General features: G+C 59.8%; 109 protein-coding genes, 3 tRNA genes and 1 riboswitch (1 of these 113 cut by a window edge). Of the genes, 41 read left to right on the top strand and 71 right to left on the bottom strand.

Going from position 1 to position 114,412, the window contains the following annotated elements:
- Positions 1-190, bottom strand: partial view of a beta-glucosidase BglX gene (gene bglX, locus B3229_RS16655; protein WP_048781283.1) — the 5' end (the start) only. Its footprint begins 2,108 nt before the window's first position; only the first 190 of its 2,298 coding nucleotides appear in the window; it begins with the start codon at positions 188-190; the stop codon falls past the left edge of the window.
- A 157-nt stretch (positions 191-347) separates the two neighbouring features.
- Here bglX and dld point away from each other — a divergent pair, with 157 nt between their 5' ends.
- On the top strand, positions 348-2,060 hold the full coding sequence (gene dld, locus B3229_RS16650; RefSeq protein WP_286872588.1) for a D-lactate dehydrogenase: 1,713 nt from the start codon (positions 348-350) through the stop codon (positions 2,058-2,060).
- A 100-nt stretch (positions 2,061-2,160) separates the two neighbouring features.
- On the opposite strand, the gene B3229_RS16645 is transcribed toward dld, so the two are convergent.
- The 3 genes from B3229_RS16645 to B3229_RS16635 form a co-directional block, all read right to left on the bottom strand.
- Entirely contained in the window at positions 2,161-4,599 is a 2,439-nt protein-coding gene (locus tag B3229_RS16645; RefSeq protein WP_286872586.1) for a DUF3772 domain-containing protein, read from the bottom strand.
- Between the two features lie 142 nt (positions 4,600-4,741).
- On the bottom strand, positions 4,742-5,689 hold the full coding sequence (pbpG, locus tag B3229_RS16640) for a D-alanyl-D-alanine endopeptidase (RefSeq protein ID WP_033789124.1): 948 nt from the start codon (positions 5,687-5,689) through the stop codon (positions 4,742-4,744).
- 222 nt (positions 5,690-5,911) lie between these two features.
- Positions 5,912-6,499, bottom strand: coding sequence for a Yip1 family protein (locus B3229_RS16635; protein ID WP_286872583.1), 588 nt, complete (start codon positions 6,497-6,499; stop codon positions 5,912-5,914).
- A gap of 209 nt (positions 6,500-6,708) precedes the next feature.
- On the opposite strand from B3229_RS16635, the gene B3229_RS16630 reads away from it, so the two are divergent.
- Positions 6,709-7,284 carry a DedA family protein gene (locus B3229_RS16630; RefSeq protein WP_033751534.1) on the top strand — a complete coding sequence of 192 codons (576 nt, stop codon included), beginning with the start codon at positions 6,709-6,711 and terminating at the stop codon, positions 7,282-7,284.
- Here B3229_RS16630 and B3229_RS16625 read toward each other — a convergent pair.
- Entirely contained in the window at positions 7,281-8,063 is a 783-nt protein-coding gene (locus B3229_RS16625) for an SDR family oxidoreductase (RefSeq protein ID WP_286872580.1), read from the bottom strand. The genes B3229_RS16630 and B3229_RS16625 overlap by 4 nt on opposite strands.
- Before the next feature lie 118 nt (positions 8,064-8,181).
- Here B3229_RS16625 and B3229_RS16620 point away from each other — a divergent pair, with 118 nt between their 5' ends.
- The 7 genes from B3229_RS16620 to B3229_RS16590 all read left to right on the top strand — a co-directional run bounded on the left by B3229_RS16620 (position 8,182) and on the right by B3229_RS16590 (position 15,579).
- A complete protein-coding gene (locus B3229_RS16620) occupies positions 8,182-9,996 on the top strand; it encodes a glycoside hydrolase family 15 protein (protein WP_286872577.1) in 1,815 nt (604 codons plus the stop codon).
- 185 nt (positions 9,997-10,181) lie between these two features.
- Positions 10,182-11,270, top strand: a complete 1,089-nt coding sequence (locus B3229_RS16615) for a L,D-transpeptidase family protein (RefSeq protein ID WP_048781278.1) — start codon at positions 10,182-10,184, stop codon at positions 11,268-11,270.
- A 67-nt stretch (positions 11,271-11,337) separates the two neighbouring features.
- Positions 11,338-11,820, top strand: a complete 483-nt coding sequence (locus B3229_RS16610; protein WP_286872552.1) for a glutathione peroxidase — start codon at positions 11,338-11,340, stop codon at positions 11,818-11,820.
- Positions 11,821-12,012: 192 nt separating this feature from the next.
- Entirely contained in the window at positions 12,013-12,264 is a 252-nt protein-coding gene (locus tag B3229_RS16605; RefSeq protein WP_286872551.1) for a hypothetical protein, read from the top strand.
- Between the two features lie 463 nt (positions 12,265-12,727).
- Positions 12,728-13,279, top strand: a complete 552-nt coding sequence (locus B3229_RS16600; protein WP_286872548.1) for a hypothetical protein — start codon at positions 12,728-12,730, stop codon at positions 13,277-13,279.
- A gap of 498 nt (positions 13,280-13,777) precedes the next feature.
- The gene (locus B3229_RS16595; RefSeq protein ID WP_286872545.1) at positions 13,778-14,407 is read left to right on the top strand and encodes a hypothetical protein; all 630 of its coding nucleotides are present in this window, start codon (positions 13,778-13,780) and stop codon (positions 14,405-14,407) included.
- 41 nt (positions 14,408-14,448) lie between these two features.
- Positions 14,449-15,579: a hypothetical protein gene (locus B3229_RS16590; RefSeq protein WP_286872542.1), complete on the top strand. Its 1,131-nt coding sequence runs from the start codon at positions 14,449-14,451 to the stop codon at positions 15,577-15,579.
- Between the two features lie 4 nt (positions 15,580-15,583).
- Here the strand turns inward: B3229_RS16590 and B3229_RS16585 are convergent, their stop codons facing one another.
- Positions 15,584-15,859, bottom strand: coding sequence for a hypothetical protein (locus B3229_RS16585; RefSeq protein ID WP_286872540.1), 276 nt, complete (start codon positions 15,857-15,859; stop codon positions 15,584-15,586).
- A gap of 275 nt (positions 15,860-16,134) precedes the next feature.
- Positions 16,135-17,160, bottom strand: coding sequence for a transporter (locus B3229_RS16580; RefSeq protein ID WP_286872538.1), 1,026 nt, complete (start codon positions 17,158-17,160; stop codon positions 16,135-16,137).
- A 165-nt stretch (positions 17,161-17,325) separates the two neighbouring features.
- On the opposite strand from B3229_RS16580, the gene B3229_RS16575 reads away from it, so the two are divergent.
- Positions 17,326-18,930, top strand: a complete 1,605-nt coding sequence (locus tag B3229_RS16575; protein WP_286872536.1) for an inorganic phosphate transporter — start codon at positions 17,326-17,328, stop codon at positions 18,928-18,930.
- 17 nt (positions 18,931-18,947) lie between these two features.
- Here B3229_RS16575 and B3229_RS16570 read toward each other — a convergent pair whose 3' ends face one another.
- The 4 genes from B3229_RS16570 to B3229_RS16555 all read right to left on the bottom strand — a co-directional run bounded on the left by B3229_RS16570 (position 18,948) and on the right by B3229_RS16555 (position 23,112).
- Positions 18,948-20,135: an MFS transporter gene (locus B3229_RS16570; protein WP_286872533.1), complete on the bottom strand. Its 1,188-nt coding sequence runs from the start codon at positions 20,133-20,135 to the stop codon at positions 18,948-18,950.
- Between the two features lie 72 nt (positions 20,136-20,207).
- Entirely contained in the window at positions 20,208-21,158 is a 951-nt protein-coding gene (dusC, locus tag B3229_RS16565; protein ID WP_286872530.1) for a tRNA dihydrouridine(16) synthase DusC, read from the bottom strand.
- Positions 21,159-21,162: 4 nt separating this feature from the next.
- Positions 21,163-22,512, bottom strand: a complete 1,350-nt coding sequence (rhlE, locus tag B3229_RS16560) for an ATP-dependent RNA helicase RhlE (protein WP_048781272.1) — start codon at positions 22,510-22,512, stop codon at positions 21,163-21,165.
- Between the two features lie 207 nt (positions 22,513-22,719).
- Positions 22,720-23,112, bottom strand: coding sequence for a YbhQ family protein (locus B3229_RS16555; protein ID WP_033751562.1), 393 nt, complete (start codon positions 23,110-23,112; stop codon positions 22,720-22,722).
- A 179-nt stretch (positions 23,113-23,291) separates the two neighbouring features.
- Between B3229_RS16555 and B3229_RS16550 the strand changes: the two genes are divergently transcribed.
- The 3 genes from B3229_RS16550 to B3229_RS16540 are packed head-to-tail and all read left to right on the top strand — an operon-like array spanning position 23,292 to position 26,262.
- On the top strand, positions 23,292-24,053 hold the full coding sequence (locus B3229_RS16550) for an endonuclease/exonuclease/phosphatase family protein (RefSeq protein WP_033751565.1): 762 nt from the start codon (positions 23,292-23,294) through the stop codon (positions 24,051-24,053).
- Positions 24,050-25,294, top strand: a complete 1,245-nt coding sequence (gene clsB / locus B3229_RS16545; RefSeq protein WP_048781271.1) for a cardiolipin synthase ClsB — start codon at positions 24,050-24,052, stop codon at positions 25,292-25,294. Before B3229_RS16550 ends, clsB begins: the two co-directional genes overlap by 4 nt.
- Positions 25,294-26,262, top strand: coding sequence for a lysylphosphatidylglycerol synthase domain-containing protein (locus tag B3229_RS16540; RefSeq protein WP_033751569.1), 969 nt, complete (start codon positions 25,294-25,296; stop codon positions 26,260-26,262). The genes clsB and B3229_RS16540 overlap by 1 nt, the downstream gene beginning before the upstream one ends.
- Before the next feature lie 51 nt (positions 26,263-26,313).
- Here B3229_RS16540 and B3229_RS16535 read toward each other — a convergent pair whose 3' ends face one another.
- Both B3229_RS16535 and B3229_RS16530 read right to left on the bottom strand, forming a co-directional pair.
- Positions 26,314-27,021, bottom strand: a complete 708-nt coding sequence (locus B3229_RS16535; RefSeq protein ID WP_033751572.1) for a Bax inhibitor-1/YccA family protein — start codon at positions 27,019-27,021, stop codon at positions 26,314-26,316.
- Positions 27,022-27,113: 92 nt separating this feature from the next.
- Positions 27,114-28,208 (bottom strand): DUF1615 domain-containing protein, encoded by a 1,095-nt coding sequence (locus B3229_RS16530; RefSeq protein ID WP_096072822.1) that lies wholly within the window; start codon positions 28,206-28,208, stop codon positions 27,114-27,116.
- Positions 28,209-28,358: 150 nt separating this feature from the next.
- On the opposite strand from B3229_RS16530, the gene B3229_RS16525 reads away from it, so the two are divergent.
- Positions 28,359-29,144, top strand: a complete 786-nt coding sequence (locus B3229_RS16525; RefSeq protein ID WP_286872520.1) for an OBAP family protein — start codon at positions 28,359-28,361, stop codon at positions 29,142-29,144.
- Here the strand turns inward: B3229_RS16525 and moaE are convergent.
- The 5 genes from moaE to moaA form a co-directional block, all read right to left on the bottom strand.
- The gene (gene moaE / locus B3229_RS16520) at positions 29,141-29,593 is read right to left on the bottom strand and encodes a molybdopterin synthase catalytic subunit MoaE (protein ID WP_286872517.1); all 453 of its coding nucleotides are present in this window, start codon (positions 29,591-29,593) and stop codon (positions 29,141-29,143) included. The genes B3229_RS16525 and moaE overlap by 4 nt on opposite strands.
- 1 nt (position 29,594) lies before the next feature.
- A complete protein-coding gene (gene moaD, locus B3229_RS16515) occupies positions 29,595-29,840 on the bottom strand; it encodes a molybdopterin synthase sulfur carrier subunit (protein ID WP_286872514.1) in 246 nt (81 codons plus the stop codon).
- A complete protein-coding gene (gene moaC, locus B3229_RS16510) occupies positions 29,833-30,315 on the bottom strand; it encodes a cyclic pyranopterin monophosphate synthase MoaC (protein WP_103794911.1) in 483 nt (160 codons plus the stop codon). The genes moaD and moaC overlap by 8 nt, the downstream gene beginning before the upstream one ends.
- A 3-nt stretch (positions 30,316-30,318) precedes the next feature.
- A complete protein-coding gene (gene moaB / locus B3229_RS16505; protein ID WP_033751590.1) occupies positions 30,319-30,834 on the bottom strand; it encodes a molybdenum cofactor biosynthesis protein B in 516 nt (171 codons plus the stop codon).
- Positions 30,835-30,850: 16 nt separating this feature from the next.
- Complete coding sequence (gene moaA, locus B3229_RS16500) at positions 30,851-31,837, bottom strand: GTP 3',8-cyclase MoaA (RefSeq protein ID WP_048785717.1); 987 nt, start codon at positions 31,835-31,837, stop codon at positions 30,851-30,853.
- Positions 31,828-31,962, bottom strand: a riboswitch (molybdenum cofactor riboswitch). Its footprint overlaps the gene before it by 10 nt.
- 177 nt (positions 31,963-32,139) lie before the next feature.
- Here moaA and B3229_RS16495 point away from each other — a divergent pair.
- Positions 32,140-33,045 carry a gluconeogenesis factor YvcK family protein gene (locus B3229_RS16495; RefSeq protein WP_033789084.1) on the top strand — a complete coding sequence of 302 codons (906 nt, stop codon included), beginning with the start codon at positions 32,140-32,142 and terminating at the stop codon, positions 33,043-33,045.
- A 4-nt stretch (positions 33,046-33,049) separates the two neighbouring features.
- On the opposite strand, the gene uvrB is transcribed toward B3229_RS16495, so the two are convergent.
- Positions 33,050-35,071 carry an excinuclease ABC subunit UvrB gene (gene uvrB, locus B3229_RS16490; protein ID WP_033751598.1) on the bottom strand — a complete coding sequence of 674 codons (2,022 nt, stop codon included), beginning with the start codon at positions 35,069-35,071 and terminating at the stop codon, positions 33,050-33,052.
- A gap of 889 nt (positions 35,072-35,960) precedes the next feature.
- Here uvrB and B3229_RS16485 point away from each other — a divergent pair.
- The gene (locus B3229_RS16485) at positions 35,961-36,683 is read left to right on the top strand and encodes an ABC transporter ATP-binding protein (protein ID WP_033751601.1); all 723 of its coding nucleotides are present in this window, start codon (positions 35,961-35,963) and stop codon (positions 36,681-36,683) included.
- Positions 36,684-36,686: 3 nt separating this feature from the next.
- Here the strand turns inward: B3229_RS16485 and bioD are convergent, their stop codons facing one another.
- The 4 genes from bioD to bioB are packed head-to-tail and all read right to left on the bottom strand — an operon-like array spanning position 36,687 to position 40,261.
- Positions 36,687-37,355 carry a dethiobiotin synthase gene (gene bioD / locus B3229_RS16480; protein WP_286872505.1) on the bottom strand — a complete coding sequence of 223 codons (669 nt, stop codon included), beginning with the start codon at positions 37,353-37,355 and terminating at the stop codon, positions 36,687-36,689.
- Positions 37,352-38,107, bottom strand: coding sequence for a malonyl-ACP O-methyltransferase BioC (gene bioC / locus B3229_RS16475; RefSeq protein WP_048785709.1), 756 nt, complete (start codon positions 38,105-38,107; stop codon positions 37,352-37,354). Before bioC ends, bioD begins: the two co-directional genes overlap by 4 nt.
- The gene (bioF, locus tag B3229_RS16470) at positions 38,091-39,230 is read right to left on the bottom strand and encodes an 8-amino-7-oxononanoate synthase (protein WP_286872501.1); all 1,140 of its coding nucleotides are present in this window, start codon (positions 39,228-39,230) and stop codon (positions 38,091-38,093) included. Before bioF ends, bioC begins: the two co-directional genes overlap by 17 nt.
- The gene (gene bioB, locus B3229_RS16465) at positions 39,230-40,261 is read right to left on the bottom strand and encodes a biotin synthase BioB (RefSeq protein WP_286872498.1); all 1,032 of its coding nucleotides are present in this window, start codon (positions 40,259-40,261) and stop codon (positions 39,230-39,232) included. The genes bioF and bioB overlap by 1 nt, the downstream gene beginning before the upstream one ends.
- 87 nt (positions 40,262-40,348) lie before the next feature.
- Here bioB and bioA point away from each other — a divergent pair, with 87 nt between their 5' ends.
- Both bioA and B3229_RS16455 read left to right on the top strand, forming a co-directional pair.
- Positions 40,349-41,641 carry an adenosylmethionine--8-amino-7-oxononanoate transaminase gene (gene bioA, locus B3229_RS16460; RefSeq protein WP_286872496.1) on the top strand — a complete coding sequence of 431 codons (1,293 nt, stop codon included), beginning with the start codon at positions 40,349-40,351 and terminating at the stop codon, positions 41,639-41,641.
- Between the two features lie 86 nt (positions 41,642-41,727).
- Complete coding sequence (locus tag B3229_RS16455; protein ID WP_048785701.1) at positions 41,728-42,204, top strand: kinase inhibitor; 477 nt, start codon at positions 41,728-41,730, stop codon at positions 42,202-42,204.
- Between the two features lie 47 nt (positions 42,205-42,251).
- On the opposite strand, the gene B3229_RS16450 is transcribed toward B3229_RS16455, so the two are convergent.
- Together B3229_RS16450 and pgl are read right to left on the bottom strand one after the other, a co-directional pair.
- Positions 42,252-43,184: an Rpn family recombination-promoting nuclease/putative transposase gene (locus B3229_RS16450; RefSeq protein WP_286872494.1), complete on the bottom strand. Its 933-nt coding sequence runs from the start codon at positions 43,182-43,184 to the stop codon at positions 42,252-42,254.
- Between the two features lie 135 nt (positions 43,185-43,319).
- Positions 43,320-44,318, bottom strand: a complete 999-nt coding sequence (gene pgl, locus B3229_RS16445; protein WP_048785700.1) for a 6-phosphogluconolactonase — start codon at positions 44,316-44,318, stop codon at positions 43,320-43,322.
- Between the two features lie 158 nt (positions 44,319-44,476).
- On the opposite strand from pgl, the gene B3229_RS16440 reads away from it, so the two are divergent.
- Positions 44,477-45,295, top strand: a complete 819-nt coding sequence (locus B3229_RS16440; RefSeq protein ID WP_286872490.1) for a pyridoxal phosphatase — start codon at positions 44,477-44,479, stop codon at positions 45,293-45,295.
- Here B3229_RS16440 and modC read toward each other — a convergent pair whose 3' ends face one another.
- The 4 genes from modC to B3229_RS16420 all read right to left on the bottom strand — a co-directional run bounded on the left by modC (position 45,296) and on the right by B3229_RS16420 (position 48,100).
- Positions 45,296-46,354 (bottom strand): molybdenum ABC transporter ATP-binding protein ModC, encoded by a 1,059-nt coding sequence (gene modC / locus B3229_RS16435; RefSeq protein ID WP_277269719.1) that lies wholly within the window; start codon positions 46,352-46,354, stop codon positions 45,296-45,298.
- Positions 46,354-47,043 (bottom strand): molybdate ABC transporter permease subunit, encoded by a 690-nt coding sequence (modB, locus tag B3229_RS16430; protein WP_286872486.1) that lies wholly within the window; start codon positions 47,041-47,043, stop codon positions 46,354-46,356. Before modB ends, modC begins: the two co-directional genes overlap by 1 nt.
- The gene (gene modA, locus B3229_RS16425; protein ID WP_048780985.1) at positions 47,040-47,813 is read right to left on the bottom strand and encodes a molybdate ABC transporter substrate-binding protein; all 774 of its coding nucleotides are present in this window, start codon (positions 47,811-47,813) and stop codon (positions 47,040-47,042) included. Before modA ends, modB begins: the two co-directional genes overlap by 4 nt.
- Positions 47,814-47,947: 134 nt before the next feature.
- Entirely contained in the window at positions 47,948-48,100 is a 153-nt protein-coding gene (locus tag B3229_RS16420) for an AcrZ family multidrug efflux pump-associated protein (RefSeq protein ID WP_048780984.1), read from the bottom strand.
- A gap of 134 nt (positions 48,101-48,234) precedes the next feature.
- Between B3229_RS16420 and modE the strand changes: the two genes are divergently transcribed.
- The 6 genes from modE to gpmA all read left to right on the top strand — a co-directional run bounded on the left by modE (position 48,235) and on the right by gpmA (position 54,930).
- Complete coding sequence (gene modE / locus B3229_RS16415) at positions 48,235-49,017, top strand: molybdenum-dependent transcriptional regulator (protein ID WP_048780983.1); 783 nt, start codon at positions 48,235-48,237, stop codon at positions 49,015-49,017.
- Between the two features lie 76 nt (positions 49,018-49,093).
- Positions 49,094-50,566 (top strand): molybdate ABC transporter ATP-binding protein ModF, encoded by a 1,473-nt coding sequence (gene modF / locus B3229_RS16410; RefSeq protein WP_286872482.1) that lies wholly within the window; start codon positions 49,094-49,096, stop codon positions 50,564-50,566.
- Positions 50,567-50,800: 234 nt separating this feature from the next.
- Positions 50,801-51,850, top strand: a complete 1,050-nt coding sequence (gene galT / locus B3229_RS16405; protein WP_048785351.1) for a galactose-1-phosphate uridylyltransferase — start codon at positions 50,801-50,803, stop codon at positions 51,848-51,850.
- Positions 51,844-52,989 (top strand): galactokinase, encoded by a 1,146-nt coding sequence (gene galK, locus B3229_RS16400; RefSeq protein WP_286872478.1) that lies wholly within the window; start codon positions 51,844-51,846, stop codon positions 52,987-52,989. The genes galT and galK overlap by 7 nt, the downstream gene beginning before the upstream one ends.
- Positions 52,983-54,017, top strand: a complete 1,035-nt coding sequence (galM, locus tag B3229_RS16395; protein WP_286872475.1) for a galactose-1-epimerase — start codon at positions 52,983-52,985, stop codon at positions 54,015-54,017. Before galK ends, galM begins: the two co-directional genes overlap by 7 nt.
- Positions 54,018-54,177: 160 nt before the next feature.
- Positions 54,178-54,930 carry a 2,3-diphosphoglycerate-dependent phosphoglycerate mutase gene (gpmA, locus tag B3229_RS16390; RefSeq protein ID WP_033751646.1) on the top strand — a complete coding sequence of 251 codons (753 nt, stop codon included), beginning with the start codon at positions 54,178-54,180 and terminating at the stop codon, positions 54,928-54,930.
- Between the two features lie 232 nt (positions 54,931-55,162).
- On the opposite strand, the gene aroG is transcribed toward gpmA, so the two are convergent.
- Positions 55,163-56,215: a 3-deoxy-7-phosphoheptulonate synthase AroG gene (aroG, locus tag B3229_RS16385; protein ID WP_286872473.1), complete on the bottom strand. Its 1,053-nt coding sequence runs from the start codon at positions 56,213-56,215 to the stop codon at positions 55,163-55,165.
- A gap of 288 nt (positions 56,216-56,503) precedes the next feature.
- On the opposite strand from aroG, the gene B3229_RS16380 reads away from it, so the two are divergent.
- From B3229_RS16380 to zitB, 4 genes are all read left to right on the top strand, one after another.
- Positions 56,504-56,860, top strand: a complete 357-nt coding sequence (locus B3229_RS16380) for a YbgS-like family protein (protein WP_048780753.1) — start codon at positions 56,504-56,506, stop codon at positions 56,858-56,860.
- An 88-nt stretch (positions 56,861-56,948) separates the two neighbouring features.
- Positions 56,949-57,530 (top strand): response regulator transcription factor, encoded by a 582-nt coding sequence (locus B3229_RS16375; RefSeq protein WP_048780754.1) that lies wholly within the window; start codon positions 56,949-56,951, stop codon positions 57,528-57,530.
- A complete protein-coding gene (locus B3229_RS16370) occupies positions 57,512-60,580 on the top strand; it encodes a hybrid sensor histidine kinase/response regulator (RefSeq protein ID WP_286872470.1) in 3,069 nt (1,022 codons plus the stop codon). Before B3229_RS16375 ends, B3229_RS16370 begins: the two co-directional genes overlap by 19 nt.
- The gene (zitB, locus tag B3229_RS16365; RefSeq protein WP_286872467.1) at positions 60,570-61,529 is read left to right on the top strand and encodes a CDF family zinc transporter ZitB; all 960 of its coding nucleotides are present in this window, start codon (positions 60,570-60,572) and stop codon (positions 61,527-61,529) included. The genes B3229_RS16370 and zitB overlap by 11 nt, the downstream gene beginning before the upstream one ends.
- Here zitB and pnuC read toward each other — a convergent pair.
- The 3 genes from pnuC to B3229_RS16350 form a co-directional block, all read right to left on the bottom strand.
- Complete coding sequence (gene pnuC / locus B3229_RS16360; protein WP_286872598.1) at positions 61,523-62,245, bottom strand: nicotinamide riboside transporter PnuC; 723 nt, start codon at positions 62,243-62,245, stop codon at positions 61,523-61,525. The genes zitB and pnuC overlap by 7 nt on opposite strands.
- 10 nt (positions 62,246-62,255) lie before the next feature.
- Positions 62,256-63,317 carry a quinolinate synthase NadA gene (gene nadA / locus B3229_RS16355; RefSeq protein ID WP_048780758.1) on the bottom strand — a complete coding sequence of 354 codons (1,062 nt, stop codon included), beginning with the start codon at positions 63,315-63,317 and terminating at the stop codon, positions 62,256-62,258.
- 127 nt (positions 63,318-63,444) lie between these two features.
- A complete protein-coding gene (locus tag B3229_RS16350) occupies positions 63,445-63,975 on the bottom strand; it encodes a methylated-DNA--[protein]-cysteine S-methyltransferase (RefSeq protein ID WP_286872463.1) in 531 nt (176 codons plus the stop codon).
- A gap of 157 nt (positions 63,976-64,132) precedes the next feature.
- On the opposite strand from B3229_RS16350, the gene B3229_RS16345 reads away from it, so the two are divergent.
- Positions 64,133-65,605, top strand: a complete 1,473-nt coding sequence (locus B3229_RS16345) for an AlkA N-terminal domain-containing protein (RefSeq protein WP_286872460.1) — start codon at positions 64,133-64,135, stop codon at positions 65,603-65,605.
- A gap of 237 nt (positions 65,606-65,842) precedes the next feature.
- Here the strand turns inward: B3229_RS16345 and B3229_RS16340 are convergent.
- From B3229_RS16340 to sdhC, 22 genes are all read right to left on the bottom strand, one after another.
- Positions 65,843-65,918: transfer RNA gene (locus B3229_RS16340), tRNA-Lys, on the bottom strand.
- A gap of 42 nt (positions 65,919-65,960) precedes the next feature.
- Positions 65,961-66,036: transfer RNA gene (locus B3229_RS16335), tRNA-Lys, on the bottom strand.
- Between the two features lie 68 nt (positions 66,037-66,104).
- Positions 66,105-66,180 (bottom strand) — tRNA-Lys (locus B3229_RS16330).
- 166 nt (positions 66,181-66,346) lie between these two features.
- Entirely contained in the window at positions 66,347-67,150 is an 804-nt protein-coding gene (gene cpoB, locus B3229_RS16325) for a cell division protein CpoB (protein WP_048786908.1), read from the bottom strand.
- 9 nt (positions 67,151-67,159) lie between these two features.
- Entirely contained in the window at positions 67,160-67,690 is a 531-nt protein-coding gene (pal, locus tag B3229_RS16320) for a peptidoglycan-associated lipoprotein Pal (RefSeq protein ID WP_033751676.1), read from the bottom strand.
- 63 nt (positions 67,691-67,753) lie between these two features.
- The gene (gene tolB / locus B3229_RS16315; protein ID WP_033751678.1) at positions 67,754-69,049 is read right to left on the bottom strand and encodes a Tol-Pal system beta propeller repeat protein TolB; all 1,296 of its coding nucleotides are present in this window, start codon (positions 69,047-69,049) and stop codon (positions 67,754-67,756) included.
- A gap of 115 nt (positions 69,050-69,164) precedes the next feature.
- Positions 69,165-70,496, bottom strand: coding sequence for a cell envelope integrity protein TolA (tolA, locus tag B3229_RS16310; protein WP_286872455.1), 1,332 nt, complete (start codon positions 70,494-70,496; stop codon positions 69,165-69,167).
- 27 nt (positions 70,497-70,523) lie between these two features.
- Positions 70,524-70,952 (bottom strand): colicin uptake protein TolR, encoded by a 429-nt coding sequence (gene tolR, locus B3229_RS16305; RefSeq protein ID WP_033751683.1) that lies wholly within the window; start codon positions 70,950-70,952, stop codon positions 70,524-70,526.
- Between the two features lie 13 nt (positions 70,953-70,965).
- On the bottom strand, positions 70,966-71,652 hold the full coding sequence (tolQ, locus tag B3229_RS16300) for a Tol-Pal system protein TolQ (RefSeq protein ID WP_033751685.1): 687 nt from the start codon (positions 71,650-71,652) through the stop codon (positions 70,966-70,968).
- The gene (gene ybgC / locus B3229_RS16295) at positions 71,649-72,053 is read right to left on the bottom strand and encodes a tol-pal system-associated acyl-CoA thioesterase (protein ID WP_033751687.1); all 405 of its coding nucleotides are present in this window, start codon (positions 72,051-72,053) and stop codon (positions 71,649-71,651) included. The genes tolQ and ybgC overlap by 4 nt, the downstream gene beginning before the upstream one ends.
- Positions 72,054-72,230: 177 nt before the next feature.
- Positions 72,231-72,524, bottom strand: coding sequence for a cyd operon protein YbgE (gene ybgE / locus B3229_RS16290; protein ID WP_277269123.1), 294 nt, complete (start codon positions 72,522-72,524; stop codon positions 72,231-72,233).
- Positions 72,524-72,637 (bottom strand): cytochrome bd-I oxidase subunit CydX, encoded by a 114-nt coding sequence (cydX, locus tag B3229_RS16285; protein WP_065426323.1) that lies wholly within the window; start codon positions 72,635-72,637, stop codon positions 72,524-72,526. Before cydX ends, ybgE begins: the two co-directional genes overlap by 1 nt.
- A 15-nt stretch (positions 72,638-72,652) precedes the next feature.
- Complete coding sequence (gene cydB / locus B3229_RS16280; RefSeq protein WP_277269121.1) at positions 72,653-73,792, bottom strand: cytochrome d ubiquinol oxidase subunit II; 1,140 nt, start codon at positions 73,790-73,792, stop codon at positions 72,653-72,655.
- A gap of 11 nt (positions 73,793-73,803) precedes the next feature.
- A complete protein-coding gene (gene cydA, locus B3229_RS16275; protein WP_286872445.1) occupies positions 73,804-75,375 on the bottom strand; it encodes a cytochrome ubiquinol oxidase subunit I in 1,572 nt (523 codons plus the stop codon).
- Positions 75,376-75,992: 617 nt separating this feature from the next.
- On the bottom strand, positions 75,993-76,868 hold the full coding sequence (sucD, locus tag B3229_RS16270; protein ID WP_033751698.1) for a succinate--CoA ligase subunit alpha: 876 nt from the start codon (positions 76,866-76,868) through the stop codon (positions 75,993-75,995).
- Positions 76,868-78,034: an ADP-forming succinate--CoA ligase subunit beta gene (gene sucC / locus B3229_RS16265; RefSeq protein WP_033751700.1), complete on the bottom strand. Its 1,167-nt coding sequence runs from the start codon at positions 78,032-78,034 to the stop codon at positions 76,868-76,870. Before sucC ends, sucD begins: the two co-directional genes overlap by 1 nt.
- Before the next feature lie 73 nt (positions 78,035-78,107).
- Complete coding sequence (odhB, locus tag B3229_RS16260) at positions 78,108-79,328, bottom strand: 2-oxoglutarate dehydrogenase complex dihydrolipoyllysine-residue succinyltransferase (RefSeq protein WP_048786914.1); 1,221 nt, start codon at positions 79,326-79,328, stop codon at positions 78,108-78,110.
- Positions 79,329-79,344: 16 nt separating this feature from the next.
- Positions 79,345-82,152 (bottom strand): 2-oxoglutarate dehydrogenase E1 component, encoded by a 2,808-nt coding sequence (gene sucA, locus B3229_RS16255; protein WP_033751706.1) that lies wholly within the window; start codon positions 82,150-82,152, stop codon positions 79,345-79,347.
- 203 nt (positions 82,153-82,355) lie between these two features.
- A complete protein-coding gene (locus B3229_RS16250; protein ID WP_048786915.1) occupies positions 82,356-83,072 on the bottom strand; it encodes a succinate dehydrogenase iron-sulfur subunit in 717 nt (238 codons plus the stop codon).
- A gap of 14 nt (positions 83,073-83,086) precedes the next feature.
- Entirely contained in the window at positions 83,087-84,853 is a 1,767-nt protein-coding gene (gene sdhA, locus B3229_RS16245; RefSeq protein ID WP_048786916.1) for a succinate dehydrogenase flavoprotein subunit, read from the bottom strand.
- Positions 84,854-85,201, bottom strand: a complete 348-nt coding sequence (gene sdhD, locus B3229_RS16240; RefSeq protein WP_033751715.1) for a succinate dehydrogenase membrane anchor subunit — start codon at positions 85,199-85,201, stop codon at positions 84,854-84,856.
- The gene (gene sdhC, locus B3229_RS16235) at positions 85,195-85,584 is read right to left on the bottom strand and encodes a succinate dehydrogenase cytochrome b556 subunit (RefSeq protein WP_033751718.1); all 390 of its coding nucleotides are present in this window, start codon (positions 85,582-85,584) and stop codon (positions 85,195-85,197) included. The genes sdhD and sdhC overlap by 7 nt, the downstream gene beginning before the upstream one ends.
- 633 nt (positions 85,585-86,217) lie before the next feature.
- On the opposite strand from sdhC, the gene B3229_RS16230 reads away from it, so the two are divergent.
- Positions 86,218-87,501, top strand: coding sequence for a citrate synthase (locus tag B3229_RS16230; protein WP_033751723.1), 1,284 nt, complete (start codon positions 86,218-86,220; stop codon positions 87,499-87,501).
- A gap of 383 nt (positions 87,502-87,884) precedes the next feature.
- On the opposite strand, the gene nei is transcribed toward B3229_RS16230, so the two are convergent.
- The 11 genes from nei to B3229_RS16175 form a co-directional block, all read right to left on the bottom strand.
- Positions 87,885-88,673 carry an endonuclease VIII gene (gene nei / locus B3229_RS16225; protein ID WP_286872433.1) on the bottom strand — a complete coding sequence of 263 codons (789 nt, stop codon included), beginning with the start codon at positions 88,671-88,673 and terminating at the stop codon, positions 87,885-87,887.
- Between the two features lie 10 nt (positions 88,674-88,683).
- The gene (pcp, locus tag B3229_RS16220) at positions 88,684-89,331 is read right to left on the bottom strand and encodes a pyroglutamyl-peptidase I (RefSeq protein WP_286872432.1); all 648 of its coding nucleotides are present in this window, start codon (positions 89,329-89,331) and stop codon (positions 88,684-88,686) included.
- Between the two features lie 7 nt (positions 89,332-89,338).
- Complete coding sequence (locus tag B3229_RS16215) at positions 89,339-90,355, bottom strand: DUF979 domain-containing protein (protein ID WP_286872430.1); 1,017 nt, start codon at positions 90,353-90,355, stop codon at positions 89,339-89,341.
- Positions 90,355-91,083 carry a DUF969 domain-containing protein gene (locus tag B3229_RS16210; RefSeq protein ID WP_286872429.1) on the bottom strand — a complete coding sequence of 243 codons (729 nt, stop codon included), beginning with the start codon at positions 91,081-91,083 and terminating at the stop codon, positions 90,355-90,357. Before B3229_RS16210 ends, B3229_RS16215 begins: the two co-directional genes overlap by 1 nt.
- A 54-nt stretch (positions 91,084-91,137) precedes the next feature.
- A complete protein-coding gene (gene pxpA / locus B3229_RS16205) occupies positions 91,138-91,875 on the bottom strand; it encodes a 5-oxoprolinase subunit PxpA (RefSeq protein WP_286872427.1) in 738 nt (245 codons plus the stop codon).
- Positions 91,865-92,797: a 5-oxoprolinase subunit PxpC gene (pxpC, locus tag B3229_RS16200; protein WP_048786921.1), complete on the bottom strand. Its 933-nt coding sequence runs from the start codon at positions 92,795-92,797 to the stop codon at positions 91,865-91,867. Before pxpC ends, pxpA begins: the two co-directional genes overlap by 11 nt.
- Positions 92,791-93,447, bottom strand: a complete 657-nt coding sequence (gene pxpB, locus B3229_RS16195; protein ID WP_277268630.1) for a 5-oxoprolinase subunit PxpB — start codon at positions 93,445-93,447, stop codon at positions 92,791-92,793. The genes pxpC and pxpB overlap by 7 nt, the downstream gene beginning before the upstream one ends.
- Positions 93,448-93,583: 136 nt before the next feature.
- Entirely contained in the window at positions 93,584-94,327 is a 744-nt protein-coding gene (locus B3229_RS16190) for a type 2 GTP cyclohydrolase I (RefSeq protein WP_286872423.1), read from the bottom strand.
- 17 nt (positions 94,328-94,344) lie between these two features.
- Entirely contained in the window at positions 94,345-95,772 is a 1,428-nt protein-coding gene (gene phrB / locus B3229_RS16185; RefSeq protein ID WP_286872421.1) for a deoxyribodipyrimidine photo-lyase, read from the bottom strand.
- A gap of 1 nt (position 95,773) precedes the next feature.
- Positions 95,774-96,730 (bottom strand): YbgA family protein, encoded by a 957-nt coding sequence (locus tag B3229_RS16180; protein WP_048786925.1) that lies wholly within the window; start codon positions 96,728-96,730, stop codon positions 95,774-95,776.
- Between the two features lie 161 nt (positions 96,731-96,891).
- Positions 96,892-97,092: a YbfA family protein gene (locus B3229_RS16175; protein ID WP_048786926.1), complete on the bottom strand. Its 201-nt coding sequence runs from the start codon at positions 97,090-97,092 to the stop codon at positions 96,892-96,894.
- Positions 97,093-97,325: 233 nt separating this feature from the next.
- Here B3229_RS16175 and kdpE point away from each other — a divergent pair, with 233 nt between their 5' ends.
- A complete protein-coding gene (kdpE, locus tag B3229_RS16170) occupies positions 97,326-98,000 on the top strand; it encodes a two-component system response regulator KdpE (protein ID WP_048786937.1) in 675 nt (224 codons plus the stop codon).
- Between the two features lie 197 nt (positions 98,001-98,197).
- On the opposite strand, the gene pgm is transcribed toward kdpE, so the two are convergent.
- Positions 98,198-99,838, bottom strand: coding sequence for a phosphoglucomutase (alpha-D-glucose-1,6-bisphosphate-dependent) (gene pgm, locus B3229_RS16165; protein WP_286872417.1), 1,641 nt, complete (start codon positions 99,836-99,838; stop codon positions 98,198-98,200).
- Positions 99,839-99,863: 25 nt separating this feature from the next.
- Positions 99,864-100,415, bottom strand: coding sequence for a replication initiation negative regulator SeqA (seqA, locus tag B3229_RS16160; RefSeq protein ID WP_286872415.1), 552 nt, complete (start codon positions 100,413-100,415; stop codon positions 99,864-99,866).
- Positions 100,416-100,665: 250 nt separating this feature from the next.
- Here seqA and ybfF point away from each other — a divergent pair, with 250 nt between their 5' ends.
- From ybfF to fur, 4 genes are all read left to right on the top strand, one after another.
- Entirely contained in the window at positions 100,666-101,430 is a 765-nt protein-coding gene (gene ybfF, locus B3229_RS16155; protein WP_216493146.1) for an esterase, read from the top strand.
- A gap of 155 nt (positions 101,431-101,585) precedes the next feature.
- Entirely contained in the window at positions 101,586-101,861 is a 276-nt protein-coding gene (gene ybfE / locus B3229_RS16150) for a LexA regulated protein (protein WP_033751760.1), read from the top strand.
- Positions 101,862-101,995: 134 nt separating this feature from the next.
- Complete coding sequence (gene fldA / locus B3229_RS16145) at positions 101,996-102,526, top strand: flavodoxin FldA (RefSeq protein WP_048786929.1); 531 nt, start codon at positions 101,996-101,998, stop codon at positions 102,524-102,526.
- 354 nt (positions 102,527-102,880) lie between these two features.
- Entirely contained in the window at positions 102,881-103,324 is a 444-nt protein-coding gene (fur, locus tag B3229_RS16140) for a ferric iron uptake transcriptional regulator (RefSeq protein WP_033751764.1), read from the top strand.
- A 60-nt stretch (positions 103,325-103,384) separates the two neighbouring features.
- Here fur and B3229_RS16135 read toward each other — a convergent pair whose 3' ends face one another.
- The 3 genes from B3229_RS16135 to nagE form a co-directional block, all read right to left on the bottom strand.
- The gene (locus B3229_RS16135) at positions 103,385-103,780 is read right to left on the bottom strand and encodes a hypothetical protein (RefSeq protein ID WP_048786930.1); all 396 of its coding nucleotides are present in this window, start codon (positions 103,778-103,780) and stop codon (positions 103,385-103,387) included.
- A gap of 236 nt (positions 103,781-104,016) precedes the next feature.
- Positions 104,017-105,684 (bottom strand): glutamine--tRNA ligase, encoded by a 1,668-nt coding sequence (gene glnS, locus B3229_RS16130; RefSeq protein WP_048786931.1) that lies wholly within the window; start codon positions 105,682-105,684, stop codon positions 104,017-104,019.
- A gap of 163 nt (positions 105,685-105,847) precedes the next feature.
- Positions 105,848-107,878, bottom strand: coding sequence for an N-acetylglucosamine-specific PTS transporter subunit IIBC (gene nagE / locus B3229_RS16125; protein WP_286872410.1), 2,031 nt, complete (start codon positions 107,876-107,878; stop codon positions 105,848-105,850).
- Between the two features lie 332 nt (positions 107,879-108,210).
- Between nagE and nagB the strand changes: the two genes are divergently transcribed.
- The 5 genes from nagB to asnB all read left to right on the top strand — a co-directional run bounded on the left by nagB (position 108,211) and on the right by asnB (position 114,176).
- Positions 108,211-109,011, top strand: a complete 801-nt coding sequence (nagB, locus tag B3229_RS16120; RefSeq protein WP_033751778.1) for a glucosamine-6-phosphate deaminase — start codon at positions 108,211-108,213, stop codon at positions 109,009-109,011.
- Between the two features lie 57 nt (positions 109,012-109,068).
- Entirely contained in the window at positions 109,069-110,217 is a 1,149-nt protein-coding gene (gene nagA / locus B3229_RS16115; RefSeq protein WP_286872408.1) for an N-acetylglucosamine-6-phosphate deacetylase, read from the top strand.
- Between the two features lie 7 nt (positions 110,218-110,224).
- Positions 110,225-111,445, top strand: a complete 1,221-nt coding sequence (nagC, locus tag B3229_RS16110; RefSeq protein ID WP_096072787.1) for a DNA-binding transcriptional regulator NagC — start codon at positions 110,225-110,227, stop codon at positions 111,443-111,445.
- Positions 111,446-111,465: 20 nt separating this feature from the next.
- Positions 111,466-112,218, top strand: coding sequence for an HAD-IIA family hydrolase (locus tag B3229_RS16105; RefSeq protein ID WP_033751787.1), 753 nt, complete (start codon positions 111,466-111,468; stop codon positions 112,216-112,218).
- Positions 112,219-112,508: 290 nt separating this feature from the next.
- Entirely contained in the window at positions 112,509-114,176 is a 1,668-nt protein-coding gene (gene asnB, locus B3229_RS16100; RefSeq protein ID WP_286872404.1) for an asparagine synthase B, read from the top strand.
- The last annotated feature ends 236 nt before the right edge of the window (positions 114,177-114,412 follow it).

Below are 114,412 nucleotides of genomic sequence, written 5' to 3'. Positions count from 1 at the left end.
GGGTGTCCGGCCCCACGCTGATCAGCCTGAGCTGGCCGATTTTTTCGTCCAGCGTCATTTTGGTCAGGAGTTGATTAACGAAAGCGTCGCGCGCCTGCGCGTTCATGGGATGCGGTCCCGTCAGCTCGTCGGCCAGCGCGGGTTGCAGAGCGAGTGAGACAGCGAGACTAACAGAGTAAATCCATTTCATCAGGTCGGGTTCTCTTAAGTAACTGCGCAATATCGAATAAACAGGCGGCAGTGTGCCACAAGTTGAGGATAGCAGGTAGCCGTCAGCGTCACACTGCGCCGCGCTTTTCCCTGACGTGCTACAGTAATGGCGCCATGTAATGACAAGGGAGTTGCACATGATCCATCCAGCGTCTCATTCCGCTTTACTCTCCGATCTGCGCCGCCACGTTGGCGCCTCCCACCTGCTTACCGATCAGGAGCAGACCGCGCGCTACCGCAAAGGCTTTCGCTCCGGCGAAGGCGAGGCGCTGGCGGTAGTCTTTCCCGCCACCCTGCTGGAGCTGTGGCGCGTGCTGCAAACCCTGGTCAGCGCCGACGCCGTTATCCTGATGCAGGCGGCCAATACCGGTCTGACAGAGGGATCGACGCCCAGCGGCAACGACTACGATCGGCCGGTGGTGATTATCAGCACGCGACGTCTCGATAAGCTGCAGCTGATCGACAACGGCAAACAGGTGCTTGCCTTTCCCGGCAGCACCCTTTACCAGCTGGAGAAAACGCTGAAGCCGCTTAACCGCGAGCCCCATTCGGTGATCGGCTCCTCCTGCATCGGCGCCTCGGTGCTGGGCGGCGTCTGCAATAACTCCGGCGGCTCGCTGATCAAACGCGGCCCGGCCTACAGCGAGATGGCGCTGTTCGCCCAGGTAGACGAGCAGGGCAAGCTGAAGCTGGTGAACCATCTCGGCATCGATCTCGGCGCCTCGCCGGAAGAGATCCTCGGCCGGCTGGACGATGAGCGCTGGCGAGCGGAAGATGTGCAGCACGACGGACGCCACGCCTCCGACCCCGACTACGCCGACCGCGTGCGGCACGTCGACGCCGATACGCCAGCGCGCTTCAACGCCGATGCGCGCCGGCTGTTTGAAGCCTCCGGCTGCGCGGGCAAGCTGGCGGTGTTCGCGGTGCGCCTGGACACCTTCCCCTGCGAACCACAGCAGCAGGTGTTCTATATCGGCACCAACGATCCGGCGGTGCTGAGCGATATTCGCCGCCATATTCTCGCCCACTTCACCCATCTGCCGGTGGCGGGCGAATATATGCATCGCGATATTTACGACATCGCCGAAGTCTACGGCAAAGATACCTTTCTGATGATCGACAAGCTGGGCACCGACAAGATGCCGCTGTTTTTCACGCTGAAGGGCCGCGTTGATGCCTGGCTGGCAAAGCTGAGCTTCGTTAAGCCGCACCTGACCGATCGCCTGCTGCAGCGCGTCAGCGCCCTCTTCCCGGCGCATCTGCCGAAGCGCATGAAGCAGTATCGCGATAAATACGCGCATCACCTGCTGCTGAAAATGTCCGGCGCGGGCGTCGAGGAGGCGCGCGACTACCTGAAAGAATATTTCCGCGAAGGCGGCGGCGCCTTTTTCGAGTGCGAAGGCAAAGAGGGCGCGCACGCCTTCTTGCTCCGTTTCGCCGCGGCGGGCGCGGCGGTGCGCTATCACGCGGTGCACGCCGACGAGGTAGAAGATATTCTGGCGCTCGATATCGCGCTGCGCCGCAACGATCGCGACTGGTTTGAAACCCTGCCGCCAGAAATTACCCAGTCGCTGAGCCATCGCCTCTATTACGGCCACTTCTTCTGCCACGTTTTCCATCAGGATTACATTGTGAAAAAAGGAGTGGACGCGCACGCGCTGAAAGAGCAGATGCTGGCGCTTTTAGAGGCGCGCGGCGCAGAGTATCCGGCGGAGCATAACGTCGGCCATCTCTATCGGGCGAAGCCGCAGCTGGCGGACTTCTATCGTCGGCTCGATCCCACCAATACCTTTAATCCGGGGATTGGCAAAACCAGCAAGCGCAAAGGCTGGGCGGTGAAGCAGCCCTGAGAAAGCGGCTTTCTCTGATGAAAGGAGTTGTGCAGACGATCTGGGGCGCCGACGCGGATGAGGATCAATCCTGTCACCCGCGTCGGCGCCCTTTGCGGGCTTAAGGCTGCGGATCGGCCGCCTGCTCCGCCATCTGCTGGCGGCGCTCGATAATCATGGTCTGCGGCGTCGACAGCACAATGCCCTCTTTGCGCAGGCGCGTCAGAATATCGAACAGCAGGTCGCTCTTCGCGCCGGAAATTTGCCGCTGGCTGGCGACGTTGCCGGTGACGCTCAAGATGATGCCCTGCGACGTCAGGTCCTTAAAGGAGACCGACGGCTCCGGCGTCTCGAGAATACGTTCGTTCTCGTTATAGACCTCAAGCAGCAGCTCGCGCACCCGCACCGGATCGATATTGAGCGGGAAAGTCAGCGTAATGGTGACCACGCCCTGCGCATTGCCCATGGTGGCGTTGCGCACGTTCTGCGAGATGAACTGCGAGTTCGGCACGATCACCGTCGACTTGTCGCCCAGCTGGATCTCGGTGGCGCGCACGTTGATGCGGCGGATATCGCCCTCAATGCCGCTGATGGTCACCAGATCGCCCACCTTCACCGGTCGCTCGGTCAGCAGGATCAGGCCGGAGATAAAGTTCTTTACGATCTCCTGCAGGCCAAAACCGATACCCACCGACAGGGCGCTGACGATCCACGCCAGCTTGTTCCACTGCAGGCCCATAATCGACAGCGTCAGCAGGATCACCAGCACGTAGCCGATATTGCTGAACAGCGTGATCAGCGATACGCGCATGCCGGCGTCCATGGTGGTCTTCGGCAGGAAATCGTTGTCGAGCCAGCGACGCACGCTGCGCAGCACGTAGATCCCCACCACCAGACAGATAATCGCGTTGACCATGTGCGCCGGCACGATGTTCAGCGACTCCAGCCCTTTGCCGCCCCAGAACTCAATCGCTTTTTGCAGCAGCTCGATCGGCGTCGACGAGGCGAAGGTGCCGTTAAGCAGTGCCAGCGCCACAAAGCCGATCAGCAGGGTTTTACCCAGCGCGGCCAGCAGCGTCGCCGCCTGCTGCAGATGGCGCTCATCGATGTTGAGCGAGGTTTGCAGCCGTCGGCCGGTCAGGCTGTTGACGGAAAAGAGGCTTTCGCAGCCGTCGCTAATCAGGTGGCTGAGGAAGTAGAAGGAGCCGAACAGAATGCCGCACCACACCACTTCGTAACTCAGGAAGCGCGCCAGGGTGACGTAGCCGATAATCAGCGACAGCAGAATGGCGACCGCGGTCAGCGTCAGCGCCATCTGAATCAGTCCTACCAGCGTTGAGCGCACTTCCGGCGCATTGCCCTCGTGCGCCATACGGCGGCGCACGCGGTTGGTGCGCATGCTGATCGCCAGCGCGGTGCTGCCGATCAGCAGCGCCGTCAGGCCGTTGGCGAAAATCGTGGTGTTCAGGCTGGTGCCGACGGTGTAGTTAAAGTTCTCTACCGTCTGGAAAATAAACACCAGCGCGGCGGTAATTGGCGGGAACGGCTTCAGCGCCATCGCCACCTCGTTAGAGATGGCGGGCAGACGCCAGCTCGGACGCCGCGTGGAGAGAAAAGCGCGTCCCAGACCGGCGATCAGGCCGCAGAAGACGCTGAGCTTCACCAGACTGACCACGAAGTCCTGCACGTCGCCGGAGACCTCATCGCGGCGCGCGAACGCCAGCGCGGTAAAGTTAAAGGTCAGCACCACCGCCGCCAGCGTGGTCAGGGCGATCGCCGCGGCAAGGAAGCTGCGGCGCAGCCGCCCTTCCGGCATCTTGTGGATGCTGATCCAGGCGAGGAACTCTTCGCTGTAGCGGCGTCCCAGCGTCATCACCAGCATCGCCGCCAGCAGCCAGGCGACGGTGCCGAAACGGTAGCCCGGCTCCCACGACAGCGCGGCGGTGTCCTGCAAATCCTGCAGGAAGCCGTCGATTTTCTCGTTATCCAGATCCTGCTTCACAAACAGCGGCGCCCAGAAGCGCGGACCGAGAATACTGCCGGAGTTAAGCGCCAGCTGGGTTTTCATCAGATCGCGGCGCAGGTTGGTGATCTGCGACGAGAGCATCAGGGCGCTGTTTTTAATGCCCTCCGCCTGCTTAATCTGATCGTCCAGCTTGCTCTTCTGCGACTCCAGCGAGCTGCGCTTGCGGGTCACCTCCGGCGTCTCTTTCACGCCGCTGTCCGCTTTAGGCGCGGGGCCCAGCACCGCCAGCTGCGCGTCGAGCTGCTGACGCTGCGGCTGCAGCGCCTGCGCAAGCGTATCGGCGTTGCCCGACAGCTCCAGCGCCAGCTCGTTAAGCTGCGTCAGCTGGTTTTCGTTGGTCTGTCCCGACACCTGACCTTTGATCTTGTCGAGGACCTTCTGCATTTTCGGCAGTTCAACCGCCGCGTTCACTTTGGGCGCGGCGTCAGCTTGCTGCGCGGCATCGGCCGCATCGTCGTCTGCCATGCTCCAGGCGGGGAACAGCGCCGCCGTCAGCAGCATCAGCAGCGGTAAAAAGAGGCGTAACGTAAACATATAGAGGTTCCAGCACAAATTCAGGCGATCGACCATCGCGTTGGCGCGTAGTTTAGGGTCAGGCGCACCGGGAAACTATAGGAATGGTGGCCGTTGTCGTCGAACAGGTTGCGGCGTCCGCGCGCGCGGACGCCGGTAAGGGTTATTCCACGACCGCCGCGCCGTGGACGTTGTTCACCACCAGCCCCGCTTTCTGCTTTTTATAGGCGAGCGCCGCCGCCGGCACCGGCGCAGCCTTGCCGGTTTCCAGCCAGTCGCGCAGACGGTTGGCGTCGGCGAAGTGGGTATATTTGCCAAAGGCGTCCAGCACCACCAGCGCTACCGGCCGGTTATTGATCGTGGTGCGCATCGCCAGGCAGTGGCCCGCTTCGTCGGTATAGCCGGTTTTGGTGAGTTGAATGCGCCAGTCATTTTTATAGACCAGATGGTTGGTGTTGCGGAACGGCAGCGCATAGCTGGGATGGGTGAAGACCGCAGTCTGTTCTTTCGTGGTGCTCAGCTCGCCCAGCAGCGGATAGTCACGCGTGGCGCGCAGCAGCTTAACCAGGTCTTCCGCGCTGGAGACGTTTTGCGTCGACAGGCCGGTCGGCTCGACATAGCGCGTATGGGTCATGCCCAGCGCGCGCGCTTTGGCGTTCATGGCGCGGATAAAAGCGTCGTAGCCGCCGGGATAGTGATGCGCCAGGCTGGCCGCCGCGCGGTTTTCCGACGACATAAGCGCCAGCAGCATCATATTGCGGCGGCTGATTTCGCTGTTGAGCTTGACGCGGGAGAAGACGCCGCGCATCTCAGGCGTGTGGCTGATATCCACCGAAATTCGCTCATCAAGCGGCTGCTTCGCATCCAGCGCCACCATCACCGTCATCAGCTTGGTGATAGAGGCGATAGGCCGTACGCGATTGGGATGGCTGGAGAACAGCACTTTCCCGGTGTTGAGATCGACGATCATCGCGCTGCCTGAGGCAATTTGCGGCTCGGCGACCGGCGCGAGCTGAGAAAGTGACGTAGCCGCCTGCGCGGGCGCGATAGCCGCCTGGCCGCCGAACAGCAGCGCCAGCGAAAGCAGTGAATAGCGAATGGTTACAGGCATCTTTTAAAAAGACCGATTGAGATAGTACGCCGTGTTTTACACAGGCCGCCCGCCGCTAAGCCGACCACGCGGAGGCTGGCAGCAGCATAATACGCGGAAGCGTAAGAAATTTCCTGGCGAGAATGTTTCCGGGCGTTAAAAAAAACGTCCTGGACATCGCTGTCACAGGACGCTTTGCGCGGCGGCGCGCTTTATCCGCCGCTGGCACGGTTGGCCGGAGAGTTAAAACAGCCGCGGCCCGTAGCCCCATAGCACCACGGTCAGCGCCAGCAGCACTTCAAATACCAGCACGCCAATCGCCAGCGTCGAGCCGGAAAAGCGCAGGCTTTCGTCACGGTCGATATTCAAAAACAGCGGAATGCCGATATAGAGCAGATAGCCGGTGTAGACCAGCGCCAGCGCGCCCGCCAGCACGCAGAGCCAGACCAGCGGATAGAGTGCCACAATACCGCTGAGAAACAGCGGCGTGGCGACATAGCCAGCGAACACCGTACAGCGCTGCACGCTGGGCCGCTGCGGATAGTCGCGCGCCATCCAGTAAATGACGCGGCCCATAACCGCCACGCCGCCTAAAATAAGCAGATAAAAGAGCACGCCGAGCGCAATGCCGGTCAGCAGATTAAGCTGGACAAACTGCCCTTCGCCCAGATTCCAGCCCAGCTGCGTAGTGCCGATAAAGGCGCAGATCACAGGGATCGCCGCCATCAGCAGAACGTGGTGGGTGTAATGGTGCGAAACGCTTTCATTCTCTTGCTTGATATCGCGCATTTCCCGATCGGGATGCGCCATAAGACCCCAGACATGGTTCATATCATCACCTCGCAGATGCGAAAGGCCGCCCAGAACCCGCGTCGCCGATCCCTCAGGCAGCATTCCCTGAAGTATAAACGGCATTGCTGCTTTTGTAGCCAGCGCGAGGGGATCAGGCGAAAAATTGTGATCGAACGAGCCGGCTGCCTGAAGGATTGGCCGAAGCGGTATAGAATGTATGAATCGCTGACCGAACAGGGAGTTTACTTTTGCATTTCGATATCAACGGATTAATTACGCAATATGGCTATCTGGCGCTGCTGATCGGCTGTATTGCCGAAGGGGAGACCTTTACGCTGCTGGGCGGCGTGGCGGCCCATGAGGGGTTGCTCAACTTTGTCGGCGTGGTGCTGGCGGCGATGGCTGGCGGCATTATCGGCGATGAGCTGCTCTACTGGATCGGCCGTCGCTACGGCACGAAAATTCTGCGCAAGCTGAAAAAACATCAGGACAAGGTGCGTAAAGCCAACCGGCTCATCCAGCGTCATCCCAGCCTGTTTGTTATCGGCGTGCGCTTTATGTACGGCTTTCGCATTATCGGCCCGATTATCATCGGCGCCAGCCACCTGAAGCCGCTGAAATTTCTGCTGCTCAATATTATCGGCGCGGCGATCTGGGCGACGATTTTCGTCGCCCTGGGCTACTTTGCCGGCGGCATTATCGCCCCGTGGCTGCACAAACTTGACCAGCACCTGAAGCATATTCTGTGGCTGGTCGCGGCGGTGGTCTTCGCCTTTGCCCTGCGCTGGGTGATCCGTCGCTGGAACACCCGCCGCGCCGGTTAAATATCTTTCCCGCCGTAAAATTGCGGATTGGCCAGCATAAAGCCGCCGTCGACGATAAAAGATTGTCCGGTGGTGTAGCTGGCCCACTCAGAACAGAGCCAGGCCACCAGGCTGGCGATTTCACGCACGTCGCCCGGCCGTCCAATCGGGATCTCCGGCGTCTTGATCTTCTGCGCGTCGCCGTCGCCCATGTTGTTCATCGGCGTGGCGATGGCGCCGGGCGCCACCGAGTTCACCAGAATATTGTGTTTGATCAGGCTAATGGCCATCGATTTGGTCAGGCCGCCCATGGCGTGCTTCGCCGCCGTGTAGGCGACGGCGTCGGGCAGCGGCGTATGCTCATGCACCGAAGTAATGTTGATAATGCGTCCGCCATCGCCCTGCTCTACCATTTTGCGCGCGGCGATCTGCCCGCAGATAAAGGCGCCGTCGACATCGACGCTGAAGACCTTGCGCCACTCCTCAAACGGCGTGTCGAGGAATTCAGATTTGGCGTTTGCCCCTGCGTTATTGACCAGCGCGTCGATACGGCCCAGCTTGTCGATCAGCGCCGAAAGCGAACGGCCGCCCTCTTGCGGATCGGCGAGGTCGAGGTGGATCAGTTCCGCACGGCGGCCTTTGTCGCGCACTAAACGCGCCGTCTCCTGCGCGCCCTCTTCATCGGAACGCCAGGTGATGCCGAGATGGTAGCCTTGCTCCGCCAGCATCAGCGCGCTGGCGCGGCCAATGCCGGAGTCAGATGCGGTAACGACGGCGACTTTGTTCTGTGGTGTGGTCATGATTGCCTCCTCAGGGTATCGGGTAAGCTGAAGTATAGAAGCAATCCGGTGATGTCCAGCCGCAGCCGCTGATGCCGCTTTGTCTATAGTTAACAGATTGCCCGCTATGGAGATGAGGATGAGCACGATAAAACGCCCGATCGAAGATCACGGCATCATTGGCGATCTGCGCACCTGCGCGCTGGTGGCCAACGACGGCACCATTGACTATCTCTGCTGGCCGGCGCTCGACAGCCCGTCGGTGTTCGCCGCGCTGCTCGACAGCGACGACGCCGGGCTTTTTTCGCTGGCGCCGGAGTGGGAAAACGTGCGGCGCCAACAGCTCTACCTGCCGGACACCAATATTCTGCAGACGCGCTGGCTGGGCGCGGAGGGCGTGGCGGAGATCACCGACTATATGCCGATCTGCGACGATGCGAAAAAGCAGCCGCGCCTGGTGCGTCGGGTAAAAATGGTGCGCGGCAGCGCCTGGTTTACCATGCGCTGCGCGCCGCGTCACGACTACGCCCGCGCCGAAACCCGCGCGCAGGCGGCGGGCGACTGCATTGATTTCTATGCCGAGAACCAGCCGACGCTGCGGCTCGCCGCCACCGTGCCGCTGACCTGCGAGGCGAACGCCGCGACGGCGCGTTTTGAACTCCAGTCGGGCGAGCATGTCGAGTTTGAGTTCGGCAATCAGGAGGACGCGCGCATCGGCGACGTCGCCACGGAAGTCTGCTTCGAAGAGACCCTCAACTACTGGCGGCGCTGGAGCAAAAAGAGCAACTACAGCGGACGCTGGCAGGAGATGGTGCAGCGCTCGGCGCTGGCGCTGAAGCTGCTGACCTCCAGCCAGCACGGCTCTATCGCCGCCGCCGCCACCTTCGGCCTGCCGGAAGAGCTGGGCGGCGAGCGCAACTGGGACTATCGCGCCTCCTGGATCCGCGACGCCTCGTTCAGCATGTATGCGCTGATGCGCCTCGGCTACGTCGACGAAGCGAAAAACTTTACCCGCTGGGTCGGCCGCTGCGTCGAGAACAGCCACCATGACGAGATGCGCCTGCAGGTGATGTATCGCCTCGACAGCGGCATCGAGCTGCATGAGATCGAGCTGCTTAACCTCTCCGGCTATGCCGATTCGCGGCCGGTGCGCATCGGCAACGACGCCTGGCAGCAGACGCAGCTCGATATTTACGGCGAGCTGATGGACGCGGTCTATCTGGCGAACAAGTATGGCGAGGCGATTTCGGAGCGCGGCTGGCAGCACGTGGCGCAGATGATCGATATGGTGTGCGAAAGCTGGAACCAGCCCGACGCCGGTATCTGGGAGATGCGCGGCGAACCTGAGCATTTCCTTCATTCACGCCTGATGTGCTGGGTGGCGCTGGACCGCGCGCTGCGCCTCGGCATGAAGCGGTCGCTGCCGATGCCCTATGCCCGCTGGGACAGCGCGCGCAGCGAGATCCGCGCCGATATCTGGCAAAACTTCTGGAACGCCGAGCGCGGCCATTTCGTCTCGACGCGTCACGGCGAGCATCTCGACGCCTCGATGCTGCTGATGCCGCTGGTGCGCTTCGTCGGCGCGACCGATCCCGAGTGGCTGTCGACGCTCGACGCCATCAAGCGCGAGCTGGTGAGCGACGGCATGGTGCGTCGCTACAATATCGACGAGACGCCTGCCGACGGTCTGACCGGTTCGGAAGGCTCTTTCGGCGCCTGCTCCTTCTGGTACGTGGAGTGTCTGGCGCGCGCCGGCCGCATCCACGAGGCGCATTTCGAGTTTGAAAAGCTGCTGAGCTACGCCAATCCGCTGGGCTTGTATGCCGAGGAGTTCGACAATCACGGCCGCGCGCTGGGCAATATGCCGCAGGCGCTGACCCATCTGGCGCTGATCAGCGCCGCCTTTTTTCTCAACCGCAAGCTGAGCGGCGAAGTGACCTTATGGCAGCCCTGATCGGCTTCGTTATCGCGGCAAGGAGGCCCGATAACACAGTTGGATACCTAAAGTCTGCGATGGCTGCTAAAATCCTGATTCACAACATCGAAACAATGCCCATATAATGTGCAGCCGGCCACGCTGACCGGTACGGGTTCGATAAACTGACAAGCCTGCTAACAGGCCATAACGACTTGTAAAATATGAAAATGATTCGCGCGTTCGCTTCAATGGCTCTGGCGCTGGCTGCATTCAGTCAGTCCGCCTTCGCTGTGGTTTACCCCTTACCAGCCGCCAACAGCCGTCTGGTTGGGCAAAATATTGAGATTACCGTCCCTCAGGACAACAAACTGCCGCTGGAAGCTTTTGCAGCGCAGTACCAGATGGGGCTCAGCAATATGCTGGAAGCCAACCCGGGCATGGACGTCTACCTGCCGCAGGCGGGCAAAAAAATGATCATTCCGCAGCAGTTGATTCTGCCTGACGCCCCGCGCGAAGGCATCGTGATCAACAGCGCGGAAATGCGCCTCTACTACTATCCGAAAGGCACCAAAACTGTTGTGGTTCTGCCGATCGGCATCGGTGAGTTAGGCAAAGATACGCCGGTCAACTGGACGACCACCGTACAGCGCAAGAAAGCGGGTCCGACCTGGACGCCGACCAAAGCGATGCACGCGGAGTATGCCTCGCGCGGCGAGAATCTGCCGGAAGTCTTCCCGGCCGGTCCGGACAACCCGATGGGCCTTTACGCGCTCTATATCGGTCGTCTGTATGCCATTCACGGCACCAACGCCAACTTCGGTATCGGCCTGCGCGTCAGCCACGGCTGCGTGCGTCTGCGCGCCGACGATATCAAATGGCTGTTTGAGAACGTGCCGGTTGGTACGCGCGTGCAGTTTATCGACCAGCCGGTCAAAGCGACGGTGGAGCCGGACGGTTCGCGCTACGTAGAGGTGCATAACCCGCTCTCTACTACCGAAGAGCAGTTCAACTCGCGCGAAGTGGTGCCGATCACCCTGACCTCTGCGGTGACCAAAGTGATCACTGACGCCAGCGTCAGCCAGGATCAGGTTAACGCGGCGATTCAGAACCGCACCGGCATGCCGACCAAAGTGAACGGCGTTGCCGACAGCGTGCAGACCGCGCCGACCGAAGTACCGGAAGCGCCGGGCGCGCAGCCGAAAGAAGCGCCGATGACGCCGGTTACGCCGCAGGGCGCGAACGTTGTCGACCCGAATGCCGCACCGCAGGCGCAGCCTGCTGCTCCGGCTCCGGTTAATAATCCTTCGTAAGGGTTATTGGTTAACCGCTGTTCTAAAAGCCCGCTTCTGCGGGCTTTTTTATTCTGAGGATCTCGACATGACCACGTTTCATCAACTTGCCGCCACCAGCCTGCGTGGCGAACTTATCTCTATGGCCGACTATGCCGGCAAGCTGGTACTCGTGGTTAATACCGCCAGCCACTGTGGATTTACGCCGCAATACGCCGGTCTGGAGTCGCTCTACCAGAAGTACGCCGCGCAGGGGCTGGTGGTGCTGGGTTTTCCCTGCAACCAGTTCGGAAAGCAGGAACCAGGCGGGGCCGACGACATCGCGCAGACCTGTCACGTCAACTATGGCGTGAGCTTTCCGATGTTCGAGAAAGTGGCGGTCAACGGCGCCTTAGCGCACCCGATTTTTCGTTACCTGAAAGACGAGCTGCCCGGCGTGCTGGGCGGGCGCATCAAATGGAACTTTACCAAGTTCCTGATTGGACGCGACGGTAAACCGCTCAAGCGTTTTGCGCCGATCGCTACGCCGGAGAAAATGGAAGCGGCTATTCGGGTGGCGCTTGAGAGCTAAATGCCTGGGTAATTTGAATCAGTCACTCTTAGAGTTGTTTCGACAGAAATAGATTATCTCGGTGGGAAGTTGACGTGTGCTTCTCAGATCTCCCGCCCGCGTCAGGCCGCTTTGTGCCAGAAGCGGACATTGTTGATATCATGTGATGTTGATGTGCGAAGAGCAGCTCAAGAAAACAGGAAGAGGTTCGAAATGTCATCACAATCCAGGCAATTAGTAAAAGTCATTGCTGATATAGCTATCGCACTCGAATTTACCGACGAAACTCTACTTAATCCTGATGTAGCCATTGAGTTGCAGGAGAGTATTGCAGCAAATCTTCAGTCCCTTGATGAAGCTGAGAGGGAAGATATAGCGGGTGAATTTATATGTATCTCAGCTCTATATAATGGAAAAATTGCCGATTACGTGAGGTCTCTTCCAGCTAATTATGGCATTGAGTAAAGCGAGCATACTCATTACAAGGTCCGCTTTTCGCTCATAGCAGACCTTAAGAAGCTGCCGGAAGCAGTCTGGCTGTTACCATCAGACATTAGCTGGCAGGCCCGGGGAGTCGAATGGGGCCATTACGCTGTTTGTACCTTTGACTTTCAGGGACAGAAAGACATAGAAACAGTTGCAGCACAGTAGAGGGATTAATAGCAGCAGCAACCAGAGAGAGACGCCCCTATGACAGCGTCCTGGAAATAAAAAGCACAGGCGAAGAGACGGAGGCGGTACGTCAGCACCGGTTTTCCCCGGCCTGAAGGGCCGCGCGCCTTTCTGGCCGTCGCTAATCGCGGTGCAGGGCTTCCCATTGTTTCGAAACGGCGATTCTTGTGCTGGTCATTACCTCTAAAACTGGAGGTAAAGTATTTCTGCTTGTTTGCCGATATCCGTTATCGACAATCACAAGGAGATAATAGACATGCCGTCACATTTAAATAATTCTCTATCCTTGATAGTGCTTGCTTCAACCTTAATCCTTTCAGGATGCTCAAACCTGGTGCCGCGACAGCACAAAGATTACACCGGCCCTGATGCTGCTACTTTGGTCATACAACAGGAGGAAATAGCTGGGAGTGTTACCCTTCTTTATTATGAAAATAAAGGTGAATGTTACGACAGATCTGAGACTTACACAGTTAATCCCAGTATGTTTGACACAAGCAAAAGAGTTTTTCCCCTTAAGATTCAACCCGGTAAACTCTTAGCCGTTCAGCAAATTTATAACGTCAAAAAACAATCTTACTCTTTCGGACCTTTTGTCACTGTCCAGGCGATAAAGAAGCTAACTTTTATACCTCAGCCAACAAAACGTTATTATTTCGCGGTTGATCGTGGTGTACATGAAATCCCCAACGATTATGTGATTACCAGCAATACCGATCCAAATAAAGTAATCAGCGAATTTCCACAACTGGCGAAGCCCAGCTGGGATGCCACAAGACTCTGTCAGCATATCTGGGGTAACGAGTAAAACTCTGCGCACAGCAGCGGCTTCTCGACAGTGACAGATTCATGCACATGTAATCCTGAGCGGCAGGCGATAAAAAAGCCCCTTTCGGGGCTGTATACTCAGGCCTTTCGCCTGTTTTTACGCTCCCAGCGCCTTCATAATTAATAGGTCGACGACCCGGTAACACCGGCGAACCGGAGGTGGTTATCATGCTGCTAATACTAAGTCCGCTTTGTACCAAGAGCAGACGTTGTGAAGGTGAGTTTATGCCCATTACTGGGATGCAGAACAGTGCTGGAAGCTGATGCTACTTTCTTCATGGTATGTTAGCTTGCAGAGAGCAGCTCAGCTTGGATCGGTTCGCACATTGATTATGGAAAAAAAATTAAAGCCCTTAAGTCAAATTAGCCATCAGGGGTTTGAGATCAAAGAGAATATCCAGCAACATAGACATTCAAGTTTTACATTCTTTATTAATCAGAATGATCTCACTTAAAGAAATAATGTCAGGGCAGCCCAATGAAAGCTCCAATTGAATGTGACGAAGGCATTCTCAGCCTTCTACTCTCAACCGATAAAAAGCATATTGATTATCTGGTTGATGTTTTGACGGATGGCGGTCGAGGGAGGTTAGCACTCTCTACATCGGTTATGAATTTGTTGCTTTTGGAAAAAGCCGGAAAGGACCCCTATTCCGAAGAGATACTTCGCCAGTTACTTCACGGGTTTCAGACCTATGGTGGTCACAGCATTGCAAACATGCTCCGCAAGGCACCCTTACCTTATAAAACAATACTCCGGGATGTACATATAAAACTTAGAGGCTTGGGGACTGAAAGCAAAACGGATCTCAAGCTTGAACAAGAAATTGTGATCGGGTTATTTGGCAGCGAATGGAAAGATATGCCGGAACATACAAGACTGGATCGCTGCACGGAAATGAACGTTGTCAGTGGCCTATTTAACCTAGGAAAAAGAGTGGAACCGAAGGATACGTCCGGCAATTTTGGCGCGAAGATTTTCAGCAATGTCGCCAGCATTGCGCAAATCTATACGAATTTATCGCAAACCCTTAGCATCGGTGAAGCTTATCGTGTAACGATCCCTTTTGTCGCTCAGTTGGCATATATAAAAATGCTTACTGCGTAATAAATAAATCGCTCAAAAAGTCAAAATCAGATAGGATAATTATGACAACCAACAGTGATAACGCATTATTGCTCGTCGATGATGATAACTTACCCGTATTGACGGCGCGTCCGATACCCACAATTGACAGCTTACCCGAAAATACTCTGCGTCTTGATGAGAAGGGTATCTCGCAGTTTAATCAAATGCTGAGCCTCATACCGCAGGCAAGTTCCACGATAGCTGCACATTCCAAACATATTGTGCATTGTAATATAGCGTTCGATCGCCTGATGGTTCGTAAAGATGGTACTGGCAGTCTGGGCATGACGCGGAATGCCACAAATGGACAAATCACCGAGCATGTCAGTTTGAATCCAGCGGAAAAACTCAAAAGTGTTGTTAATACCGGGCTTTTGCTTAATCTTGCTTCCACCATCGTCGCGCAAAAACACCTTGCAGACATCAATGAAAAGCTCGAGAAAATAGTTGAGGTCGTGAATAAAGTTCATGCTTTTCAGCAGGATGAACGTTCATCGAAAATTATTGCTTTTCATCAAATGCTTTGTCAGGCAGGCACAACCCTTGCTAAAGGAGACGCCGTCAGCGAATTTACACTGCAAACATTGTCCAACAGCAAACAGGATATTCATGGTATTGCGCTGCATTTGAAAAAAAATATCGAAACGAGTGCCGCGAAGTTAGACAGTTTTGACAGTACAAGTCTGTTTGGCTCCAACGATATCCGTGATGACTTAAAAGAGATTATCGACGAACAGTCTCGTCTGTTTAAAGAGTACATTTTCAGTATGCAGTGCCTAATGATGGCAAATCTCATACTTTATTATCAAGACGATCTGCGTCAGGAATTTAAAGATGAAGCGGAGCGGCTTATGAAAGAGATTGCTGCGGCTGGCGGTGTTCAAGATATCTGGAAACAAACGCAGCAGAAAATCACGTTTCAGCTAAGTCGTATGAAACCGCTTTTTGAAAGGGCGGTGAGCACTGAGGCCAATGCGCGTTATGTTGAGATCCATGCAAAAAAATCCGGAGATGCATTAATGTCCGGGACAGCCTTACTCGCGTCACTTAATCAACGGCTTGAACCAATGGCGGTTGGTGCATTGCTGGAGATCGAAAATGGGAAAGTTGTGGGTGGTGTGCTGGTTGATGCCGGGCTGTCTGATGCATGAAGCATCAGATCATTGTATTGAAAGCCGGAAGCAGAAATGCCTCCGACTTTTTTATTGCCTGTGTAAAAGGGAATCCATGGGCTGAAAGCCGTTGACCTGCTCCCTGTAAATGAATAAGCAGCTTGATTAAAAATTTTTCATCTACTGTCGGAAAACTACGAACGTCCGCTTTTCGCTCATGGTTGACCTTCAATCTTACATGTTCGTTATCGATTTCAACGGATATCAACTTTTTCACCTGTAAGTCTTTCAACCATCTCCAATGCGTCTGGATCGCCATGCCAGGCCATGCAACTTAAACAGTCTCCACCACAGTCAAAATTCAATCTGTCTGGTGTCTTACTCATTGGCTGATTACAAGTCTGGCAATTGCTTTCTTTCACTGGAAGTGGCATCCGTTTTTAGATTTTCATTTCTATGTTACTTAACATATCACCTTTAAGTCCGTTACTCGCTCATAGCGGACAATCAACTTCTCTCTTATTTATCTAATCGCCCAGCGCGGAAACGCAAACGCGCTCAGCCACGATGCTCTCTCCTCACTCGCGCGCCCCCTCACCTCCGCGGCCTTCTCAGCGCCAGCCAGCCCGCCACAACGGTAAACGCCAGCACCACCAGCACCAGAATCAAAAAGCCGTGCGCATTGCCCGCCAGCGGGATACCGCCGACGTTCATGCCGAAGAAGCCGGCGACGATATTGATCGGCAGCGCCAGCACGGTAATCACGGTTAACAGAAACAGCGTGCGGTTGCTCTGCTCCATCAGGCGCGCGGCGATCTCCTCCTGCAGCAGCCGGATGCGCTCCATCAGGCTGGCGAGGTCGTTAAGCACCACGCTGAACTCCTCGGTAAAGGCGCGCAGCTCGCGCAGGGTATCGCGGTTCAGCCAGGCGGGCGGACGATTCAGCAGACGAAACAGCGCGGCCGGCTCCGGCGCCAGCAGGCGCTGAATACGCAGCAGCATGCGGCGCAGCTCTCCCAGCTCGCTGCGGTTCGCCTTGATCGCCGGGCTGAGCAGCCGCTCCTCAATCGCGTCCACCGCCAGGCTGGTGCGCCGCACCACCTGCTCCAGCTGGCGCTCCTGCTCGCCCAGCAGGCTGAGCAGCATCTCCTCGGCGTTGCGAAAGGCGCACGACTGCAGCCGCTGGTGCATACGTTCGATCATATCAACCTGGCGATAGCGCGCGCTGACCAGCAGCTGGCGACGACACCAGATCCAGAGCGTGGCGTTCTGCGCGCTGTGCTCTTCCTGGCTAAAGGTAACGTCGTTGAGGATCGCCATCAGCGCTTCACCCTGCTCCGCCAGCCGGGTGCGCGACGAGGCGGAATGGATCTCTTCGAAGAAATCTTCATCAACCTGAAAATGGCGCTGAACCCAGTGCTGGGCGCGGGCGTGGTTAAGATTGATATGCAGCCAGAGAAACTCGCCGTCGCGGCGCGGGCTTTCTCCGGCCTGCACCGCTTCGCGCGCGTTCAGGCGGCGCGGCGGCGCGTCGGGCGACATCAAATAGCCGTGTATTAAACCGGCAACTTCGTCGTCGAAATCGGATTTATTTGGCGCCAGCAGTAGCTCAGAAACCATGGATGGACTAAATATCAGAGCGGACCAGATCCACAGCCTGATGCAGAGTGATGACAGAATAATGACAGCGGCCGCGCAACATCATTGTTCTGTCATATAAAGCGCGTATCCCTGCCAGTAATGGGTGCGGACAGGGCGCGCCCGCCACTATTCACCGAGGTGTTTATGAGCGAAAACAGCTTATCGTCATCCCCATCGGTTGCCGGGCGTCCCAACCTTACTGGCAAGCGCAACCGTTTTTCAAAACCGCTGTTTCTTATCCTGCTGGTCGCCGGGCTCTCTTTTGCCGGGTTCAACTTGTTCAGCGACGTACAGGAGACCGACACGCCGGTCACCAGCTACGTCCCATTCTTGCTGCTGGGCCTGGCGCTGGTGATCGCACTGGGGTTTGAGTTCGTTAACGGCTTTCACGATACCGCCAACGCGGTGGCGACGGTGATCTACACCCACTCGCTGACGCCCGGCGTCGCGGTGGTCTGGTCAGGACTGTGCAACTTTCTCGGCGTGCTGCTCTCCAGCGGCGTGGTGGCGTTCGGCATTATCTCGCTGCTGCCGGTGGAGCTGATTTTGCAGGCGGGCAGCGGCGGCGGCTTCGCCATGGTTTATGCGCTGCTCTTCTCCGCCATTATCTGGAATCTGGGCACCTGGTATCTCGGCCTGCCCTCCTCCTCTTCCCATACGCTGATCGGTTCGATTATCGGCGTCGGCGTCGCCAATGCGCTGCTGCATGGTCGCAGCGGCATGAGCGGCGTGGACTGGGATCAGGCGATTAAGATTGGCTATTCGCTGATCCTCTCGCCGCTGGTGGGTTTTATCTGCGCCGCGCTGCTGCTGCTGACGATGAAGGCCTTTATTCGCAATCGCGATCTCTATGAAGCGCCGCAAAGCAACGAGCCGCCGCCGGCCTGGATCCGCGGCCTGCTGATCCTGACCTGCACCGGCGTCTCCTTCGCCCACGGCTCCAACGACGGCCAAAAAGGCATGGGGCTGATTATGCTGATTCTGGTGGGCACCATGCCGATCGCCTATGCGCTGAACCGTTCGCTGCCGCCGGATCAGATCCCGCGCGTGGCGGCGCTGGCGCAGGTGACGGAAAACCAGCTGCTGCAGCTACAGCCCGCCAGCGCCCGTCCGCCGGTCGCGCGCGACGTGCTGACCGACTATGTGCGCACCAATGAGATGAACCCCAACGTGCTGCCCGCGCTGGCGCTGACGCTGGGCGATATCAGCGAGCAGATCCGCCGCTACGGCTCAATGGAGAATATTCCGGCGCAGGCGGTATCGAACACTCGTAACCAGATGTACCTGACCTCGGAGTCGATCAAGCATATTCAGACCAATAAAGTGGCGATGCCGGAAGAGACGCAGCGCAATCTGACGGCGATCAAGCAGGAGCTGGACAGCGCCACGCGCTTTATTCCGATGTGGGTGAAAGTGGTGGTGGCGATTGCGCTGGGCCTCGGCACCATGGTCGGCTGGCGTCGCATCGTGGTTACCGTGGGCGAACGCATCGGCAAAACCCACCTTAACTATGCGCAGGGCGCCAGCGCGGAGCTGGTGGCGATGGCGACCATCGGCGCGGCGGACAGCTTCGGTCTGCCGGTCTCCACCACCCATGTGCTCTCGTCCGGCGTGGCGGGCAGCATGGCGGCCAACCGCTCCGGCCTGCAGTTCGCCACGCTGCGCAATCTGGCGATGGCGTGGATCCTGACGCTGCCGGTTTCTGTTTTACTGGCCGCCGGACTCTACGCCCTTTTCTCGCAGTTCTGATGGCCGTCGGCGCGGCGTTACGCCGCGCCGCTGTAGCGCTGCATCAGGCGCAGCGTAATGGCGAAAGCGCCCAGCACCATCATCGCCGCCGCCAGATAGACCGACTGCATGCCCCAGTAGCCAATCAGCAACCCCGCCACCGGGCCGGTCAGGCCGAGTCCCAGATCGAGAAACGCCGAGTAGACGCCGAGCGCCGAGCCCTGATCCTGTCGCTCTACCTGCTTCACCGCCTCTACGCCCAGCGCCGGGAAAATCAGCGAAAAGCCGCAGCCGGTCAGCAGCGCGCCGAGATCCACCAGCAGGCTGCTCTCCGCCTGCCAGATAATCAGCAGCCCGGCGCACTCCAGCAGCAGAGAGACGATAGCGACGCGCAGCCCGCCGAAGCGGGTGATGGCGCGGCTGAACAGCAGGCGGAACAGCACGAAGCCGAGGCTGAACAGCGACAGCGCGAAGGCGGCGCCGCTCCAGTCGCGGCTGGCGAAGTAAAGGGTAATAAAAGTTGAGATGACGCCGAAGCCGATGGTGCCGAAGCCGAGCGCCAGGCCGAACAGCCAGACGCGCGAAAAGACGCGATGAAACGGAATACGCTGCCCCTGGCTCACCTCGACCGCCGGTTTGCGGCTCGCCAGCAGATAACCCACGATGCCCATCAGCGCCACCAGACCGGCAAAGCCGCTGATGCCGAGCCCCTGGTTCAGCATCACGCCGAGCGGCGCGCCAATCGCCATCGCCAGATAGGTGGCGACGCCATTCCAGGAGATCACGCGCGCGGTCTGCAGCGGCCCGACGATGTTCATGCCCCACAGCGTGGAGCCGGTGCTGCTGAAGCTTTCGCCGACGCCGAGGAACAGGCGTCCAGCCGCCAGCAGCAGCAGGCTGACCAGCGGCCAGTCGCGGCACAGCGCGGCGATAATGGTCATCACGCCGCTCATGCCGCAGAGCAGCGTGCCGAGCATCACCACCCGCTTCGGCCCCAGGCGATCCGCCAGCCGGCCCGACTGCGGACGGCTCAGCAGCGTGGCGAAATATTGCAGGCTGATAATCAGCCCCGCTACAAACGAGCTGAAGCCGAGCTGGTTATGCACGAAGCCCGGCAGCACCGCCAGCGGCAGCCCCACGGAGAGATAGCAGAAAAAGGTGAAGATCAGAACAGAGAGAATGCGTTTGTTGAGTTGACCGTTAGTCAGTACCGCGACATCAGACATAGCAGGCTGGCTTGTTGTGAAAAATGGCTTTCACTATACGCTTAGCCTGCTAACGGGTCGCCTGAATTTTTGTCACAGGGCCAGGGCAGCGGCCTGTCGATCGATCGCCTCGGCGATAGCGGCGGAGTGTTTTAGCGCGCGGATATCGGTGAACAGGCCATCCGCCTGCGGATAGGCTTTGCGCAGGTAGCCGAGCCACTGCTTAATGCGCGCGACGTGGTAGAGGCCGGTGTCGCCCTGCTTCTCCAGCCGCGTATATTTCTGCAGCAGCGCCACCACGTCCGGCCAGGCCATCGGCGCCTCGTTGTACTTCACCACCCGGCTGAGGTTCGGCACGTTAAGCGCGCCGCGACCGATCATCACCGCATCGCAGCCGGTGGCGCTCATACACGCCTGCGCGCTCTGCCAGTCCCAAATCTCGCCGTTCGCCACCACCGGAATGCGCAGCCGCTGACGGATCTCGCCTATCGCCTGCCAGTTAATCGCCTCGGCGCGGTAGCCATCCTCTTTGGTGCGGCCGTGCACCACCAGCTCGCTGGCGCCCGCCTGCTGCACCGCGTCGGCGATTTCAAAGCGCCGCTCGCCGGAGTCCCAGCCGAGACGCACTTTCACCGTTACCGGCAGATGCGACGGCACCGCCTCGCGCATCGCTTTCGCGCCGCGATAGATCAGTTCGGGATCTTTCAGCAGCGTGGCGCCGCCGCCGCTGCCGTTCACCAGCTTCGAGGGGCAGCCGCAGTTAAGATCGACGCCCCAGGAACCCAGTTCGGCCGCGCGCGCCGCGTTCTCCGCCAGCCATTCAGGATGCTGACCGAGCAGCTGCAAACGCACCCGCGTGCCCGAAGGCGTGCGGCTGTTATTGCGCAGCTCGGGACAGAGCCGGTAAAACGATTTTACCGGCAGCAGCTGATCCACCACGCGCAAAAACTCGGTGACGCAGAGGTCATAGTCGTTGACTTCGCTCAGCAGCTCGCGCACCAGCGAATCCAGCACGCCCTCCATCGGGGCAAGCAACACCCGCATGGCGTTACGCGGTTCCGGTTTTCTTCGCAGCCGGACGACGCGACGGACGCGCAGGCTTAGCGCCCTGCTCGGACTGGCTCTGACGGCGCGGCTGCGGCGCGCGTTTGTCGCCCTGCGGACGTGCAGATGACGGCGCGCCGCCCTGTCCACGACCGCGGCCGCGCGGCTGCTGTTGCTGACCGCGACCGTTCTGAATCGGCTCCGCCTTGATGCTCGGATCCGGCTCGTAGCCCGGAACCGCCATGCGCGGGATCTCGCGCTTCAGCAGACGCTCGATATCGCGCAGCAGCTTGTGCTCATCTACGCAGACCAGAGAGAGCGCGGCGCCGGTGGCGGCGGCGCGGCCGGTACGGCCGATACGGTGCACGTAATCTTCCGCCACGTTCGGCAGTTCATAGTTCACCACGTGCGGCAGCTCTTCGATATCGAGACCGCGCGCGGCGATATCGGTCGCCACCAGCACGCGGATGGCGCCGGTTTTAAAGTCGGCCAGCGCGCGGGTACGGGCGCCCTGGCTTTTATTGCCGTGGATCGCCGCAGCGGTGATGCCGTCTTTATTCAGCTGTTCAGCCAGGTGGTTGGCGCCGTGCTTAGTGCGGGTAAACACCAGCACCTGCTGCCAGTTGCCTTCGCCGATCAGCTGCGAGAGCAGTTCCCGCTTGCGCTTCTTGTCAACGAAATGCACCAGCTGCGATACCTGCTCGGAGGCGGTGTTGCGGCGCGCCACTTCGACCTGCTCCGGGTTGTGCAGCAGCTTTTCCGCCAGCGTTTTAATGTCGTCGGAGAAGGTTGCGGAGAAGAGCAGGTTCTGACGCTTCGCCGGCAGCTTGGCCAGCACGCGACGGATGTCGTGGATAAAGCCCATGTCGAGCATGCGATCCGCTTCGTCCAGCACCAGCACTTCGATCTGCGACAGATCGACCGCGTTCTGGTGTTCCAGATCGAGCAGACGGCCCGGCGTGGCGACCAGAATATCGACGCCGCCGCGCAGTTTCATCATCTGCGGGTTAATGCTGACGCCGCCGAACACCACCAGCGAACGCAGCTCCAGATATTTGCTGTAGTCGCGCACGTTTTCGCCAATCTGGGCGGCCAGTTCGCGCGTCGGGGTCAGGATCAGGGCGCGTACCGGACGGCGACCGCGGCCCGTGGCAGCCTGAGTAGAGAGCTTTTGCAGCAGCGGCAGCGTAAAGCCGGCGGTTTTGCCGGTACCGGTCTGCGCGCTGGCCAGCAGGTCGCGCCCGGAGAGCACCACAGGGATCGCCTGGCGCTGGATAGGCGTAGGTTCACGGTAGCCCTGTTCAGCGACCGCACGCAAAATATCGGCGCTCAGGCCGAGAGAGTCAAAAGACATTAAGTGTGTTACTCCGGTCCGCCCTGACCGCGATTCACGGTGTAGTTTTCAGGGGGGAAAGTGACGCCAGCCGAGGGCTAACGTGTGAAAAGGGCACAAACTACGATGCGTAAGGCAGGCAGTGTAACAGCTTTCATCGCAGGGTGCGAGAAAGGCAGAAACAACAAGGGCCGCCTTGCGGCAGCCCCTGATAGCGAACCCGGAGGGTTAGCTGCGCTTCTTCTGGATGCGCCCTGCCGGCTCTTTCGCCAGCAGCGAGACCAGCGCCGGACCTACCAGCATCACCACGCCCAGCATACCGATCAGCAAGGCGTTGTGGATGTAGCGCGAGACGATAAACAGCGTCATCATCGCCGCGCCAAAGTAGTAGGTGGTAGTCGCTTCTTCAAGATAATCACCGATGCGACGCAAACGAACACTACGCTGCAGGACCAGCATGGCGATAAACACCACGGCATAGGCGGCTACCAGCGTGCTGCACACTTCGATCAGAGCTTTGTGCTTCCAGCCCCAGATCAGCGCGGCGATCACCAGCGCGTGCATGGCAATATGCACGCAGGTTTGTCCAGTGATGATTTGAACACGATTAGACCATTTCATTCTTTTCTCCTGGCAGACCCAACAGGTCGCCCAAGTGCAACCGGCACAGGCCGGTAACGGTTTCCTCAATGTAAAGCAATTTTCGGATAACGCCCTAAATTTCCATCCTTAACCGCACCCGTTTGTGACAAAGACTACACTTTACTTTTGTTGCTGATGAAAAGGAGTGCGTCGAGAGTATGCCACAAACTAAGCAAGGATTTTCCCTTAAAGTCCTGACGATCAATACCCACAAGGGATTTACTACTTTTAACCGTCGCTTCATCCTGCCGGAACTGCGCGAAGCGGTACGCGCCACCTCAGCGGATATCGTCTTTTTGCAGGAGGTGATGGGCACACATGCCGTACACCCGCTGCATCACGAGAACTGGCCGGGCACGCCGCACTACGAGTTCCTGGCCGACACCATGTGGAACGACTTCGCCTACGGCCGCAACGCCGTCTATCCGGAGGGACACCACGGGAACGCGATTTTGTCACGGTTTCCCATTCAGGAGTATGAAAATCGCGATATTTCTGTTGCAGGAAGTGAAAACCGCGGCATGTTGCACTGCAAAATCAGCCTGCCGGAGCCGCACGGCACCCTGCACGTTATCTGCGTACATCTTGGGCTGAAAGAGGCGCACCGCCACGCGCAGATGAAGATGATGTGCGACATGGTGGCCTCGCTGCCGCACGACGCGCCGCTGGTCGTCGCGGGCGATTTCAACGACTGGCAGCTGCGCGCCAATCACATTCTGAAGCATGGCGCAGGATTAAAAGAGGTATTTAGCATGAAACACGGTCGCCCGGCGCGCACCTTCCCTGCCCGCTTTCCGCTGCTGCGGCTCGATCGTATCTACGTCCGCAACGCCACGGTCAGTCATCCCTGGGCGCTGCCGCGCAAACCCTGGTCGCACCTGTCGGATCACGCTCCGCTCGCCGTGGAGATCCACCTATGAATTTTGAATGGCGAGAAGGCAACAGTCTGCGTCTGCTGGAAAACGGCGAAGAATTTTTCCCGCGCGTGTTCGGCGCGATTCAGCGCGCCGAGCGCAGCGTGATGCTGGAAACCTTTATCCTGTTTGAGGATGAGGTCGGCAACGCGCTGCACCGCGAACTGCTGGCCGCCGCACAGCGCGGCGTGAAGATAGAGGTGATGGTGGACGGCTACGGCTCGCCGGATCTCTCTGACAAATTCGTCAACAGCCTGACGGCTGAAGGCGTGCGCTTCATCTATTACGATCCGCGTCCGCTGGTGATGGGGATGCGCACCAATGTCTTCCGCCGCCTGCACCGGAAAATCGTGGTGGTGGACGACGTCATCTCTTTCGTCGGCGGCATTAACTTCTCCGCCGAGCACAACACCAGCTACGGCCCGGAGGCGAAGCAGGATTATGCCGTCGAGGTCAAAGGCCCCATCGTGGAGGATATTACCCGCTACGTGCGCGAGGCGATGGGCAGCGAAGCGGTGACGCGCCGCTGGTGGGGCGGCCGTTCGCATCGCCCTGCGGTCAACGCCGTGCCCGGCAACGCGCAGGTGCTGTTCGTCTATCGCGACAACGACGACCACCGCGACGATATTGAAAAGCACTATCTCGATATGCTGCGCACCGCGAAAGAGGATGTAATTATCGCCAACGCCTACTTTTTCCCTGGCTATCGTCTGCTGCGCGAGATGCGCAGCGCAGCGCAGCGCGGCGTGCGGGTCAGGCTGATCGTGCAGGGCGAACCCGATATGCCGATCGTCAAAGTCGGCGCGGAGCTGCTCTATAACTACCTGGTGGATGCCGGCGTGGAAGTCTACGAATATATCCGCCGCCCGCTGCACGGCAAGGTGGCGGTGCAGGATCGCCAGTGGGCCACAGTCGGCTCCAGCAACCTCGATCCGCTGAGCCTGTCGCTCAACCTCGAAGCCAATCTGATTATCTACGATCGCGACTTCAACCAGACGCTGCGCGATAACCTGGAACAGCTGCTGGCGAAAGATTGCCAGCGCGTGCAGGAAGATCGCCTGCCACCGCGCAACTGGTGGCAGCTAACTAAAAGCGTGGTGGTGTTTCACTTCTTACGCCATTTCCCGGCTATTGCCGGCTGGCTGCCCGCGCATACGCCGCTGATTGCGCAGGTCGATCCGCCGGTTCAGCCGGAAATGGAAACGCAGGACCGGGTCGAAACAGACAATGAAGGGGCGAAATCCTGATGGCGGAAAAACATCCAAAATGGAAGCTGGCGAAGAAGGTGCTGACCTGGCTCTTCTTTATCGCGGTGATTGTATTGCTGGTGGTCTACGCCCGCAAAGTGAACTGGGAAGATGTCTACAACGTTATCGTCAACTATAACCGCCTGGCGGTGCTGAGCGCGGTCGCGCTGGTGATCGTCAGCTACCTTACCTACGGCTGCTACGACCTGATCGGCCGCGCCTACTGCGGCCATAAGCTGGCGAAGCGACAGGTGATGCTGGTGTCGTTTATCTGCTACGCCTTTAACCTGACGCTTAGCACCTGGGTCGGCGGCGTGGCGATGCGCTACCGACTCTATTCGCGGCTGGGGCTGGACAGCGCCACCATCACGCGCATTTTCTCGCTCAGCATCGCTACCAACTGGCTCGGCTATATCCTGCTGGCGGGCATCGTGTTCAGCGCGGGCATGGTGCCGATCCCCGGCGGCTGGTTTATTGGCGAGACCACGCTGCGCATTATCGGCGTCGTGCTGCTGGCGGTGGTGGCGGTCTTTCTCTGGGCCTGCGCCTTTTCAAAGCGCCGCAAGTGGACCATCCGGCGTCAGACACTGCAGCTGCCGTCGCTGCGCATGGCGCTGTTTCAGTTCGCGGTCTCCTCCGCCAACTGGCTGGTGATGGGCGCGATTATCTGGCTGCTGCTGGCACGGCAGGTGGATTACCCTATCGTGCTCGGCGTGCTGCTGATCAGCAGTATTGCAGGCGTGATTATTCATATCCCGGCCGGGATTGGCGTACTGGAGGCGGTGTTCCTGGCGCTGCTGAGCGGGCAGCACGCGTCGCACGGCACCATTATCGCGGCGCTGCTCGCCTATCGCGTGCTCTATTTTATTCTGCCGCTGCTGCTGGCGCTGGTGCTCTATCTGATGCTGGAGAGTCGCGCGAAGCATCTGCGCGCGAAGAATGAACAGAAACTGCAGAAGAGTGCGTAGTATGCAATGGCTCCATCCCGGCCTGGCTGGCGGGATGGAGCCTCTGGTGACTTAGCGACGATTGCCGAAGATACGCAGCAGCATCAGGAACAGGTTGATAAAGTCGAGATAGAGCTTCAGGGCGCCCATAATTGAATAGCGGCGCAGCGACTCGCGGTCGCGCACGTCGATCTGCTCGCCCATCTGACGCAGCTGCTGGGTGTCATAGGCAGTCAGCCCCACGAACACCACCACGCCAATATAGGTAATCGCCCACATCAGCGCCGGGCTCTTCAGCCAGAAGTTCACCAGCGACGCCAGCAAAATGCCGATCAGCGCCATAAACAGCAGGCTGCCGAAGCGGCTCAGGTCGCGTTTGGTGGTGTAGCCGTAAAAGCTCATGGCACCGAACATCCCCGCCGTCACAAAGAAGGTGCTGGCAATGGAGGTGTAGGTGTAAGCGAGGAAAATGCTGGCCATCGTCAGGCCGGTCAGCACTGAATAGAGCATAAACAGCCCGGTCGCCAGCGCGCCGCTCAGGCGATGCACCATGCCGGAGAGCACAAACACCACCGCCAGCTGGGCGATAATCAGACCAAAGAAGGTCATACGGTTGGAAAAGATAAAGAACATGATGCGCTCGTTGCCCGCCGCATACCAGGAGACGAAGGCGGTGAGCAGCAGCCCACAGGTCATCCAGCCGTAAACCTGCGCCATAAAAGCCTGCAACCCGCTCGTCGCGGGCTGCACCAGAGAATCATTGCGTGGATATCGATCCATGATGCACCTCATGTGAGTGAAAAGGCGTCGGCAAGCCGACGGATAGGGTTAATTGTGGCACAGCATGGCTTAACTGCCCCACAATGCGCGCCTCAGCGGCGCGATAAACATTGCTGATAGCGGCTGTCGACGCGCTGCGCGAACCAGGCCGTGGTGAGATTGCGGGTGATTTTCGGGCTCTCCAGCTTGATGCCTGGCAGCATCTCGCGCGGCAGCGGGCGGCCAGCCATCTTGTCCGCCAGCGCGAAGACCTGCTTCCACAGCGTGCTGTCGCTGAAACTCGCCTGCTCCCCTTTCTCCAGGTCGCGACGAATGGCGCTGTCGCTCATGTCGATCTGCTTCGCCAAGGTGCGCACCGCCAGCTCGGTCGCGCCCGCTTTGTCTGAACCATAAAGGATCAGATCGCCGTCCAGCGCCAGCTTCATGCCGGTCGCGCGCGCCACTGCCGCCTGAAAAGCGGCGTTGCGGCTGGCGTACCAGCCGGCGTTAAAGTCGGCGAAACGGTAGATCGGCTTGCTGTAGTCCGCCGGATAGCCAAGCAGATGCATAATGCCGAAGTACATGCCGCCGTGGCGGGTAAAGACCTCGCGGCGGATCGAGCCGTCGATCGGCCAGGGATAGCCTTTGGCATGCGCCTCGGCGAAGCTGATGCTGACCTGCATCGGACCGCCGGTATGAATCGGATTCAGGTTGCCGAACAGCGTCTGCCCCATCGGCACCATATCAATAAAATCGTCGAAAATGGCGCTCAGCTCTTTTTCGCTGCGCACTTTGTCGAGGCGCGCCGCATAACTTTCGCCGTTAGAGGATTTAATCATCAGCGCGGTGCGCACCAGGAACGCCGGCACGTGCACCTTTGCCGCGCGGCGGTCGATTTCGCCCCAGGCGATTTTCGGCAGGCCCGGCACCGCCGCCTCGGCGCTAAAGTTTGACTCCTGATCCGCGACGGCGATGGCGGCGCACAGATTGCTGACGCTGGGGTCGATCTGCTGGGTGCGAAACGAGGTATAGATATCGGTGGCCCAGCCCGGTTTGTCGCTGACGTGGGCGGGCAGCAGACGCTGAATTTGCGCCTTGACGTCGGCCGGCTGACGCACCGGCGCCTCGGGCGTTTTTTTGGTGCTACAGCCCGCCAGCACCAGTGCGGCAAGCAGCGAGAAACGTTTGAGCGATGCGGAAACTGACATAGCGGTCCTTGCAGGAAAACAAAACCCTTACCTTAGCACCGAAGCGCGGACAAACCATCAGACGAGGCGTAAATTCCCGCGCTGCCGTCGCGCTTGCGTATCGGCGTTTCTCAGCCAGGCTGAGGTTTTCTCGCGTAAAAGGAAATAGTTATGCAAAAACTCTGGCTCGGTGCCGCCATTGCCCTGCTGCTCAGCGGCTGCGGCGCGAATAATACGCCCGCGCAGGTCGCCTCGCCCGGCGCGCCCACCTCGGCAAAAATGAAAGCGCTCGCTACTGGCGCAGACCTGCTGCAGTCGCGTCCGCCCATCGAGGCGATCAATACCTATCTCGACGGCTTTCACTTCTACAACGGCGATCAGAATGGCCAGATGGAGGCGCACCACTACGTGACGGTGCTGAACGACGATGTGATGCAGGCGGTGATTTACGACGGCAATACCAAAGACGCGCGGCTGATGGGGGTGGAGTACATTATCAGCGCGCGGCTCTATCAGAGCCTGCCGCCGGAAGAGAAAAAGCTGTGGCACAGTCACGACTATGAGGTTAAGTCGGGCACGCTGATTGCGCCGGGCCTGCCGCAGGCGGCGGATCACGCGCTGATGGCGCGCATCGCCAATACCTACGGCAAAACCTGGCACACCTGGCATACCGATCGCGACAAAACCCTGCCGATCGGCATTCCGGCGCTGATGATGGGCTTTACCGCCGACGGTCAGCTTGATAATCGCCTGCTGGCGGATCGCGACAAGCGTTTTGATATCGACAGCCGCAAGCTGCGGGCGTCGCGCGCCGATATCGTCACCCAGCCGGTGGTGCCGGGCGCCAACGCCTGGCAGCGTGGCGAGGTGATCCAGCTGAAACGCGTTTCAGGCGGCGGGGAGCACGCTCACGGCCATACCCATTTCGGTCCGGCGGAGCAGCTCAGCAAGCCTTAATCCCAGCGCTGCGCGGCCTGATGGTCGCTGTCGCGGGCGTCGACCCAGCGATCGCCCTGTTCGGTGGCTTCGCGCTTCCAGAATGGGGCGCGGGTTTTCAGGTAGTCCATGATGAACTCCGCGGCGGCGAAGGCGCTGCCGCGGTGCGCGCTGGTGACGCCAACGAACACGATCTCATCGCCGGGGAAAAGCTCGCCGATACGGTGGATAACGCTAACGCGCTGGAGCGGCCAGCGGCTACGCGCCTCGTCGACGATCTCGTGCAGCGCTTTTTCCGTCATCCCCGGATAGTGCTCGAGGGTGAGCGCGGCGACGCTGTCGCCCAGGTTGTGATTGCGTACCTTGCCGGTAAAGGTCACCACCGCGCCGTCGGCGTCGGAGGCAGAGAGCCAGGCGTATTCCTCGGCCATGCTGAAGGGCGCCGCGCCGACGCGAATTTGCGTTGCCATTTTAGCCTCCCGTGACCGGCGGGAAAAAGGCCACTTCGTCGCCCGTCTTCAGCGGATGCGACATCGGCACCAGCGTCTGATTGACGGCGGCCAGCAGTTTGCCTGCGTCGAGCGCCAGCGCCCAGCGATCGCCTTTTTGCGCCAGCGCGTCGCGCAGCGTCGCCACGTCGGGAAAGTCAGCAGGCATCTCCAGCGCGCTGGTGCCCACCAGCTCGCGCACCTGGGCGAAAAACAGCACCTTAATCATGGGCCACCGCCTGGAAATCGCCAGATTTGCCGCCGCTTTTGCTCAGCAGGCGCAGCTGGTCGATAACGATATCTTTCTGCACCGCTTTACACATGTCGTAGATGGTCAGGGCCGCCACCGACGCGGCGGTCAGCGCTTCCATTTCGACGCCGGTTTTGCCGCTCAGGCGGCAAAGCGAGGTGATGCGCACGCGCTGATGTTCCGGCTCGGCCACCAGATTCACTTCAACCTTGCTCAGCATCAGCGGATGGCAGAGCGGGATCAGCTCCCAGGTGCGTTTGGCGGCCTGAATGCCCGCGATGCGCGCCGTGGCGAAGACGTCGCCTTTATGGTGGCTGCCGTCGACGATCATCTGCAGCGTCTCGGCGGCCATCAGCACCAGCGCTTCCGCGCGCGCCTCGCGCACCGTTTCCGCCTTGGCGGAGACGTCAACCATATGGGCTTCGCCCGCGGCGTTAATATGTGTCAGTTGCATGGCTTACAGCTTCTTTAAGTGTGAAACGAAATTACAGGGACCGGTGCGGGCGTCGATCTGGTCGGCGATAATGCGCTCCCAGGCGCTCTCGCAGGCACTGGTGGAGCCAGGCATTGCGAAGATCAGCGTGCCGTTGGCGATGCCGGCAACGGCGCGCGACTGCAGCGTCGAGCCGCCGATATCCTCCCAGGAGAACATGCGGAACAGCTCGCCGAAGCCCTCTATTTTGCGATCGAACAGCGGCTCAATCGCCTCTGGCGTGATGTTTTTCGCGTTGAACCCTGTGCCGCCGTTGATCACCACCACCTGGACATCCAGGCTAGCGATCCAGCGCGACACAATCGCGCGAATGCGGTAGCGATCTTCCCCGACGATGGCGTGATCCACCACCACGTGACCCGCTTCGTGCGCCGCAGCGCGCAGATAGTCGCCGGAGGTGTCGCTGCTGGCGTCGCGTCGATCGGAAACGGTCAGCACCGCCAGGTTGACCGGAATAAATTCACCCGTAGATTTGCCCATTGACTCGCTCCTGAGATTAACCGCCGATGAAGGAAAGGTTCTGCGTGATGCCGGTATTGCCCTGATGCAGGAAGTGCGTCTGCTTCTTCGCGCCCAGGCTGTGCGCGATGCGCGCCTGCAGCTCCGCCTGCTGCGCGTCGGAAACCAGCAGATCGCGCAGCGGCACGCCGCTGTCGCCGAACAGGCAGAGGTGCAGATTGCCGTGCGCCGAGACGCGCAGACGGTTACAGCTGGCGCAGAAATCGCGCGAATAGGGCATAATCAGGCCGATCTCGCCGACGTAATCAGGATGGTAAAAGACCTGCGCCGGGCCGTCGCTGCGGCCGCGCTCGCGGCGCTGCCAGCCCTGAGCGATCAGCTGGTCGCGGATCACCGCGCCTGAAACATGCTGGTCGCGGAACAGCGCGCCGCCCTCGCCCGTCTCCATCAGTTCGATAAATCGTAGCTGAATCGGCCGCGTGCGGATCCAGTCGAGAAAGGTTTGCAGGCTGCGGCTGTTGAGGTCGCGCATCAGCACGCTGTTGACTTTGACCTGCTGGAAGCCCGCGTCGAAGGCGGCGTCGATGCCCGCCATCACCTGATGGAACTTGTCCTGTCCGGTAATAGCGTGGAACTGGCGCGCGTCGAGACTGTCTACGCTGACGTTCAGCGCGGTGAGCCCGGCGGCGCGCCAGGCGGCGACGTCGCGCGCCAGTCGATAGCCGTTGGTGGTGACGGCGATCTGCCGAATGGCGCGATTTTCCCGCACGGCGGCGATAATGTCGGTAAAATCGCGACGCAGCGACGGCTCGCCGCCGGTCAGACGCACTTTTTCAGTGCCGGCCGCGGCAAAGGCGCGCGTGACGCGTCGTATTTCATCGAGCGAGAGAAAGCTTTTGTTGCTCACGCCCTGCGGCTTATAGCCGTCGGGCAGGCAGTAGGTGCATCGGAAGTTACAGACATCCGTCACCGAGAGACGCAGGTAATAAAACCGACGTGCAAATGCATCAGTAAGTTGTGACACCAGAACACCTTTTCCAAATACGGGAGATGCAGGCATTTCTTTCTGCACCCTGGCAGCGCGTCGGCTGCGGCCTGAACCCCCTATCGTTTGACTTAGGCGTTCAGGCTTTGAGTGTATGTCGGCCACATGGACGACACGGTTGGCAAATGGTAGCGCGAATTTTGCCGCTCTGCCATCCACTACGTGCGCTATATATATTGATACATAACGTTTTTCGCCGCATTTTCGCGGCAGTAAGGTTAACATGGCCCGCTGAAAAGGATGCCGGTACGGTAAGTCGGCAGCGGGTGTAAAGAGGAAATATGAACCGAACTTTGGCAGACCTCGATCGCGTGGTGGCGCTGGGCGGCGGACACGGGCTGGGGCGCGTAATGTCCGCCCTGTCGCCGCTGGGCTCGCGCCTGACCGGCATTGTCACCACCACCGATAACGGCGGCTCTACCGGACGCATACGCCGTTCCGAAGGCGGCATCGCCTGGGGCGACATGCGCAACTGCATCAATCAGCTGATTACTGAGCCGAGCGTCGCGTCGGCGATGTTCGAATATCGCTTTGCCGGCAACGGCGAACTCTCCGGCCACAACCTGGGCAACCTGATGCTCAAGGCGCTGGATCACCTCAGCGTCAGGCCGCTGGAGGCGATCAATATCATTCGCAACCTGCTCAAGGTCGACGCCTTCCTGATCCCGATGTCGGAGCAGCCGGTCGATCTGGTGGCGTTAGACAGCGAAGGCAATATGGTTTACGGCGAAACCGATATCGACGCCATGACCCAGCCGCCGCAGGAGCTGATGCTGCATCCGAACGTGGCGCCGACCCGCGAGGCGCTGGAAGCGATCGCCGAAGCGGACCTGATTCTGATCGGACCGGGCAGCTTTTACACCAGCCTGATGCCGAGCCTGCTGATGGAGGAGATGGCGCGCGCACTGCGCCGTACGCCCGCCACCATGGTGTTTATCGGCAATCTGGGACGCGAGCTGAGTCCAGCCGCCGCCAGCCTGACGGTGGCGGATAAGCTGGCGATGATGGAGAAATATATCGGCAAACGGGTGATTGACGCGGTCGTGGTCAGCCCGGCCGCTGATACCGCTGGCGTGGAGAACCGCCTGATCGTGCGCGAGCCGCTGGAGGCCGCCGATATTCCCTATCGTCACGACCGCCAGCTGCTGCGCCTGGCGCTGGAACACGCCATCCAGCGGTTTAGCTAAGCCGCTACGAGGCGGCGATAAAGAGTTCGCGCAGCTGATGCAGCTTGTCGCGCACGTTCGCCGCCTCTTCGAACTCCAGGTTCTGCGCGTGCTGCTGCATCTGCGACTCCAGTTCGTGGATCTTCTTCTGCAGAGCCTGCGGCGTCAGCGCCAGATAGCTGGCATCCGCCTCGGCGGCGCCGCGGCTGCTGGCTTTGGCCTTGCCGCGCGTCTTGATGACGTTCTGACCCAGCTCAAGAATATCGGTGATCTTCTTATTGAGTCCCTGCGGCACAATGCCTCTTTCCTCGTTGTACTTCTGTTGCTTCTCGCGACGGCGTTCGGTCTCTTCGATGGCGCGCGCCATGGAGTTGGTGATCTTGTCGGCGTAGAGGATCGCCTTGCCGTTAACGTTACGCGCCGCACGTCCGATGGTCTGGATCAGCGAGCGTTCAGAGCGCAGGAAGCCCTCTTTATCCGCATCGAGGATCGCCACCAGCGATACTTCCGGCATATCCAGCCCTTCGCGCAGCAGGTTGATCCCCACCAGCACGTCGAACTCGCCAAGACGCAGATCGCGGATGATCTCCATACGCTCGACGGTATCGATATCTGAGTGCAGATAGCGCACCTTCTCGCCGTGCTCTTCGAGATACTCGGTGAGATCTTCCGCCATACGCTTGGTCAGCGTCGTCACCAGCACGCGCTCGTTGATGGTGACGCGTTTGCGGATCTCCGACAGCAGATCGTCTACCTGAGTCGCCACCGGACGCACCTCCAGCAGCGGATCGAGCAGACCGGTCGGACGCACCACCTGATCGATCACCTCGCCGCCCGATTTCTCCAGTTCGTAGTTGCCTGGCGTCGCCGAAACGTAGATGGTCTGCGGCGCCAGCGCCTCAAACTCTTCGAATTTCATTGGACGGTTATCGAGCGCGGACGGCAGGCGGAAGCCATATTCCACCAGCGTCTCTTTACGCGCGCGGTCGCCCTTATACATCCCGCCGATTTGCGGAATGGTGACGTGCGATTCATCGACGATCAGCAGACCGTCGGCGGGCAGGTAGTCGAACAGCGTCGGCGGCGGCTGGCCCGGCCCGCGCCCGGAGAGATAGCGCGAGTAGTTTTCGATGCCCGAGCAGTAGCCCAGCTCGTTCATCATCTCCAGATCGAACTGGGTGCGCTGCGTCAGTCGCTGCTCTTCCAGCAGCTTATTGTTCTCCAGCAGCACCCGGCGACGATCCGCCAGCTCGACTTTGATATCTTCCATCGCCTGCACGATACGTTCGCGCGGCGTCACGTAGTGCGTTTTGGGATAGATGGTAAAGCGCGGCACGGTAGAGAGGATCTGGCCGGTAAGCGGATCGAACAGCGACAGCCGCTCGACCTCTTCGTCGAACAGCTCGACGCGCAGCGCGGTATCTTCCGACTCCGCCGGGAAGATATCGATCACTTCGCCGCGCACGCGGAAGGTGCCGCGCTGGAACGCCTGATCGTTGCGCGCATACTGCAGCTCCGCCAGGCGGCGCAGAATGCTGCGCTGGTCGATAATCATGCCGCGCGTCAGGTGCAGCATCATTTTCAGATAGAGATCGGGATCGCCCAGGCCGTAAATAGCGGAAACCGACGCCACGACGATAACGTCGCGACGCTCCAGCAGCGCTTTGGTGGCCGAAAGCCGCATCTGCTCGATATGTTCGTTTACCGAAGCGTCTTTTTCGATAAAGGTGTCAGAGCTCGGCACATAGGCTTCGGGCTGGTAGTAGTCGTAATAGGAGACGAAAAACTCCACCGCGTTGTCGGGGAAGAACTCTTTCATCTCGCCGTAAAGCTGCGCCGCCAGGGTTTTGTTCGGCGCCAGCACCATCGCAGGCCGGTTGAGATCGGCGATCACGTTGGCGACGGTAAAGGTTTTGCCGGAGCCGGTTACGCCGAGCAGCGTCTGATGGGCCAGACCATCCTCCAGCCCCTCTTTGAGGCGACGAATCGCTTCTGGCTGGTCGCCGGAGGGCTGGAAGGCGGAATTTAGTTTAAAGACTTTACTCATGAGATGCGGTTCCTGCTGAAGAATGCGGCGGCTAGCCGAGTCATTTTACTCTGCCGTGGCGATTTTGCCAGAAAATAATACTGGATAAATCACCAGTAACGCGGCACAGTGAGACGCTGGCGCGGCACAACGTCTTGCTGGCTGTAACAACGCCACAACATTTTCGCTGTTGCGCAAGGTTATCCCCAGCCGGAGCGGATTTATAACATTTGTCAAGAGACCGTCATTAAATTTCAGCTCTGTTACGCAGCGGAAAATCCTCAGGCTTGTTTTTTATTAACTACCTGTTTTTTAAATAAATAAGGTAAAAGCCCAGTTTCTCAGCATTATGTAACCAGGCCGCGTATTTCCTCGCTTGCGCTCTGTTTTCACTGTCTAATGCACAAGGTTATCCACAGGAATGGTGGATAACTAAAGGCAGCCCTTTCGCCATCGGCTGTGCATAATTTTTTGTCCTTAAGCTGCCCGCGTGAAAAAAAATTTTTTCCGCTTAAATTCCTGCCGGAAACGTGGCGGTTAACTATGCTTTTTCAGCCCGACGCTGAATTTTCGTCCAGCCGCGACCGCCTTTAAGACCAGTTAAATTCAACAAGCTGCCGTGCCGCAGCCCCGTTGCACCAGAAACGTCAACTCATCAGCACCGTGAAAGTGCAGCACCCTGATTACCCGCGGCAATTGTTAAGCATTTTTCATCTTTTACAGGCTAATTGCGCCCTGCCAACGCTTCCCGGCCTGCAAAGCGATTCTGGCCCGGTAATTGCAGCGTTTAGCGGGAGGGTTGAGGAAAGTAAGGCATGGCGACATTCGCGCTACCGCCACCGTTGAAGACTTGTTTGCCAGACGTCAAAGAGCGGAAGCATTCAGGCAAGATCTGTAAGAGGAGAGTCAGATGCTGAGTTTACGTTCGGTGAATCAGTTTTACGGACAGAACCACATCCTGTGGGATGTGGATCTCGACCTGCCGCCCGGTACCTGCACCGGCGTGCTGGGCCGTCCGGGCATGGGCAAAACCACGCTGGTGAACTGCATTATGGGTCGCCTGCCGATTAACAGCGGGTCGATGACCTGGCAGGAAGATGGCTCGCCGCCGCGCGATCTGCTGCTGCAGCCGGCCGAACAGCGCGCGCGCATGGGGATCGGCTATGTGCCGCAGGGCCGCCATATCTTCTCGCAGATGAGCGTAGAGGATAACCTGTTGATCGCTCTGCTGGCGGGCAGCGGTCAGAGCGACAAACCGCACGTCATCCCCGAGATGGTGTTCGACCTGTTTCCGGCGCTCTATTCGCTGCGGCAGCAGCGCAGCGGCGAACTGCCCATAGACCAGCAGCAGCAGCTGGCGCTGGCGCGCGCGCTGGTGCTGCGGCCCAGATTGCTGATCCTCGACGAGCCGACCGACGGCATGTCGCCCTGGCTGGAAGAGGAGATGGGCAACCTGATCCGCCGACTGAATCTCGATTACGGCCTGACCGTGCTGCTGCTGGAGCAGCGCGTCTCGCTGATCCGCCGCGTCGCCGACTACTTTTTGCTGCTGCACCGCGGACGCAACGTCGCGCAGGGGCGCGTGGCGCAGCTGGACGATCTCACCGTCAATAAGTGGCTGACGGTGAGCTAAACACTAGCGGGGCAGCGTGATAAAGCGTCCGCAGTCCGCCTGCGCCGCCGCATTGGGCAGCCAGGGAATTTCGCCGAGAAACGGCGCGGGAATGCGCTGTTTCAGCGTCGCCATATAGGCCTGATGGCGCTTGCCCGGCGGCTCGATATCGTTGGCTATCCAGCCCGCCAGCCGCAGGCCGCGCGCCTGCACCGCATCGGCGGTCAGCATGGCGTGGTTGATGCAGCCCAGTTTGACCCCGACCACCAGGATCACTGGAAGCTGCTCCTGCGCAACCCAGTCAGCGTAGGTCTGCGTCTCCGACAGCGGCGTGTACCAGCCGCCTGCGCCCTCTACCAGCACCCACTCCGCCTGCGCCTCCAGCGCGCGTAGCCCCTGCGACAACACCTCGAAAGCGATTGGCCTGCCCTCTTCCGCGCTGACGATATGCGGCGCCGTCGGCTCGATAAACGCGAGCGGATTAACCTGCTCATAGCGCAGCGCCAGGCTGCTGTAGCGCTGCAGCGCCAGCGCGTCGCCGTTGCGCACGCCTTCCGGCGTGACGTCGCAGCCGGAGGCGACCGGCTTATAGCCGGCGGTGCGATAGCCCGCCGCGCCCGCCGCCTGCAGCAGCGCGCCGCTGGCGACGGTTTTGCCCACCTCGGTATCGGTGCCGGTAATAAACCATTTCATCGTTGCGTGACTCCAAAAAGCAGTTGATAAGTCAGACGGCAGCCCTGCGCATCGCGCGGCCACTGCGCCTCAAGCTGCGCCAGCCGCTGCCGCGTCAGCGACGCGCCGTCCCGGCCCTGGTGCAGATGGGTGGCGCCGATGCCCTTCAGCGATCGCATTGCGCTCAGGGCGTTGGGAAAATGCATCACCTGCGTCTGACGGATAAAGCGAAGGTTGAGCCCGGCGCCCGCCGCGCGCACCTGCTCCTCGGTTAAAAAGCGATTGGCGTGCTCGCCAGGCCCCAGCGACCGCCAGGCGGCGTGCACCTCCTGCAGCGAGCCGGCCAGCAGCGTCGAGAAGAGCATGACGCCGTCGGGGCGCAGCACGCGGGCGAACTGTTGCAGCGCGGTGCGCAAGTCGCTGCTCCACTGCACCGCCAGATTGCTCCAGACGCAATCGACGCTCTGGCTCGCCAGCGGCAAGGCGTCGATGTCGCCCGCCAGATAGCCGCTCGCCGCGTCGAGGCTGCGCGCCTGCCGCAGCATCTGCGGCGAAAGATCGAGCGCCACGACGCGCTGCCCGCGCTGTTGCCAGAGGCGGCTGTACCAGCCGGTGCCGCAGCCCGCATCGAGCAGATCGCCATCGGCCAGAGGCGGCGCCAGCGCCAGCAGCGCGTCGCCGCAGCGGCGCTGCAGCTCGGCGTGCTGTTCATAGTGGCCCGCCGCGCGGCCAAACGCGCGCGCCACCGCCGCTTTGTTAACCCGCAGCGTCATGCAGCGCCTCCAGCAGTGCGTCAATATCATCCGCCCGGTGAGCGGCGGTCAGAGTGATGCGCAGCCGCGCGGTGCCGGGCGGTACCGTCGGCGGCCGGATGGCGCTGACCCAGCAGCCCGCCTGCGCCAGCCGCTGCGACAGCGCCAGCGCAGCGCCGTTTTCGCCGACGATCAGCGGCTGGATTGCGCTTTCCGAGGGCATCAGCGCCCAGGGCAAGCCCGCCGCGCCGCGGCGGAAGCGCTGAATATTGTCACTAAGCCGCTGACGCAGCGCGTCCCCGCCCTGAATCTCATGCAGCGCCGCCAGCAGCGCGCTCGCCTGGGCGGGCGGCATCGCCGTCGAGTAGATAAGGTGGCGCGAGAACTGCAGGAAATAGTCGGCGGTCGCGTCGTCGCACAGCAGCGCCGCGCCGCTGACGCCAAAGGCTTTGCCAAAAGTCACCACCAGCAGCTCCGGCTTCACGCCCTGCCGCCAGCAGCTGCCGCGCCCCTGCTCGCCCAACACGCCGATGCCGTGGGCGTCATCCACCAGCAGCCAGCCGTCGGCGCGGCGGGCGGCGGCGGCGATCGCCCCCAGCGGCGCACTGTCGCCGTCCATGCTGAAAATCCCTTCGGTGATCACCAGGGTTTCGCCATCGCACGGCGACGCCAGCCGCTGCGTCAGGCTCTCGACATCGTTATGGTGAAAGCGGCGCAGCGTGGCGGGCGTATGGCCCGCCGCATCGAGCAGCGAGGCGTGCGCCAGCTTATCGGCGATAATGCGATCCTGCTTCTGCGCCAGCAGATGTACGATCGCCTGATTGGCGGCGAAGCCGGAGATAAACAGCAGCGCGCGCGAATAGCCGAGCCAGTCGGCGAGCTGCGCCTCCAGCTCCGCGTGGCGGCCGCTATAGCCCGTAACGTGTCCCGACGCGCCGGCACCCGGCGCGTCCTGACGCCAGCCGGCGATCACCGCCGGATGCTGGCTCAGGCCGAGATAGTCGTTGCTGGAGAAGTGACGGTACGTCTTTCCCTCTACCTGCAGCGTGCGGGTATCGTTGCGCGCCACCAGTCGGCGCTGCCGCCAGCCGTCAGCGGCGCGGCGCATCTCCAGCGCCTGCGCCATACGCGTGGAGAAGCTCATTACAGCGCCGCGTTGTAGAACTGTTCGGTGTCGGCGTGGAACAGCTGCTCGCTCAGCTGCTGCTGCTGTTCGTTATCGCCGTGCGCGGTGTGAGTATGTTCAGGATTGAGGCCCAGCTTACGGAACAGCAGCAGGTCTTTATCCTCTTCCGGGTTGGGCGTGGTGAGCAGCTTGCAGCCGTAGAAAATCGAGTTGGCGCCCGCCATAAAGCACATCGCCTGGGTCTGCTCGCTCATCTGTTCGCGGCCCGCCGAGAGACGCACGTGCGAGGTCGGCATCATGATGCGCGCCACGGCGATGGTGCGAATAAAGTCGAACGGCTCGACGTCGTCGTTGTCCGCCAGCGGTGTGCCCTTAACCTTCACCAGCATATTGATCGGCACGCTCTCCGGCGGCGTCGGCAGGTTCGCCAGCTGCACCAGCAGCCCGGCGCGATCGCTTACGGTTTCGCCCAGCCCGACGATGCCGCCCGAGCAGACTTTGATACCGGCATCGCGCACTTTGCCAAGCGTATCCAGCCGCTCCTGATAGGAGCGCGTGGTGATGATGCTGCCGTAAAATTCCGGCGAGGTGTCGAGGTTGTGGTTGTAAAAATCGAGCCCGGCGCCCGCCAGACGCTGCGCCTGCTGGTCGCTTAACGTGCCGAGCGTCATGCAGGTTTCCATGCCCAGCGCCTTCACGCCCTGCACCATCTGCTCAAGGTAAGGCATATCGCGATCGTTGGGGTTTTTCCACGCCGCCCCCATGCAGAAACGGCTCGAGCCCGCCGCTTTCGCTTTGCGCGCCGACGCCAGCACCTCCTGCACCTCCATCAGCCGTTCGGACTCCAGCCCGGTTTTATAGCGGGCGCTTTGCGGGCAGTATTTGCAGTCCTCCGGGCAGGCGCCGGTTTTGATCGACAGCAGCGTGCTGACCTGAACCTGACGCGGGTCGAAATGCTGGCGGTGAACCTGCTGCGCCTCAAACATCAGCTCAAGAAAAGGTTTATCAAACAGCGCCTGCGCCTGCGCCAGAGTCCAGTGTTGTGCCATTGCCTACTCCAAAAAAAGGGTGTCATCCCGACAGTTAACGTGGTTATACTTGTAAACTAAATCTTTTTATTTTGGTTTACAACTACCATGTTTACCCCTCAGGACGCTGAATTCGACCGCCAGCACATCTGGCATCCCTATACCTCGATGCGCGATCCGCTGCCCTGCTACCCGGTAGTCGCGGCACAAGGCACGCAACTGCAGCTGGCGGACGGCCGCGAACTGGTGGACGGCATGTCCTCCTGGTGGGCGGCGATCCACGGCTACAACCATCCCCGGCTTAACAGGGCGATGCAGGAGCAGATGGCGCAGATGTCCCATGTGATGTTCGGCGGTATTACGCATCCTGCGGCGGTCGCGCTCTGCCGCCAGCTGGTGGCGATGACGCCCGCCGCGCTGGAGTGCGTGTTCCTCGCCGATTCCGGCTCGGTTGCGGTAGAAGTGGCGATGAAGATGGCGATGCAGTACTGGCTCGGGCGCGGCGAAACGCGCCAGCAGTTTCTTACGCTACAGCGCGGCTATCACGGCGACACCTTTGCGGCGATGTCGGTATGCGATCCCGATAACTCGATGCACAGCCTGTGGCGCGGCTATCTGCCAGAACACCACTTCGCCGCCGCGCCGCAGTGCCGCTTTGACGATATCTGGGACGAGCGCGACGCGGATGACTTTGTCCGTTTGATCGAACTGCATCACGCCAGGCTAGCGGCGGTGATACTCGAGCCGATCGTTCAGGGCGCGGGCGGCATGCGCTTCTATCATCCGCGCTATCTGCAGCGGGTGCGCGAGTGCTGCGATCGCTATGATGTGCTGCTGATCGCCGACGAGATCGCCACCGGCTTCGGCCGCAGCGGCAAGCTTTTCGCCTGCGAGCATGCAGAGGTGACGCCCGATATTCTCTGCGTCGGCAAGGCGCTGACCGGCGGTATGATGACGCTGGCGGCGACCCTCGCCACGCGCCGCGTCGCCGACGGCATCAGCGACAGTCCGGCGGGCTGTTTTATGCACGGGCCGACCTTTATGGGCAATCCGCTGGCGTGCGCCGTGGCCGCAGAGAGCCTCGCGTTGCTTAACGAAGGCCGCTGGCCGCAGCAGGTCGCGCGCATTGAACGGCAGCTGCGCGATGAGCTGATGCCGCTGCGCGCCGCGCCGCAGGTGGCGGATGTGCGCGTGCTGGGCGCTATCGGCGTGGTTGAGACGCTACGTCCGGTGAATATGGCCGCGCTGCAGCGCTTTTTCGTCGAGCGCGGCGTCTGGATCCGTCCGTTTGGCCGTCTGATCTATCTGATGCCGCCCTATATCATTACGCCGCACGCGCTACGCCAGCTGACCGAAGCGATTGCCGAGGCGCTGACGCATGAGGCGCACTTTAGCGCCTGATTGTCGCTAACGGCTGGAACCGCCTGCTTTTTTCGCTAAGATGGAAGACGTTGATACTGAAGGTTTATCACAACCGAGGAGAGAAGATGCGCGTTTACAGCAATGATTTTAACGACGGCGACAAGATGCCGGAGCGCCAGGTGTTTAACGGCATGGGCTATCAGGGCGACAATATTTCCCCGCACCTGGCGTGGGACGATGCGCCGGAAGGCACCAAAAGCTTCGTCGTGACCTGTTACGATCCCGACGCGCCGACCGGTTCCGGCTGGTGGCACTGGGTGGTGGTGAATATTCCCGCCAGCACCCAGCTGCTGGAGCAAGGCGCCGGTTCCGGCCTGGCGATGCTGCCGCCGGGAGCGCTGCAGACGCGCACCGATTTCGGTAAAGCCGGCTACGGCGGCGCGGCGCCGCCGCAGGGCGAAAGCCATCGCTATATTTTTACCGTGCATGCGCTGGATGTTGAGGCGATCGAGGTGGACGCCGAGGCGAGCGGCGCGATGGTCGGGTTTAACGTGCATTTTCATGCGCTGGCGAGCGCCAGCATTACGGTGAACTATTCGTAACGGCGTCTGAAGGCGGCGCGCAATAAGCGGCGCCGCTGCGCCAGCGATTAGTGAGGGAGTTGCGCCAGCTCCGTCTCACTCAGGCCGGTCGCTTCCTGTACCGACTCGCTGGGCATGCCCATCTCCAGCAGGCGTCGAGCGACTTCGAGTTTGCCCTCGTTGCGGCCTTCCTGACGGCCAAGCTGAATACCTTTTTCAAGGCCTTTTTCAAGGCCTTCCTGTTTAAGCTGTTCTGCAATGGTCATCAATTCGTCCCCCTGTTGCGGCATCCGCTGTGCCAGTTCGCGAACAAAGGCTTTGGCGTCTGAGGTTTCGCCAGCCTGAAGAATATAGTGTACCAGCGATATTAACTGCGATGAAGAGAGATAACCGGCCAGCAGGATAGACGCCAGCTTGTCCAGCATCTCGGTTAAATCGCGCTGATGAATGTGCTTTTGCAGCAGCGTCAGGGCAGCCATGGTGCGATGACCGGCAATCTCTTCGTCAGGAATGACGGTGACGTCCACCAGTGGAAACGCGGCACCGTAGAGCCTCGCCGCCAGTGCCGGATCGCTGAACTCATCCAGCCAGCAGGTTGACCAGGGATAGGGGCTGCGCTTGCCTACGTAGAAGAGCACGGGTATCACCAGCGGCAATTTTTTATGACCGGCATCCAGATGGCGCTGCATAGCGGCTACCGCATAGCGCAGCAGCCTGAATGCCATATGTTTATCCGGCGTGGACTGGTGCTCAATCAGGACATGAACATAGCTGTCATCGCCAGCGGTGGTTTTCAGGCTGTAGAGCACGTCACTGAAATACTGACGCAGGTCGTCCTCGACAAAAGAGCCCGACTCCAGCTTTAGCGTGCTGAGATCGCAGACGGCGCGTAGTTCGGGCGGAAGGTGGATTAACATAAAATCGCGGGCGATTTCTGGCTGGGTGAGAAACTGCCGGAACGCAGCATCGTGCGGGGTGGAGGTGCGGTTTTTCTTCTTCATCGTTCCTGACTCCGAAAAAAACAATCCGCCTATCCTGTCACAGCCAGAAAATCTCGATATTGATCTTACAGCGGCGTACTGCCACCTCGTTAAAGACGCGCGGCGCAGCGTGGCCGCTGCGCCTGAGCTATCTTCTTAATCGAGCGGGTGGATCACCACCCACATCGGTCCCTGGCCCACCGCATAGCGCGCCAGCGGAGTCAGCAATCCCTGCGGCTCGCTGATGCGGTACACTTCGATATGGTGCGATTTCTGACCTGCCGCCACCAGATAACGACCGCTGTGATCGATATTGAAGCCGCGCGGCTGCGTTTCCGTCGGCTGGTAGCCCTCGATAGAGAGCAAGCCGCCATCTTCGCTGACGCTGAACACCGTAATGGTGCTGCTGGTTCGATCGCAGGCGTAAAGGAAGCGGCCGTTGGGGGTCAGGTGAATATCCGCCGCCCAGCGCGTTTCGTTAAAGCCCGGCGGCATCATGTCCAGCGACTGCACGCGCTCAACTTCGCCGCGCGCGTTGCTCAGCGCCCAGACGTCGACGGTGCTGTCGAGTTCGTTGACGCAGTAGGCGTAGTTGCCGTTAGGATGAAACGCCATATGACGCGGGCCCGCGCCCTCTACCGTGGTGACCTGCGCCTGCTCGCGCGGCGCCAGCGTGCCGTCGGCGCTCAGGGAGTAAAGGCAGATGCGATCCTGCTTCAGCGCCGGAACGAACAGCGTCTGGTTGGCGTTGTCGATATTGGCGGAGTGGCAGCCGTCCAGCTCGCGGATCACCTGTGACGGCGCCTGCGGCAGGCCGTCATCGCCAATCGGGCTGACGCTGACGCAGGCGTCGTTATAGGAGCCGCAAAACAGAAAGTTGCCGGCGCGATCGGTGGAAATATGGGTCGGACTGCCCGGCAGCGGCGCTTCGCCCGCTTCGCTCAGGGTGCCGTCGGCGGCAATGCGGAACGCCAGCACGCGAAAGTTCGGGCGCACGCCGACATAGAGAAAATCTTTCTTCGGGCTGACCACCATCGGCTGAACCTGGCCGGAGACGTCCGTCACCTGCAACAGCGAAAGTGCGCCCTCTTCATCTAACCGCCACGCGTGGATCTGCTGGCTCTCGGGACTGGCGGTATAAACGACTTGTTTCATGCATTCTCCTTGTTCGCAGCCTGTCAGTTTGTGTCTGTGGCTCACTGTAGCCTGTTTTGCCACGGTGCGCCGGAATCATTTGTGCCCTGCTTTTTGTCTCAGGCCCGCGCCCGGGTGTAGACTCGGTGCCTCTTTAATCCTTTCACACGGAATAAGCCATGAGCTATCGCGTAATCGCCCTCGACCTTGACGGCACCCTGCTGACGCCCGCGAAAACCATTCTGCCCCAGTCTATCGAGGCGCTGAAGCGCGCCCGTCAGGCTGGCGTCAAGGTGGCTATCGTCACCGGCCGTCACCACTGCGCCATCCACCCTTTTTATCAGGCGCTGGAACTCGATACACCCGCAATCTGCTGCAACGGCACCTATTTGTATGATTATCAGGCGAAAAAGGTGCTGGCTGCTGACCCGCTGGATAAGGATCAGGCGCTGCGCGTGATTGAGATGCTAGATGAGCACCAGATTCACGGCCTGCTCTACGTCGACGATGCGATGCTCTATCAGACGCCGACCGGCCACGTCATACGCACCCTGAAATGGGCGGAATCGCTGCCGCCGCATCAGCGTCCGCTGTTTGTTCAGGTGCCGGACCTGGCGCAGGCGGCGCGCGACGCGCAGGCGATCTGGAAGTTCGCGCTTTCCCATGAAAACACGGCTGAACTGCAGCAGTTTGCGACGCTTGTGGAAACGGAGCTGGGACTGGCGTGCGAATGGTCGTGGCACGATCAGGTGGATATCGCGCAGCGCGGCAACAGCAAAGGCAAGCGGCTGGCGGAGTGGGTCGCCTCGCTGGGCTTCTCCATGCAGGAGGTCATCGCATTCGGCGACAACTATAACGATCTCAGCATGCTGGAAGCCGTCGGGCTGGGCGTGGCGATGGGCAACGCCGACGAGGCGATCAAGGCGCGCGCGAAGCAGGTGATCGGCACCAATCTTGAGCCGGGCATCGCCGAGGTGATCGCGCAGCAGCTGCTGTAATCAGGCGGCGACCGAGACGCTTTTAATCTGGGCATAGAGCCACTGATCCGGCCGAATGCCCAGCTCATCCCGCGCCCAGGGCGAAATGCGCGCCCAGAGTTCGCTGACGCCGATGCGCAGGCGAACCTCAACCTGATCGCCCACTTCCAGCAGCTCCACCACCTGCGCCGGCAGGATATTGCGTATCGAGCTGAGCTGCGGCGGCTGTAGCGCCAGCGAGACGTCCGCCGAGGCGATACGGATGCGCAGCGGGGTTTTCACCGGATAGTTAACCCGGCTCACCCAGATATGCTGGTCGCCGAGCGACAGCGCGCTCATTGGATAGTCGGGATGATGCTCCAGCACCTGCACGCGCAGCACGCTGGTCAGTTCGCTCACCGGCAGCCAGGGCCGCATTGCGCTGCTGCTCCAGACCTTCTCCAGCGGGCCGAACGCCCTGACGCCGCCGCGATCGAGCACCAGCACGTTTTCCGCCAGCTGCAAAATTTCATCGAGACTGTGGGTAACGTAGAGCACTGGGATCTCGACCTGTTTCGCCAGCTTCTGCAGATAGGGCATCAGCTCGCGCTTGCGCGGCAGATCGAGCGAGGCGAGCGGCTCGTCCATCAGCAGAATATCGGGCGCGCTCAGCAGCGCGCGGCCAATGGCGACGCGCTGCTTTTCACCGCCGGAAAGCGACAGCGGAAAGCGATCCAGCAGGCTTTCCAGCCCCAGCAGCGCCACCAGCGCGTCGAACTGCCCTTTCATCGCGGGCGACATGCCGTAGCGCAGATTGCCGCGTACGCGATAGTGCGGAAACAGCCGCGCATCCTGAAACACATAGCCGACGCGGCGTTTTTCCGGCGGCAGCATCACGCCCTTCTCAACGTCGAGCAGCACACGGCCGTTAAGCGCAATCGTACCGCGCTGCGGCTGCGTCAGCCCGCTGATGGCGTTGATCAGCGACGTCTTGCCTGCGCCGGAAACGCCGAAAACCGCGGTAATCCCCTTCGCCGGGATCTGCGCGTCGATATCGAGCTGGTGATCGCCCAGCCGCTGCGAAAAGTTCAGCGTCAGCATCAGGCGCCCATCCTTTTACGGTCCCAGCGCGCCAGCCATTCGGAGACCAGCAGCGAGAGCAGCGCCAGCGCGATGGCGATAATGCACAGCCGCGCCGCTGCGCCCTCTGCGCCTGGCGTTTCAATCAGGGTAAACATCGCCAGCGGCAGCGTGCGCGTCTCCTGCGGAATATTGGAGACGAAAGTAATAGTCGCGCCGAACTCGCCCAGCGAGCGGGCGAAGGCCAGCACGGTGCCGACGATAATGCCGGGCAGCGTCAGCGGCAGCGTGATGGTGAAAAAGACGCGCCAGCGCCCGGCGCCGAGCGTACGCGCCGCCTGCTCCAGCCGCATATCCACCGCCTCCAGCGCCAGCCGGATGGCGCGCACCATCAGCGGAAAGGCGATCACCGCGGAGGCGAGCGCCGCGCCGCGCCAGCTAAAGGCGAAGCTAAAGCCGAACCAGTCGTAGAGATACTGGCCAATCACGCCGCGTCGGCCCAGGCCGATCAGCAGCAGATAGCCTACCACCACCGGCGGCAACACCAGCGGCAGATGAATAAGGCTGTCGAGCAGCGATTTGCCTGGAAACTGGCAGCGCACCAGAATCCAGGCGGTAAGGATGCCAAACGGCAGGCTGAACAGCACCGCGATGCTGGAGACTTTCAGGCTAAGCACCACCGCCTGCCATTCGTGATCGCTGAGTATCATGCTTTCGGGGAGAATCCGTACTGTTTAAACACCGCGGCCGCTTCCGGCCCTTTCAGGTAGTCATAAAACGCCTTCACCGCAGCGTTGTTATGCGCTTTTACTATCGCCATCGGATATTCCACCGGCTTATGGCTGGCGGCCGGAAAAGTGCCGACAACCTGCACTTTGTCGCTGGCTACCGCGTCTGACCCGTAGACGATGCCGTAAGGCGTCTCATTGCGCTCGACCAGCGCCAGCGCGGCGCGCACGTTATTGGCGCGCGCCAGCGACGGCGAAACCTGCTCCCAGGCGCCCAGCTTTTGCAACGCTTCCTGCGCATAGATGCCGGCAGGTACATGATCGGGATCGCCGACCGCCAGACGCTCGCCTTTCAACAGGCTTTTCCAGTCGGTCTGTTGATTCAGCGTAACAGGCTTCGCGCTGTCGCCGCGCGGCGCCACCAGCACCAGTTCGTTGCCGAGCAGGGTCACGCGCGTGGCGTCCTCCATGCTCTTTTTCGCTACGGCGTCATCCATCCACTGCTGGTCCGCTGAGATAAAAAGATCGGCTGGCGCGCCCTGCTCAATCTGACGCGCCAGCGTAGAAGAAGAGGCGAAAGACGACACCACCTCTACGTCGGTTTTCTTTTTATACTGCGTCGCAATCTCCTGCAGCGCGTTGGTCAACGACGCGGCGGCGAAAACGGTGACTTTCTCAGCGGCGGCCGCCTGACCGGCCAGCGTGACGCTCAGCGCGGCGGCAAGGCCCCAGCGATACGATCGGAATGACATGGGTATTCTCCAGTTATGCGTTGTGTAGGCAATGATACAACGCGCGCAGGACAGCGTAATAAAAATTATCGGCAGGAAGCGGAGAAGGTTGAGCAGGCGCAATAAAAACGCCCGCTCAGGCGGGCGTCGGAGAATTAACGGTTAGAGCGTGAAGCGTGTTCGCGGCGGCCAAATTTCGAGATGACGTTGAACACCTCGCCCAGACCATAAATCAGGCCCAGCATAATCGCCATCACCACCGGCACCATAATCACCGCTACAGCAAGGCTTTTTAACAGTTCCAGCATGGAAGTCTCACTCAGCAAAGCAAAAAAGTGATTGTAACGTCTGAGGAAAAAATCGCACTGCCCTTTTCGTGCTTTTACTTTTTACGCCGCTCACCGCTATGATCGTTGCATTCACACGTTCTGGAGACGCCACTATGCAGGCTGAACTTTCCCTGTCCATCCGGCTGCAGCAGAAGCTGTTCGCCGATCCGCGCCGTATAGCGCTACTGAAACGCATCCGCGAAACCGGCTCTATCAGCCAGGGCGCGAAGCTGGCGGGCATCAGCTACAAAAGCGCCTGGGACGCCATCAATGAGATGAATCAGCTGGCTGACGAGACTCTCGTAGAGCGCGTTACCGGCGGCAAAGGCGGCGGCGGCGCACAGCTGACACGCTACGGCGAGCGGCTTATCCAGCTGTTCCATCTGCTGGAGCAGATTCAGCAAAAAGCGTTCGACGCGCTGCAAAACGACGCGGTGCCGCTCGACAGTCTGCTGGCGACTATCGCGCGTTTTTCCCTGCAGACCAGCGCGCGCAACCAGCTGTTCGGCACGGTGGTGGCCCATGACGATCGGCAGGTGGTGCAGCATCTTCAGGTGCGGCTGGCCGATGGCGTCACCCAGCTTAACGTGGCGCTGACCGAGCGCAGCGTGGCGCGCCTGCAGCTCGAGGCGGGCAAAGAGGTGCTGGTGCTGATCAAGGCGCCATGGATTCAGGTCAGCCGCGAGGCGTCGCAGGCGGATAACCAGCTGAGCGTACAGGTGAGCCAGATTGAACCCGGCGAGCAGATGAGCGAAGTGCTGATGACGCTGCCGAGCGGCGAAACGCTCTGCGCCACCCTCTCTAACCAGCAGGTGCAGCAGCAGAATCTGCAGCCGGGCGACGCCGTTACGGCAAGTTTTAACGCCGAACACGCGATTATCGCTACGCTGCTCTGACCTGCGCGCCATGATTTGACTTCCCTGACGGCACTGGGTACAACCCGGTATTACAGTGCATAAAATGGAACATATCATGGCATTATTGCAAATTTCGCAAGGCACGTTTCGTCTCAGCGACACCCGATTACTGAACCTGAACGATCTGCGACTGACGGGCGGCCAGAGCTGGGCCTTCGTCGGCGCCAACGGCAGCGGCAAATCGTCGCTGGCGCGCGCGCTGGCAGGCGAGCTGGCGCCGGAAAAAGGCGCGTTCGCCAGCCGGTTCGCGCGCCCGACGCGCCTGTCGCTGGAACAGCTGCAAAAGCTGGTCGCCGACGAATGGGAACGCAACAACACCGATCTGCTGAGCGAAGGCGAAACCGATACCGGCCGCACCGCGCTGGAGATTATCCAGGATGAGGTGCAGGACGAGGCGCGCGCGCAGGCGCTGGCGGAGCGGTTCGCCATCGGCTACCTGCTCGATCGGCGCTTTAAATACCTCTCAACCGGCGAGACGCGCAAGGTGCTGCTCTGCCAGGCGCTGATGAAACAGCCCGATCTGCTGATCCTCGACGAGCCTTTCGACGGCCTCGACGTCGCCTCGCGCGCCAGCCTGACGGAGACGCTGGCGAACCTGCAGCAGCCCGACGTCGCGCTGGTGCTGGTGCTTAATCGCTTTGACGACATCCCCGATTTTATTCAGCAGGTCGGCGTGCTGGCGGAGTGCACCCTGACTCACGTCGGCGCGCGCGATGCGATCCTGGCGGAGGCGCTGGTGGCGCAGCTGGCGCACAGCGAACGGCTGGAGGGCATGGCCCTGCCGGAGCCGGATGCGCCCGACCAGCTGCCGCCGCTGGCGCAGGGTACGCCGCGCGTCATCCTGCGCAACGGCATGGTCTGTTACAACGACAAAGCGGTGATCAACGGGCTGAACTGGCAGGTCAACGCCGGCGAACACTGGCAGATCGTCGGGCCTAACGGCGCCGGAAAATCGACGCTGCTGAGCCTGGTGACCGGCGATCATCCTCAGGGCTACAGCAACGATCTCTGGCTGTTCGGCATTAAACGCGGCAGCGGCGAAACCATCTGGGATATCAAACAGCATATCGGCTACGTCAGCAGCAGCCTGCATCTGGAGTATCGCGTCAGCGTCAACGTGCGCACCGTGATCCTCTCCGGTTTCTTCGACTCCATCGGCCTCTATCAGGCGGCGTCGGAGCGGCAGAAGGCGCTGGCGCGGCAGTGGCTGGCGCTGCTCGGCATGGATAACGCGCTGGCCGACGCGCCGTTCCATAGCCTCTCCTGGGGCCAGCAGCGGCTAGTGCTGATCGCCCGCGCGCTGGTGAAGCATCCGGCGCTGCTGATCCTTGACGAACCGCTGCAGGGGCTGGATCCCATCAATCGCCAGCTGGTGCGCCGCTTCGTCGATATTCTCATCGGCGAAGGCCGCACCCAGCTGCTGTTCGTTTCTCACCACGCGGAAGACGCGCCGCGCTGCATCACCCATCGGCTCAGCTTTGTGCCTGCCGCCGATGGCTACGCTTATCAGCAAGAAAGTCTGCAATAACTCCCGCGACGCCGCTCTGCGGCGTTCGCTTACTTACGCCGGCCCTACCCATGTAACCGCTACCATTGCTTTGCCCTTTTCACCTCTATATTCGCAATCAAAAGGCTTTGAATAAGAATTTTCAGCTTGTGTAAACGATTCCATTTATCCAGACTTGATCACGCTTTACCGGGCGCTGATGTGCTACTTTTTAACCCTGCCTGTCTGGCTTTTTGACGTTAACCAGGACTCAACATGGAAAAATTTAACCCGGTCGATCATCCGCATCGCCGTTACAATCCGCTGATCGATCAGTGGATCCTCGTTTCGCCCCACCGTGCCAAACGTCCCTGGCAGGGCGCGCAGGAAACCCCTTCGCAAGAGAAGCTGCCGGCGCACGATCCCGACTGTTTCCTCTGCGCGGGCAACACGCGCGTCACCGGCGACAAAAACCCTGATTATAAAGGCACTTACGTTTTTACTAACGATTTCGCCGCGCTGATGACCGATACGCCGGAAGCGCCGGAGAGCAGCGACGTGCTGATGCGCTGCGAAAGCGCGCGCGGCACCAGCCGGGTGATCTGCTTCTCGCCCGACCACAGCAAAACGCTGCCGGAGATGTCGCTGCCCGCGCTGGAAGAGGTGGTAAAAACCTGGCAGGCGCAGACCGCCGATCTCGGCCAGCACTATCCCTGGGTGCAGGTTTTTGAAAACAAGGGCGCGGCGATGGGCTGCTCCAATCCCCATCCGCACGGCCAGGTATGGGCCAACAGTTTCCTGCCTAACGAAGCGCAGCGCGAAGATGAGCATCAGCGCGCCTACTATGCCGCGCACGGCTCGCCGATGCTGGTGGACTACGCCGCGCGCGAGCTGAGCGACGGCAGCCGCACCGTGGTCGAGACCGAACACTGGCTGGCGGTAGTGCCCTGGTGGGCGGCCTGGCCGTTCGAGACGCTGCTGCTGCCGAAAGCCCATATCAAACGCCTCAACGATCTCTCGCCGGAACAGAGCGCAGATCTGGCGAAGGCGCTTAAGCAGCTTACCAGCCGCTACGACAACCTGTTTCAGTGCTCTTTCCCCTACTCCATGGGCTGGCACGGCGCGCCGTTCAACGGCGAAGAAAACGATCACTGGCAGCTGCACGCGCACTTCTACCCGCCGCTGCTGCGCTCGGCTACGGTTCGCAAATTTATGGTCGGCTACGAAATGCTGGCTGAAACCCAACGCGATTTAACGGCGGAACAGGCGGCAGAACGTCTGCGCGCCGTTAGCGATATTCATTTCCGCGAGGCACAACAATGTTAAAAACCACCACGCAGCAGATTTTCAACGACACCTTCGGCTATGCCCCGACCCACACCATTCAGGCGCCGGGCCGCGTGAACCTGATCGGCGAACATACTGACTACAACGACGGCTTCGTGCTGCCGTGCGCCATCGACTACCAGACCGTGATCGCCTGCGCGAAGCGCGACGATCGTCAGGTGCGCGTCGTGGCGGTGGATTACGATAACCAGCAGGACAGCTTCTCGCTCGACGCGCCGATCCTCAGCGTTAAAGAGCCGATGTGGGCCAACTACGTGCGCGGCGTGGTGAAACACCTGCAGCAGCGCGACGCCAGCTTCGGCGGCGTCGACATGGTGATTGCCGGCGATGTGCCGCAGGGCGCGGGCCTCAGCTCGTCGGCGTCGCTGGAAGTGGCGGTCGGCACCGTATTTCAGCAGCTCTATCACCTGAAGCTCGACGGCGCGGCCATCGCCGTCAACGGTCAGGAGGCGGAGAACCAGTTCGTGGGCTGCAATTGCGGCATCATGGACCAGCTCATCTCCGCGCTGGGCAAGAAAGATCACGCCATGCTGCTCGACTGCCGCACCCTCGGCACCCGCCCGGTCTCAATGCCGAAAGATGTCGCGGTGGTGATCATCAACTCCAACTTCCGCCGCAATCTGGTGGGCAGCGAATACAACACCCGCCGCGAGCAGTGCGAGACCGGCGCGCGATTCTTCGCTCAGCCGGCGCTGCGCGACGTGGATATCGATCAGTTCAAAGCGGTGGAGCATGAGCTGGACCCGCAGGTGGCAAAGCGCGTGCGTCACGTGCTGACGGAGAACGCCCGTACTCTGGAGGCGGCCGACGCGCTGAGCAAGGGCGACCTGAAACGCATGGGCGAGCTGATGGCGGAATCGCACGCCTCAATGCGCGATGACTTCGAAATCACCGTGCCGCCGATCGACGCGCTGGTCGAGATCGTTAAGGCGGAGATTGGCGATCGCGGCGGCGTGCGCATGACCGGCGGCGGCTTCGGCGGCTGCGTGGTGGCGCTTATGCCGTTCGATCTGGTGGATCGGGTGAAGGCGGCGGTGGCGGAACAGTACGAGGCGAAAACCGGCATCAAAGAGACCTTTTACGTTTGTACCGCCTCAGAAGGAGCGGGCCAATGCTAAGCGACGTGAATTCACACGCGCCAGACGGTCAGCCCTGGCGCATTACCGTGCTGCGCAACGCCAGCGGCATGGTGGCGACTTTTATGGACTGGGGCGCCACCTGGCTGTCGGCGCGGGTGCCGATGCGCGACGGCAGCGTGCGCGAAACACTGCTCGGCTGCGCCACGCCGTCCGACTATCTGCATCAGGACGCCTATCTCGGTGCCACTATCGGACGCTACGCCAACCGCATCAGCCAGGCGACGCTGACGCAGCAGGCTATTCAGCTTGCGGCGAACCAGGGCGAGCACCAGCTGCACGGCGGGCCACAGGGCTTTGACAAGCGCCGCTGGCAGATCGTCAGCCAGAGCGAGAACAGCGTGGTTTACCGCCTGGACTCGCCGGACGGCGATCAGGGCTATCCCGGCAACCTGCTGGCGCAGGTGCGCTATGAGCTGGACGACGACAACTGCCTGTCGATCAGCTATCAGGCAGAGGTCGATCGCCCCTGCCCGGTCAATCTGACTAACCACGCCTACTTTAATCTTGATGCGCATCATGGCGACGCGCGCCAGCATCGCTTACAACTGCTGGCCGAACAGTATCTGCCTGTCGACAGCGAGGGTATTCCCAACGCGCCGCTGAAAGCGGTGGCGGGCACCAGCTTCGATTTTCGCGCGGGCAAGATTGTGGCGCAGGATTTTCTCGCCGATGCCGATCAGCAGGCCGTGAAGGGTTACGATCACGCCTTTCTGCTCGATAGCGCCGGCGACACCAGCCAGCCTGCCGCGCATCTCTGGTCTGCCGACGGCGAACTGCAGCTGACCGTGACCACTGCCGCGCCCGCGCTGCAGTTCTATACCGGCAACTATCTGGCGGGAACGCGCGCGCGCGAACAGGAAAGCTATACTGCTTTCCAGGGCATTGCGCTGGAGAGCGAATTTTTACCCGATTCGCCGAATCATCCTGAGTGGCCTCAGCCCTCATGCTGGCTGCAGCCGGGCGAGCGCTGGGAGTCGGTGACGCGCTATCGCTTCACGCCGCGCTGAACCGCCTGAAAAACGCGCAGTGCGTTGCCGACAGGCTTACACCCTGCGCCGTTTTCCGCTATGGTATGGCGCTATCCATGTGCCGCCGGGCGCGCGCGTCGGGTTGGTTGCAGCAAGGTTTCCATTATCGTAGAAACATCAAAGAGTTAAGGAGTTAACTATGGCCGTAACTAAGCTGGTTCTGGTCCGCCACGGCGAAAGTCAGTGGAACCAGGAAAACCGCTTCACCGGATGGTATGACGTGGATCTTTCTGATAAAGGTCGCACCGAAGCCAAAGCAGCCGGTCAGCTGCTGAAAAAAGAAGGTTTCGTCTTTGATTTCGCTTACACCTCCGTGCTGAAACGCGCCATTCACACTCTGTGGAATGTTCTTGATGAGCTGGATCAGGCCTGGCTGCCGGTAGAGAAATCCTGGCGTCTGAACGAGCGTCACTACGGTGCGCTGCAGGGTCTGGATAAAGCGGAAACCGCGGCCAAATATGGCGACGATCAGGTGAAACAGTGGCGTCGCGGCTTCGCGGTTACGCCGCCGGAGCTGGATCGCAACGACGAGCGTTTCCCTGGCCACGACCCGCGCTATGCGAAGCTGAGCGCTGAGCAGCTGCCGACCACCGAGAGCCTGGCGCTGACCATCGATCGCGTTATCCCTTACTGGAACGAGAGCATTCTGCCGCGCATCAAGAGCGGCGAGAAAGTGATTATCGCGGCGCACGGCAACTCGCTGCGCGCGCTGGTGAAATACCTCGACAACATGAGCGAAGATGAGATCCTCGAGCTGAACATCCCGACCGGCGTGCCGCTGGTGTATGAGTTCGACGAGAATTTCAAACCGATCAAACACTACTATCTGGGTGATGCCGACGAGATCGCAGCGAAAGCCGCCGCCGTCGCTAACCAGGGTAAAGCAAAGTAAGCGTCAGCTGAAATGTAAAAAGGCCAGACAATGTCTGGCCTTTTTTTATGGCTGCGAATTGAATGTTGAACACTATAAAGGCGCACGGCATTCAAAACGCGGCAAGCATGGACCGAAGAGCAAAGCGTCCCGCGCCAGGGATGGCGCGGGCCGAGCGAGCATGGATGCCTTGAGCGACTTTGCGATCGGTCCATGCTTGCCACGTCAGCACCTTACTGTCCTTCGCTTTTAATCAGCCGCGACGCTGCTTCACCGCCGCAGCCAGCTGGCGCAGCACCTTGTCGGTGTCAGACCAGCCGATGCAGGCGTCGGTGATGCTCTTGCCGTAGACCAGCGGCTCGCCGCTCTCCAGGCTCTGGTTGCCCTCGACCAGATGGCTCTCGATCATCACGCCGATAATGCCGCGCTCGCCGCCAGAAATCTGCGCCGATACGTCATCCGCCACCTCGAGCTGCTTCTGATACTGCTTGCTGCTGTTGGCGTGGCTGAAGTCAATCATCACCTGCGGCGGCAGACCCGCCTTCTCCAGCCCGGTTTTCACCGCGCTAACGTGCTGCGCGCTGTAGTTCGGCTCTTTGCCGCCGCGCAGAATAATATGGCAGTCCGCATTGCCGCTGGTTTCGACAATCGCCGAATGACCATACTTGGTCACCGACAGGAAACAGTGCGGCGAACCGGCGGCGTTAATGGCGTCGATCGCCACCTTGATGGTGCCGTCGGTGCCGTTCTTGAAGCCGACCGGACAGGAGAGCCCTGACGCCAGCTCGCGATGCACCTGCGACTCGGTGGTGCGCGCGCCGATAGCGCCCCAGCTCATCAGGTCCGCCACATACTGCGGCGTGATCATATCGAGAAACTCGCCCGCCGCCGGCAGGCCGCTGTCGTTGATCTCCAGCAGCAGCTGGCGCGCCAGGCGCAGGCCGTCGTTCAGCTGGAAGCTGCCGTCCATATAGGGATCGTTGATCAGCCCTTTCCAGCCGACGGTGGTGCGCGGCTTTTCAAAATAGACGCGCATCACCACTTCCAGCTCGCCTTTCAGCTCGTCGCGCAGCTTCAGCAGGCGCGAAGCGTACTCTTTCGCCGCCTGCGGATCGTGAATCGAACAGGGACCGATTACCACCAGCAGGCGATCGTCTTCGCCCTGCAAAATTTGATGGATAGCGTCGCGTGCGCGAGCAACGGTGCGCGCGGCATTATCGGTAGCGGGAAACTTTTCCAGCAGCGCAACGGGAGGCAGCAGCTCTTTAATATCTCGAATACGTAAATCGTCATTCTGGTAATTCATAAATCATTCCATTTATTCCTGGCCCAACGCGCGTCGGGCACAACCCGACCAATTTATCCCGTTGCGCCCGGAGTGTAAATTCAGCGCGCGTCTTAAATGCATGCGTGAGATTTGCATTTATAGGGTTCTCAACTAGGCTTTTACATGTAAGCACTGAGGAACGCTTCGCTTACATTATTTATCCCTTCCGGACGACCTTTGGGTGAAATTAAATTTCGCCGGAACCTCTTTGCGTCAAACTGCACCATCGGGTTCAAAACAGCAGCTATCATTGATTACAGGAGCATAATGATGAATAAGTTTGCAATTATCTTTCTGACGGCAGCAATGACTTTAGGCAGCGGCGCGGCAATGGCCGACAATAACGGCACGGCTAACCAGGCGGCTGAAGCAGGCGCGGCAGCGGGCGGCGCGAAACAGAATCTGCCGCCGAATAACGTCGATAACAGCAAAATCAATAATACCGACACCAACACCAATCCTGCGGCTAACGGCGGCACCACCAGCGGCAGCAATATGTCCGCCAATGAGATGGACCAGAATAGCCAGTGTAAAGACGGCAAATGTCCCGATATTAACAGCAAGGTGCAAACCAAAGAGGGCGGCGGCAAAGTCGACCGCAAAACTGACGGCACCTCGCAGTAATATCTTCTGGAGAGCTTCGGCTCTCCATTATTTTTCTCTGCGTTAACTTCCGCTATGCTGGGGCAATGAATTCTGTCAGGAAACGTTCATGGCCTCGCTGTTGTTAATAGACGATCACCCACTGGTCGAAGTGGCGCTGGAAGCCGCGCTCGATCGGGCACCCTTCCCCATCCTTTTACGTTCCGCCGCCAGCGAACAGCAGGCGCGCCAGCTGCTGACGCAGCCCACCGACATTATCGTGCTGGATATCGGCCTGCCGGACGGCGACGGGCTTGAAATCCTGCGTCGCCTTAAAATTCACTTTCCGCAGATCCCCGTGCTGATCTATTCGGCGCAGCAGAGCAGCCACTATGTACGCAGCGCGCAGGCGCTGGGCGCGGCGGGCTACGTGGTCAAAAGCCAGCGTATGGAACAGCTGCTGAGCGCAATCCTCGCGGTGCTGGGCGGCCAGCTCGCTTTCCCACCCGAGGTGACCGCCCCCACCCTGCCGCTTACCAGTAAAGAGCAGCAGGTGCTGGCGCTGCTGGCGACCGGCCTCTCGAATCTACAAATCGCCGAGCAGCTGCACATCAGCAATAAAACCGTCAGCACCCATAAAAAGAACATTCTGGAAAAAACCGGCGCGCGCTCGGTGGTGGAGCTGGCCGACCTGTGGAAAGCGCAGCAGTGAGGCGCTTCCTGCTGCTGCTGCTTTCTCTGACGGCCACCCTGGCCTGCGCCGAACTGCGGCCGGTCAGCAGTCTGGATCTGCCGATGATGATGCCGGTCAGCGGCGCCGACGCGATGCAGGGAAAGACGCTGCGCGTCGGCCTGCTGGAGGAGAGCAACGCGCCCTGGACGATGCGCGTCGGCGACGAGCTCTACGGCCTGGACGCCGACGCGCTGGCCGCCCTGCATCAGCTTACCGGCGCCCGCTTTACGCTCAGGCTGTTCGCCGATCGCGCGCAGCTGATGGCGGCGCTGCAGAGCGGCCAGATCGAGTTTGCGCTGGGCGCGCTGCCGAACCCGCTGCCGGCGGGCGTGCTGCACAGCGAAAGCTGGTTCAGCAGCCCGCTGCGCATCTATCGCAGCCAGCGCAACGCGCGCGCCGTAATGTTCAACAGCGAGAACGCGCAGCTCGCCATCAGCCAGGTCACGCTGGCGCAGCTGCCGGCGACGGTGGCGCAAAAGCATCGCTGGCGCACCTACAGCAACGACCTGCAGGCGATTTCGACGCTGCTTAATCAGCAGAACGACTATGTGGTGGCGGATGAGATCAGCGCCAGCTTTCTGCTCAGTCAGCTGCAGCAGGGCGAGATCTACCAGATCGCCTCGCAGCTGGATGTCGGCCAGCTGACGCTGCGCGCCTTCGGCCGCGACGCCGCGCTGATCGACTGGATCAACCAGAGCCTGCGCCAGCTGCCCGCCGAGCTGGCGACCAGCCTGCAGTCGCGCTGGGGCGCCCCGCTGCCGCGCTATCAGGATACGCAAACCCTGATGCTGAGCGCGGCAGAGCGCGCCTGGCTGAGCGCCCATCCGGTGATCTACTACGCCGCGGAGAGCGACAACGCCCCCTGGAGCTACCGTGACGGCAACGGCGCGGCGCGCGGCTACAGCGTCGATCTGCTCAACGCCATCGCGCAGAGCAGCGGCGTGCGCTTCGCGCCGCGCTGGGTCGCCGGCCCGCAGCAGGCGGACGAACTGCTGGCGCAGCGTCAGGTGATGCTGCGGCTGACGCAGCCGCTCAGCGGCGACGCGGCGCAAAACGCTACGCTGCCGGTCTGGCGCGCCCTGTGGGGCATCTACAGCCGGCGCGACGCCAGCTTCAGCCGCTGGCACGATCTGGCGGGCAAGCGGGTGGGCATGCTGCGCGACGACGTCGCGACGCGGCTGCTGCCGCCCGAGGTGACGCCGCAGGTGTTTGCCGATCGCGCCAGCCTGTACGACGCGCTGGCGAACGGACAGATCGACGCGCTGGCGGATAACGTGCTGTCAGCGCGCTGGCGCATTGCCGCGCGCTACGGCGATCGGCTGCGTCTCGCCTTCGCCGCCAGCGATATCGCCTGGCCTGTAGCGCTGGGCGTCGCCGCCGACCAGCCGCTGCTGCGTCCGCTGATCAACCGCGCGCTGCAGCAGATTCCCGTTGATACGCAGCGGCAAATGCGCGACGGCTGGCTGACACCGCCGCAGCCGGGCAATGCGATGACGATGCGCGCGCTGCCGCAGCTGGTGCTGGCCGCAGCGGGCGCGGCCATCGTCGTGCTGCTGCTGCTGCTGGCGCGCCGCTACTGGCAGCAGCGGCGCGAACGCCTTCAGCGTCAGCAGGCCGAGCGCGCCAACGCGATGAAAAGCCAGTTCCTCGCCACCGTCAGCCATGAGCTGCGCACGCCGATGCAGGCGATCCTTGGTCTGCTGGAGCTGGAAAAAGCGCGCTCCGCCAACCTGTCGCTGGTCTACAGCAGCGCCCGCTCGCTGCTGACGCTGCTGAACGATCTGCAGGATCACGCGCGCATCGAGAGCAACAGCTTTACCCTCGCGCCGCGTCCGCTGGCGCTGGAGGCATGGCTGGCGCAGCAGCAGCGCTTTTATCATCCGCTGATGCGCGCCGGCGGCCCGACGCTGATCGTCGAGGCGCTGACGCCGCTGCCGGAGCGCGTGCTGATCGACGCGGATCGGCTGCAGCAGGTGATCAACAACCTGATGACCAACGCCCTGAAGTTTACCGCCCAGGGCGAGATACGCCTGACGCTCGCCGCCGATGAACAGCTGATCTTCACCCTGCGCGACAGCGGCAGCGGCATTCCGCCGGAAGAGCAGCCGAAGCTGTTCGATCCCTGGTATCAGGCGCCGTCGGGCAAGAAGGTGTCGGTGCAGGGCAGCGGTCTGGGCCTGTTTATCTGTCGGGAGATCGTGCAGCGCATGGGCGGCGATATCGCGCTGCGCTCGCAGCCCGGCCGCGGCACCGAGGTCAGGGTAACGCTGCCGCTGGAGCGCTGCGAGGCCGCGCCGCAGGAGAGCGCCGCGCTGCCGCGCTATGCCGCGCTGCGCTGCGCCATCGTCGACGATCATCCGGCCAACCTGATGGTGCTGCAGCAGCAGCTGGCGCGCTTCGCCGTCGAGGCGGACTGCTTTGCCGACGGGCGCGCCCTGCTGCGCGCGGATGCCGAACGGCCCTACGATCTGCTGTTTATCGATCAGATGATGCCGCGCCCGGACGGCCAGCTGCTGCTGCGGCTGCTGCGCCGCCGCGATCGTCAGCGTCAGCGTCAGCGTCAGCGAACGGCGATGCGGGTGCTCTGCTCCGCCGACGCGCAGCTGCTCAGCCTGCCGCTACAGGCGAGCGAGCGCGTGCTGATTAAGCCGGTGCAGCTCAGCGATCTCGCCGCGCTGCTGGCGCATTTCGATCAGGATCCGCTGGCGGCGCTGGATGACAATCTGCGCCAGCTGGCGCAGAGGAGCGAGAAGTTTCTGTCGCGGCTCAGCCGGACCCTGCGCGACGCGCTGAACAACGACGTAGCGCGCATCACGGCGGCGCGCGCGGCGCGCGACTGGCCGCAGCTGGCGGAAGCGGCGCACCGCATGAAGGGAAGCTGGCTGCTTATCGGTCTGGAGCAAGGCGCTGAACTCAGCCAGCGGCTGGCGGATCGGGCCAAAGCGCAGCAGGACGCGCCGGATGAATGGGATTTGCTACTATTACTCACCAACAGGTTACTGATAAAACTGGACTCTTATGGCTCATAACCACGCTCACAGCGCGCCGGCGGGCAATCGCAAACGCCTCGCGGCCGCTTTCGCCGTTACGGCAATCTTTATGCTGGCGGAGGCGGTCGGCGGCTGGATTTCCGGCTCGCTGGCGCTGCTGGCCGATGCCGGGCACATGCTTACCGACGCCGCCGCGCTGCTGATGGCGCTGCTGGCGGTGCAGTTCGCCCAGCGCAAGCCCAACGCTCGTCATACCTTCGGGCTGCTGCGTCTTACCACGCTGGCGGCCTTCGTCAACGCCATCGCCCTGCTGGTGATTACCGCGCTGATCGTCTGGGAGGCGCTGCGTCGCTTTTATCAGCCGCAGCCGGTGACCGGCGGTTTGATGCTCGGCATCGCGGTCGCGGGCCTGCTGGCGAATATGCTGTCGTTCTGGCTGCTGCACCACGGCAGCGAAGAGAAGAACCTCAACGTGCGCGCCGCCGCGCTGCACGTTATGGGCGATCTGCTGGGTTCGGTGGGCGCGATTGCGGCGGCATTGATTATCCTCTATACCGGCTGGACGCCCATCGACCCGATTCTGTCGCTGCTGGTGTCGCTGCTGGTGCTGCGCAGCGCCTGGTCGCTGCTGCGCGAGAGCCTGCACGAGCTGCTGGAGGGCGCGCCGGAGGTGATCGATGCGGAGAAGCTGACGCGCGACCTGACGCTGAATATTCCGGAGGTGCGCAACGTGCACCACGTGCACGTCTGGCAGGTCGGCGAAAAGCCGGTGGTGACGCTGCATGTGCATGTGATCCCGCCGTACGACCACGATGCGCTGCTGCAGCGTATCCACAGCTATCTGCACCAGAAGTATCAGATTGGCCACGCCACGGTGCAGATGGAGTATCAGCCGTGCGCCACGCCCGACTGCGAGCTGGGTTTCGACGGCGGCTCAGCGACGGCGCATCACTACCATCATCATGGCGAACAGGCGCATCATCACTGACGCGCCAGCGCGCGCGAGCCATGCTGCCGCGCGCTCGCTATCCACAGGCGCGAGCCGTTAAGGGCGATTAGCGTCAGGATGACATATTCCAGCGCCATGGCGTAGACGCCCTGGCGTGCGAAGATCATCACGCTGATCACGTCGATAACCACCCACAGCAGCCAGTTCTCGACATATTTGCGCGTCATCAGGATCATCGCCACGATGGAGAGCACCATCATGCTGGCGTCCCAGAACGGAAAGGCGTCGGGCTGCAGCGTCGGCATCGCCACCTGTAGGCCGAGCGCGTTCATCAGCGACACGGCGATCTGCGTCAGAAAGGCGAAGACCGGATCGATATAGCGCGTCATCAGCGCAATGGCGACGACGCAGGCCGCGCCCCATCCCAGCGCTTTCGGCAACGGCAGCCAGCGGATTTTCAGCGCCGCCTGGCGATCGTCGGTCTGTCGGCTCCAGGCGTACCAGCCATAAACGTTGGCGACGAAAAAGAAGAGCTGCAGCAGCAGGCTGGCGTAGAGCTGGATCTGGAAGAAGATGGCGGCGAACAGCGTGACGTTAACCAAGCCAAACGGATAGTTGATCACTTTTTCCAGGCTGGCGAGCCAGATGCAGAGCAGACCTGCCAGCGTGCCGATGGCTTCAATCCACGAGAGATCGTAGCCGCCCGCGCCGATCGGGATATGGGCCAGGATATTGCTTGTGCTGAAAAAATCCATCATCGGTTCCTCAGGCGTTCCCTTTTACCTTCAGTTTGAGATCCGCAGCGAAAGAGAGCATGCGGTTGAGCGGCAATAATGCCGCCTGGCGCAGCGCGGCATCAACCTCTATTTCATGCTGCGCGCCGCCCTGCTCCAGCCCCTCGGCGATAGCTTTCAGGCCGTTCATCGCCATCCACGGGCAGTGCGCACAGCTGCGGCAGGTCGCCCCTTCGCCTGCGGTCGGCGCTTCCAGCAGCGTTTTTTCCGGCACCGCCTGCTGCATTTTGTAGAAGATGCCGCGATCGGTCGCCACGATCATCTGCGGATGCGGCAGCTGCTGCGCCGCCTGGATCAGCTGGCTGGTGGAGCCGACCGCGTCGGCAAGATCGACCACCGCCTGCGGCGATTCCGGATGCACCAGCACCGCCGCGTCGGGATAGAGCGCTTTCATGCGCAGCAGCGCCTGGGTTTTGAATTCGTCATGCACGATGCAGGCGCCCTGCCAGCAGAGCACGTCCGCGCCGGTTTTCTGCGTGACGTAGCGGCCAAGATGGCGATCCGGCGCCCAGATGATTTTTTCGCCCAGGCTGTCGAGATGGTCGATCAGCTCTACCGCGATGCTGGAGGTGACCACCCAGTCGGCGCGCGCTTTGACCGCCGCTGAGGTGTTGGCGTAGACCACCACGGTGCGGTCGGGATGGGCGTCGCAGAAGGCATTGAATTCGTCGATGGGGCAGCCGAGGTCGAGCGAACACTCCGCCTGCAGCGTCGGCATCAGCACGGTTTTCTCCGGGCTGAGAATTTTGGCGGTTTCGCCCATAAAACGCACGCCCGCCACCAGCAGCGTCGACGCCGAATGCGCGCTGCCGAAGCGCGCCATCTCCAGCGAGTCCGCCACGCAGCCGCCGGTCTCTTCCGCCAGCGCCTGGATTTCCGGGTCGGTGTAGTAGTGCGCCACGATAACCGCGTCGCGCTCTTTTAGCAGACGTTTGATTTTACTCAGGTAAAACTCTTTTTCGTCGCCGCTGAGGCGCGCAGGTTTCGCGGGAAAGGGCCAGGCCGCGCTGTCTGTATCGAATAAAGCACTCATTACACCGCTCTCGTTTTATCAAATGAACGAAAATCGCTTAAGACGGCGAAAACTGACGTCCATCCCGCCATCGTGTTTTATATGCTAAACACGATAGCGGAAACGCGCGGCGGTGTCGTGCTCTTTTTTAGGCGCGCGGCGGCGAAGGCTCCTCGGTGAACAGCGGCAGCATGGCCGCCTTTTGCGGCATTTCCAGATCCAGCAGGAAGGCTTTGACCTCCAGACCGCCGGCAAAACCGGTCAGCTTGCCGTTAGCGCCGATGACGCGATGGCAAGGCGCGACGATAGAGATCGGATTTCTGCCGTTCGCCGCGCCGACCGCGCGCACCGCCTGCGGATGGCCAATCTGGCGGGCGATTTCGCTGTAGCTGCGCGTTTCGCCGAAGGGGATCGCCACCAGCGCGTTCCACACTTTTTTCTGAAACTCGGTGCCGACGAAGTCGAGCGGCAGCGTGAAGCAGCGGCGCTCGCCGGCAAAGTACTCCCGCAGCTGGCGCTCCGCCTCGATCAGGATCGGATGCGACTCGTCGCGCGTTTGCGGCAGAAAGCGCGCGCCGTGCGGGTCGTCGTTTTTCCAGAGTATGCCTGCGAGTCCGCGATCGCTCGCCACCAGTTTCAGTTCGCCCACCGGCGTGGAGACAAGTTTGTAGTGATACATGATGCTGTTCTCCGTATTTGAGACATGCGCTATTGTCGCATTTTGGCCACTGCGCGCTGGCCGTTTTCGGCCATCAGACTAAACTGCTTTGCTGTCCGAAAACAGCGAGTCTGCATCAGAAAGCGGGTATAGGCTCTGTTTATTTGCAGGAGTCACTATGTTCGATCCTGAGATTGCTTATCAGGCGCTCACCTCGCGCGATACCCGTTTCGACGGGGTGTTTTTCGTCGGCGTCACCTCGACCGGCATTTACTGTCGCCCCATCTGCCCGGTTAAAGCGCCGCAGCAGAAGAACTGTCTGTTTTTCGCCAGCGCCGAAGCGGCGGAGAAGGCCCATTTCCGCCCCTGTTTGCGCTGTCGCCCTGAGCTTGCGCCGGGCAACGCGCCGATCGATCAGCCTCACCGCGTGGCGGACAGGCTGATTCAGCGCATCGAGGAGGGCATGCTGGAGGAGAGCGAGGGGCTGGAGGCGATCGCCGCCGAGTTTGGCGTCAGCCTGCGCCAGCTGCGCCGCATCGTGCAGCAGGAGCTGGGCGTGTCGCCGCTGGAGCTGAAGCAGACGCGGCGCATGCTGCTGGCGAAGCAGCTGCTGACGGAGACGCAGCTGCCGGTGACGGATGTGGCCTATGCCAGCGGCTTTACCAGCCTGCGCCGCTTTAACGATGTGTTTCAGGCGCGCTACCGCATGACGCCGAGCGCGCTGCGCAAGGGTGTCAGCGCCTCAACGCGCGCGCAGCCGGGCGACAGCACCACCCTGCTGATGGCCTATCGTCCGCCGTACGACTGGGAGGCGATGCTGGCTTTTTTGCAGACTCACCTGATGAAAGAGGTCGAGGCGGTGCAGGATGGCGCGTACCGGCGCACCGTGGCGCTGGGCCGCTGTCGCGGCTGGGTTAGCGTGTCGCATCTGCCGCAGAAGTGTGCGCTGCAGCTGACCTTTTCCATCTCGCTGACGCCGGTGCTGCCGCTGCTGCTGCGCCGCCTGCGCGATCTTTTCGACCTTAACGCGCAGCCGCAGCTTATCGCCGACCGGCTGGCGCAGGATCCACTGCTGGCGCCGAGTCTGGCGCGCAATCCGGGATTGCGCGTGCCGGGCGCATTTGACGCCTTTGAGCTTGGCGTGCGCGCCATTATCGGGCAGCAGGTGACGGTGAAGGCCGCGACCACCGTGAGCAGCCGTTTTGCCGCCGCCTTTGGCGAGCCCTGCGTGACCCCTTTTTCCGATCTGACGCGCTACGCGGCGCTGCCAGAGCGCGTTGCCAGCCTGACGGTGGACGACGTTGCGCCGCTCGGCATCGTGAGCGCGCGCTCACGCGCCATTATCGCCTTTGCGCAGGCGTGCGCCGGCGGCTCGCTGCGCTTTAACGCCACGCAGCCGCCGGAGACGGTGATGAAGCAGCTGGTGGCGCTGCCGGGCATTGGCCCCTGGACGGCGCACTATATTGCGATGCGCGCCCTGCGCTGGCCGGACGCGTTCCCCAAGGAAGATATCGCCATTCGTAATAATCTGGGCGGCCTGAAGCCCGCCGAGGCGGAGGCGCGTTCGCAGCAGTGGCGTCCGTGGCGCAGCTACGCGGTGATGCATATCTGGGAGAATCTCACCGTAGCAAAGGCGAAGAAAGAATCTTAACGAGGCGCGGGATAGCCATAGCTGCAGGTATAGTGCGCGGCGCAGAGGTAGCGAGCGCGATCGCAAAGGAATCCCACATCCCTGTGGGTCGGCCTCGCCATCCTGGCTCGGACGCTTTGCTCTTCGCGCTCGCCACCCATGCACCAGTCTGGCTGCGGTATAGCTTTACGAAATGGCTGATTATAGCCGCATAGCGCAGAAACAAAAAAAGCGCCCATTGGGCGCTTCTTTCTGAATTGGTGGGTCGTGCAGGATTCGAACCTGCGACCAATTGATTAAAAGTCAACTGCTCTACCAACTGAGCTAACGACCCCTTGGGGCTTACAACCCGCAAACCTGAAGCCTGCGTAAAAGATGGTGGGTCGTGCAGGATTCGAACCTGCGACCAATTGATTAAAAGTCAACTGCTCTACCAACTGAGCTAACGACCCATCTTTAGGTTGTGAAGCGATGCTGAAGTTTCGCAGCAACAGAGAAGAAAACCTGTTCGCTGAGAAGATGGTGGGTCGTGCAGGATTCGAACCTGCGACCAATTGATTAAAAGTCAACTGCTCTACCAACTGAGCTAACGACCCATCTTCAGGCTTGCCAGACACATTTGCAATCTGTCCCGGCAACGGCGGCATATATTACTGATTTACCGAGGTAGCGCAACCCTTATTTTCCACCAGCGGCGTCAACTGCTTACCTTTCATGCTGCCAGACCAGAAATCAGGCAAAATCCGGTGCTGGCTGCACAAATTACAGCCCGTCGAGACGTTTTTGCGCCTGCTTCGCCGAATCGGTATTGGGGTAAAGTTTTATCACCTGCTGGAAAACGGCTTTGGCTTTCGCCGTATCCTTTTTCTCCTGCATGATAACGCCAACCTTTAGCAACGCTTCAGAAGCCTTTGGCGACTTCGGGTAATTTTTAACCACGGTAGCGTAATAGTACGCCGCGTCGTCTTTTTTACCCTTGTTGTAGTTCAACTGTCCCAGCCAGTAATTGGCGTTCGGCTGGTAGGTTGAGTCAGGATAGCGCTTGACCCACGCCTGCAGCGCGGCGATCGCCTGATCGTACTGTTTTTTTTCCAGAATCAGCGCCACCGCGGCGTTGTAGTCGCTGTTGGCGTCGCCGCTCTGCACCGGCGCGCCTGATGAGGCTGCCGCCGCGCCGCCTGCGCTGGCCGCTGCGCCCGTATCGGCGCTCGCCGCCGGCGTATCAGCGCCGCTTTGGGCCGTACTGTTCGCGCCGCTGCTGCTCAGGCTGTCGATCTGCTGATAGAGCTGCTTCTGCCGCTCGATGACCTGATTAAGCTGGTAGCTGTTTTGCTGGATTTGCCCGCGCAGCGAATCGATATCGCTTTGGTTGTCGCTCATCTGCTGCTGCAGTTGCTGCAGAAGCTGAGCCTGGGCGTTGGAAATGCGTTCAAGAGTGGTGACGCGGTCTTCGACCGAGCCAGAGCCGACGTTACTGATTGATGCCTGGGCATTAGCGGCCCAGGGGGCCGCTACGCCAACCAGTAACGACAGACCCAACAGGTGAAGTCTGAAGTTACTAATCATGTGATTCTCTTAGTAGACCAGAACGGCACGACGGTTTTTAGAGTAAGCCGCTTCGTCATGACCCAGAACAGCCGGTTTCTCTTTACCGTAAGAGACGATAGACATCTGGTCAGCCGACACGCCTTTGCCCTGCAGGTACATCTTCACGGCGTTAGCACGACGCTCGCCCAGTGCGATGTTGTATTCCGGCGTGCCGCGCTCATCCGCGTGACCTTCGATGGTCACTTTGTATGACGGGTTGCTGCGCAGGAAGGCTGCGTGCTGGTCCAGCATCTGAGCGTAGTCAGACTGCACGTCATATTTGTCCAGACCGAAGTAGACGATGTTGTTCTGCTGCAGCTGCTGCATCTGCAGACGCGCCTGCTCGTCAGAAGACATGTTGCCGTTGCCGCTGCCGTTCATGCCAGCACCGTTGCCGTAAGCGCCATCAGCGCCCATGCCAGTCTGGTCATTGTTGTTGTTTTTGTGTGAGCTACAAGCGGCTACAGCCAGAACCGGCAGAGCCAGCATCAACCCTTTCAGCACTTTGTTCAGTTGCATTTTGTTATCCTGTTATATTGTTTATCATACATTTAACCCCCTGCTGCGCAGGGGACCTATGCATTACAGATACGGCGACCAGGCAGGTGATTTTACCTGTCCATCAGTTGCCGGAAGACGCGCTTTGAAACGCCCATCTGTTGATACCAACTGCAACACGGAACCCATCCCCTGAGTAGAGCTATAGATTACCATCGTGCCGTTTGGAGCCAGACTTGGCGATTCATCCAGGAACGTGCTCGTTAACGTTTGAACGGCTCCCGTTACCAGATCCTGTTTGGCGACATGCTGAGCGCCACCGGCGCTGCTGATCATCACCATGGTTTTACCATCGGCAGAGACGTCCGCATCCTGGTTTTGCGAGCCTTCCCAGGTAATACGCTGCGGCGCACCGCCGTTGATACCAATTTTATAAATTTGCGGCGCTCCAGCCTGATCCGAGGTGTAAGCCAGCGTCTGGCTATCCGGGAACCAGCTTGGTTCAGTGCTGTTGTAGCGACCGTCGGTGATTTGACGCGTCTGGCCGGAAGCCAGATCCATCACATAGAGATTCAGGCTGCCCGTTTTCGACAGGGCGAAAGCGAGTTTAGTCCCATCCGGCGAGAAGGCCGGGGCGCCGTTGTGACGCGGGAAGGAGGCAACCTGGCGAATCGCGCCGTTTGACAGCGTCTGTACCACCAGCGCCGATTTACCGCTTTCAAAGGTCACGTAGGCCACTTTGCTGCCGTCTGGCGACCACGCCGGAGACATCAACGGCTGCGGCGAGCGATGCACGACAAACTGGTTAAAGCCATCGTAGTCTGAAACGCGCAGTTCATACGGGAACTGGCCGCCGTTGGTCTGCACCACGTAGGCGATACGGGTGCGGAACGCGCCCTTGACGCCCGTCAGCTTCTCAAACACCTCGTCACTGGCGGTGTGCGCAGCATAGCGCAGCCACTGTTTAGTGACTTTGTAAGAGTTCTGCGCCAGAACGGTGCCCGGCGCGCCGCCGGTGTCCACCAGCTGATACGCAACCTGATAGCTGCCATCTGGATTAGAGGTGACCTGACCGACAACCACCGCATCGATACCCAGCGCGCTCCAGGCGGCAGGCTGTACTTCCTGCGCGCTGGTCGGCTGCTGCGGCAGACGTGAACGATCGATTGGATTGAATTTACCGCTGTTGCGTAAGTCAGCGGAGACGATGCCGCCCACATCTTCAGGCGCGGCGCCTGAGCCAGCCCATTTAAACGGCACCACACCAATTGGGCGCGCGGTGTTGACGCCCTGCGTAATTTCAATGCGTACTTCTGCGTGGAGCATTGCAGCCCACAGCAGAACAAAAAAACCTAAGGTTACACGAAGTGCCTGCTTCATCTTTTCTCCCTTACCTGAACCTGAGTTCATGATAATTCGCACAGTTCCTGAAAAACACGAGTATTCATCTAATACGGCAAGCTAACCTTAGTCCAACCTGCCGCGGGTTACTGCATTATTCCGGTTTGAAACGCATTGGCGCGTTTTTAAACACTTCATACACTGCTTGCGATGGCGGCTTAGGAATGCGAGCCTGCTTCGCGGCAGCGATAGCCGCCTGGCATAACGCCGGGTCGCCGCCTTCAGATTTGACGTCAATCAGCAAACCATCCGGTGCCAGCTTGATACGCAGGTTACACTCTTTCCCTTTATAAGTATCAGCATCGTAGAAGCGGCTCTGAATCGCGCCCACAACCTGCCCCAGATAAGAGTTAATCTCTGCGCCCGATGCGCCGGCTTTTTTCTGGTTGCCCTGCCCTGCCGCGCCGCCGCCACCGGCCGCGCCACTTTTCGGTGCATTCTTACCAGAGGTCAGGCCGCCAAGCAGATCGTCAACGTCACTGCTGTTTTTCGCCGCTTCCGCCGCCGCTTTTTTCTTTGCGTCGGCGGCGGCCTTGGCTTTCGCCGCGGCGTCCGCTTTGGCTTTGGCGGCCGCATCGGCTTTCGCTTTCGCCTCGGCCGCCGCTTTCTCTTTGGCGGCGTCCGCTTTTTCTTTGGCTTCCTGCGCCGCTTTCTCTTTGGCCGCTTCCGCTTTCTCTTTCGCTTCCTGAGCCGCCTTCTCTTTGGCTGCTTCGGCTTTCTCTTTCGCTTCCTCGGCCGCTTTGGCTTTCGCCTCCTGCGCCGCTTTAGCTTTCGCCTCCGCCGCCGCTTTGGCCTTCGCATCGGCTGCCGCCTTCGCGTCGGCCACCGCTTTCTCTTTAGCAGCGGACGCAGCGGCGGCTTTCGCCTGCTCTTCCGCTTTTTTCTTCGCGTCGGCGGCGGCCTGTTTCGCCTGTTCTTCCGCCTTCTGCGCCGCCTCGGCAGCCGCTTTGGCCTGCGCCTGCGCTTCCGCTTTCGCATCGGCTTTCGCCTGAGCTGCAGCCGCCTCGGCGGCTTTCTGCTGCTCCTGCGCCGCTTTAGCCGCCGCTTCCGCCTGTTTCTGCTGTTCAGCCTGCGCTTTTGCCGCTTCCTGCGCCTGCAGGCGCTCTTTTTCCAGCGCCTTCAGACGCTGCTGTTCCGCGGCCTGCTTCTGCTGCAGCTCTTCAGCCTGCTGCTGCGCCTGCTTCTCACGCTGCTGCTCGGCGCGCTGGCTGTCGCTTTTCTGGTTCTGCTGACGGTTGTACTGTTCGACCACGGCGCCGGGATCGACCATCACCGCGTCGATATCGCTGCCGCCGCCGCCGCCGCTCGCCTCAATATTCTCGTTGAAGGAGCTCCAGATCAGCAGGGCGATCAGTACCACGTGCAGAGCCACCGATATAATTATCGCGCGCTTTAACTTCTCGTTTTGCTCGGTTGCCTTCGACACACTCGGTTCCCAAAAAACGGTTCGGCTTTAAATCGGCTGCGTCATCAAACCGACGGATTTAACGCCTGCCTGATGCAGCAGGTTGAGCGCTTTAATAATTTCGTCATAGGGCACATCCTTTGCGCCGCCGATTAAAAAGACGGTTTTGGGATTCGCCTCGATGCGACGCTGCGCTTCGCTCACCACCTGTTCCGGCGGCAACTGCTCCATACGATCGTGATCCACCACCAGGCTGTACTGACCGACGCCTGAGACCTCAACGATCACCGGCGGATTATCGTCGCTGGAGACCGTTTTCGAATCGGTGGCGTCCGGCAGGTCCACTTCTACGCTCTGGGTAATAATCGGCGCTGTCGCCATAAAGATCAGCAGCAGCACCAGCAGGACGTCGAGCAGCGGAACGATATTAATTTCCGATTTCAGGTCGCGGCGGCCGCGACCACGTACTCTGGCCATGGGTTACCTCCGCTTACTTCGCGCTGTCGCTGGAGAAGGCCTGACGGTGCAGGATGGCCGTGAACTCTTCCATAAAGTTATCGTAGCCCTGCTCCAGCTTGTTGACGCGCTGGTTCAGTCGGTTATAGGCCATAACCGCCGGAATCGCGGCGAACAGGCCGATCGCGGTGGCGATCAGCGCCTCGGCGATGCCCGGCGCAACCATCTGCAGCGTCGCCTGCTTGACCGCGCCCAGCGCGATAAAGGCGTGCATGATGCCCCATACGGTGCCGAACAGGCCGATGTAGGGGCTGATAGAGCCGACGGTGCCGAGGAAAGGAATGTGGTTTTCCAGCGTTTCCAGCTCGCGGTTCATCGAGATGCGCATCGCGCGGCTGGCGCCTTCTACCACCGCTTCAGGCGCGTGGCTGTTGGCGCGGTGCAGACGGGCGAACTCTTTAAAGCCGGCGTAGAAGATCTGCTCTGAACCGCTCAGCTCTTCGCGGCGTCCCTGGCTCTCCTGATAGAGACGCGACAGCTCGATGCCGGACCAGAATTTATCTTCAAAAGCTTCCGCCTCGCGTCCCGCCGCGTTCAAAATTCGGGTGCGCTGAATAATGATGGCCCATGAGGCAATGGAAAAGCCGATCAAAATCAACATGATAAGTTTGACCAGAAGGCTCGCCTTCAGGAACAAATCAAGAACGTTCATGTCAGTCACTGCTTGAACTCCGCGACAATAGACTTGGGAAGCGCAATCGGCTTCATAAGATGTGGGTTAATGCAGGCAATCAGGACTTCTGCTTCATTCAGGACTCTGCCTTCTGCATTCACGATACGCTGGGAAAATGTCATGGTTGCGCGCGTCATGGCGGTGACTTCGCTCTGGATCTCCAGAAGGTCGTCAAGACGCGCCGCCGCAACATAGTCCACCGTCATGCGCCGCACCACAAAAGAAACCTGCTGTTCCAGCAGCGTTTGCTGATTGAAATGGCGCTGACGCAGCATTTCGGTACGTGCTCGTTCATAAAAAGCGATATAGCTGGCATGGTAAACCACGCCACCAGCATCGGTGTCTTCGTAATAGACCCGAACCGGCCAGCGAAACAGCGTTGTACTCACTCTACATCCCGGTCTCGTTTTTAAACGTTGCTACTATACGCAAGAGATTTGGGGTTGGGAATGGGATGCCAGAGCCAGGAGAAAATAATTATCGGAAGGTAACAATCAGAAGGATTTTCAGTAGATTTCTTGACCTGCCGCTGACAATACCCCACGCCCAGCGGCGGACATTGCGCGTCAGCGCCAGAACCAGTAGAGCGCCAACAGCAGAACGATCAGGGCCACCGCCGGCGAGAAGAGCGCCTGCCAGCGCGTGCGGCGCGGATGGAAGCCTACGCCGTGGATCACCCCGGCACAGACCGCCCAGATAACCAGGATGCCCTGCCAGACTGAGAGCGTGCTGGTGTGCGCGGCGTAGCGCGAGGGATCCCAGAATAAACAGCCCGCGACAATCAGCGCCAGGATGAGCGAAAGGGCCCGCAAAGGCCCTTTGTTCATCAGACGGTATGACGTCCGAATCAGTTTACGCATCAGGCGCGCTCGTCCTGTGCAGCGCTATCTTCAACGTGCTCAAGCGCCAGCGCGGTGATGATGCCGAAAGCGCAGGCCAGCAGGGTGCCGAGAATCCAGGCAAAATACCACATGCGTCGTCTCCTTAATCAGTAGAGAGAGTGCGTATTGCGCTCAATATGTTCTTTTGTAATCCGCCCGAACATCTTGTAGTAGCACCAGCTGGTGTAGAGCAGGATAATCGGAACGAAAATAATGGCGGCGAAAGTCATCACCGTCAGCGTGCGCTGGCTCGAGGTGGCATCCCACATCGTCAGACTCATGCCGGGTTCGATGCTCGACGGCATGATAAAGGGAAACAGCGCAATGCCGGCGGTCATAATGACGCACGCCAGCGTCAGCGACGAGCTGACGAATGCCCAGCCGCCCTTCTCGCAGCGCGAGAAAATGACCGTCAGCAGCGGCAGCACCACGCCGAGCAGCGGAAAGAGCCACAGCGCCGGCATATGGTTAAAGTTCGCCAGCCAGGCGCCCGCCTCGCGCACCACGGTTTTGCCCAGCGGATTCGACGCGGCGTGGTGATCGATGGCGCTAGTAATGACGTAGCCGTCGATGCCATATTTCACCCAGACGCCCGCCAGCACGAAGCAGACCATCATCACCAGCGCCGCTACCTGCGCCACCGCGCGCGAACGCAGATGCAGCTCCCCTGCGGTGCGCATCTGCAAGTAGGTCGCGCCCTGCGTCAGGATCATCGCGACGCTGATCGCGCCCGCCAGCAGCCCGAACGGATTGAGCAGCTGGAAGAAGTTGCCGGTGTAATCGAGGCGCAAAAATTCATCCGCGCGGAACGGCACGCCCTGCAGCAGATTGCCGAACGCGACGCCAATCACCAGCGGCGGCACGAAGCTGCCGATAAAGACGCCCCAGTCCCACATGCCCCGCCAGCGCATATCTTCAATTTTAGAACGATAATCGAAACCTACCGGACGAAAAAAGAGCGACGCCAGCACCAGAATCATCGCCACATAGAAGCCGGAGAAGGCGGCGGCATACACCATCGGCCAGGCGGCGAACAGCGCCCCGCCTGCGGTGATCAGCCAGACCTGGTTGCCGTCCCAGTGCGGCGCGATGCTGTTGATCATAATGCGGCGTTCGGTGTCGTTACGCCCCATCAGCCGCGTCAGCATGCCGACGCCCATATCAAAGCCGTCCGCTACGGCGAAGCCCACCAGCAGAATGCCGATCAGCAGCCACCAGACAAAGCGCAAAACTTCATAATCAAACATGGTTGCTCTCCTTAACCGCGTACCGGCTCAGCCGTCGCCGCGACCTGCTCATGGTGATAGCGTCCAGTTTTCAGGCTGCTCGGCCCGAGGCGCGCGAATTTAAACATCAGATACATCTCCGCCACGAGGAACAGCGTGTACAGACCGCAGATCAGCAGCATGGAGAAGAGCAGATCGCCCACGGTCAGCGACGAGTTGGCCACCGAGGTCGGCAGCACTTCGCCGATCGCCCACGGCTGGCGACCATATTCGGCGACGAACCAGCCCGCCTCGACCGCGATCCATGGCAGCGGTATGCCGTAGAGCGCCGCTTTCAGCAGCCAGCGATGCTTGCCGACGCGGTTGCGGATCACGCTCCAGAACGAGAAGGTGATAATGCCCAGCAGCAGCACGCCCGCCAGCACCATAATGCGGAAGGCGAAATAGAGCGGCGCCACGCGCGGAATAGAGTCTTTCACCGCCTGACTGATTTGCGCCTCGGTGGCATCCGCCACGTTCGGGGTATAGCGTTTCAGCAGCAGGCCGTAGCCCAGATCCTGTTTGCTCTGGTCGAAGGCCTCGCGCACCGCCGGATCTTCGCTGCCGCTGCGCAGCTGATTCAGCAGCGCGTAGGCTTTCATGCCGTTGCGGATGCGCACCTCATGCTGCGCCATCAGATCTTTCAGGCCGGTGACCGGCGTATCGACAGATCGCGTGGCAATCAGGCCAAGCAGGCCAGGGATCTGCACCGCCGCGGCGTTTTCCTGCTTCTCCTGATCCGGCAGGCCGAACAGCGTGAAGGCCGCTGGCGCGGGCTGGGTATCCCATTCGGCTTCAATAGCGGCGAGCTTGGTTTTCTGCACGTCGCCCATTTCGTAGCCCGACTCGTCACCCAGCACGATAACTGACAGCACCGCCGCCATGCCGAAGCTGGCGGCGATGGCGAACGAACGTTTCGCAAAGGCGACGTCGCGTCCCTTAAGCAGATACCAGGCGCTGATGCCGAGAATAAACATGGCGCCGGTGGTGTAGCCCGCTGCCACGGTATGCACGAACTTCACCTGCGCCACCGGATTGAGCACCAGTTCGGAGAAGCTCAGCATCTCCATTCGCATGGTTTCGTAGTTGAACGCGGAGGCGATAGGATTCTGCATCCAGCCGTTCGCCACCAGGATCCAGAGCGCCGACAGGTTAGAACCCAGCGCCACCAGCCAGGTGACCGCCAGATGCTGCTTTTTGCTCAGGCGATCCCAGCCGAAGAAAAAGAGCCCGACGAAGGTGGATTCCAGGAAGAACGCCATCAGCCCTTCGATGGCGAGCGGCGCACCGAAGATGTCGCCGACGTAGTGAGAGTAATAAGACCAGTTGGTGCCGAACTGAAACTCCATGGTCAGTCCGGTAGCCACGCCCAGCGCAAAGTTAATGCCGAATAACTTGCCCCAGAATTTGGTCATATCTTTATAGATCTGTTTGCCGCTCAGGACGTAGACCGTTTCCATGATCGCCAGCAAAAACGCCATACCGAGCGTAAGCGGGACAAACAGGAAATGGTACATCGCCGTTAAGGCAAACTGTAAACGCGACAGCTCGACGATATCTAGCATAATGACTCCTTGCTCCTCGCATGACCTTACTCTGCGAATAACAACGGCGAACAACTGGCATTGACGCAGAGAATAAGATTCAGGAACGACTGATTATTAATTCCAGCTTTTTGTTACCGACAGATAAGACGCATCCGCGGCCCGACGTGAGCGAGTAACAGTGGTGAAACTTCCCCGAAAAGCATCATTCAGTTGATTTCAGGCAGGCGAGCGAGAAAAGCCGGCGGCATTGATTTAGCGCGACCTGGCGCAATCTCCTGGATGTTATTGGAAACGACTGAATTGATGCAGCGCAATTAAAACCGGTTGGCTTACGCTTTGCCAGCGGTAAAGTTTGTTAAATATCGAGATTTATTGATCTGGATTAACGCTTTTAATTTCCAGATATGTAGCCTTGGGAAGATTGTTAATTAGTTGTCACTGATAATTGGCGTAATTTAGAAAAGCATTACCTTTAATTTTAATTTTTAACTTTCCACCTTAAAAAGAACCTACGGCTTCCCGCCCGTTACGCCTCTCGCTGCCCGCGTCCGAAGAAGCGTTTTCCGCGCCCTACTCTCTCTACAGGCAAAAAAAAGCCACCCCGAAGGGTGGCCTGATAGCTGATGCATGCGCGCTTATTTAGCCGGCAGCACCGCTTTCACCGCGTCGCCGATATCCGCGAGGCTGCGCACGGTTTTCACGCCTGCCGCTTCCAGCGCCGCGAACTTCTCGTCCGCCGTGCCTTTGCCGCCGGCGATGATGGCGCCCGCATGGCCCATACGCTTGCCTTTCGGCGCGGTAACGCCCGCGATATAGCCAACAACCGGTTTAGTGACGTGCTCTTTAATGAACGCCGCCGCCTCTTCTTCCGCGCTGCCGCCGATTTCGCCAATCATCACGATCGCTTCGGTCTGCGGGTCATCCTGGAACATTTTCAGGATGTCGATGAAGTTGGAGCCCGGGATCGGGTCGCCGCCGATGCCGACGCAGGTCGACTGGCCGTAGCCGATGTCCGTGGTCTGCTTCACCGCTTCATAGGTCAGGGTGCCCGAGCGCGACACGATGCCGACGCGGCCTGGCTGATGGATGTGACCCGGCATGATGCCGATTTTGCATTCGCCTGGGGTGATCACGCCCGGACAGTTCGGGCCGATCATGCGCACGCCCGCTTCATCCAGCTTCACTTTAATCGTCAGCATATCCAGCGTCGGAATGCCTTCGGTGATGGTGATGATCAGCTTGATGCCTGCATCAATCGCTTCCAGAATGCCGTCTTTACAGAACGGCGCCGGAACGTAGATCACGGTCGCCGTCGCGCCGGTGGCTTCTACCGCTTCGCGCACGGTGTTGAACACCGGCAGGCCGAGATGGGTGGTGCCGCCTTTGCCCGGCGTCACGCCGCCAACCAGCTGCGTGCCGTAAGCCAGCGCCTGCTCAGAGTGGAAGGTACCCTGACCGCCAGTAAAACCCTGGCAAATCACTTTAGTGTTTTTGTCGATCAGAATAGACATTATTTCCCCTCCGCAGCCGCAACGACGCGCTGTGCCGCATCTGTCAGGCTGGTTGCTGCAATGATATTCAGTCCGCTGTCCGCCAGTTTCTGTGCGCCCAGCTCAGCGTTGTTTCCTTCCAGACGCACCACGACCGGCACGTTGACGCCGACTTCCGCTACCGCGCCGATGATGCCGTCGGCAATCAGGTCGCAGCGCACGATGCCGCCGAAGATGTTAACGAATACCGCTTTTACCGCGTCGTCGGAAAGGATGATTTTAAAGGCTTCGGTAACGCGCTCTTTGGTCGCGCCGCCGCCCACATCGAGGAAGTTAGCCGGCTGGCCGCCGTGGTGCTTAACGATGTCCATGGTGCCCATCGCCAGACCTGCGCCGTTGACCATACAGCCGATATTGCCTTCCAGCGCCACGTAGTTCAGTTCCCACTGCGTAGCGTGCGCTTCGCGCGGGTCTTCCTGGCTCGGGTCGCGCATTTCGCGCAGCTCCGGCTGACGGAACAGCGCATTGCCGTCCACGCCCAGCTTGCCGTCGAGGCAGACCAGATCGCCCTGCTTAGTGATCACCAGCGGGTTGATCTCAACCAGCGCCAGGTCGCGCTCCAGGAACAGCGTCGCCAGGCCCATAAAGATTTTCGTGAACTGGCTGACCTGCTTGCCGGTCAGGCCGAGTTTGAACGCCAGCTCGCGGCCCTGATAAGGCTGCGGACCGGTCAGCGGATCGAGCGCCATTTTGTGGATCAGGTGCGGGGTCTCTTCCGCCACTTTCTCAATCTCAACGCCGCCTTCGGTCGAGGCCATAAAGACCACGCGACGGGTCGCACGGTCAACCACCGCGCCCAGATAGAGTTCCTGATCGATGTCGGTCGCCGCTTCAACCAGGATCTGGTTTACCGGCTGGCCGTCGGCGTCAGTTTGATAGGTCACCAGGCGTTTGCCCAGCCAGTGTTCAGCGAAAGCGCGAATCTCTTCCTTGCTGTTAACCACTTTCACGCCGCCCGCTTTACCGCGTCCGCCGGCATGAACCTGACATTTCACTACCCACGGGCCAGCACCAATTTTAGAGGCCGCTTCTTCTGCTTCGCGTGGCGTAGTGCAGGCGTAACCGGTGGGTGCCGGCATACCATACCGTGCAAACAGCTGTTTCGCCTGGTATTCGTGTAAGTTCATGATGTTCTATCCATTCAGGTCTGAAAAGAGTAATAAGGTTGGGCGCGCGTTTCGTCGGCGCGCCCGGCAAAAATCAGACGTCCAGCAGCAGACGCGCCGGATCTTCCAGCAGCTCTTTCACCGCCACCAGATAGCTGACCGATTCACGGCCATCGATCAAGCGGTGATCGTAGGAGAGTGCCAGATACATCATCGGCAGCACCACGACCTGACCATTGACCGCCATCGGACGATCTTTGATGGCGTGCATGCCCAGGATGGCGCTCTGCGGCGGGTTGATGATCGGCGTCGACATCAGCGAGCCGAAAACGCCGCCGTTGGTGATGGTGAAGTTGCCGCCGGTCAGTTCGTCGACCGTCAGCTTGCCGTCACGGCCTTTCACCGCCAGCTCTTTGATTTTCTTCTCGATGTCCGCCATGCTCAGCGCGTCGACATCTTTCAGCACCGGCGTCACCAGGCCGCGCGGCGTGGAGACAGCGATGCTGACGTCGAAGTAGTTGTGATACACCACATCTTCGCCGTCGATTGAGGCGTTTACTTCCGGGAAACGCTTCAGCGCTTCCACCACAGCCTTGAGGTAGAAGGACATAAAGCCCAGACGCACGCCGTGACGCTTCTCGAAGGAGTCGCCGTACTGCTTGCGCAGATCCATGATCGGCTTCATGTTCACTTCGTTGAAGGTGGTCAGCATGGCGGTGCTGTTCTTCGCTTCCAGCAGACGCTCGGCCACGCGCTTGCGCAGACGGGTCATCGGCACGCGTTTTTCGCTGCGGTTGGCGACGGCTGGCTGCGGCGCAGCTTCAGCGGCGGCCGGCGCGGCTTTGGCCGCGGCAGGTTTATTCGCCAGATGCTTTTCCACATCTTCGCGCGTAATACGACCGCCAACGCCGCTGCCTTTAATCTGCGTCGCGTCGAGATCGTGTTCGGCGATCAGGCGACGAATGGCCGGGCTCAGCGCATCGTTGCTCTCTTCTTCCAGCGACGCGGTCTGGCGCTGCGCCGGCGTGGACTCGTTGGCTTCGGCTTTGGCGCTGGTCTCTTTGCCAGCGCTGTTGCCCTCTTTCAGGCGACCCAGAATCTGACGCGACGTGACGGTCGCGCCTTCATCTTCCAGCACGGCTTCAAGCACGCCGTCAGCCTGGGCCGGCACTTCCAGTACCACTTTGTCTGTTTCGATCTCTACCAGCACTTCGTCGCGGCTTACCGCATCGCCTGGTTTTTTGTGCCAGGTTGCCACGGTGGCATCGGCAACGGATTCAGGCAGGTCGGGAACGAGAATATCTACGCTACTCATTATCTTTCCTTTTAAATTAACCAAGGTTCAGCGCGTCATTAACCAGGTCTTGCTGCTGTTGTTGATGTACGGACATATAGCCCACGGCCGGCGAAGCGGAGGCCGGACGGCCCGCATAGCGCAGCGACGCGCCAAACGGAACCACTTCGCGGAAGTGATGCTGGCTACAATACCATGCGCCCTGATTCAGCGGCTCTTCCTGACACCAGACGAAATCCTGCACATGGGCATAATCTTTTAACGCTTCCTGCACCGCTTTATGCGGGAACGGATAGAGCTGCTCGATGCGCACGATGGCGACATCGGTCTGCTCGTTTTTGCGGCGCTGCTCAAGCAGATCGTAGTAGACCTTGCCGGAGCAGAGCACCACGCGTTTCACCTGCTGCGGATCGAGCGCGTCGATTTCGCCGATGGCCGGCTGGAAGCTGCCGTTGGCCAGCTCGTCCAGCGACGAGATCGCCAGCGGATGACGCAGCAGCGATTTCGGCGACATGACGATCAGCGGACGGCGCATACCGCGCAGCGCCTGACGACGCAGCATGTGGTAAACCTGCGCCGGCGTAGAGGGCACGCACACCTGCATGTTCTGCTCGGCGCAGAGTTGCAGGTAACGCTCCAGACGCGCGGAGGAGTGTTCCGGGCCCTGGCCTTCGTAGCCGTGCGGCAGCAGCATCACCAGGCCGCACATACGACCCCACTTCTGCTCGCCGGAGCTGATGAACTGGTCGATCACCACCTGCGCGCCGTTGGCGAAGTCGCCGAACTGCGCTTCCCAGATGGTCAGGGTGCGCGGCTCTGCGGTGGCGTAGCCATATTCGAACGCCAGTACCGCCTCTTCCGACAGCACGGAATCCCACACCTTGAACTGACCCTGTCCATTATGGATATGGTGCAGCGGCGTGTAGGTCGAGCCGTTAGCCTGGTTGTGGATCACCGCATGACGGTGGAAGAAGGTGCCGCGACCAGAGTCCTCGCCGGAGAGACGCACCGGAATGCCCTCATCCACCAGCGTGGCGTAGGCCAGGTTCTCGGCGCCGCCCCAGTCGAAGGGCTTGTTGCCTTCGGCCATCTCTTTACGGTCGTTGTAGATTTTCGCCACGCGCGCCTGCACTTCGACCGCGTCAGGGATCTGGCTGATGCGGCGCGCCAGCTCCTGCAGACGTTTCGGTTCGACGGTGGCCGGGTAGCTCTCATCCCACTCATGGTTGAGGTAAGGCGACCAGGTAAAGGAGTGCAGGCTCATCGGACGCCATTCGGCTACCACGCATTCGCCCGCGTCCAGCGCGTCGCGATAGAGATTGACCATCTCGGTCGCATCTTCCGCGCTGGCAGAGCCTTCCGCCGCCAGACGATCGGCATAGAGCTTACGCGGCGTCGGATGCTTTTTGATCTTCTGATACATCAGCGGCTGGGTCGCACTCGGCTCGTCGGCCTCGTTATGGCCGTGACGACGGTAGCAAACCAGATCGATAAAGACGTCGCGCTTGAAGGTGTTGCGATAGTCGAGCGCCAGACGCGTGACAAAGGCCACCGCTTCCGGATCGTCCGCGTTGACGTGGAAGATCGGCGCCAGCACCATTTTACCGATATCGGTACAGTACGGCGTCGAACGGGCGTCGCGCGGGTTGGAGGTGGTAAAGCCCACCTGGTTGTTGATCACGATACGGACGGTGCCGCCGACTTCATAGCCGCGCGCCTGAGACATGTTCAGGGTTTCCTGCACCACGCCCTGGCCGATAACCGCGGCGTCGCCGTGGATGGTGATCGGCAGAACCTGGTTGCTGCCCGGCGAATCGAGACGATCGAGACGCGCGCGCACCGAGCCCATGACGACCGGGCTGACGATTTCCAGATGCGACGGGTTGAACGCCAGCGCCAGATGCACCAGGCCGCCTTCGGTCTCTACGTCAGACGAGAAGCCCATATGGTATTTCACGTCGCCGGTGCCGAGGTGATCTTTATGCTTGCCGGAGAACTCGTCGAAGAGATCCTGCGGCTTTTTGCCCAGCACGTTGATCAGCACGTTAAGGCGACCGCGGTGCGCCATACCCAGCACCACTTCGCGCGTGCCGCTCTTGCCCGCATGGCGGATCATTTCACGCAGCATCGGGATCAGCGCGTCGCCGCCCTCCAGCGAGAAGCGTTTCGCGCCCGGGAATTTCGCGCCCAGGTATTTTTCCAGCCCTTCCGCTGCGGTCAGCTCTTTCAGGAAACCTTTTTTCTCTTCGCTGCTAAAAGCTGCACGGCCCGCCGCCGATTCAAGACGCTGCTGGATCCAGCGCTTCTCTTCGGTGTTGTTGATGTGCATGTACTCTGCGCCGATAGAACCGCAATAGGTCTGCTGCAGCGCGTCGAAGAGGTCGGCCAGCTTCATGGTCTCTTTGCCGATAGCGAAAGAGCCTACGTTAAAGCTTTCCTGAAAATCGGCGTCGGTCAGATCGTGAAAAGCGGGATCGAGGTCAGCGACGCGATCCTGCTTCCACAGGCCAAGCGGGTCGAGATTCGCATGCTGATGGCCGCGAAAACGGAAGGCGTTAATCAGCTGCAGGACTTTAACCTGCTTTGAATTGGCGGCCGGATCGGAGACGGTGGAGGTGTAACGAGATGCATCTTTCGCCAGGCGACGAAAGTATTCGCGCGTGGTGGAGTGAAACTGTTCAGGTTTCACGCCGGTGCCCGGCAGCTGTTGGAACATCGTGCGCCACACTGCATCGACAGAGTCCGGATCGGTCAGGAAATCCTCATAGAGTTGCTCTATGTAAGACTGGTTCGCGCCGGCCAGCCAGGAGGAGTCCAGCCAGGGCTTCATCGCGCTGTTCTGCATTGTGATCCCTTAAGCATTACTATGCTTTTTTGAGGTTTCATTTGTTGCCGCTTTCGCGGTTTGCCGTAGTGAGTTCAGCGATACGAGCCTGTGCGCTCACACGCGCCCTGCCCGTAAGGGAACCTTGCTAAGCGTGGCGTCGCCGCGCTTAGCAAGGCTTCCGTAAAACGCCGGGAACCTGAGGTTCCCGGACGGATACTGTTTTACGCGCCCCGCTGCAGCAGCATCGACTTGATATGGCCGATGGCGCGCGTCGGGTTCAGCCCTTTCGGACACACGCTCACACAGTTCATAATGCTGTGACAGCGGAAAACGCTGAAAGCGTCACTCAGATTGTCCAGACGCGCTTCACTTTCGGTGTCGCGACTGTCGATGATGAAGCGATACGCGGCCAGCAGACCCGCAGGACCGACGAACTTGTCCGGATTCCACCAGAACGACGGACAGGAGGTCGAGCAGCAGGCGCAGAGAATACACTCGTACAAACCATCCAGATGCTCGCGCTCGCCAGGCGACTGCAGATGTTCGCGCGCCGGCGGATTCTCTCCGTTATTCAACAGGTAAGGCTTAATCTTCTCATACTGCGCGTAGAATTGCCCCATATCCACGACCAGGTCGCGAACCACCGGCAGACCCGGCAGCGGACGAATAACGATCTTCTTCGTGCCGTTGCCCAGCGCCGACACCGGCGTGATGCACGCCAGGCCGTTTTTGCCGTTCATATTGAGGCCGTCGGAGCCGCACACGCCTTCACGGCAGGAGCGACGAAACGCCAGCGTCGGATCTTTCTCTTTCAGACGGATAAGCGCGTCCAGCAGCATCATGTCGCGGCCGTCTTCCGATTCCAGCGTGTAATCCTGCATGCGCGGCGCGGCGTCGACTTCAGGATTGTAGCGATAAATTGAAAACTCGAGTTTCATGATCGTCTCCGCTATTAGTAGGTACGCACTTTCGGCGGGAAGGCCGCGCGCAGTTTCGGCTGCATGTTCACCTCGCGGCGCGTCATGCTCTCGGTTTCGGGGACGTAGAGACTGTGGCACAACCAGTTTTCATCATCGCGATCCGGGAAGTCGAATCGACTGTGCGCGCCGCGGCTTTCGGTGCGGAAGTTCGCCGCTACCGCCGTGGCGTAAGCCGTTTCCATCAGGTTATCCAGCTCCAAGCACTCAATACGCTGGGTATTGAAGTCCGGTGAACGGTCATCCAGACGGGCTGATTTCAGACGCTCGCGAATCTGTTTCAGCTCTTCCAGACCCTGCTTCATCGCATCGCCTTCGCGGAATACTGAGAAGTTGTTCTGCATGCAGCGCTGCAGCGCTTTACGGATTTCTACCGGGTCTTCGCCGGTGGTGTTGTTTTCCCAGCGGTTGAAGCGCGCCATGGCGGCGTCGATTTCATCCAGCGTGGCGTCGCGCAGCGGGCCCTGTTGTTCGATGCACTCCATCAGATGCACGCCGGCCGCGCGGCCGAATACCACCAGGTCCAGCAGCGAGTTGCCGCCGAGGCGGTTGGCGCCGTGCACCGAGACGCAGGCGATTTCGCCAACGGCGAACAGGCCGGGGATCACTTCATCTTCGCCCTGCGCGTTAACGCGCAGCGCCTGGCCGGTCACTTTGGTCGGAATGCCGCCCATCATGTAGTGACAGGTCGGGATCACCGGAATCGGCTCTTTGATCGGATCGGCGTGCGCAAAGGTGCGCGACAGCTCGAGGATGCCCGGCAGTCGCGACTCCAGCACTTCGGCGCCCAGGTGATCGAGCTTCAGTTTGATATGCGGGCCCCAGGGGCCGTCGCAGCCGCGGCCTTCGCGGATTTCAATCATCATCGAGCGCGCGACCACGTCGCGGCCCGCCAGATCTTTGGCATTCGGCGCGTAACGCTCCATAAAGCGCTCGCCGTGTTTGTTCAGCAGGTAGCCGCCTTCGCCGCGGCACCCTTCGGTTACCAGCACGCCCGCGCCGGCGATGCCGGTCGGGTGGAACTGCCACATCTCCATATCCTGCACCGGCACGCCTGCGCGCAGCGCCATACCGACGCCGTCGCCGGTGTTGATATGCGCGTTGGTGGTGGACTGATAGATACGGCCGGCGCCGCCGGTGGCCAGAATGGTCGCTTTGGCTTTGAAGTAGACGGTTTCGCCGGTTTCAATGCAGATCGCCGTACAGCCGACAATGGCGCCGTCCTGATTTTTCACCAGGTCGAGCGCATACCATTCGGAGAAGATGGTGGTTTTGTTTTTCAGGTTCTGCTGATAGAGCGTATGCAGCAGCGCGTGACCGGTACGGTCAGCCGCGGCCGCGGTGCGTGCCGCCTGCTCGCCGCCGAAATTTTTCGACTGGCCGCCGAACGGACGCTGATAAACGCGGCCATCCTCCAGACGGGAGAACGGCAGACCCATATGTTCCAGCTCCAGAATCGCTTCCGGGCCGGTTTTACACATATATTCGATCGCGTCCTGGTCGCCGATATAGTCGGAACCTTTGACGGTATCGTACATATGCCATTCCCAGTTGTCTTCATGGGTGTTGCCGAGCGCGACGGTAATGCCGCCCTGCGCAGACACGGTGTGGGAACGGGTCGGGAAGACTTTCGACAGCAGGGCGCAGGTCTGGCCCGACTGGGAGATTTGCAGTGCGGCGCGCATTCCTGCGCCGCCTGCGCCGATCACCACGGCATCAAATTCTCTGACTGGCAAATTCATTTACACACCCCACACCACAACAGTTCCATAAATTGCATACGACAACAGCGCGATCACAATCGCAAACTGCAGAATCAGACGCACGGCCAAACCTTTTACGTAGTCGGTCAGCACTTGCCACATTCCAATCCAGCCGTGGATCAGAATCGAGAACAGCGTCAGCAGAGTGAACACTTTGGTGAAAGACGAGGCGAAGAAGCCGCGCCAGACATCATAGGTCAGCGTGTCGGTCAGGGCGATAAAGCCCACGATGTAGAGGATGTAGAGCGTAATGAGGATTGCCGAAGCGCGCAGCAGCAGCCAGTCCTGAATGCCGTTGCGGCCCAACGAGGATGCATTGCTTACCATACGAGAACTCCTGCCAGGATTGAAAGCACGACAGTAATGCCGAAGGTGACCCAGGCGGATTGGCGGCCGATAGCCAGCGTCTCAGCAAGGTAACCAAAGTCCATCAACATATGACGAATCCCGCCCACCGTGTGGAATGCCAGCGCGGTAAGGATGCCCCAGAGAATAAACTTCACGAAGAAGCTATCCATAATGGCGGCAGCGTGCTGGAAACCTTCCGGGGAAGAGAGAGAAGTGCCCAGCAACCAGAGCAGGATACCGAGAGCCACAAAGGTTATGACGCCGGAAACGCGGTGGAGAATGGACGATATTGCAGTAACGGGAAACCGGATCGTCGAGAGATCCAAGTTGACAGGTCTTTGTTTTTTCACGGTTTTGCCCACACAGCTCTTTTTTATTTTGCTTCCTCCGGTCCCTGAGGCGGAGTCGAATCACAGGTGTGTTCAGACTTTAACCGTCACCAAATCAGCAACATCCAGTGTTAATTGACGCGGTAGAAACGCTGGGTGGCTCCTGGTGTCAGGGGGTTTCCGGAGACCTGGCGGCAGTATAGGACGATCACATTCTTATTACAATTACCCTACAATCTCTTTGGGTACATTTGCGTGAAACAGTGATCCGACTCACGAATTTCACATTTAATACAAATCTAATTATCTGATTTGACAAAAGTTCAACAATTCAGTTACAAACTAGGGCATCAAACCCCAGTGATGCACAAAAGTTATGGGGATACACTTTCCCCTAAGAACAAGTTATGTAACATTCTGGTTATGAGCACCCTAAAACAACAGGTTGTTGATTACCAGAAAGTTATGTCCAGACCGGATCTTTAACAACCGCGATATGCAGAATTTCATGACTGCCACGTTCCCTGCCGGGAAACGCCTCTCACTCTGTACCCTGCACCCGCGTTGTTACCGCAGAGTGTTATTGTGAAGTTAATGGCGACCGCAACATGACCGCTTTTCAGGTGTCTAAGATCCATACTTACATAAGGCGCTATGGAGACGAAAATGACAGATAAAAAAGTGACGCTAACCCTACAAGATGACACGGCTCTTGAGCTGGACGTGCTGCAAGGCACACTTGGGCAGGATGTGGTTGATGTCCGCGCCCTGGGCTCCAGCGGCCTTTTCACCTTTGACCCGGGTTTCACCTCTACAGCGTCCTGCGAATCCAAAATCACCTTTATCGACGGCGATGAAGGCATTCTGCTGCATCGCGGCTTCCCTATCGATCAGTTGGCGACCCACTCTAACTATCTGGAAGTATGCTATATCCTGCTGAACGGCGAAGCGCCGACGCAGAAGCAGTTTGAAGAGTTCCGCGAGACCGTAACCCGTCATACCATGATCCATGAGCAGATTACCCGTCTGTTCCACGGCTTCCGTCGCGACTCCCACCCAATGGCGGTGATGTGCGGCGTGACCGGCGCGCTGGCTGCCTTTTATCACGATTCGCTGGATGTGAATAACGAGCGTCACCGTGAAATCGCCGCGTTCCGTCTGCTGTCGAAGATGCCGACCATGGCGGCAATGTGTTACAAATATTCTATCGGTCAGCCTTTCGTTTATCCGCGCAACGATCTCTCCTACGCCGGCAACTTCCTGCATATGATGTTCGCCACCCCTTGCGAAGAGTACAAGGTGAACCCGGTGCTGGAACGCGCCATGGACCGTATTCTTATCCTGCACGCCGACCATGAGCAGAACGCCTCTACGTCTACCGTGCGCACCGCAGGCTCGTCCGGCGCCAACCCGTTCGCCTGTATCGCCGCGGGCATCGCCTCGCTGTGGGGACCGGCGCACGGCGGCGCGAACGAAGCGACTCTGCGTATGCTGGAAGAGATCAGCACCGTTGAGCATATTCCGGAATTTGTGCGCCGCGCGAAAGATAAAAACGACTCTTTCCGCCTGATGGGCTTTGGTCACCGCGTTTACAAGAACTACGACCCGCGCGCCACCGTGATGCGTGAGACCTGCCATGAAGTGCTGAACGAGCTGGGCATGAAGGATGACCTGCTGGAAGTGGCGATGGAGCTGGAGCATATCGCGCTGAACGACCCCTACTTTATCGAGCGCAAACTCTATCCGAACGTCGATTTCTACTCCGGCATTATTCTGAAAGCGATGGGTATTCCGTCTTCGATGTTTACCGTGATTTTCGCCATGGCGCGTACCGTCGGCTGGATCGCCCACTGGAAAGAGATGCATGACGAAGGCATGAAAATTGCGCGTCCGCGTCAGCTCTATACCGGCTATACCGAGCGTGAGTTTACGTCTGCGCTGAAGAAATAACCGCAGCGGATTCTGTTCAGGCCGCACAGAAGCCTGAAGAGCGGGTAACATGGCCCGAAGAGCAAAGCGTCCCACGCCAGGGATGGCGTGGGCCGAGCGCGCAGGGATGCGTAAAGCGACTTTGCGATCGGGCTATGTTACCCGCGTCGGCTCGATATATCAGACTATGAGCGGAGAGAAATCTCCGCTTTTGCTTTTGTGCGTTGTATAGCCTGATAGCTCTGTGACGGTCGCGGGTAGCCGGACCCGATCGCAAAGACGCAACAAACGGCATCCTTGCCAGCTCGGCCCACGCCATCCCTGGCGTGGGACGCTTTGCTCCTCGAGTCCGGTTACCCGCTCCTTAAGCTTTTAAGTCGTCTGTAGCAATAGGCCGTGCCCTTTTAGTGCTGGCAACCCGGACACCAGTAAAACGGGCGCGACGACAGCGTTCCCTTCTGAATCATCTCGCCGCAGCGGCGGCACTTCTTGCCCTGCCGATGAAACACCTCAAAGCGAAACGCCGCGCCGTGATGGTACTTCTTCATGGTGCCGCGCATCCGGTAGGAGTGACGCGGTATCGCCAGCAGCGCCTCGCTGAGCACGTCAAGCTGCTGATCCGTTAAATCCTGCGCGCGATGCTGCGCCAGCAGGCCCGCCTGCCAGAGGATCTCTACGCGCAGATAGTTGCCCAGCCCCGCCAGAAACGCCTGATCGAGCAGCAGCCCGCTGAACTGACGGCGGCGAAAGCGCGGCGACAGCAGCCGCTCGCGCACCGTCGCTACGTCAAGCTGCGCATCGAGCACGTCGGGGCCAACGCGATTTAAAAACGGATGCGCCGCCAGCGACTCGGCGTTCAGCAGTTCGATATCGGAGGCGCTGTAGAGCAGAATGGCGCGATCGGCGACCGCCAGCCGCACGCGCAGCTGGCGTTTAGTTTCCGGCACCGTGCCGCTCTCCACCACGCGCCAGACGCCGTACAGCTGATTATGGCTGTAGAGCGTCAGGCCGTTGGAAAAGTGCGTCAGCAGCGCTTTGCCGCGCGTCTCGATGGCATTGACCTGCTCGCCCAGCAGCGCCGGCTCGTAGGTTTTGAGTTCGGGAAAGGCAAACCAGACGTCCGTCAACGGTTTGCCGACAATCGCTTCTTCAAGCTGATCCGCCGCGCGGCGGATCTCCGGTCCTTCAGGCATAGTCGTCCTCTTAGTGCGTGGCGCCGCCGCCGACTTTCAGGTCCGTTTCCGTCTCCAGCGAGACGCGAATGGCGATCTCCAGCGCCTGCATCACGTGATCGCGCGCCATGCTTGGCGCGCCAAGGTGCTGCGCCGCCTGCTCAGGCAGATAGGGAATATGCACGAAGCCGCCGCGCACGCGGTTGCCCTGGCTGTGCAGCCGGTGCAGCAGGCCGTACATCACGCGATTGCAGGTAAAGGTGCCGGCGGTTTGCGACACCGACGCGGGGATCCCGGCCGCGCGCACCGCGGCGACAATCGCCTTAATCGGCAGCGTGGAGAAATAGCCCGCCGGGCCGTCCGCCACAATCGGCTCGTCCACCGGCTGCTGCCCCGCGTTATCGGCGATACGCGCGTCGTCGACGTTAATGCCGATGCGCTCGACGGTGATATCGCTGCGCCCGCCCGCCTGGCCGACAGAGAGAATCAAATCGGGCTCGACTTCATCCATGGCGGCATAGAGCACGCCGAGCACGTCGCTAAAGACCACCGGCAGCTGACGCGCCACGATGCGCGCGCCGCCGATCGCTTTGCCTTCGAGCGCGCGCACCGCTTCCCACGAGGGATTGATCGTTTCGCCGCCGAAAGGCTCGAACGCCGTCACTAATACCGTCTTCATACTGACCTCACCGGAACATCAGGAAATAGAGCAGAAATACGTTAACGATTAACAGTAGCACACCGGTCGGCACCTGAGCCTTGATCACCGCGTTACGATCCGGCAGCTCCAGCAGCGCGGCGGGCACGATATTGAAGTTGGCCGCCATCGGCGTCATCAGCGTGCCGCAGTAGCCCGAGAACATGCCGATCGCCGCCATCACGGCGGGATCGCCATGATGCTGCAGCACCAGAATCGGAATGCCGACGCCGGCGGTAATAATCGGGAACGCGGCGAAGGCGTTGCCCATCACCATGGTCAGCAGCGCCATGCCGACGGCGTAGACCGTGACGGCGACAAAGCGGTTGTCGACCGCCAGATAGTTCTCCGTGAGATGGGAAATGGCGCTGCCGACGCCGGCGCTGGTGAACAGCAGGCCCAAGGTGGCGAGAATTTGCGGCAGGATAAAGGCCCAGCCGATGGCATCGAGCAGGCGACGCGTCTCCTGCATCGACTGCACTGGTTTCTCGTGCGTCATCTTCAGCGCAATTAGCCAGCCAAGCAGACAGCCGATCATCATGGAGAAGAGCGTCACCAGCGTCGAATGGTTGCCTGCGCCGAATACCGCTTCCTGCAGGCCGGGAATATGGTTAAAAGCGAGCACGCCGATCACCGTCACCACCGGGATCGCCAGCGCGGGCAGGAAGAGCCGGTTGCCGAGGCGGCGAGCGCTGACCTGCTTCTCCTCGTCGCTGCGCTGATGGTAGCGTCCGAGGCGCACGCCGCCGCAGCCGGCGATCAGCGCCATCGCCACCACCAGCACGCCGACGCCGATGTGCAGATAGCGGGTGCCCAGCTCCGTGGTGCCTAACAGCGCGCTCATCAGCTGCGTGGTCCAGTCGCCGACCAGAAAAATCAGCCCGTACAGCGCCCAGAACAGGCCGGTGGTGAAGCGGCGTGGATTATGCGCATCGCGCCAGGAGAGGACGGCGACCACCAGCAGAATCAGGCCCGCCAGCCACATCAGATACTGTTGTTGAAACATTAGCGACCTCCTTTCGCTTTCAGCGCGTCGCCGTTCAGCGCCTGCAGTTCGCGCGCCAGCCGACGATCGAGCCGCACCAGGCGCGCCGAGTGGATAAGAAAGGCCGCCACGGCGGTAGGGATGCCCCAGACGGCGATATGCAGCGGCTCGGTCTGAATATTGGCCGACTCCAGCATAAAGTTGTGCATAAAGATAATCGCGCCGAAGGCGACGAAAATATCTTCGCCGAAGAAGAGCCCGACGTTATCCGTCGCCGCCGACATGGCGCGCAGACGATGCCGCACCTCCGGCGATACCTCGCCATAGCGGTTTTCGGTCGCGCCTTCCGCCATCGGGGCCAGCAGCGGACGCACCATCTGCGGATGACCGCCGAGGCTGGTCAGGCCGAGCGCCGCCGTCACCTCGCGCACGAAGAGATAGACGATCAGCAGGCGTCCGGCGGTGGCGGTTTTGATCTGCGCTATCCAGGCCTGCGCGCGCTCTTTCAGGCCGTGCCGCTCCAGCAGGCCGATGACTGCCAGCGGCAGCAGCAGGATCAGCGGCAGATTGCGCGTATTAAGAAAGCCCGCGCCCAGTTTTTCCAGAATATCGCCCAGCGGCATCAGCGCGGCAAAGCCGGTGACGAAGCCGGCGACAATTACCACCAGCACCGGATTGAAGCGCAGCAGAAAGCCGACGACGATTGCCGCAATGCCCAGAAGCGGCCAGAGGTTTATCACGTTATCCATGTTTACCCTTATGTTGAAAAAGCCCGGCTGCGAGGCCGGGCAAAAAATGAAAATTCAGGCGCTGGTGACGGCGATCTGCTCGGCGGCGAAGAGGTCGCGCAGACGCTCTGCAAACAGCAGCGCGTGCGCGCCGTCGCCGTGCAGACAAACGGTCTGCGCGTTAACCGCGACCCACTCGCCGCTGACGCTCTCTACCCTTCCCTCTTTCACCATGGTCAGCGTCTGCTGGATAGCGCGCGCCTCTTCTTCAATCATCGCGCCCGGCTGACTGCGCGGCACCAGCGCGCCGCTGCTGAGGTAGCCGCGATCGGCGAAGACCTCTTCGCGCGTGCGCAGCCCATGGCGCGCGGCGGCGCGTATCGATTCGCTGCCCGCCAGCCCGACCAGGAGCAGATCCGCGTCGATCGCCTTGACCGCGCGCGCGATGGCGTCCGCCAGCGTCGCGTCGACAGCGGCCTGGTTATAGAGCATGCCGTGCGGCTTAACGTGCGCCAGCCGCTCGCCTTCGCTCTCCGCCAGGCTTTTCAGCGCGCCGATCTGATAGATCATCTGCGCGTAGACCGTTTCCGGCGGCAGCTGCATGGCGGTGCGGCCGAAGTTCTCGCGATCCGGGAAGCTGGGATGCGCGCCGATGGCTACGCCGAACTCTTTCGCCCAGCGCACCGACTGCAGCATGGTCTGCGCGTCGCCGGCGTGAAAGCCGCAGGCGATATTGGCCGAGCTGACCAGCTGCAGCAGCGCGCGATCGCTGTCGCCGCCTTCGCCGAGATCGGCGTTTAAATCAATTTTCATTAGCAAGTCCCCATGCCATATGCTCCAGCGCGCGCCGCTGATGCATACGGGCCTGCATCGCGACCGGCAGCGAACACTGGAGAAAGTGAATCGGCTCGCCCAGACGGATCTGCGCCAGCTGATAGAGATCGGCGTCAATCACGCAGGCGATTCGCGGATAGCCGCCGGTGGTCTGCGCATCGGCCATCAGCACAATCGGCTGACCGTTCGGCGGCACCTGCACCACGCCGGGCACCAGCCCGTGCGACAGCAGCTCGCGCGTGGTTTCGCGCTTTAGCTCCGGCCCCTGCAAACGGTAGCCCATACGGTTGCTCTGCGGGCTAAGCATCCAGGGCGTGCGCCAGAAGGCCTGCTGCGCCTCGCGGCTGAACTCGTGATATTCCGGCCCCGGCAGCGCGCGGATGCGGTTGCCCCACAGCAGCTGGCGGACACCCGCTTTGCGCGTAAAGTGCTGCGTCGGCTTGCCGAGCGGCAAACGGTCGCCATCTTCCAGCTTGCGTCCTTCCCAGCCGCCGAAGCCCGCTTTCAAATCGGTACTGAGAGAGCCGAGCATCGGTGCGACGTCGAAGCCACCGTGGATCGCCAGATAGCTGCGCATGCCGTGCAGCGGCATGGAGAGCGTCAGCACCTGCCCTTTCTTCACCGGCAGCCGCCAGCCGGTCCAGACCGGTTTATCGTCCAGCTCGGCATTGCAGGCGGCGCCAGTCAGGGCGAACCAGCCGTCGCGCATAAACTCGGCCTTGAACTGGCCCAGTACGATTTCCAGCACCGCGCTGTCTGGCGCGTTGCCGACCAGCAGGTTGGCGGTGCGCATCGCAGGCAGGTCGAGTACCCCGCCGACGCTGATGCCGGACTGCCGCCAGCCAGTGCGGCCGCTGTCCTGAAGCGTGGTCGCCAGTCCGGCGCGCAGGATCCTCAACATATGCCCTCCTTTTGCGGCACAAAGCGCACGCTGTCGCCGGGACGCAGCAGCGTCGGCGGCTGCTGACGCGGATTAAACAGCGCAACGGGGGTTCGCCCCAGCAGCTGCCAGCCGCCCGGCGTGGCGAGCGGATAGATGCCGGTCTGGCTGCCGCCGATGCCCACCGAGCCGGCCGGCACGCTCAGGCGCGGTTCGGCGCGGCGCGGCGTGTGGAGACGGTCGTCAAGGCCGCCCAGATAGGGGAATCCCGGCTGAAAGCCGATAAAATAGACCACGTAGTCGATGCTGCTGTGCAGCTCCACCACCTGCTGCGGCGTCAGGCCGGCGTGGTCAGCCACCACCTGCAGATCCGGCCCGGCGTCGTTGCCGTAGATCACCGGGATTTCCACCAGCCGCGACGTCGCCTCCAGCGCCTCACTCTCTTCCCACCAGCGCTGCAGATGTTCGATGGCGTCCAGCGCGTTCTGCTGCGGGTCGCGCAGCAGCAGCGTGATATTGTTCATGCCTGGAATCACTTCCGCCACCTGCTCATGCTGCTGCAGATGCTGCGTTAATCCCCAAATGCGCTGCTGGCTTTGCAGCGATACCGGTGGTTCAAGCTCCAGCACCACCGCCTGTTCGCCAAGCAGATAACATCGTGCTCGTTGCAAATCCCACCTCCACTTTTCCGCTGCGCGACGCGCGCGGCGGCTGCTGATTATCAGAACAAAGCGAATAGTTATGCGAAAGTGTCAGAACGGTGTCAACAGATTTGCGCCCGAAAGCGGGCGCACTGGAGGAGAAAAATCAGGCGGGATTGGGAATATCGATAAAAGTCACGTCCAGACCGTGCTCGCTGGCCAGCCACTCGCCCAGCGCTTTGATGCCGCCGCGCTCAGTGGCGTGATGGCCGGCGGCGAAGAAATGAAGTCCCTGCTCGCGGGCGCTGTGAATCGTCTGCTCGGAGACTTCGCCGGTGATGTAGGCGTCGACGCCGAACGCGGCCGCGCTGTCAATAAACCCCTGGCCGCCGCCGCTGCACCAGGCGACGCGACGGATCTGCGCCGGCGCGTTGTCGCCGCAGTGCAGCGGCGTGCGCCCCAGTTTTTCTTCGATGCGCTGCGCCAGCGCCTCGCCGCTCAGCGGCGTCGTCAGCTCGCCCCAGAAGACCAGCGGCTGCACCTCGCCTTTCACCTCGATATCCAGCAGCTTCGCCAGCTGGGCGTTATTGCCCAGCGTCGGATGGGCGTCGAGCGGCAGATGCCAGCCGTAAAGATTGATATCGTTCGCCAGCAGCGCGCGCAGGCGGTTGCGCTTCATGCCTTTGATGACCGCCGGCTCGCTTTTCCAGAAATAGCCGTGATGCACCAGAATCGCATCGGCGTTGCGCGCCACGGCTTCATCCACCAGCGCCTGGCTGGCGGTTACGCCGGTGATCAGGGTTTTGACCTCGGTTCGTCCCTCAACCTGCAGGCCGTTCGGCGCGTAGTCGCTGAAGGCGCCGCTGTTGAGCTGCTGATTGACGATCTTTTCCAGTTCGTAATGATTCATAACGGCTCCATGCCGCCTCAGGCTGCGCTTTTCGCGCGCACAAAGGCGTCTAGTGTCTTTTTACGGGCCTGCTTATGTTCCACGATTGGCGACGGATAATCGAGTCTCTTGTGGTTTTTCTCCGCCCAGCGCTGCGGCTGATGGATATCGCTGTCCGGCACCTCTTTTAGCTCCGGTAGCCACTGGCGGATAAACGCGCCCTGACTGTCGAAGCGTTCGCCCTGCGTGGTTGGGTTAAAAATGCGGAAGTACGGCACCGGATCGGTTCCCGTCGACGCCGCCCACTGCCAGCCGCCGTTGTTGGCCGCCAGATCGCCGTCGATCAGGTTTTGCATGAAGTAACGCTCCCCTTCGCGCCAGTCGATCAGCAGATCCTTCACCAGAAAGCTGGCGGTGATCATGCGCAGCCGGTTATGCATCCAGCCCAGCGCTTTCATCTGCCGCATCGCCGCATCCACGATGGGATAGCCGGTTTTGCCCGCCTGCCACGCGGCGAAGTGCGCGTCGTTGCGCTGCCATTCAACGTGACGCGTCCATTCGACAAAAGGCTGATGCCTGCAAAGCGCCGGAAACGCTACCATCAGATGACGATAAAACTCGCGCCAGATTAGCTCGTTGAGCCAGGTGAAGAGGTTACTCTCCTCCAGCGCGCGCGGATGCTCTTTCAGTACGCGATGCAGACACTGACGCGGCGACAGTACGCCGGTGGCGAGATAGACCGAGAGGCGGCTGGTGCCGTCTACCGCTGGCATATCGCGCGCCGTGCTGTAGTCAAGGATCGGCTGGCGGGCGAAATGGCGCAGCCGTTCCAGCGCCGCACGCTCGCCCGGCGGAAAGCGTTCGCGGTCGTACTCTTCCACAGGATAGTCGAAGCGCGCTGGCGCGGCCTCTGCCTTAATCGCGCCGTCGCCGCGCGGTTTCGGCGCGGCGACGCACTCCGGCAGCGCCTGCTGCAGCCGCCGCACAAAGGCTTTGCTGAACGGGGTATAGACTTTGTACATCTTGCCGTCGCCGGTCTGTACGCTGCCCGGCGGCAGCAGCAGGCTGTCGTCGAAGCCCTGGCAGACCACGCCCGCCTTATTGAGGCGCTTTTCCGCCTCGGCGTCGCGCCTGTGTTCGTTCAGCTCATACTGGTAGTTGTAAAACAGCGCATCGACGCGGTGCTTTTCGCAGAAAGCGCTCAGCAGATCGATCGACGCAGCGAAGTCGTCGCACGCCTGCGTAAACAGCGCAATGCCGCGATCGGCCAGCGCCTGCTGCAGTTCGAGCAGGCTGTCATAGATAAAAGCCGCCTGTTTCGGCGCCATATCGTGCTGACGCCACTGCTGCGGCGTGGCGATAAACAGCGCGATCACCTTTGCGTCGGGATCGCGGCAGGCGGCGCTCAGCGCCAGATTATCGTTCACGCGTAGGTCGTTACGCAGCCAGACTAAATGGGTGCGCATCTTACTGGCCGTAACGCAGTCGCAGCGCCTCCGGGTAAGGATCGAAGTAGCGCTGCTGCGTCAGCCAGGGATGCGGATACTGCGACATATAGTGCTTCAGCATGGTGATCGGCGCCAGCAGCGGCTGCACGCCGCAGCGATAGCGATCGATCAGCTCCGCCAGCTCCTGACGCTGCGGAGAGCTGAGCTGACGGCGGAAATAGCCCTGCGCATGCATCAGCACGTTGGTGTGGTTGCGACGCGACGCGGGCTGCGACAGCAGTTCCATCATACGGTTACGGTATTCGAAGGCGAAGGCTTCCAGCGAATCCCACTGGCTCATTGAGGCGACGAACGGGCCGAGCTCGCGATATTTCTCCTGCGAATGCGCCAGCATCAGCAGCTTGTAGCGGCTGTGGAAGGCGATAAGCTGCGCGCGCGTAAGCCCGCGCTGCCACATCTGATTAAATTCGTGCAGCGCACAGATACGTCCAACGAAGTTTTCGCGCAGTGCTGGATCGTGCAGTCGGCCATCCTCTTCAACCGGCAGCCAGGGCAGCTCTGCCTTAAGCTTTTCGGCGAACAGCCCCATTCCCGCTTTACGGTTGTTATTGGTGTCGGGTTCATAGACGCGCACGCGCTCCATACCGCAGCTGGGCGATTTGGCGCACAGAATATAGCCGCACAGGTGATGTAGCGATTTAACCCGTTCCGCAGACCAGTCGTTCATCTGCTGGGTCAGCTCTTCGCCACCCTCTTTGCTGAAGCAGAGATGGATCTCTTCATCGCCCTGCTTTACCAGCCGCAGCGCCGGACGCGGCGTCGGCAGGCCTATCGCCATTTCGGGGCAGATCGGTTCAAAGCGTACAAAGGGCGCAAGCTCGTTGACGGCAAACGCCAGACGTTTATGACCGCCGTCGAAACGGACTTGCTCTCCCAGCAGGCAGGCACTGATACCCAGCGGAATTTTTACGCTCATACTTGTACAACCTCCGAAATCTTGTAGAGGTTTAAGTGTAGCTGAAAATTGAATGAATAACAGCCTCAAGTCAGGGCTGGAGAGGCTTTTCTCTGTGACGGGGCTTCAGAAACAACAAAGCCCGATGGGAGAATCGGGCTCTGTTTTGCGATGCAGGCGGATTACCAGAAGACGCCGCCTGCGGCTTCGCTCTGCGCCAGCCAGACCGGCTTAGCGCTGGTTTTGCACCACATGCGATGAAGATAGCTGTAGAACCGTGCCCGATCCTGGCGAAACAGCATCACCGGCAACGCCACGACGCCCAGCAGGATAACCAGCGCGCGCCGCAACAGGACTTTATACACAGGATACTTTTGATACATCGTTGGCCTCCTTGAAAGCTGTGACTGAAATGTGATCTTGCTCAGATATTACGCTTCCCTGTGTAATTTTACTACTCATCCGACCACTATTTTTCGCTTTTAAGACTCACCTTCAGATAATAGTGTAAGTAAGTTACAAAATGGTTAAAGGCTTGATCGCCTTATGATCAATTCGCAGCCGGATATTTTGCTGCTACAGTAGCGCCAGGTTTTCAGGCATGGAGCACCGCTGCGTGGCCACCGTACTAATCGTTGAAGATGAAAAAGAGATCCGGCGCTTTGTGCGCCTTGCGCTGGAAGGCGAAGCGCTGAAGGTGTTTGATGCCGACACGCTGCAGCGCGGGCTGATTGAGGCGGCGACGCGCAAGCCCGATCTGGTGATCCTCGATTTGGGCCTGCCGGACGGCGACGGACGCGATTTTATCCGCGAGCTGCGCCAGTGGAGCGCCGTGCCGGTGATTGTGCTGTCGGCGCGCGTGGAGGAGCAGGATAAGATTGACGCGCTCGACGTCGGCGCAGATGACTATCTGACCAAACCCTTCGGTATTGGCGAACTGCTGGCGCGCGTGCGGGTGGCGCTGCGTCGTCACCCCGGCCAGCAGCCGGAGCCGGTGATCCGATTCGCCGACGTTAGCGTCGATCTCGCCGCGCGCCGCGTGGTGCGCGCCGATCGCGAGGTGCATCTGACGCCGATTGAGTTCCGCCTGCTGGGCGTGCTGCTGAGCAATATCGGGAAGGTGCTGACGCAGCGCCAGCTGTTGAGTCAGGTCTGGGGGCCGAATGCGGTGGAGCACAGCCACTATCTGCGCATCTATATGGCGCATCTGCGCCAGAAGCTGGAGGCGGATCCGGCGCAGCCGAAGCATCTGCTGACCGAAACCGGCATAGGCTACCGCTTTATGCCATAAAAAAAGCGCCCAGAGGGCGCTTGATACCTGCAGGAAACATAAAATGTGGGTGTCATGGACTGAAGAGCAAAGCGTCCCGCGCCAGGGATGGCGCGGGCCGAGCGAGAATGGATGCCTTGAGCGACTTTGCGATCAGGCCATGACATCCACATCGGCACTTTGGTTTGCTGCTGTCGAATACTTAGACACCCTTATTATCAGGCGTTTTTCAGCACTTCGCTGACGATCTCAACCGCTTCTTTCTCAATCTGCGCGCGATGCTCGGCGCCCAGGAAGCTTTCGCAGTAGATCTTGTAGGCGTCTTCGGTGCCTGACGGACGCGCAGCGAACCAGCCGTTTTCCGTCATCACCTTCAGGCCGCCGATAGAGGCGCCGTTGCCCGGTGCCGCCGTCAGGCGCGCGGTGATCGGATCGCCCGCCAGGGTGTCGGCGCTGACCATCTCCGGCGACAGCTTCGACAGCGCTGCTTTCTGCGCAGAAGTCGCAGGCGCCTGCAGACGGTTGTAGCTCGGCGCGCCGAAGCGCGCAGCCAGCTCGTCATAGTGCTGCTGCGGGTTTTTGCCGGTAACCGCGGTGATTTCCGCCGCCAGCAGGCAGAGAATGATGCCGTCTTTATCGGTCGACCAGGCGGAGCCGTCGAAACGCAGGAAAGAAGCGCCCGCGCTCTCTTCGCCGCCGAAGCCGAAGCTGCCGTCGAACAAGCCGTCAACGAACCACTTAAAGCCCACCGGCACTTCCACCAGCTTACGGCCGATATCGTTAACCACGCGGTCGATCATCGCGCTGGAGACCAGCGTTTTGCCGACGGCAACCTCTTTGCCCCACTGCGGACGATGCTGGAACAGATAGTTGATGGCCACGGCCAGATAGTGGTTCGGGTTCATCAGGCCCGCCGGCGTCACGATGCCGTGACGGTCATAGTCCGGGTCATTGCCGAACGCCAGGTCGAACTTGTCTTTATAGGCCAGCAGCCCCGCCATGGCGCACTCGGACGAGCAGTCCATGCGCACCACGCCGTCTTTATCCAGATGCATAAAGCGGAAGGTCTGGTCAATGGCGTCGTTCACGATGGTCAGGTCGAGGTTGTAGTGCTCGGCGATGCGCTTCCAGTACTCCATGCCGGAGCCGCCCAGCGGATCGACGCCCAGCTTCAGGCCCGCTTTCTGGATAGCGACGAAGTCGATCACCTGCGCCAGCCCTTCTACGTAAGGCTGGATCAGATCTTTCTCGACGATGCGGCCGCTCGCCCACGCCTGATCCAGCGGCAGACGTTTAACCTCTTGCAGGCCTGCTTTGATCAGCTGGTTGGCGCGATCTTCGACCACTTTGGTGACGTTGGTGTCGGCCGGGCCGCCGTTCGGCGGGTTGTACTTAATGCCGCCATCTTCCGGCGGGTTGTGCGACGGCGTAATCACGATGCCGTCCGCCTGCGCGCCGCCCTGCTTGTTGTGCTCAAGAATAGCGTTGGAGATCGCCGGCGTCGGCGTGTAGCCGTTGTCCTGCTGCACGATGACGTCTACGCCGTTGGCGGCCAGCACTTCCAGCACCGACAGAATCGCCGGCTCGGAGAGCGCATGCGTATCTTTACCGACATAGCAGGGTCCGGTAATGCCGTTTTTCTTGCGCTCTTCCGCGATGGCCTGCGCGATCGCCAGAATATGGTGCTCGTTAAAGCTCTGGCGTCCTGCGCTGCCGCGATGCCCGGAGGTGCCGAATTTCACCGCATGGTCCGGATTCGCCACGTCGGGCTGCAGGACATAATACTGTGATGTTAACTGTGCAACGTTAATCAAATCGCTCTGCTGGGCGGGTTGCCCGGCACGGGGGTGACTGGCCATTGGCGCTTCTCCCTGACGCTTCAGTTTAAATGGTGCCGCAAACTTTCTCTGCCAGCTCCTGCGGGAACTGCATAGAGACCATGATGTGTTCCACCATGCTGCATTTACGGCCGGTATTGGTATTGGTGATCACCCAGTACGGCGTGCCGGGGACATGCTTCGGCTTAGTATGGGTGCCATTTTGCAACAGCGTTTGCTCGTCGCCCGCAAAATAGACGCGAGTACGGCCCTGCAGCGACGCAGTGGCTTCAGCAAACGCCGAAGGATCAAGACGATAGAGCGTTGAGAGAACCATCATAAAGCGATTGACCGCTTTCTTCTGTTCGGCATATTCGTCCGACAGCAGCAGCTCACGCACGGCGCGCACGCGATCCTGCGGGCGGTTTTCCGCGCGCGCGGGCTGAATCGCTTTTTGCGCCGCGTCGCCAGCGGCTAACGGCGCCGCTGCCGCAGGCGCGCTTTGACCGGCATTAAATTTTAGCATCCGCCGTAAAATGTCAGAGGCGCTCTCGCCGATATGTTGCGTGTGGCTGGCGATATAGCGGTAGAGGTCTTCGTCAACTTCGATCGTTTTCATCTTTTTCCGTACGGTTTCGACTCGTGACAGAACCACGCCAGTCTGAAAAACGCCGTTGCAACGCTCGGTTGCTGGCGAGACAGGCGGGTTCTAACATAAGGATTATAAAGTTAAATCCAGGCGGGCTGATAGCCTTCGCACGCTCAGACGGCAAAAGTCGGAATATGCCCTAAAGCCTGCCGTGTCGTCGCGCCTGGAAAGGTGAAAGCATGATAACCTAACCCAAGGTCCCCATCTTAAGAACTTTGCCATGATTTTAAATGCTCGTCTGCAAACTGACCAATCAATCGCTGATTCCTTGCCCATCCTGCTTATTCACGGCCTGTTCGGCAGTCTGGATAACCTCGGCGTGCTGGCGCGCGGCCTGAAAGACGCGGGCCCGCTGATACAGGTAGATGTGCGCAACCACGGCCTGTCGCCGCGCGCCGACGAGATGAGCTATCGCGCCATGGCGCAGGATATGCTCGATACCCTGGATGCGCACCAGATCGATCGCGTCGCCGTTATCGGCCACTCAATGGGCGGAAAAATCGCCATGGCGATGAGCGCGCTGGCGCCGCAGCGTCTGGAAAGGCTGGTGATGATCGACATCGCGCCGGTGGATTATCAGACGCGACGCCACGACGAGATTTTCGCCGCCATCCGCGCCGTTAGCGACGCGGGCGTGCGGCAGCGCAGCGAGGCCGCGCAGGTGATGCGCGCGCATATTAAAGAAGAAGGCGTCATCCAGTTCATTCTCAAATCGTTTCAGGATGGCGAGTGGCGCTTCAACGTTCCGGCGCTATGGGAAAATTACGCTACAATATCTGGCTGGGAAGCGGTGCCGCCCTGGCCGCATCCCGCGCTCTTTATACGCGGCGGCGACTCGCCCTATCTCGACAACCAGCATCGCGACGCGCTGCTGCGTCAGTTTCCCGCCGCGCATGCGCACGTTATCAGCGGCGCCGGTCACTGGGTGCATGCCGAGAAACCTGATGCCGTATTGCGCAGCGTCCGCCGCTTTTTTGCGCTTTAAAAGCAAAAGCTTGCCGTTCGCGGTTTAGCATTGGCGTCATCACTTCGGCTGGAGTATGATGGCGCGCTAAATTTTGCCGCTGCTCATTTTTTTGCCGCGGCAATGGCCCATTTCGTTATAAACGCGCCTGCTCGCGCCGCTAGTTTTACTAACCCATGGCAAAAGAACACACTGACCGCACTACGCTGGATCTGTTTGCAAACGAGCGTCGGCCCGGTCGACCGAAAACCAGTCCGCTCTCGCGTGATGAACAGCTGCGCATCAATAAGCGCAATCAACTGAAACGTGACAAAGTGCGCGGGCTGCGTCGTGTCGAACTCAAAATGACCAGCGAAGCCGTGGATGCGTTAAACACCCTGGCTGAGCAGCGCAACATCAGCCGCAGCGAACTGATTGAACAAATGCTGCTGGCGCAACTCAAACTGGGCTGAATAGCGCAAAGCGCACGCAGAAGCAAATGGAGCGGCTTTTCGAGTTCCGCCCTTTTGCCCGCTCTGCTATCATTCGCTTAATTGTGCGCTCTGCGCATGCACTCATTATCAGGATTTAAGAGGTTATTTACCCCATGGCAATCGTAGGCATCTTCTTTGGCAGCGATACCGGCAACACCGAAAACATTGCAAAAATGATCCAGAAACAACTGGGCAAAGAGGTTGCGGAAGTGCATGACATTGCCAAGAGCACGAAAGAAGATCTCGAGGCGTTCGATATCCTGCTGCTGGGCATTCCAACCTGGTACTACGGCGAAGCGCAGTGCGACTGGGACGATTTCTTTCCGACGCTGGAAGAGATCGATTTCAATGGCAAGCTGGTCGCGCTGTTCGGCTGCGGCGATCAGGAAGACTATGCGGAATATTTCTGCGACGCGATGGGCACCATTCGCGACATTATCGAGCCGAACGGCGCGGTGATCGTCGGCCACTGGCCGACCGAAGGCTACCATTTCGAAGCCTCTAAAGGTCTGGCGGACGACAAGCACTTCCTCGGCCTGGCGATTGACGAAGATCGCCAGCCGGAACTGACCAACCAGCGCGTCGAAGCCTGGGTTAAGCAGATTTACGATGAGCTGCAGCTGCAGGCGATCATCGAAGCCTGATTACCCACATACTCAATGTGGGCGCTGGCTCACATTGAGTTAATGGTTTTTCCTATAGAAATAATAGCTACAGTTTTTTAACTTTTATCTCTGATTCTGTACAATACCCACATCGGTTATCTGCTTATTTCTTCCGCGAGGTCAGGAAGTTAGCGAGATGATAACGAACCTCCTGCATTTCTCCGCCCGGCGCCGTTACGCATCTTCTTACAGCCCGTGTTGATTTCAGGCGTTTCCCTCGGTTTTCATTTCAAAACTTCACCTCTATAATGAGACGCAAATGAGAATAGACACCGAACGACATTCAAGGCAAGGCGCCTCAAGTAACCAGCAAAGTAACAGGACAATATCCGCATGACTGACAACAACACCGCATTAAAGAAGGCTGGCCTGAAAGTCACGCTGCCCAGACTTAAAATTCTGGAAGTGCTTCAGGAACCTCAGTGCCATCACGTCAGCGCGGAAGATCTGTATAAACGCCTGATTGATATGGGCGAAGAGATTGGTCTGGCTACCGTTTATCGCGTACTGAACCAGTTTGACGATGCGGGCATCGTTACGCGTCATAACTTCGAAGGCGGGAAATCGGTTTTCGAACTGACCCAGCAGCATCATCACGATCACCTGATCTGCCTCGACTGCGGTAAAGTTATCGAATTCAGCGATGAATCAATCGAATCGCGCCAGCGAGATATTGCTACTCGCCACGGCATCAAGTTGACGAACCACAGCCTCTATCTCTATGGACACTGCTCGCTGGGCGATTGCCGCGAAGACGAAACGCTCCACGATCAGTAAAGATGTGTGCTATGCAGTAATTCTACAAGCCGGTCTGCGTACCGGCTTTTTTTATGGCCGTCAGGCGACCAGCGTTTCGTGCAGATAGCGCCAGCGGGGAATCGACGTGGTGCAGTCGAGGATCGCCAGCGAGATGCGCGCCTGATCGCTGCCGTTCATCATCTGCAGTTCGCGATACTGAATAGTGACCTCATCTTTGCCCTGAGAGATCACCGCGTGCTCGCTGGTGGCGATGCGCATGCCTTCGCGACGCCCCTGCAGCTGGCGAAACAACTCTTCAGTTTGATTCAAATCGAGCAGCCGACCCTGCGGCGTGACCATGCGGAAATCGGGATGGAAGTGCGAAAGCAGCAGATCGAAGGTATCGTCTTCGCCTGAAGGCTGATTAAATATACGTTCGATTAACTGATGTAAAACTACCACGCTGTGTTTTGCTTCCTGACCAAGAGCCGTCATCATTTTTCCTTATTATGCCCGCATAGCCTCTTCAAAGAGCGAATAGCCTACCTGAAAAAATGAAATTCACATCTGGAAATTGATTAATTTTCGTTAACTCAGACAACGCCTATACTGGTCCGACAAGCGGTAATTGTTTGTTACAGAACAAAAAATTGCCCTGCTGCTGATTGCAGATATAAAAAAGGGCGATTGCTCGCCCTGTAGTGATTTTATCATGCCGTTAATGCAAAAATTTAATCGCCAATTTTTGCCCAGGTATCGCGCAAGCCTACGGTGCGGTTAAACACCAGCTGGTTCGGACGCGAATAGCGGCTGTCGGCACAGAAGTAGCCTTCACGCTCAAACTGATAAGGCGCTTCCGGGCTGGCGTTCTGCAAGCCTGGCTCAACAAATCCCTGACGAATTTCCAGCGAGTTCGGATTGATGGTGGTCAGGAAATCCTCTTCCGCGCCAGGATTCGGCACGCTGAACAGGCGATCGTAAAGGCGGAATTCAGCCGGCAGCGCGTGGTCGGCGGAGACCCAGTGGATCACGCCTTTCACCTTGCGGCCGTCAGCCGGATCTTTGCTCAGGGTATCGACGTCGCAGGTGCAGTAGATGCAGGTGATATTCCCCTCTTCATCTTTTGCCACACGCTCGGCGCGGATCACGTAAGCGTTGCGCAGACGCACCTCTTTGCCCAGCACCAGACGTTTGTACTGCTTATTGGCTTCTTCGCGGAAGTCAGCGCGATCGATCCAGACTTCACGGCCAAACGGCACTTCGCGGGTGCCCATCTCCGGCTTGTTCGGATGATTCGGCATGGTGATGATTTCGTTATGGCCGGCCGGCAGGTTCTCAATCACCACTTTCAGCGGATCGAGCACCGCCATGGCGCGCGGCGCATTTTCGTTCAGATCGTCGCGAATGCAGGATTCCAGCGACGCCATCTCGACCACGTTATCCTGTTTGGTGACGCCGATACGGCGGCAGAACTCGCGGATCGAAGCGGCGGTGTAGCCGCGACGGCGCAGGCCCGATACGGTCAGCATGCGCGGATCGTCCCAGCCTTCCACCACGTTTTCGTTGACCAGCTGCGTCAGCTTGCGCTTCGACATCACCGCATATTCGAGGTTTAGACGCGAAAACTCATACTGGCGCGGATGCACCGGTATAGAGATGTTATCCAGCACCCAGTCATAGAGGCGACGGTTATCCTGGAACTCCAGCGTGCAGAGCGAATGGGTGATATTTTCCAGCGCATCGGAGATGCAGTGGGTAAAGTCGTACATCGGATAGATGCACCACTTTTTGCCGGTCTGGTGATGCTCGGCGAACTTAATGCGGTAGAGCACCGGATCGCGCATCACGATAAAGCTGGAGGCCATATCGATTTTGGCGCGCAGGCAGGCTTTCCCCTCGGCGAATTCGCCGTTGCGCATTTTTTCGAACAGCGCCAGGTTCTCTTCGACGCTGCGATCGCGATAGGGGCTGTTTTTGCCCGGCGCGGTCAGGGTGCCGCGATACTCGCGGATCTCTTCCGGCGTCAGCTCGTCGACATAGGCCAGACCTTTATTGATCAGTTCAACCGCGTAGTGATAAAGCTGATCGAAGTAATCTGAGGAATAACGAACGTCACCACTCCACTCAAAGCCCAGCCATTGCACGTCGCGCTTGATGGACTCGACGAACTCCATATCCTCTTTAACCGGGTTGGTATCGTCGAAACGCAGGTTGCACTGACCCTGATAGTCCTGAGCGATGCCGAAGTTCAGGCAGATCGATTTAGCATGGCCGATATGCAGGTAGCCATTGGGCTCAGGCGGAAAACGGGTATGCACGCTACTGTGCTTGCCGCTCGCCAAATCTTCGTCGATGATCTGACGAATAAAGTTAGTTGGGCGGGCTTCAGCCTCACTCATCTCTCAATCCTCAATACGTATAGCGGGTGGTTTGTACCACGAAGTAACGGAGTATGATCCACAAAGCGTCGAAGGGAAACAACCGGTTTGTTAAGGCGATAAAACGAAAAAAGGCAGGAATTGCTTCCTGCCTGCTTTTTTTTACGGCGATGCGCTCAGGGGCTTAGCCTTTTACCTCGTAAAGCGGGGTTTCGCCAGCCACTACCGGGCCGGTAGCCAGCAGCGTCAGCCCGGCGAAATCTTCGCTGTTGCTGACCACGACCGGACTGATCATCGAACGCGCGTTGGCGTTGAGGAAATCGAGATCCATCTCCAGCACCGGCTGACCCGCGGCGACCGTCGCGCTCTCTTCCACCAGCCGGGTAAAGCCCTTGCCGCCCAGCGCCACAGTGTCGAGGCCCATATGCACCACAATTTCAACGCCGCTGCTGGTTTCCAGGCAGAAGGCGTGGTTGGTGTCGAAGATTTTCACCACGGTGCCGGCAACCGGCGCCACCACGGTTTTACCGCTCGGCTTGATCGCCAGCCCTTCGCCTACCGCCTTGCTGGCGAAGGCTTCGTCAGGCACCGCCTCCAGCGCGACCACTTCGCCGCTCACTGGCGCCATCAGCGTCACGATGGTTTTGGTCTCGCGATTCAACACGGCCTGCGGTTTTGCCGCTGGCGCGGCAGGCGCTGCTGAAGCGCCGCCCGCCGAGGCGACCGGCCCTTTGGTCAGCACTTTTTTCATTGCGGTGGCGATGCTTTCCGCCTGGGTGCCGACAATCACCTGCACGCTCTGTTTATTCAGGCGGATAACGCCGGACGCGCCCAGATGTTTGGCGACGGACTCATTGACCTGCGCCGAGTCTTTTACGTTGAGACGCAGACGCGTGATGCAGGCATCGATGCCGGTCAGGTTGTCGGAGCCGCCGACGGCGCCGATATAGCGACGCGCCAGCGATTCGGTCGCGCTCTCGCCGTTGTCGGTTGTGTCGACGTTAACGTCGTAGCCGTCCGTTTCGTCGCCCGCCACCGCCAGCTCGCGACCCGGCGTCATCAGGTTGAACTTCTTAATCGTGAAGCGGAATACCACATAGTAGAGCGCAAAGAAGACGATGCCCTGCGGGATCAGCATCCACCAGTGAGTCGCCAGCGGGTTGCGGCTCGACAGCACCATATCCACCAGACCGGCGCTAAAGCCGAAGCCGGCGATCCAGTGCATGCTGGCGGCGATAAATACCGAGATGCCGGTCAGCACCGCGTGGATGACGTAAAGCACCGGCGCGACGAACATAAAGGAGAACTCCAGCGGCTCGGTAATGCCGGTGAAGAAGGCCGCGAAGGCCGCGGCCAGCATGATGCTGCCGACTTTAACGCGGTTTTCCGGTCGCGCGCAGTGATAGATCGCCAGCGCCGCGCCCGGCAGGCCGAACATCATGATTGGGAAGAAGCCCGCCTGATAGCGCCCCGTGATGCCGACAATGCCGGTGCCGTTAGCGATCGACTGCGCGCCGCCGAGGAATTTAGGAATATCGTTGATGCCCGCGACGTCGAACCAGAACACCGAGTTAAGCGCATGATGCAGGCCGACCGGGATCAGCAGACGGTTAAAGAAGGCGTAGACGCCCGCGCCGACCGAGCCCAGCTTCTGGATATGTTCGCCAAAGCTCACCAGTCCGTTAAAGATCAGCGGCCAGATGTACATCAGAATGAATGCCACCGCGATCATCAGGAATGAGACGAGGATAGGCACCAGGCGGCGTCCGCTGAAGAAAGAGAGCGCCTTCGGCAGTTCGACATGGCTAAAGCGGTTATAAACCTCCGCGGAGATAATGCCCACCATAATGCCGACAAACTGGTTTTCGATTTTGCCGAAGGCGGCGGGCACCTGATCAAGCGGTATTTTTTGGATCATCGAAACGGCTGCCGGCGAGCAGAGCGTCGTCACCACCAGAAAACCGACGAAGCCGGTCAGCGCCGCTGCGCCATCTTTATCTTTTGACAGCCCATAAGCCACGCCGATAGCAAAGAGTACGGACATATGCTCAATAATGGCCGCGCCCGATTTTATCAGCAGCGCGGCGAGCGCGTTGCTTGCGCCCCAGGCGTCCGGATCGAGCCAGTAGCCGACCCCCATTAATATCGCCGCTGCCGGCAGGGTCGCTACCGGCACCATCAGCGCGCGGCCAACCTTCTGTAAGTAACCTAACATTTGTCCTTTCCCCCTATGAGACTGGCTTGTCGCCCTGCGCCGCTTGCTTTTTATTGTCAGCCGCAGGGGTTGATTGACACTACACTTCACGTTGCGCAGTGTAATGACAAATTAATTCGCCTCGCAAATTATACGCGTCTCTTCTGTGATAATTATCACCAAAAAGCACCTTTAACTGTCGAGACGTCTGGCGAACCACCCTAACTTATTTTATGATGAAAAATATCAAGACGCAGCGATCGCGTGCTGAAACGGTCTCACGGCTTTAATGTGATAATGACCGCCGCGATGGGTGCGTCGTCCCCTTTTCTTTTCTCAGAATGAGGTGAAACATGCGACTTATTCCTTTGGCTACCCCTACGCAGGTCGGTAAATGGGCAGCCCGTCATATCGTCAACCGTATCAATGCTTTTAACCCTACCGCGGATCGTCCCTTCGTGCTGGGTCTGCCGACGGGCGGCACGCCGCTGGAAGCTTACAAGCATCTTATCGAGATGCACAAAGCGGGCCAGGTCAGCTTTAAGCATGTAGTGACGTTCAATATGGACGAATATGTCGGCCTGCCGAAAGAGCACCCGGAAAGCTATCACAGCTTCATGTACCGCAACTTTTTCGATCACGTTGATATTCAACCAGAAAATATCAATCTTCTGAATGGCAATGCGCCAGATATTGACGCAGAATGTCGCCAGTATGAAGAGAAGATTCGCGCGCTGGGCAAAATTCACCTGTTTATGGGCGGCGTCGGCAACGACGGCCATATCGCCTTTAACGAACCGGCCTCTTCCCTCGCCTCGCGCACCCGCATCAAAACGCTGACGCACGACACCCGCGTGGCGAACTCGCGCTTCTTCAACGGCGATGTGGATCAGGTGCCGAAATATGCGCTGACCGTCGGCGTCGGCACGCTGCTGGATGCGGAAGAGGTGATGATTCTGGTGACCGGCCATGTCAAAGCGCAGGCGCTGCAGGCCGCCGTAGAAGGCAACGTCAACCATATGTGGACCATCAGCTGCCTGCAGCTGCATGCGAAATCGGTGGTGGTATGCGACGAACCCGCCACCATGGAACTGAAAGTGAAAACCGTTAAATATTTCCGCGAAATGGAAGCGGAAAATATGAAAGGCGTGTAAGACGATGTTGTAAATGCCCGCCGCGAGGCTCTGGCGGGCTCAGCCGGGAGAACCACGATGTACGCATTAGTTAACGGCCGAATTTATACCGGTCATGAAATTCTGGATAACCACGCGGTGGTTATCGCCGATGGGCTGATCGAACGCGTCTGTCCGCGCGACGCGCTGCCGGCCGATATCGCGCTGCGCGACGTTGCAGGCGCGCTGATCGCTCCCGGCTTTATCGATCTGCAGCTGAACGGCTGCGGCGGCGTGCAGTTCAACGACGACATCGACGCCCTGAGCGTCGAGACGCTGGAAATCATGCAGCGCGCCAATGAAAAGTCAGGCTGCACCAGCTTTCTGCCCACGCTGATCACCAGCAGCGACGAGCTGATGAAGCGCGCCATCGACACCATGCGCGCCTATAAACGCAAGCATCAACATCAGGCGCTCGGCCTGCATCTGGAAGGCCCCTGGCTGAATAAAGCCAAAAAAGGCACCCATAATCCCGATCTCATCCGCTTGCCCGATCCGGCGCTGGTGCGCTATCTGTGCGATAACGCCGACGTGATTACCAAGGTGACACTGGCGCCGGAAAACGCCGGCGACGCGGTGATCCGTCAGCTGACGCAGGCGGGCATCATCGTCTCCGCCGGCCACTCCAACGCCACCTTTGACGAAGCCAAAGCGGGCTTCCGCGCGGGCGTGACCTTCGCGACCCATCTCTATAACGCCATGCCCGCTTTCGCCGGACGCGAGCCGGGCCTGATCGGCGCGCTGTTCGATGCGCCAGATGTTTATTGCGGCATTATTGCAGATGGGTTGCACGTCCATTACGCTAACGTACGCAACGCGAAACGTATCAAAGGCAATAAGCTGGTGCTGGTCACCGACGCCACCGCGCCCGCAGGCGCCGAAATTGATAAATTCATTTTCGCTGGCAAAACAATATACTATCGCAATGGCCTGTGCGTGGACGAGAACGGCACCCTGAGCGGCTCTGCGATTACTATGATTGAATCGGTACGCAACGCCGTCGAACATGTCGGTATCGCGCTGGATGAAGCGCTGCGCATGGCGACACTCTACCCGGCGCAGGCAATGGGCGTGGAAAAACAGCTGGGCACGGTCGAAGCGGGAAAAGTCGCCAACCTCACTGTTTTTACGCGTGATTTCAAGATCACTAAGACGTTTGTCAGCGGAGACGACGTCCTGAGCGAGTAAGCACTGAATGACCACTGGCGGCCAGACACAAATAGGAAATGTCGATCTTGTCAAGCAACTCAACAGCGCGGCCGTTTACCGGCTGATCGACCAGCAGGGCCCTATTTCGCGCATTCAGATTGCCGAACTCAGTCAGCTTGCGCCCGCCAGCGTCACTAAAATTACCCGTCAGCTCATCGAGCGCGGGCTGATCAAAGAGGTGGATCAACAGGCGTCCACCGGCGGTCGCCGCGCTATCTCCATCGTAACCGAAACACGCAACTTCCACGCCATCGGCGTGCGGCTCGGCCGCCATGACGCCACCCTGACGCTGTTCGATCTCAGCGGCAAATCGCTGGCGCAGGAGGATTATGCCCTGCCGGAGCGCACGCAGGAGACGCTGGAGCATGCGCTGTTCGCCGCTATCGACAGCTTTATCGATACTCACCAGCGTAAAATTCGCGAGCTCATCGCCATCTCGGTGATCCTGCCCGGCCTGGTCGATCCGATAAACGGCGTTATCCGCTATATGCCCCATATCGCCGTCAGCCACTGGCCATTGGTAGCCGGACTGCAAAATCGCTTTAAGGTCACCAGCTTCGTCGGTCACGATATCCGCAGCCTGGCGCTGGCGGAGCACTACTTTGGTGCAAGCCGCGACTGCGCCGACTCGATTCTGGTGCGGCTCCATCGCGGCACCGGCGCCGGCATTATCGCCAACGGCCATATTTTTCTGGGCAGCAACGGCAACGTAGGCGAAATCGGCCATATTCAGGTCGATCCGCTCGGCGAGCGCTGCCACTGCGGCAATTTTGGCTGTCTGGAAACCATCGCCGCTAACGGCGCGATTGAAAACCGCGTGCGCCATCTGCTCAGCCAGGGCTATCCCAGCGTGCTGACGCAGGACGCCTGCCAGATGGCGCAGATTTGCAAAGCCGCCAATCAGGGCGACGCGCTGGCGTGCGAAGTGATCGAATATGTCGGACGCTATCTGGGCAAAGCGATCGCCATTGCGATTAACCTGTTCAACCCGCAAAAAGTGGTGCTGGCGGGGGAAATCACCGACGCCGAGAAAGTGCTGTTTCCGGCCATTGAAGGCTGTATTAACACGCAAGCGCTCAACGCCTTCCGCAAAAATCTGCCGGTGGTGCGTTCCGAGCTCGATCATCGTTCAGCGATAGGCGCCTTTGCTCTGGCAAAACGCGCTATGCTCAACGGCATTCTGCTGCAACATTTACTGGAAGAGTAAACGCGACCCGGACTGAACCTATGACGATAAAAAGCGTAATTTGCGATATTGACGGCGTGTTAATGCACGACAACACCGCCGTGCCCGGCGCGCAGGAGTTTCTGCAGCGCATCCTGCAAAAAGAGATGCCGCTGGTGGTGCTGACCAACTATCCTTCGCAGACCGCGCAGGATCTGGCGAACCGCTTCGCCAACGCCGGCGTCGAGGTGCCCGACTCGGTGTTTTATACCTCCGCGATGGCGACCGCCGATTTCCTGCGTCGTCAGGAAGGCAAAAAGGCCTACGTGATTGGCGAAGGCGCGCTGATCCATGAACTCTATAAAGCGGGCTTCACCATTACCGACGTCAATCCCGATTTCGTGATCGTCGGCGAGACGCGCTCCTTTAACTGGGAGATGATGCATAAGGCCGCCTTTTTCGTCGCCAGCGGCGCGCGCTTTATCGCCACCAACCCCGATACCCACGCGCGCGGCTTTGTGCCCGCCTGCGGCGCCCTCTGCGCCGGCATCGAAAAGATCTCCGGCCGTCGCCCTTTTTATGTCGGCAAGCCCAGCCCCTACATTATGCGCGCCGCGCTGAATAAAATGCAGGCTCACTCCGAGGAGACGGTGATCGTCGGCGACAACCTGCGCACCGATATTCTGGCCGGCTTTCAGGCGGGACTGGAAACCATTCTGGTGCTCTCTGGCGTTTCGACGCTGAGCGATATCGACGCTATGCCTTTTCGCCCCGACTGGATCTACCCTTCTGTCGCGGATATCGATCTGTTTTAATCTCTCTTCGCGCCGCCTGACGCCAGGCGGCCGCTTCTCCCTGAAATCCGCCCTAAGCTGACTCTTTTTTAGTCAATCCCGACTGTCTATTGCCGATCCGTTAATGAAAGGCGATTAAAATTGAATAATATTCAAATTAAAAGCCTCAGCAACAATCTTTTTACTAGTAAAAGGCGAATATGCTTGCATTGACTGCATGAAATAGCGCATTTTCTTATACATCACGCAGCCGCTGGCTGCCGGACAAGGCAACGATAACATCGCCGACAGGCGAGCTCAGGAGTCAGGATATGTGTTCTATTTTTGGTGTGTTGGATCTGAAAAGCGATCCGATTGATCTGCGTAAAAAAGCGCTGGAGAGTTCTCGCCTGATGCGTCATCGCGGACCGGACTGGTCCGGCGTGTATGCCGACGATAAAGCGATTCTCGCGCATGAACGTCTGTCTATCGTCGACGTCAACAACGGCGCCCAGCCGCTGTACAACGCCGATCACACCCATGTTCTGGCGGTTAACGGCGAGATTTACAACCATCAGGCGCTGCGCGCCGAGCTGAGCGATCGCTACCAGTTCCAGACCGGCTCCGACTGCGAAGTCATTCTGGCGCTCTATCAGGAAAAAGGCGTCGACTTCCTCGACGAACTCGAAGGCATGTTCGCCTTTATCCTGTGGGACAGCGCGAAGCAGCAATACCTGATCGGCCGCGATCATATCGGCATCATCCCGCTCTATATGGGCAACGACGAACACGGCAACCTGTTTGTCGCGTCGGAAATGAAAGCGCTGGTGCCGGTGTGCCGCTCAATTAAAGAGTTCCCGCCGGGAAGCTATCTCTCCAGCACCGACGGCGAAATTCGTCGCTACTGGCAGCGCGACTGGATGGAGTACGCCGCGGTAGAACATAACGTCACCGATGCGGCGGGCCTGAAGCATGCGCTGGAAGAGTCGGTGAAAAGCCATCTGATGTCAGATGTGCCGTATGGCGTGCTGCTCTCCGGCGGTCTCGACTCCTCTATCATCTCGGCGGTAACCAAACGCTTTGCGGCGAAACGTGTCGAAGATCAGGACAAGAGCGACGCCTGGTGGCCGCAGCTGCACTCGTTCGCGGTCGGCCTGGAAGGCTCGCCGGATCTGAAAGCGGCGAAAGCGGTGGCTGAACATCTGGGCACGGTGCATCACGAGATTCACTTTACCGTGCAGGAAGGGCTGGATGCGATTCGCGATGTGATCTATCACATTGAAACCTATGACGTTACCACCATTCGCGCCTCAACGCCGATGTACCTGATGTCGCGTAAAATCAAGGCGATGGGCATTAAGATGGTGCTCTCCGGCGAGGGCGCGGACGAAGTGTTCGGCGGCTACCTCTACTTCCATAAAGCGCCAAACGCCAAAGAGTTTCATGAAGAGAACGTGCGCAAGCTGATGGCGCTGCATATGTACGACTGCGCCCGCGCCAACAAAGCGATGTCCGCCTGGGGCGTGGAAGCGCGCGTGCCGTTCCTCGACAAGAAATTCCTCGACGTGGCGATGCGCATTAACCCGCAGGACAAGATGTGCGGCAGCAACGGCAAGATGGAAAAACATATCCTGCGCGAATGTTTCTCCTCTTATCTGCCGGAAAGCGTCGCCTGGCGCCAGAAAGAGCAGTTCTCTGACGGCGTCGGCTACAGCTGGATCGATACGCTGAAAGAGGTTGCGGCGCAGCAGGTCAGCGATCAGCAGCTGGCGACCGCGCACTTCCGCTTCCCGTACAACACGCCGGCGTCGAAAGAGGGCTACCTCTATCGCGAAATTTTTGAAGAGCTGTTCCCGCTGCCGAGCGCGGTGGAGTGCGTGCCGGGCGGTCCGTCGGTCGCCTGCTCCTCCGCCAAAGCGATTGAGTGGGACGAAGCGTTCAAATCGATGGACGATCCTTCAGGTCGCGCGGTGGGCGTGCATCAGTCTGCTTATAAATAAGCAAAATAAGCCATAACAAAATGGGCCTTGCGGGGCCCCTTTTTTTTAGCTTTGATGTGGTTACGATCAAAACTTGCCGAATAATTCACCACCCTGGTTACAAGCCAGACAAACAGGCGCGCGGAGGCGAAAATCGGCAAAAAATGTGTTGACGCTCCAGAGCTCAATACGCATAATGCGCCCCGCAACGCCGATGAAGGTAACGCGAAAAAAGATGGCTACGTAGCTCAGCTGGT

It is taken from the genome of Pantoea sp. UBA5035, assembly GCF_002415245.1.
Lineage (GTDB): Bacteria > Pseudomonadota > Gammaproteobacteria > Enterobacterales > Enterobacteriaceae > Pantoea > Pantoea septica.
The sequence above is the reverse complement of the archived record's forward strand: the minus strand, read 5'-3'. Positions and strand labels throughout refer to the sequence as shown.

Coding starts and splice junctions, on each gene's coding strand:
- ybgE (WP_277269123.1), bottom strand. CDS start 72,524: ATGCGTAAACTGATTCGGACGTCATACCGTCTGATGAACAAAGGGCCT.
- cydB (WP_277269121.1), bottom strand. CDS start 73,792: ATGTTTGATTATGAAGTTTTGCGCTTTGTCTGGTGGCTGCTGATCGGC.
- bioF (WP_286872501.1), bottom strand. CDS start 39,230: ATGAGCTTCTCCACGCGTATGGCGCAGGCGCTGGAGATGCGCCGCGCC.
- cpoB (WP_048786908.1), bottom strand. CDS start 67,150: ATGATTAGTAACTTCAGACTTCACCTGTTGGGTCTGTCGTTACTGGTT.
- bioB (WP_286872498.1), bottom strand. CDS start 40,261: ATGGCACAACACTGGACTCTGGCGCAGGCGCAGGCGCTGTTTGATAAA.
- B3229_RS16495 (WP_033789084.1), top strand. CDS start 32,140: ATGAACCGAACTTTGGCAGACCTCGATCGCGTGGTGGCGCTGGGCGGC.
- pxpA (WP_286872427.1), bottom strand. CDS start 91,875: ATGAAAATTGATTTAAACGCCGATCTCGGCGAAGGCGGCGACAGCGAT.
- bioA (WP_286872496.1), top strand. CDS start 40,349: ATGTTTACCCCTCAGGACGCTGAATTCGACCGCCAGCACATCTGGCAT.
- bioC (WP_048785709.1), bottom strand. CDS start 38,107: ATGACGCTGCGGGTTAACAAAGCGGCGGTGGCGCGCGCGTTTGGCCGC.
- B3229_RS16440 (WP_286872490.1), top strand. CDS start 44,477: ATGAGCTATCGCGTAATCGCCCTCGACCTTGACGGCACCCTGCTGACG.
- moaE (WP_286872517.1), bottom strand. CDS start 29,593: ATGGCAACGCAAATTCGCGTCGGCGCGGCGCCCTTCAGCATGGCCGAG.
- sdhA (WP_048786916.1), bottom strand. CDS start 84,853: ATGAATTTGCCAGTCAGAGAATTTGATGCCGTGGTGATCGGCGCAGGC.
- B3229_RS16250 (WP_048786915.1), bottom strand. CDS start 83,072: ATGAAACTCGAGTTTTCAATTTATCGCTACAATCCTGAAGTCGACGCC.
- clsB (WP_048781271.1), top strand. CDS start 24,050: ATGAATTTTGAATGGCGAGAAGGCAACAGTCTGCGTCTGCTGGAAAAC.
- B3229_RS16590 (WP_286872542.1), top strand. CDS start 14,449: ATGACAACCAACAGTGATAACGCATTATTGCTCGTCGATGATGATAAC.
- B3229_RS16135 (WP_048786930.1), bottom strand. CDS start 103,780: ATGACGGCTCTTGGTCAGGAAGCAAAACACAGCGTGGTAGTTTTACAT.
- dld (WP_286872588.1), top strand. CDS start 348: ATGATCCATCCAGCGTCTCATTCCGCTTTACTCTCCGATCTGCGCCGC.
- B3229_RS16450 (WP_286872494.1), bottom strand. CDS start 43,184: ATGAAGAAGAAAAACCGCACCTCCACCCCGCACGATGCTGCGTTCCGG.
- B3229_RS16175 (WP_048786926.1), bottom strand. CDS start 97,092: ATGTATCAAAAGTATCCTGTGTATAAAGTCCTGTTGCGGCGCGCGCTG.
- B3229_RS16610 (WP_286872552.1), top strand. CDS start 11,338: ATGACCACGTTTCATCAACTTGCCGCCACCAGCCTGCGTGGCGAACTT.
- B3229_RS16620 (WP_286872577.1), top strand. CDS start 8,182: ATGAGCACGATAAAACGCCCGATCGAAGATCACGGCATCATTGGCGAT.
- pnuC (WP_286872598.1), bottom strand. CDS start 62,245: ATGGATTTTTTCAGCACAAGCAATATCCTGGCCCATATCCCGATCGGC.
- B3229_RS16570 (WP_286872533.1), bottom strand. CDS start 20,135: ATGTCTGATGTCGCGGTACTGACTAACGGTCAACTCAACAAACGCATT.
- modC (WP_277269719.1), bottom strand. CDS start 46,354: ATGCTGACGCTGAACTTTTCGCAGCGGCTGGGCGATCACCAGCTCGAT.
- sucC (WP_033751700.1), bottom strand. CDS start 78,034: ATGAACTTACACGAATACCAGGCGAAACAGCTGTTTGCACGGTATGGT.
- nagB (WP_033751778.1), top strand. CDS start 108,211: ATGCGACTTATTCCTTTGGCTACCCCTACGCAGGTCGGTAAATGGGCA.
- B3229_RS16540 (WP_033751569.1), top strand. CDS start 25,294: ATGGCGGAAAAACATCCAAAATGGAAGCTGGCGAAGAAGGTGCTGACC.
- nagE (WP_286872410.1), bottom strand. CDS start 107,878: ATGTTAGGTTACTTACAGAAGGTTGGCCGCGCGCTGATGGTGCCGGTA.
- ybfF (WP_216493146.1), top strand. CDS start 100,666: ATGATTTTAAATGCTCGTCTGCAAACTGACCAATCAATCGCTGATTCC.
- dusC (WP_286872530.1), bottom strand. CDS start 21,158: ATGCGGGTGTTGCTTGCCCCGATGGAGGGCGTGCTGGATTCGCTGGTG.
- B3229_RS16105 (WP_033751787.1), top strand. CDS start 111,466: ATGACGATAAAAAGCGTAATTTGCGATATTGACGGCGTGTTAATGCAC.
- B3229_RS16580 (WP_286872538.1), bottom strand. CDS start 17,160: ATGGTTTCTGAGCTACTGCTGGCGCCAAATAAATCCGATTTCGACGAC.
- B3229_RS16645 (WP_286872586.1), bottom strand. CDS start 4,599: ATGTTTACGTTACGCCTCTTTTTACCGCTGCTGATGCTGCTGACGGCG.
- nagC (WP_096072787.1), top strand. CDS start 110,225: ATGACCACTGGCGGCCAGACACAAATAGGAAATGTCGATCTTGTCAAG.
- glnS (WP_048786931.1), bottom strand. CDS start 105,684: ATGAGTGAGGCTGAAGCCCGCCCAACTAACTTTATTCGTCAGATCATC.
- sucD (WP_033751698.1), bottom strand. CDS start 76,868: ATGTCTATTCTGATCGACAAAAACACTAAAGTGATTTGCCAGGGTTTT.
- sdhD (WP_033751715.1), bottom strand. CDS start 85,201: ATGGTAAGCAATGCATCCTCGTTGGGCCGCAACGGCATTCAGGACTGG.
- modA (WP_048780985.1), bottom strand. CDS start 47,813: ATGTCATTCCGATCGTATCGCTGGGGCCTTGCCGCCGCGCTGAGCGTC.
- rhlE (WP_048781272.1), bottom strand. CDS start 22,512: ATGTCTTTTGACTCTCTCGGCCTGAGCGCCGATATTTTGCGTGCGGTC.
- B3229_RS16595 (WP_286872545.1), top strand. CDS start 13,778: ATGAAAGCTCCAATTGAATGTGACGAAGGCATTCTCAGCCTTCTACTC.
- pxpC (WP_048786921.1), bottom strand. CDS start 92,797: ATGTTGAGGATCCTGCGCGCCGGACTGGCGACCACGCTTCAGGACAGC.
- B3229_RS16380 (WP_048780753.1), top strand. CDS start 56,504: ATGATGAATAAGTTTGCAATTATCTTTCTGACGGCAGCAATGACTTTA.
- B3229_RS16215 (WP_286872430.1), bottom strand. CDS start 90,355: ATGTTTCAACAACAGTATCTGATGTGGCTGGCGGGCCTGATTCTGCTG.
- B3229_RS16420 (WP_048780984.1), bottom strand. CDS start 48,100: ATGCTGGAACTGTTAAAAAGCCTTGCTGTAGCGGTGATTATGGTGCCG.
- modE (WP_048780983.1), top strand. CDS start 48,235: ATGCAGGCTGAACTTTCCCTGTCCATCCGGCTGCAGCAGAAGCTGTTC.
- B3229_RS16615 (WP_048781278.1), top strand. CDS start 10,182: ATGAAAATGATTCGCGCGTTCGCTTCAATGGCTCTGGCGCTGGCTGCA.
- B3229_RS16600 (WP_286872548.1), top strand. CDS start 12,728: ATGCCGTCACATTTAAATAATTCTCTATCCTTGATAGTGCTTGCTTCA.
- tolB (WP_033751678.1), bottom strand. CDS start 69,049: ATGAAGCAGGCACTTCGTGTAACCTTAGGTTTTTTTGTTCTGCTGTGG.
- B3229_RS16180 (WP_048786925.1), bottom strand. CDS start 96,730: ATGAGCGTAAAAATTCCGCTGGGTATCAGTGCCTGCCTGCTGGGAGAG.
- B3229_RS16525 (WP_286872520.1), top strand. CDS start 28,359: ATGCAAAAACTCTGGCTCGGTGCCGCCATTGCCCTGCTGCTCAGCGGC.
- bioD (WP_286872505.1), bottom strand. CDS start 37,355: ATGAAATGGTTTATTACCGGCACCGATACCGAGGTGGGCAAAACCGTC.
- B3229_RS16485 (WP_033751601.1), top strand. CDS start 35,961: ATGCTGAGTTTACGTTCGGTGAATCAGTTTTACGGACAGAACCACATC.
- modB (WP_286872486.1), bottom strand. CDS start 47,043: ATGATACTCAGCGATCACGAATGGCAGGCGGTGGTGCTTAGCCTGAAA.
- zitB (WP_286872467.1), top strand. CDS start 60,570: ATGGCTCATAACCACGCTCACAGCGCGCCGGCGGGCAATCGCAAACGC.
- B3229_RS16635 (WP_286872583.1), bottom strand. CDS start 6,499: ATGAACCATGTCTGGGGTCTTATGGCGCATCCCGATCGGGAAATGCGC.
- B3229_RS16350 (WP_286872463.1), bottom strand. CDS start 63,975: ATGTATCACTACAAACTTGTCTCCACGCCGGTGGGCGAACTGAAACTG.
- phrB (WP_286872421.1), bottom strand. CDS start 95,772: ATGCGCACCCATTTAGTCTGGCTGCGTAACGACCTACGCGTGAACGAT.
- B3229_RS16530 (WP_096072822.1), bottom strand. CDS start 28,208: ATGTCAGTTTCCGCATCGCTCAAACGTTTCTCGCTGCTTGCCGCACTG.
- cydA (WP_286872445.1), bottom strand. CDS start 75,375: ATGCTAGATATCGTCGAGCTGTCGCGTTTACAGTTTGCCTTAACGGCG.
- B3229_RS16555 (WP_033751562.1), bottom strand. CDS start 23,112: ATGAAATGGTCTAATCGTGTTCAAATCATCACTGGACAAACCTGCGTG.
- B3229_RS16230 (WP_033751723.1), top strand. CDS start 86,218: ATGACAGATAAAAAAGTGACGCTAACCCTACAAGATGACACGGCTCTT.
- galK (WP_286872478.1), top strand. CDS start 51,844: ATGTTAAAAACCACCACGCAGCAGATTTTCAACGACACCTTCGGCTAT.
- B3229_RS16345 (WP_286872460.1), top strand. CDS start 64,133: ATGTTCGATCCTGAGATTGCTTATCAGGCGCTCACCTCGCGCGATACC.
- B3229_RS16605 (WP_286872551.1), top strand. CDS start 12,013: ATGTCATCACAATCCAGGCAATTAGTAAAAGTCATTGCTGATATAGCT.
- B3229_RS16575 (WP_286872536.1), top strand. CDS start 17,326: ATGAGCGAAAACAGCTTATCGTCATCCCCATCGGTTGCCGGGCGTCCC.
- B3229_RS16375 (WP_048780754.1), top strand. CDS start 56,949: ATGGCCTCGCTGTTGTTAATAGACGATCACCCACTGGTCGAAGTGGCG.
- B3229_RS16190 (WP_286872423.1), bottom strand. CDS start 94,327: ATGAATCATTACGAACTGGAAAAGATCGTCAATCAGCAGCTCAACAGC.
- fur (WP_033751764.1), top strand. CDS start 102,881: ATGACTGACAACAACACCGCATTAAAGAAGGCTGGCCTGAAAGTCACG.
- nei (WP_286872433.1), bottom strand. CDS start 88,673: ATGCCTGAAGGACCGGAGATCCGCCGCGCGGCGGATCAGCTTGAAGAA.
- sucA (WP_033751706.1), bottom strand. CDS start 82,152: ATGCAGAACAGCGCGATGAAGCCCTGGCTGGACTCCTCCTGGCTGGCC.
- galM (WP_286872475.1), top strand. CDS start 52,983: ATGCTAAGCGACGTGAATTCACACGCGCCAGACGGTCAGCCCTGGCGC.
- B3229_RS16210 (WP_286872429.1), bottom strand. CDS start 91,083: ATGGATAACGTGATAAACCTCTGGCCGCTTCTGGGCATTGCGGCAATC.
- galT (WP_048785351.1), top strand. CDS start 50,801: ATGGAAAAATTTAACCCGGTCGATCATCCGCATCGCCGTTACAATCCG.
- moaD (WP_286872514.1), bottom strand. CDS start 29,840: ATGATTAAGGTGCTGTTTTTCGCCCAGGTGCGCGAGCTGGTGGGCACC.
- modF (WP_286872482.1), top strand. CDS start 49,094: ATGGCATTATTGCAAATTTCGCAAGGCACGTTTCGTCTCAGCGACACC.
- gpmA (WP_033751646.1), top strand. CDS start 54,178: ATGGCCGTAACTAAGCTGGTTCTGGTCCGCCACGGCGAAAGTCAGTGG.
- seqA (WP_286872415.1), bottom strand. CDS start 100,415: ATGAAAACGATCGAAGTTGACGAAGACCTCTACCGCTATATCGCCAGC.
- B3229_RS16625 (WP_286872580.1), bottom strand. CDS start 8,063: ATGACCACACCACAGAACAAAGTCGCCGTCGTTACCGCATCTGACTCC.
- fldA (WP_048786929.1), top strand. CDS start 101,996: ATGGCAATCGTAGGCATCTTCTTTGGCAGCGATACCGGCAACACCGAA.
- B3229_RS16455 (WP_048785701.1), top strand. CDS start 41,728: ATGCGCGTTTACAGCAATGATTTTAACGACGGCGACAAGATGCCGGAG.
- nagA (WP_286872408.1), top strand. CDS start 109,069: ATGTACGCATTAGTTAACGGCCGAATTTATACCGGTCATGAAATTCTG.
- pcp (WP_286872432.1), bottom strand. CDS start 89,331: ATGAAGACGGTATTAGTGACGGCGTTCGAGCCTTTCGGCGGCGAAACG.
- moaC (WP_103794911.1), bottom strand. CDS start 30,315: ATGCAACTGACACATATTAACGCCGCGGGCGAAGCCCATATGGTTGAC.
- odhB (WP_048786914.1), bottom strand. CDS start 79,328: ATGAGTAGCGTAGATATTCTCGTTCCCGACCTGCCTGAATCCGTTGCC.
- B3229_RS16550 (WP_033751565.1), top strand. CDS start 23,292: ATGCCACAAACTAAGCAAGGATTTTCCCTTAAAGTCCTGACGATCAAT.
- uvrB (WP_033751598.1), bottom strand. CDS start 35,071: ATGAGTAAAGTCTTTAAACTAAATTCCGCCTTCCAGCCCTCCGGCGAC.
- asnB (WP_286872404.1), top strand. CDS start 112,509: ATGTGTTCTATTTTTGGTGTGTTGGATCTGAAAAGCGATCCGATTGAT.
- ybfE (WP_033751760.1), top strand. CDS start 101,586: ATGGCAAAAGAACACACTGACCGCACTACGCTGGATCTGTTTGCAAAC.
- B3229_RS16585 (WP_286872540.1), bottom strand. CDS start 15,859: ATGGCGATCCAGACGCATTGGAGATGGTTGAAAGACTTACAGGTGAAA.
- moaB (WP_033751590.1), bottom strand. CDS start 30,834: ATGGGCAAATCTACGGGTGAATTTATTCCGGTCAACCTGGCGGTGCTG.
- pbpG (WP_033789124.1), bottom strand. CDS start 5,689: ATGCCTGTAACCATTCGCTATTCACTGCTTTCGCTGGCGCTGCTGTTC.
- aroG (WP_286872473.1), bottom strand. CDS start 56,215: ATGAATTACCAGAATGACGATTTACGTATTCGAGATATTAAAGAGCTG.
- tolR (WP_033751683.1), bottom strand. CDS start 70,952: ATGGCCAGAGTACGTGGTCGCGGCCGCCGCGACCTGAAATCGGAAATT.
- nadA (WP_048780758.1), bottom strand. CDS start 63,317: ATGAGTGCTTTATTCGATACAGACAGCGCGGCCTGGCCCTTTCCCGCG.
- B3229_RS16535 (WP_033751572.1), bottom strand. CDS start 27,021: ATGGATCGATATCCACGCAATGATTCTCTGGTGCAGCCCGCGACGAGC.
- pgl (WP_048785700.1), bottom strand. CDS start 44,318: ATGAAACAAGTCGTTTATACCGCCAGTCCCGAGAGCCAGCAGATCCAC.
- pgm (WP_286872417.1), bottom strand. CDS start 99,838: ATGGCCAGTCACCCCCGTGCCGGGCAACCCGCCCAGCAGAGCGATTTG.
- pal (WP_033751676.1), bottom strand. CDS start 67,690: ATGCAACTGAACAAAGTGCTGAAAGGGTTGATGCTGGCTCTGCCGGTT.
- cydX (WP_065426323.1), bottom strand. CDS start 72,637: ATGTGGTATTTTGCCTGGATTCTCGGCACCCTGCTGGCCTGCGCTTTC.